This window comes from Bradyrhizobium sp. ISRA442, from assembly GCF_038085055.1.
GTDB lineage: Bacteria > Pseudomonadota > Alphaproteobacteria > Rhizobiales > Xanthobacteraceae > Bradyrhizobium.
Genome location: NZ_JALGCN010000017.1, coordinates 57,672 through 156,994 on the forward strand (window position 1 = coordinate 57,672; position 99,323 = coordinate 156,994).

Annotated in this window: 90 protein-coding genes, 1 tRNA gene and 5 pseudogenes (1 of these 96 only partly in view); 46 read left to right on the plus strand and 50 right to left on the minus strand. The window is 64.2% G+C overall.

Translation table 11 applies throughout. The features are described 5' to 3' along the window. The 3 genes from MTR72_RS28785 to fahA form a co-directional block, all read left to right on the plus strand. Positions 1–837 carry the 3' portion of an MBL fold metallo-hydrolase gene (locus tag MTR72_RS28785; protein ID WP_280967773.1) on the plus strand. Its footprint begins 120 nt before the window's first position, so only the last 837 of its 957 coding nucleotides appear in the window; the start codon falls outside the window, past its left edge; its stop codon occupies positions 835–837. Positions 838–839: 2 nt separating this feature from the next. Continuing rightward, on the plus strand, positions 840–2,186 hold the full coding sequence (gene hmgA, locus MTR72_RS28790; RefSeq protein ID WP_280967774.1) for a homogentisate 1,2-dioxygenase: 1,347 nt from the start codon (positions 840–842) through the stop codon (positions 2,184–2,186). A gap of 226 nt (positions 2,187–2,412) precedes the next feature. Continuing rightward, a complete protein-coding gene (fahA, locus tag MTR72_RS28795) occupies positions 2,413–3,687 on the plus strand; it encodes a fumarylacetoacetase (protein ID WP_280967775.1) in 1,275 nt (424 codons plus the stop codon). A gap of 122 nt (positions 3,688–3,809) precedes the next feature. Here the strand turns inward: fahA and MTR72_RS28800 are convergent, their stop codons facing one another. Together MTR72_RS28800 and MTR72_RS28805 are read right to left on the minus strand one after the other, a co-directional pair. Beyond that, positions 3,810–4,121, minus strand: coding sequence for a DUF1272 domain-containing protein (locus MTR72_RS28800; protein ID WP_280967776.1), 312 nt, complete (start codon positions 4,119–4,121; stop codon positions 3,810–3,812). Positions 4,122–4,195: 74 nt separating this feature from the next. Further along, positions 4,196–4,672: an Lrp/AsnC family transcriptional regulator gene (locus tag MTR72_RS28805; protein WP_280967777.1), complete on the minus strand. Its 477-nt coding sequence runs from the start codon at positions 4,670–4,672 to the stop codon at positions 4,196–4,198. Between the two features lie 122 nt (positions 4,673–4,794). Here MTR72_RS28805 and hppD point away from each other — a divergent pair, with 122 nt between their 5' ends. Continuing rightward, positions 4,795–5,913 (plus strand): 4-hydroxyphenylpyruvate dioxygenase, encoded by a 1,119-nt coding sequence (gene hppD, locus MTR72_RS28810; protein WP_280967778.1) that lies wholly within the window; start codon positions 4,795–4,797, stop codon positions 5,911–5,913. A 107-nt stretch (positions 5,914–6,020) separates the two neighbouring features. Here the strand turns inward: hppD and MTR72_RS28815 are convergent, their stop codons facing one another. The 4 genes from MTR72_RS28815 to MTR72_RS28830 form a co-directional block, all read right to left on the minus strand. Next, positions 6,021–7,133: a CaiB/BaiF CoA transferase family protein gene (locus MTR72_RS28815; RefSeq protein ID WP_280967779.1), complete on the minus strand. Its 1,113-nt coding sequence runs from the start codon at positions 7,131–7,133 to the stop codon at positions 6,021–6,023. 194 nt (positions 7,134–7,327) lie between these two features. Then, positions 7,328–8,128, minus strand: a complete 801-nt coding sequence (locus MTR72_RS28820) for an FAD binding domain-containing protein (RefSeq protein ID WP_280967780.1) — start codon at positions 8,126–8,128, stop codon at positions 7,328–7,330. Positions 8,129–8,142: 14 nt separating this feature from the next. Beyond that, positions 8,143–10,485, minus strand: a complete 2,343-nt coding sequence (locus MTR72_RS28825; protein ID WP_280967781.1) for a xanthine dehydrogenase family protein molybdopterin-binding subunit — start codon at positions 10,483–10,485, stop codon at positions 8,143–8,145. Between the two features lie 82 nt (positions 10,486–10,567). Continuing rightward, positions 10,568–11,053: a (2Fe-2S)-binding protein gene (locus MTR72_RS28830; RefSeq protein ID WP_280967782.1), complete on the minus strand. Its 486-nt coding sequence runs from the start codon at positions 11,051–11,053 to the stop codon at positions 10,568–10,570. 335 nt (positions 11,054–11,388) lie between these two features. On the opposite strand from MTR72_RS28830, the gene MTR72_RS28835 reads away from it, so the two are divergent. Then, positions 11,389–13,428, plus strand: a complete 2,040-nt coding sequence (locus MTR72_RS28835; RefSeq protein WP_280967783.1) for a methyl-accepting chemotaxis protein — start codon at positions 11,389–11,391, stop codon at positions 13,426–13,428. A 342-nt stretch (positions 13,429–13,770) separates the two neighbouring features. Continuing rightward, positions 13,771–15,804 carry a methyl-accepting chemotaxis protein gene (locus tag MTR72_RS28840; RefSeq protein WP_280967784.1) on the plus strand — a complete coding sequence of 678 codons (2,034 nt, stop codon included), beginning with the start codon at positions 13,771–13,773 and terminating at the stop codon, positions 15,802–15,804. A gap of 81 nt (positions 15,805–15,885) precedes the next feature. Here MTR72_RS28840 and MTR72_RS28845 read toward each other — a convergent pair whose 3' ends face one another. Then, entirely contained in the window at positions 15,886–16,278 is a 393-nt protein-coding gene (locus MTR72_RS28845) for a DUF3175 domain-containing protein (protein ID WP_280967785.1), read from the minus strand. A 182-nt stretch (positions 16,279–16,460) separates the two neighbouring features. On the opposite strand from MTR72_RS28845, the gene MTR72_RS28850 reads away from it, so the two are divergent. The 4 genes from MTR72_RS28850 to MTR72_RS28865 all read left to right on the plus strand — a co-directional run bounded on the left by MTR72_RS28850 (position 16,461) and on the right by MTR72_RS28865 (position 20,592). Next, positions 16,461–17,945 (plus strand): MFS transporter, encoded by a 1,485-nt coding sequence (locus MTR72_RS28850; protein ID WP_280967786.1) that lies wholly within the window; start codon positions 16,461–16,463, stop codon positions 17,943–17,945. 3 nt (positions 17,946–17,948) lie between these two features. After that, positions 17,949–18,776 carry a trehalose-phosphatase gene (gene otsB, locus MTR72_RS28855; protein WP_280967787.1) on the plus strand — a complete coding sequence of 276 codons (828 nt, stop codon included), beginning with the start codon at positions 17,949–17,951 and terminating at the stop codon, positions 18,774–18,776. A 176-nt stretch (positions 18,777–18,952) separates the two neighbouring features. Next, positions 18,953–19,111, plus strand: coding sequence for a hypothetical protein (locus MTR72_RS28860; protein WP_280967788.1), 159 nt, complete (start codon positions 18,953–18,955; stop codon positions 19,109–19,111). 17 nt (positions 19,112–19,128) lie between these two features. Continuing rightward, a complete protein-coding gene (locus MTR72_RS28865) occupies positions 19,129–20,592 on the plus strand; it encodes a trehalose-6-phosphate synthase (RefSeq protein ID WP_280967789.1) in 1,464 nt (487 codons plus the stop codon). 169 nt (positions 20,593–20,761) lie between these two features. Here the strand turns inward: MTR72_RS28865 and MTR72_RS28870 are convergent, their stop codons facing one another. Then, a complete protein-coding gene (locus tag MTR72_RS28870; protein ID WP_280967790.1) occupies positions 20,762–21,103 on the minus strand; it encodes a hypothetical protein in 342 nt (113 codons plus the stop codon). Positions 21,104–21,300: 197 nt separating this feature from the next. Here MTR72_RS28870 and MTR72_RS28875 point away from each other — a divergent pair. Further along, a tRNA-Ser gene (locus MTR72_RS28875) sits at positions 21,301–21,390 on the plus strand. A 162-nt stretch (positions 21,391–21,552) separates the two neighbouring features. Here the strand turns inward: MTR72_RS28875 and MTR72_RS28880 are convergent. Together MTR72_RS28880 and MTR72_RS40555 are read right to left on the minus strand one after the other, a co-directional pair. Further along, positions 21,553–22,329: a LysR family transcriptional regulator substrate-binding protein gene (locus tag MTR72_RS28880; protein WP_280967791.1), complete on the minus strand. Its 777-nt coding sequence runs from the start codon at positions 22,327–22,329 to the stop codon at positions 21,553–21,555. 39 nt (positions 22,330–22,368) lie between these two features. Continuing rightward, positions 22,369–22,542, minus strand: a pseudogene (locus MTR72_RS40555) (LysR family transcriptional regulator); the annotation flags it as partial. Between the two features lie 200 nt (positions 22,543–22,742). On the opposite strand from MTR72_RS40555, the gene MTR72_RS28885 reads away from it, so the two are divergent. From MTR72_RS28885 to MTR72_RS28900, 4 genes are read left to right on the plus strand one after another with little or no spacing between them, the layout of a single operon-like run. Then, the gene (locus MTR72_RS28885; protein WP_280967792.1) at positions 22,743–23,864 is read left to right on the plus strand and encodes an ABC transporter substrate-binding protein; all 1,122 of its coding nucleotides are present in this window, start codon (positions 22,743–22,745) and stop codon (positions 23,862–23,864) included. A 58-nt stretch (positions 23,865–23,922) separates the two neighbouring features. Next, the gene (locus MTR72_RS28890; RefSeq protein WP_280971171.1) at positions 23,923–24,897 is read left to right on the plus strand and encodes an ABC transporter permease; all 975 of its coding nucleotides are present in this window, start codon (positions 23,923–23,925) and stop codon (positions 24,895–24,897) included. 5 nt (positions 24,898–24,902) lie between these two features. Beyond that, complete coding sequence (locus MTR72_RS28895) at positions 24,903–25,703, plus strand: ABC transporter ATP-binding protein (protein ID WP_280967793.1); 801 nt, start codon at positions 24,903–24,905, stop codon at positions 25,701–25,703. Between the two features lie 19 nt (positions 25,704–25,722). Then, positions 25,723–26,535, plus strand: a complete 813-nt coding sequence (locus tag MTR72_RS28900) for a methyltransferase domain-containing protein (RefSeq protein WP_280967794.1) — start codon at positions 25,723–25,725, stop codon at positions 26,533–26,535. 287 nt (positions 26,536–26,822) lie between these two features. Here the strand turns inward: MTR72_RS28900 and MTR72_RS28905 are convergent, their stop codons facing one another. Genes MTR72_RS28905 through MTR72_RS28915 form a run of 3 tightly spaced genes read right to left on the minus strand, consistent with a single transcriptional unit; the run spans position 26,823 to position 28,504 of the window. Beyond that, on the minus strand, positions 26,823–27,014 hold the full coding sequence (locus MTR72_RS28905; RefSeq protein WP_280967795.1) for a hypothetical protein: 192 nt from the start codon (positions 27,012–27,014) through the stop codon (positions 26,823–26,825). A gap of 31 nt (positions 27,015–27,045) precedes the next feature. Beyond that, complete coding sequence (locus tag MTR72_RS28910; protein ID WP_280967796.1) at positions 27,046–27,897, minus strand: alpha/beta fold hydrolase; 852 nt, start codon at positions 27,895–27,897, stop codon at positions 27,046–27,048. A gap of 28 nt (positions 27,898–27,925) precedes the next feature. Next, entirely contained in the window at positions 27,926–28,504 is a 579-nt protein-coding gene (locus tag MTR72_RS28915; protein WP_280967797.1) for a TetR/AcrR family transcriptional regulator, read from the minus strand. A gap of 215 nt (positions 28,505–28,719) precedes the next feature. On the opposite strand from MTR72_RS28915, the pseudogene MTR72_RS28920 reads away from it, so the two are divergent. The 4 genes and pseudogenes from MTR72_RS28920 to MTR72_RS28935 all read left to right on the plus strand — a co-directional run bounded on the left by MTR72_RS28920 (position 28,720) and on the right by MTR72_RS28935 (position 33,586). Continuing rightward, a pseudogene (locus MTR72_RS28920) lies at positions 28,720–29,846 on the plus strand (efflux RND transporter periplasmic adaptor subunit). Continuing rightward, positions 29,846–32,955: pseudogene (locus MTR72_RS28925) on the plus strand (efflux RND transporter permease subunit). Before MTR72_RS28920 ends, MTR72_RS28925 begins: the two co-directional pseudogenes overlap by 1 nt. Before the next feature lie 15 nt (positions 32,956–32,970). Next, positions 32,971–33,102, plus strand: a pseudogene (locus MTR72_RS28930) (TetR family transcriptional regulator); the annotation flags it as partial. 301 nt (positions 33,103–33,403) lie between these two features. Further along, positions 33,404–33,586, plus strand: a complete 183-nt coding sequence (locus MTR72_RS28935; RefSeq protein ID WP_341511631.1) for a hypothetical protein — start codon at positions 33,404–33,406, stop codon at positions 33,584–33,586. A gap of 25 nt (positions 33,587–33,611) precedes the next feature. On the opposite strand, the gene MTR72_RS28940 is transcribed toward MTR72_RS28935, so the two are convergent. Next, on the minus strand, positions 33,612–35,387 hold the full coding sequence (locus tag MTR72_RS28940; RefSeq protein ID WP_280967799.1) for a caspase family protein: 1,776 nt from the start codon (positions 35,385–35,387) through the stop codon (positions 33,612–33,614). Between the two features lie 171 nt (positions 35,388–35,558). Between MTR72_RS28940 and MTR72_RS28945 the strand changes: the two genes are divergently transcribed. Beyond that, the gene (locus tag MTR72_RS28945; protein ID WP_280967800.1) at positions 35,559–36,374 is read left to right on the plus strand and encodes a methyltransferase family protein; all 816 of its coding nucleotides are present in this window, start codon (positions 35,559–35,561) and stop codon (positions 36,372–36,374) included. A 15-nt stretch (positions 36,375–36,389) separates the two neighbouring features. Here MTR72_RS28945 and MTR72_RS28950 read toward each other — a convergent pair whose 3' ends face one another. Further along, positions 36,390–37,343: a LysR family transcriptional regulator gene (locus tag MTR72_RS28950; protein WP_280967801.1), complete on the minus strand. Its 954-nt coding sequence runs from the start codon at positions 37,341–37,343 to the stop codon at positions 36,390–36,392. A gap of 99 nt (positions 37,344–37,442) precedes the next feature. Between MTR72_RS28950 and MTR72_RS28955 the strand changes: the two genes are divergently transcribed. Both MTR72_RS28955 and MTR72_RS28960 read left to right on the plus strand, forming a co-directional pair. Beyond that, positions 37,443–38,624: an MFS transporter gene (locus MTR72_RS28955; protein ID WP_280967802.1), complete on the plus strand. Its 1,182-nt coding sequence runs from the start codon at positions 37,443–37,445 to the stop codon at positions 38,622–38,624. Between the two features lie 133 nt (positions 38,625–38,757). Beyond that, complete coding sequence (locus tag MTR72_RS28960; RefSeq protein WP_280967803.1) at positions 38,758–40,323, plus strand: amidase family protein; 1,566 nt, start codon at positions 38,758–38,760, stop codon at positions 40,321–40,323. A 61-nt stretch (positions 40,324–40,384) separates the two neighbouring features. Here MTR72_RS28960 and MTR72_RS28965 read toward each other — a convergent pair whose 3' ends face one another. Further along, positions 40,385–40,633 (minus strand): hypothetical protein, encoded by a 249-nt coding sequence (locus MTR72_RS28965; RefSeq protein WP_280967804.1) that lies wholly within the window; start codon positions 40,631–40,633, stop codon positions 40,385–40,387. Positions 40,634–40,849: 216 nt separating this feature from the next. On the opposite strand from MTR72_RS28965, the gene MTR72_RS28970 reads away from it, so the two are divergent. Further along, complete coding sequence (locus MTR72_RS28970) at positions 40,850–41,722, plus strand: hypothetical protein (RefSeq protein ID WP_341511632.1); 873 nt, start codon at positions 40,850–40,852, stop codon at positions 41,720–41,722. Between the two features lie 69 nt (positions 41,723–41,791). On the opposite strand, the gene MTR72_RS28975 is transcribed toward MTR72_RS28970, so the two are convergent. The 3 genes from MTR72_RS28975 to MTR72_RS28985 form a co-directional block, all read right to left on the minus strand. Next, positions 41,792–42,352: a carboxymuconolactone decarboxylase family protein gene (locus MTR72_RS28975; RefSeq protein ID WP_280967805.1), complete on the minus strand. Its 561-nt coding sequence runs from the start codon at positions 42,350–42,352 to the stop codon at positions 41,792–41,794. Positions 42,353–42,462: 110 nt separating this feature from the next. Further along, positions 42,463–43,626, minus strand: coding sequence for a PLP-dependent cysteine synthase family protein (locus MTR72_RS28980; RefSeq protein WP_280971173.1), 1,164 nt, complete (start codon positions 43,624–43,626; stop codon positions 42,463–42,465). A 51-nt stretch (positions 43,627–43,677) separates the two neighbouring features. Next, a complete protein-coding gene (locus MTR72_RS28985) occupies positions 43,678–44,142 on the minus strand; it encodes an Lrp/AsnC family transcriptional regulator (RefSeq protein WP_280967806.1) in 465 nt (154 codons plus the stop codon). Between the two features lie 162 nt (positions 44,143–44,304). Between MTR72_RS28985 and MTR72_RS28990 the strand changes: the two genes are divergently transcribed. Then, positions 44,305–45,318, plus strand: a complete 1,014-nt coding sequence (locus MTR72_RS28990; protein WP_280967807.1) for a 1-aminocyclopropane-1-carboxylate deaminase — start codon at positions 44,305–44,307, stop codon at positions 45,316–45,318. 281 nt (positions 45,319–45,599) lie between these two features. On the opposite strand, the gene recQ is transcribed toward MTR72_RS28990, so the two are convergent. Both recQ and MTR72_RS29000 read right to left on the minus strand, forming a co-directional pair. Beyond that, the gene (gene recQ, locus MTR72_RS28995) at positions 45,600–47,465 is read right to left on the minus strand and encodes a DNA helicase RecQ (RefSeq protein ID WP_280967808.1); all 1,866 of its coding nucleotides are present in this window, start codon (positions 47,463–47,465) and stop codon (positions 45,600–45,602) included. A 164-nt stretch (positions 47,466–47,629) separates the two neighbouring features. Beyond that, on the minus strand, positions 47,630–48,004 hold the full coding sequence (locus MTR72_RS29000; RefSeq protein ID WP_280967809.1) for a nuclear transport factor 2 family protein: 375 nt from the start codon (positions 48,002–48,004) through the stop codon (positions 47,630–47,632). Positions 48,005–48,098: 94 nt separating this feature from the next. On the opposite strand from MTR72_RS29000, the gene MTR72_RS29005 reads away from it, so the two are divergent. Beyond that, on the plus strand, positions 48,099–48,527 hold the full coding sequence (locus MTR72_RS29005; RefSeq protein ID WP_280967810.1) for a GFA family protein: 429 nt from the start codon (positions 48,099–48,101) through the stop codon (positions 48,525–48,527). Positions 48,528–48,565: 38 nt separating this feature from the next. Here MTR72_RS29005 and MTR72_RS29010 read toward each other — a convergent pair whose 3' ends face one another. After that, entirely contained in the window at positions 48,566–49,252 is a 687-nt protein-coding gene (locus MTR72_RS29010) for a DUF1345 domain-containing protein (protein WP_341511627.1), read from the minus strand. A 125-nt stretch (positions 49,253–49,377) separates the two neighbouring features. Beyond that, entirely contained in the window at positions 49,378–50,301 is a 924-nt protein-coding gene (locus tag MTR72_RS29015; protein WP_280967812.1) for a polyprenyl synthetase family protein, read from the minus strand. Between the two features lie 161 nt (positions 50,302–50,462). Here MTR72_RS29015 and mtgA point away from each other — a divergent pair, with 161 nt between their 5' ends. The 3 genes from mtgA to MTR72_RS29030 all read left to right on the plus strand — a co-directional run bounded on the left by mtgA (position 50,463) and on the right by MTR72_RS29030 (position 52,274). Beyond that, complete coding sequence (gene mtgA / locus MTR72_RS29020) at positions 50,463–51,143, plus strand: monofunctional biosynthetic peptidoglycan transglycosylase (RefSeq protein ID WP_280967813.1); 681 nt, start codon at positions 50,463–50,465, stop codon at positions 51,141–51,143. A 164-nt stretch (positions 51,144–51,307) separates the two neighbouring features. Next, positions 51,308–51,490, plus strand: a complete 183-nt coding sequence (rpmF, locus tag MTR72_RS29025) for a 50S ribosomal protein L32 (RefSeq protein WP_024509484.1) — start codon at positions 51,308–51,310, stop codon at positions 51,488–51,490. A gap of 151 nt (positions 51,491–51,641) precedes the next feature. Continuing rightward, positions 51,642–52,274, plus strand: coding sequence for a hypothetical protein (locus tag MTR72_RS29030; protein ID WP_280967814.1), 633 nt, complete (start codon positions 51,642–51,644; stop codon positions 52,272–52,274). A gap of 7 nt (positions 52,275–52,281) precedes the next feature. On the opposite strand, the gene MTR72_RS29035 is transcribed toward MTR72_RS29030, so the two are convergent. After that, on the minus strand, positions 52,282–52,542 hold the full coding sequence (locus tag MTR72_RS29035; protein WP_280967815.1) for a hypothetical protein: 261 nt from the start codon (positions 52,540–52,542) through the stop codon (positions 52,282–52,284). Between the two features lie 222 nt (positions 52,543–52,764). On the opposite strand from MTR72_RS29035, the gene MTR72_RS29040 reads away from it, so the two are divergent. After that, positions 52,765–54,459, plus strand: a complete 1,695-nt coding sequence (locus tag MTR72_RS29040; protein ID WP_280967816.1) for a bifunctional diguanylate cyclase/phosphodiesterase — start codon at positions 52,765–52,767, stop codon at positions 54,457–54,459. A 42-nt stretch (positions 54,460–54,501) separates the two neighbouring features. On the opposite strand, the gene MTR72_RS29045 is transcribed toward MTR72_RS29040, so the two are convergent. From MTR72_RS29045 to MTR72_RS29060, 4 genes are all read right to left on the minus strand, one after another. Further along, a complete protein-coding gene (locus MTR72_RS29045) occupies positions 54,502–56,010 on the minus strand; it encodes a tripartite tricarboxylate transporter permease (RefSeq protein ID WP_280967817.1) in 1,509 nt (502 codons plus the stop codon). A gap of 4 nt (positions 56,011–56,014) precedes the next feature. Then, positions 56,015–56,500 carry a tripartite tricarboxylate transporter TctB family protein gene (locus MTR72_RS29050; protein WP_280967818.1) on the minus strand — a complete coding sequence of 162 codons (486 nt, stop codon included), beginning with the start codon at positions 56,498–56,500 and terminating at the stop codon, positions 56,015–56,017. 150 nt (positions 56,501–56,650) lie between these two features. Further along, a complete protein-coding gene (locus MTR72_RS29055; protein ID WP_280967819.1) occupies positions 56,651–57,628 on the minus strand; it encodes a tripartite tricarboxylate transporter substrate binding protein in 978 nt (325 codons plus the stop codon). 325 nt (positions 57,629–57,953) lie between these two features. Continuing rightward, positions 57,954–58,322 (minus strand): antibiotic biosynthesis monooxygenase family protein, encoded by a 369-nt coding sequence (locus tag MTR72_RS29060; protein WP_280967820.1) that lies wholly within the window; start codon positions 58,320–58,322, stop codon positions 57,954–57,956. A 97-nt stretch (positions 58,323–58,419) separates the two neighbouring features. On the opposite strand from MTR72_RS29060, the gene MTR72_RS29065 reads away from it, so the two are divergent. After that, a complete protein-coding gene (locus MTR72_RS29065) occupies positions 58,420–58,890 on the plus strand; it encodes a MarR family winged helix-turn-helix transcriptional regulator (protein ID WP_280967821.1) in 471 nt (156 codons plus the stop codon). Between the two features lie 126 nt (positions 58,891–59,016). Beyond that, complete coding sequence (locus MTR72_RS29070; RefSeq protein WP_280967822.1) at positions 59,017–59,316, plus strand: hypothetical protein; 300 nt, start codon at positions 59,017–59,019, stop codon at positions 59,314–59,316. 32 nt (positions 59,317–59,348) lie between these two features. On the opposite strand, the gene MTR72_RS29075 is transcribed toward MTR72_RS29070, so the two are convergent. Then, positions 59,349–62,216 (minus strand): PAS-domain containing protein, encoded by a 2,868-nt coding sequence (locus MTR72_RS29075; protein ID WP_341511628.1) that lies wholly within the window; start codon positions 62,214–62,216, stop codon positions 59,349–59,351. Positions 62,217–62,568: 352 nt separating this feature from the next. Next, positions 62,569–63,162, minus strand: coding sequence for a polyhydroxyalkanoate synthesis repressor PhaR (phaR, locus tag MTR72_RS29080; RefSeq protein WP_280967824.1), 594 nt, complete (start codon positions 63,160–63,162; stop codon positions 62,569–62,571). Between the two features lie 316 nt (positions 63,163–63,478). Between phaR and MTR72_RS29085 the strand changes: the two genes are divergently transcribed. The 3 genes from MTR72_RS29085 (at position 63,479) to yddG (ending at position 66,596) form a co-directional block, all read left to right on the plus strand. Beyond that, a complete protein-coding gene (locus tag MTR72_RS29085; RefSeq protein ID WP_280967825.1) occupies positions 63,479–64,657 on the plus strand; it encodes an acetyl-CoA C-acetyltransferase in 1,179 nt (392 codons plus the stop codon). Between the two features lie 257 nt (positions 64,658–64,914). Continuing rightward, positions 64,915–65,640, plus strand: a complete 726-nt coding sequence (phbB, locus tag MTR72_RS29090) for an acetoacetyl-CoA reductase (RefSeq protein WP_280967826.1) — start codon at positions 64,915–64,917, stop codon at positions 65,638–65,640. Between the two features lie 86 nt (positions 65,641–65,726). Further along, positions 65,727–66,596, plus strand: a complete 870-nt coding sequence (gene yddG, locus MTR72_RS29095) for an aromatic amino acid exporter YddG (protein WP_280967827.1) — start codon at positions 65,727–65,729, stop codon at positions 66,594–66,596. A gap of 62 nt (positions 66,597–66,658) precedes the next feature. Here yddG and MTR72_RS29100 read toward each other — a convergent pair whose 3' ends face one another. Together MTR72_RS29100 and gloB are read right to left on the minus strand one after the other, a co-directional pair. After that, on the minus strand, positions 66,659–67,081 hold the full coding sequence (locus MTR72_RS29100) for a cupin domain-containing protein (protein WP_280967828.1): 423 nt from the start codon (positions 67,079–67,081) through the stop codon (positions 66,659–66,661). A 9-nt stretch (positions 67,082–67,090) separates the two neighbouring features. After that, positions 67,091–67,858 (minus strand): hydroxyacylglutathione hydrolase, encoded by a 768-nt coding sequence (gene gloB, locus MTR72_RS29105; RefSeq protein ID WP_280967829.1) that lies wholly within the window; start codon positions 67,856–67,858, stop codon positions 67,091–67,093. Between the two features lie 108 nt (positions 67,859–67,966). Here gloB and MTR72_RS29110 point away from each other — a divergent pair, with 108 nt between their 5' ends. After that, on the plus strand, positions 67,967–68,713 hold the full coding sequence (locus MTR72_RS29110) for a methyltransferase domain-containing protein (protein ID WP_280967830.1): 747 nt from the start codon (positions 67,967–67,969) through the stop codon (positions 68,711–68,713). A gap of 132 nt (positions 68,714–68,845) precedes the next feature. On the opposite strand, the gene MTR72_RS29115 is transcribed toward MTR72_RS29110, so the two are convergent. Both MTR72_RS29115 and prmC read right to left on the minus strand, forming a co-directional pair. Further along, on the minus strand, positions 68,846–69,580 hold the full coding sequence (locus tag MTR72_RS29115; protein ID WP_280967831.1) for a DUF4167 domain-containing protein: 735 nt from the start codon (positions 69,578–69,580) through the stop codon (positions 68,846–68,848). A gap of 463 nt (positions 69,581–70,043) precedes the next feature. Further along, positions 70,044–70,952 carry a peptide chain release factor N(5)-glutamine methyltransferase gene (gene prmC, locus MTR72_RS29120; RefSeq protein ID WP_280971174.1) on the minus strand — a complete coding sequence of 303 codons (909 nt, stop codon included), beginning with the start codon at positions 70,950–70,952 and terminating at the stop codon, positions 70,044–70,046. A 77-nt stretch (positions 70,953–71,029) separates the two neighbouring features. Here prmC and MTR72_RS29125 point away from each other — a divergent pair. Further along, positions 71,030–71,125, plus strand: a pseudogene (locus MTR72_RS29125) (HIT family protein); the annotation flags it as partial. 70 nt (positions 71,126–71,195) lie between these two features. After that, complete coding sequence (locus MTR72_RS29130) at positions 71,196–71,666, plus strand: MarR family winged helix-turn-helix transcriptional regulator (RefSeq protein ID WP_280967832.1); 471 nt, start codon at positions 71,196–71,198, stop codon at positions 71,664–71,666. Positions 71,667–71,674: 8 nt separating this feature from the next. On the opposite strand, the gene prfA is transcribed toward MTR72_RS29130, so the two are convergent. The 3 genes from prfA to MTR72_RS29145 form a co-directional block, all read right to left on the minus strand. After that, a complete protein-coding gene (gene prfA, locus MTR72_RS29135; protein WP_280967833.1) occupies positions 71,675–72,760 on the minus strand; it encodes a peptide chain release factor 1 in 1,086 nt (361 codons plus the stop codon). A 57-nt stretch (positions 72,761–72,817) separates the two neighbouring features. After that, a complete protein-coding gene (gene ptsP, locus MTR72_RS29140) occupies positions 72,818–75,085 on the minus strand; it encodes a phosphoenolpyruvate--protein phosphotransferase (RefSeq protein ID WP_280967834.1) in 2,268 nt (755 codons plus the stop codon). Positions 75,086–75,353: 268 nt separating this feature from the next. Then, on the minus strand, positions 75,354–76,610 hold the full coding sequence (locus tag MTR72_RS29145; protein ID WP_280967835.1) for an aspartate kinase: 1,257 nt from the start codon (positions 76,608–76,610) through the stop codon (positions 75,354–75,356). Between the two features lie 146 nt (positions 76,611–76,756). Here MTR72_RS29145 and MTR72_RS29150 point away from each other — a divergent pair, with 146 nt between their 5' ends. The 3 genes from MTR72_RS29150 (at position 76,757) to MTR72_RS29160 (ending at position 79,212) form a co-directional block, all read left to right on the plus strand. Next, positions 76,757–77,224, plus strand: a complete 468-nt coding sequence (locus MTR72_RS29150) for a PH domain-containing protein (RefSeq protein WP_280967836.1) — start codon at positions 76,757–76,759, stop codon at positions 77,222–77,224. Between the two features lie 14 nt (positions 77,225–77,238). Beyond that, positions 77,239–78,012, plus strand: coding sequence for a bifunctional 2-polyprenyl-6-hydroxyphenol methylase/3-demethylubiquinol 3-O-methyltransferase UbiG (gene ubiG, locus MTR72_RS29155; protein WP_280967837.1), 774 nt, complete (start codon positions 77,239–77,241; stop codon positions 78,010–78,012). Between the two features lie 300 nt (positions 78,013–78,312). Further along, positions 78,313–79,212, plus strand: a complete 900-nt coding sequence (locus MTR72_RS29160; RefSeq protein WP_280967838.1) for an EamA family transporter — start codon at positions 78,313–78,315, stop codon at positions 79,210–79,212. 43 nt (positions 79,213–79,255) lie between these two features. Here MTR72_RS29160 and MTR72_RS29165 read toward each other — a convergent pair whose 3' ends face one another. Genes MTR72_RS29165 through MTR72_RS29180 form a run of 4 tightly spaced genes read right to left on the minus strand, consistent with a single transcriptional unit; the run spans position 79,256 to position 81,743 of the window. Continuing rightward, complete coding sequence (locus MTR72_RS29165; RefSeq protein WP_280967839.1) at positions 79,256–79,738, minus strand: DUF1178 family protein; 483 nt, start codon at positions 79,736–79,738, stop codon at positions 79,256–79,258. Then, on the minus strand, positions 79,735–80,625 hold the full coding sequence (locus MTR72_RS29170) for a carbon-nitrogen hydrolase family protein (RefSeq protein WP_280967840.1): 891 nt from the start codon (positions 80,623–80,625) through the stop codon (positions 79,735–79,737). Before MTR72_RS29170 ends, MTR72_RS29165 begins: the two co-directional genes overlap by 4 nt. Then, the gene (gene grxC, locus MTR72_RS29175) at positions 80,622–80,897 is read right to left on the minus strand and encodes a glutaredoxin 3 (RefSeq protein ID WP_280971175.1); all 276 of its coding nucleotides are present in this window, start codon (positions 80,895–80,897) and stop codon (positions 80,622–80,624) included. Before grxC ends, MTR72_RS29170 begins: the two co-directional genes overlap by 4 nt. A 36-nt stretch (positions 80,898–80,933) precedes the next feature. Next, positions 80,934–81,743 (minus strand): ComF family protein, encoded by an 810-nt coding sequence (locus MTR72_RS29180; RefSeq protein ID WP_341511629.1) that lies wholly within the window; start codon positions 81,741–81,743, stop codon positions 80,934–80,936. 65 nt (positions 81,744–81,808) lie between these two features. Between MTR72_RS29180 and MTR72_RS29185 the strand changes: the two genes are divergently transcribed. Next, positions 81,809–82,657 carry a methyltransferase domain-containing protein gene (locus tag MTR72_RS29185; RefSeq protein WP_280967842.1) on the plus strand — a complete coding sequence of 283 codons (849 nt, stop codon included), beginning with the start codon at positions 81,809–81,811 and terminating at the stop codon, positions 82,655–82,657. A gap of 133 nt (positions 82,658–82,790) precedes the next feature. On the opposite strand, the gene MTR72_RS29190 is transcribed toward MTR72_RS29185, so the two are convergent. The 3 genes from MTR72_RS29190 to MTR72_RS29200 all read right to left on the minus strand — a co-directional run bounded on the left by MTR72_RS29190 (position 82,791) and on the right by MTR72_RS29200 (position 85,497). After that, complete coding sequence (locus MTR72_RS29190; RefSeq protein WP_280967843.1) at positions 82,791–83,201, minus strand: (deoxy)nucleoside triphosphate pyrophosphohydrolase; 411 nt, start codon at positions 83,199–83,201, stop codon at positions 82,791–82,793. 10 nt (positions 83,202–83,211) lie between these two features. Next, positions 83,212–84,453 (minus strand): bifunctional glutamate N-acetyltransferase/amino-acid acetyltransferase ArgJ, encoded by a 1,242-nt coding sequence (gene argJ, locus MTR72_RS29195; protein WP_280967844.1) that lies wholly within the window; start codon positions 84,451–84,453, stop codon positions 83,212–83,214. Between the two features lie 102 nt (positions 84,454–84,555). Then, positions 84,556–85,497, minus strand: coding sequence for a peptidylprolyl isomerase (locus MTR72_RS29200; RefSeq protein ID WP_280967845.1), 942 nt, complete (start codon positions 85,495–85,497; stop codon positions 84,556–84,558). Positions 85,498–85,849: 352 nt separating this feature from the next. Here MTR72_RS29200 and secA point away from each other — a divergent pair, with 352 nt between their 5' ends. Further along, on the plus strand, positions 85,850–88,699 hold the full coding sequence (gene secA / locus MTR72_RS29205) for a preprotein translocase subunit SecA (RefSeq protein WP_280967846.1): 2,850 nt from the start codon (positions 85,850–85,852) through the stop codon (positions 88,697–88,699). A 945-nt stretch (positions 88,700–89,644) separates the two neighbouring features. Here secA and MTR72_RS29210 read toward each other — a convergent pair. The 5 genes from MTR72_RS29210 to MTR72_RS29230 form a co-directional block, all read right to left on the minus strand. Next, positions 89,645–90,493: a protein NO VEIN domain-containing protein gene (locus tag MTR72_RS29210; protein WP_280967847.1), complete on the minus strand. Its 849-nt coding sequence runs from the start codon at positions 90,491–90,493 to the stop codon at positions 89,645–89,647. A 104-nt stretch (positions 90,494–90,597) separates the two neighbouring features. Continuing rightward, entirely contained in the window at positions 90,598–92,163 is a 1,566-nt protein-coding gene (locus MTR72_RS29215) for a L,D-transpeptidase family protein (RefSeq protein ID WP_280967848.1), read from the minus strand. A gap of 392 nt (positions 92,164–92,555) precedes the next feature. Then, entirely contained in the window at positions 92,556–93,518 is a 963-nt protein-coding gene (locus tag MTR72_RS29220; protein WP_280967849.1) for an acetyl-CoA carboxylase carboxyltransferase subunit alpha, read from the minus strand. Positions 93,519–93,743: 225 nt separating this feature from the next. Further along, complete coding sequence (xerD, locus tag MTR72_RS29225) at positions 93,744–94,730, minus strand: site-specific tyrosine recombinase XerD (protein WP_280967850.1); 987 nt, start codon at positions 94,728–94,730, stop codon at positions 93,744–93,746. Between the two features lie 17 nt (positions 94,731–94,747). Then, positions 94,748–94,894 (minus strand): histidine kinase, encoded by a 147-nt coding sequence (locus tag MTR72_RS29230; protein ID WP_280967851.1) that lies wholly within the window; start codon positions 94,892–94,894, stop codon positions 94,748–94,750. Positions 94,895–95,041: 147 nt separating this feature from the next. Between MTR72_RS29230 and MTR72_RS29235 the strand changes: the two genes are divergently transcribed. The 3 genes from MTR72_RS29235 to MTR72_RS29245 are packed head-to-tail and all read left to right on the plus strand — an operon-like array spanning position 95,042 to position 98,142. After that, positions 95,042–95,659 (plus strand): shikimate kinase, encoded by a 618-nt coding sequence (locus MTR72_RS29235; protein ID WP_280967852.1) that lies wholly within the window; start codon positions 95,042–95,044, stop codon positions 95,657–95,659. Beyond that, positions 95,656–96,804, plus strand: a complete 1,149-nt coding sequence (gene aroB, locus MTR72_RS29240) for a 3-dehydroquinate synthase (protein WP_280967853.1) — start codon at positions 95,656–95,658, stop codon at positions 96,802–96,804. Before MTR72_RS29235 ends, aroB begins: the two co-directional genes overlap by 4 nt. A gap of 30 nt (positions 96,805–96,834) precedes the next feature. After that, a complete protein-coding gene (locus tag MTR72_RS29245; protein WP_280967854.1) occupies positions 96,835–98,142 on the plus strand; it encodes an HlyC/CorC family transporter in 1,308 nt (435 codons plus the stop codon). An 88-nt stretch (positions 98,143–98,230) separates the two neighbouring features. Here MTR72_RS29245 and MTR72_RS29250 read toward each other — a convergent pair whose 3' ends face one another. Then, entirely contained in the window at positions 98,231–98,500 is a 270-nt protein-coding gene (locus MTR72_RS29250) for a BolA family protein (protein WP_280971176.1), read from the minus strand. 159 nt (positions 98,501–98,659) lie between these two features. Here MTR72_RS29250 and MTR72_RS29255 point away from each other — a divergent pair, with 159 nt between their 5' ends. Next, positions 98,660–99,292 (plus strand): J domain-containing protein, encoded by a 633-nt coding sequence (locus MTR72_RS29255; protein ID WP_280967855.1) that lies wholly within the window; start codon positions 98,660–98,662, stop codon positions 99,290–99,292. Positions 99,293–99,323: the final 31 nt, after the last annotated feature.

A 99,323-nucleotide genomic window follows, 5' to 3' on the forward strand; every position in this document is an offset into this window, starting at 1 on the left:
GGCGACGACGGCTGCCTGGTGTTCGACGCGCAGGCGACGCCTGCGATGGCGAACAAGGTGATCGAGCGCGTCCGCGCCGTCACCGACAAGCCGATCAAGTATGTCGTGCTGTCGCACTATCACGCCGTGCGCGTGCTGGGCGCCTCTGCCTACAAGGCGCAAGGCATCGTCGCCTCGCAGGAGACCTATCGGCTGATCGAGGAGCGCGGCAAGCAGGATTGGGACTCCGAATACGGCCGCTTCCCGCGCCTGTTCCAGGACGCCGCGAGCATTCCCGGCCTGACCTGGCCGACGCTGACCTTCGAAGGCGAGATGTCGATTTATCTCGGCAAGCGCGAGGTGCGGCTGATGCAGCTCGGCGCGGGCCATACCTCGGGCGACATCGTCGCCTGGGTGCCGGATGCAGAAGTCATGTTCTCCGGCGATCTCATCGAATATCACTCGGCCTGCTATTGCGGCGATGCGCATTTGCGCGAATGGCCGCTGACGCTGAACGAAATCCGCAACTTCAATCCGAAGGCGATTGCGCCGGGCCGTGGCGATGCACTCAAGGGCACCACCACCGCGCGCGAGGCCATCGCGATGACGCGCGACTTCGTCTCGACGCTCTATGGCGCAGCCGAAATCTCCGTCGCCAAGGGCCGCACGCTGAAGGAGACGATGGCGGCGACCCGCGAGGTGATGGACCCGAAATTCTCGAGCTTTGCCATCTACGAGCACTGCCTGCCGTTCAACGTGTCGCGCGCCTTCGACGAGGCGTCGGGGATCGACGACCCCGTGATCTGGACCGACAAGCGCGACCAGGAGATGTGGGCCGCCCTGCAAGGAGGAGGATAGTCATGAACATCAACACCTCGCCGGATCAGATCGTTCGCAGCACGGGCCAGGTCACGCCGGGCTACATGTCCGGCTTCGGCAACAGCTTTGAGACCGAGGCGCTGCCAGGCGCGCTGCCGATGGGCCGCAACTCGCCGCAGCGTTGCGCCTACGGGCTCTATGCCGAGCAGCTTTCGGGCTCGCCGTTCACAGCGCCGCGCGGCACCAATGAGCGCTCCTGGCTCTATCGCATCCGTCCCTCGGTGAAGCATTCGGGCCGCTTCGAGAAGGTCGATGCCGGCCTGTGGCGCTCGGCGCCGTGCCATGAATACGATCTGCCGATCGCGCAGCTTCGCTGGGATCCGGCGCCGATCCCGAAGGAAGAGATCACCTTCCTTCAGGGCGTGCAGACCATGACGACGGCCGGCGACGTCAACACGCAAGGAGGCATGGCCGCGCACGTCTATCTCATCACCAAGTCGATGGTGGACCAGCACTTCTACAATGCCGATGGCGAGATGCTGTTCGTGCTACAGCAGGGCAATTTGCGCTTCGTCACCGAGTTCGGCCGCATCGACGCCGAGCCCGGCGAGATCGTGGTGATCCCGCGCGGCGTAAAATTCCGCGTGGAGATTTTGAATGGGCCGGCGCGCGGCTATCTCTGCGAAAACTATGGCGGCGCCTTCACGCTGCCGGAGCGCGGCCCGATCGGCGCCAATTGCCTTGCCAATGCGCGCGACTTCCTGACGCCGGTCGCAAGCTACGAGGACAAGGACACGCCGACCGAGCTCTTCGTGAAATGGGGCGGCTCGCTGTTCAAGACCACGCTGCCGCATTCGCCGATCGACGTCGTCGCCTGGCACGGCAATTACGCGCCGTACAAATACGATTTGCGCACCTTCTCGCCGGTCGGCGCGATCGCGTTCGATCATCCTGATCCGTCGATCTTCACGGTGCTGACCTCGCCGTCGGAGACGGCGGGCACTGCGAATATCGACTTCGTCATCTTCCCCGAGCGCTGGTTGGTCGCCGACAACACCTTCCGTCCGCCCTGGTACCACATGAACATCATGAGTGAGTTCATGGGCCTGATCTACGGCGTCTACGACGCCAAGCCGCAAGGTTTTGTCCCCGGCGGCATAAGCTTGCACAATTGCATGCTGCCGCACGGTCCCGATCGTGAGGCCTTCGACCACGCCAGCAACAGCGAATTGAAGCCGGTGAAGCTGACGGGCACCATGGCCTTCATGTTCGAGACCCGCTACCCGCAGCGCGTTACCGCGCACGCCGCGCAATCGTCGACGTTGCAGGACGATTACGCGGAGTGCTGGAAGGGACTTGAGAAGCGGTTCGATCCGAGCCGACGGTAGTGTTCCACCCTCTCCCCTTGTGGGAGAGGGTGGCTCGCCGCGTAGCGGCGAGACGGGTGAGGGGTCTGTCTCCGCGAGTGAACCTCTCTCATTCGGGCACGCGGATAGAGCCCCTCATCCGGCGCCGTAGCCGATGCAAAGCATCGGCGTTCTAAGGACGGCGGCCGAAGGCCGCCTACGCCACCTTCTCCCACAAGGGGAGAAGGAAGAAAGGACCAAGCCAAAAGTGACAACGCACCCCAACGATCCCAGCCTCCGCTCCTTCATCGACGTCGATCCCGCCTCCGACTTCCCGATCCAGAACCTGCCCTATGGCGTGTTCTCGACCGCGGCCTCTCCGTCGCCGCGCGTTGGTGTAGCGATCGGCAACTACGTGCTCGACCTCTGGGCGCTCGAGCAGGATTGCCGGCTCGATGTCGGCCCGCTCGGCGTGTTCTCCGCGCCCTCGCTCAATCCGTTCATGGCGCTCGGGCCAAAGGTCTGGGCCAAGACGCGGGCGCGGATCAGCGAGCTGCTGCGTCATGATCACCCCGAGCTGCGCGACAACGAGGACCTGCGCAAACAAGCGCTGGTGCCGATGCGCGATGTGCGGCTGCATTTGCCGTTCACCGTCTCCGGCTACACCGACTTCTATTCGTCGAAAGAGCACGCCACCAATGTCGGTGTGATGTTCCGCGGCAAGGACAACGCGCTGCAGCCGAACTGGCTCTACATGCCGATTGGCTACAACGGCCGCGCCTCCACCGTCGTGGTGTCCGGTACGCAAGTGAAGCGCCCGCGCGGGCAGTTGAAGCCGCCGACCGCCGAGGTGCCGAGCTTTGCGCCCTGCAAGCGGCTCGATTTCGAGCTGGAGATGGGCGTCGTGGTCGGCCAGCCCTCGCCGATCGGCGGCATGCTGACCGAGAGCCAGGCCGAGGAAATGATCTTCGGCTTCGTGCTGCTCAACGACTGGAGCGCGCGCGACATCCAGCACTGGGAATACGTGCCGCTCGGGCCGTTCCTGGCCAAGGCATTCGCGACCTCGATCAGCCCGTGGGTGGTGACGCGCGAGGCGCTGGAGCCATTCCGGCTCAACGGACCCGAGCAGAGCCCGGCGCCGCTGGATTATCTTAGGCAAGCTCGGCCGCAGAACTATGACCTCGAGCTCGACGTCTTCTTGCGCGCCGCCGGCGCGAACGCGCCCGCCAGCATCAGCCGCACCAATTTCAAATACATGTACTGGTCCTCGGTGCAGCAATTGATGCACCACGCCTCCAGCGGCTGCGCCATGAATGTCGGCGATCTCTTGGGGGCCGGCACGATCTCCGGTCCGGAGAAGAACCAGCGCGGCAGCCTTTTGGAGATTGGCTGGAACGGCACCGAACCGGTGGAATTGCCCGGCGGCGTCAAGCGCTCGTTCCTGGAAGACGGCGACAGCCTCGTCATGCGTGGCTGGTGCCAGGGTAACGGCTATCGCGTCGGGTTCGGCGAGGTCGAAGGGACGATCTTGCCGGCGGAGTGAGCTCAGTCGTTGCCACATCCTCCGTCATTGCGAGCGCAGCGAAGCAATCCAGAGTCTTTCCGCGGAGGGATTCTGGATTGCTTCGTCGCAAGAGCTCCTCGCAATGACGATATGGCGAAAGCCTACCGCTTCTCCGGCGGCACGTCGCGTATCCTGGCGCAGTGCGCCGCGACGTCATCCGGGCTGTACTTCAAATGCACCCGCTTGTCCGACGGCGCGTGCTTGGCCACGCACACGCCGGGCCGCCATTCCCGTGTCGGGCGGATCGGGCGCGGGGCAAAGCCGCCGCCGCAGTTCGGGCAGACATTGGACAGCTTTGTCTCGACGCAGTCCGCGCAGAACGTGCATTCATAGGAGCAGATCCGGGCGTCCGTCGCACTCGGCGGCAGGTCGCGGTCGCAATATTCGCAGTTCGGTCGAAGTTGCAGCGCCATCTCGTAACCTCGCTCTGAGGGGGCGCATCATTGCAGATCGCGGGCGCAGCGCGAATGTCGCATTTCCCTCGATTTCAGCCTGTGACCTGTTTCAGCGGCAGCCGCGTGCTCTCCTTGAGCCGGTCCAGGACGATGGAGGAGCGCACATGCGCCACGCTCTGGTGCGGCATCAGCACGTCGTTGACGAGATTGGAGAGTCCCTTGAGGTCGCGCAGCACCGCCTTGAGCACGTAGTCGGCGTCGCCGGTCAGCGAATAGGCCTCCTGGATCTCGTCGATGCGGCCAACGAGTGCGCGAAAGCGCTTGGAATTGTCGGGTGAGTGGGTGGCTAACGTCACCTGGATGAAGGCGATCACGCCGAAGCCGAGCGCCTCGCTGGAGAGGTCGGCGTGATAACCGGCGATCACCTTCTCCTCCTCCAGTCGCATCCGCCGCCGCGAGCATTGCGAGGCCGAAAGCCCCGCGAGCTCGGCGAGCTCCTGGTTGGTGAGACGGCCGTCATCCTGGAGCGCGCCCAGGATCCTGAGGTCGAATGCGTCAACAGAAATCATGCGATCTTTGCCAAATTCATGCACAAACCGTGCATGCTTTACCCAAATCCCATCCCGTTTGCACGCTCATTGTGTGCCAGATGAAGGATAGTTCTCGCCAGCAGCAATTTGGGAGAACCACCATGGGTCCGTTTCCGCACGATGCACCGCCGGCCACGATCAGCGCCGACAATCCGATGGGCACCGACGGGTTCGAGTTCGTCGAATATGCGCACCCCAATCCGCAAGAGCTGCACACCCTATTCAAGTTGATGGGCTTTGCCGTCGTCGCTCGTCACAAGGCCAAGAAGATCACGGTCTATCGTCAGGGCGACATCAACTATCTCGTCAACGAAGAGCCCGGCACCCACGGTTTCGACTTCGTCGCTGCGCACGGCCCCTGTGCACCGTCGATGGCGTTCCGCGTCGTCGATGCGCAAAAGGCCTATGACCGGGCGATTGCGCTCGGCGCGGAGCCGGCCGACGCCACGTCTGCGCAGAAGACGCTCGATGTGCCCGCGATCAAGGGGATCGGCGGCAGCCTGCTCTATTTCGTCGATTCCTATGGCGCCAAGGGCTCGGCCTATGATGCCGAGTTCGAATGGCTGGGCGCGCGCGATCCACGACCCCATGGTGCCGGTCTGTTCTATCTCGACCATCTCACCCATAACGTCCATCGCGGGCGCATGGACGTCTGGGCGGGCTTCTATGAAAAGCTCTTCAACTTCCGCCAGATCCGCTTCTTCGACATCGAGGGGCGCGCCTCCGGCCTGTTCTCGCGTGCGCTGACCAGCCCCGACGGCAAGATCCGGATTCCGATCAACGAGGACGCCGGCGATTCCGGACAGATCGAGGAATATCTGAAGACCTATCGCGGCGAGGGCATTCAGCACATTGCCTGCGGCTGCCGCGACATCCACGCCACCATCGAAGGCCTGCGCGAAGCCGGCCTGCCGTTCATGCCGTCGCCGCCCGACACCTATTTCGAGCGGATCGACAGCCGCCTGCCCAAGCACGGTGAGGACGTCGCACGGCTTAAGACCAACGGCATCCTGATCGACGGCGAGGGCGTGGTCGACGGCGGCCAGACCAAGGTGCTGCTGCAGATCTTCTCGGCCAACGCGATCGGCCCGATTTTCTTCGAATTCATCCAGCGCAAGGGCGATGATGGTTTTGGCGAGGGCAATTTCAAGGCCCTGTTCGAATCGATCGAGGAGGATCAGATACGGCGCGGGGTGTTGAAGGTGGACAACGCGGCGTAAGCTGCGCGCCTCGCACTTGGGCACACGGTTGGGTCAAAGCAGATGTCGTCCTGGCGAAAAGCCAGGACGACGTCGGAGGGTGAGGCGATAGCGGAGATCTACCGCCGCTAACGCCCCGTCTTCCACGCCTTCGTCACCGCACCGATCTCCGCGGCCTCGGGCTCGCGGATCGCGGACGGCGTGCGTGAGAAGCGCGGCGCGGGGGCGGGCTGTTTCACGCCGTGGCGCTCGACGAAGACGTTGCGCGCGACCATGTGCGGATGCTGGGTCGCTTCCGACATGGTCAGCACCGGCGCAAAGCAGATGTCGGTGCCTTCCATGATCTTGCACCAGTCCTCGCGCGTCTTGCTCTTGAAGACCGCCTTCAGCTTCTCCTTCAGCGCCGGCCACGCCTTGCGGTCCATCTGCGCGTCGAAATCGGCGTCGGTCAGGCCGGCATGCTGGCGCAAGAGCGCATAGAACTGCGGTTCGATCGAACCGATCGAGATGAAATGGCCGCAGGCGCATTCGTAGACGCCGTAGAAATGCGCGCCGCCGTCGAGGAAATTCTGGTTGCGGCCCTCGGCCCAGCGGCCCATCGCGGTCATGTCGAAGAAGAACGACATCAGCGACGCCCCGCCGTCGCACATCGCGGTATCGACCACCTGGCCCTTGCCGGACTTCTGCGCTTCCAGCAGCGCGGCGAGCACGCCGACGACGAGATAGAGCGCACCGCCGCCGAAATCGCCGACCAGGTTGAGCGGCGGCACCGGAGCCTCTTTGGTGCCGATCGCGGCGAGCGCGCCGGTGATCGAGATGTAGTTGATGTCATGACCGGCGGCGCAGGCAAGCGGGCCGTCCTGGCCCCACCCGGTCATGCGGCCGTAGACGAGCTTTGGATTGCGCGCGTGCACGATTTCGGGGCCGAGCCCGAGCCGCTCCATCACGCCGGGACGAAAGCCCTCGACCAGTGCGTCGGCGTTGGCGAGCAGATCGAGCACCTCTGCGATCGCCGCCTTGTCCTTGAGGTCGAGCTCGATCACCTTGCGGCCGCGGCCTGCCACCGACTTCATGCTCTTCTTCGCGCCGACACGGTCGACCGTGACGACGTCTGCACCCATGTCGGCCAGCATCATGCACGCGAACGGACCGGGGCCGATGCCGGCGAATTCGACGATGCGGAAGCCCGAAAGCGGGCCGGAGGCGCGGACGGAGGGAGCGGGAGCTGGTTTGTCGAGCACGTTCTTGTTTCCTCGGATCACAAGGGATGCGCGAGTTGCGGCAACCGCTTGAGACGTTCCTCTGTGGACGAGTTAATTGGCTGATTAACTTTTCCCGCCTTACACCGGACGAGGCAAGCGCTTTTCATGCATGGGCGCATAATAAAAGCGGCGCGCATTGCTGCACGCCGCGAAGGATTTGTGTTCAGTAGCTATCAGCCGGCAGCCGCCACCGCGCGCTGCGCCATCACCTTGATCAGGTTGGCGCGGTAATCCGACGAGCCGTGAATGTCAGAGAGCAGTCCGCTCGCCGAAATGCTGACGCTGTCGATCGCGGATGGCGACCAGTTCGCTTTCAGCGCGGCTTCGATGGCGGGAACCCGCATCACCCCGCTCTGCGAGGCACCGGTGGCAGCGACGCGGATCTCGCCCGATTTCGTTTGTACGACGAACACGGCGGTCAGCGCGAAGCGCGAGGCCGGATGCGGCATCTTGGCGTAGCCCGCCTTCTGCGGAACGGGGAACGACACGGCGGTGACGATCTCGCCGTCCTCGAGGGCGGTCGTGAACAGGCCCTTGAAGAAATCATCTGCCGCGATCGACCGCTTGTTGGTCTTGATCGTCGCGCCGAGCGCCAATGTCGCGGCCGGATAATCCGCGGCGGGATCGTTGTTGGCGAGCGAGCCGCCGATCGTGCCGCGATAGCGCACGGCGGGATCGCCGATCAGCGAGGCGAGATAGGCGAGCGCGGGGATCGCCTTCTTCGCGGCGTCGCTGGTCGCCACGTCATAGTGCGGCGTGGCCGCCTTGATGGTCAGCGTGTCGCCGGAAGCCTCGACGCCGATCAGCTCCTTGATCTTGCCAAGGTCGATCACATCGGAGGGCCCGGCGAGCCGCTGCTTCATCACCGGCAGCAGGGTCTGGCCGCCGGCGAGAAACTTCGAATCGCTGCCCTTGGCGAACAGGCTGGCCGCTTCGTCGACCGAGGAGGCGCGATGATAAGTGGTCTGGTACATCTTCGTTGCTCCTCTTAAGCCGCGTGGATCGTGCGCCACACCCGGTCAGGGGTTGCGGGCATTTCCAGATTGTTCTTGCCGATCGCATCCGTGATCGCGTTGATCACGGCCGCAGAGGCGCCGATCGCGCCGGCCTCACCGCAGCCCTTGATACCGAGCGGGTTGCCCGGGCAGAGCGTCGTGGTGTGGGAGAGCTTGAACGAGGGCAGGTCGTCGGCGCGCGGCATGGAGTAATCCATGAACGAGGCCGTCACCGGCTGGCCGCTGGCATCGTAGATCGCATGCTCGAGCAGCGCTTGCCCGATGCCTTGTGCGAGACCCCCATGGACCTGGCCTTCGACGATCATCGGGTTGATCAGCCGGCCGAAGTCGTCGGCCGCGACGAAGTTGACGAAGGAAGTCTTGCCGGTACCGGGATCGACTTCGAGCTCGCAGATATAGGCGCCGGCCGGGAAGGTGAAGTTGGTCGGGTCGTAGAAGGCGGTCTCCTTCAGGCCCGGCTCCATCCCGTCAGGCAGGTTGTGCGCGGTGTAGGCCGCGAGCGCGACCATCGGGAAGGCGATCGCCTTGTCGGTGCCGGTCACCTTGAACTCGCCGTTCTCGATGACGATGTCGGCTTCGGACGCTTCGAGCGCATGCGCGGCGATCTTCCTGGCCTTGGACTCGACCTTCTCCATCGCCTTCAGGATCGCGGTGAGACCGACGGCTGCGGAGCGCGAGCCGTAGGTGCCCATGCCGAACTGCACCTTGTCGGTGTCGCCATGGACGATCGAGACCTGGCTGATGGGAACGCCGAGGCGATCGGCGACGAGCTGGCAGAAAGTGGTCTCGTGGCCCTGGCCGTGGCTGTGCGAGCCGGTGAGGATCTCGATGGTGCCGACCGGATTGACACGCACCTCGGCCGATTCCCATAAGCCCACGCCGGCGCCCAGGCTGCCGACCGCCTTCGACGGCGCGATGCCGCAGGCCTCGATGTAGCAGGACACGCCGATGCCGCGCAGTTTGCCTTGCGCCTTCGCCTGCGCCTTGCGGGCCGGGAAGCCGGCGTAGTCGATCGCCTTCATCGCGGCGTCGAGCGAGGCGTTAAAGTCGCCGGTGTCATAGGCCATGATCACCGGCGTCTGGTGTGGGAATTGGGTGATGAAGTTCGTCCTGCGCAACGCGGCCGGATCGACGTTGAGCTGCCGCGCCGCCGTCTCCATCATCCGCTCGAGCAGATAGCTCGCCTCGGGCCGGCCCGCGCCGCGATAGGCGTCGACCGGCGTGGTGTTGGTGTAGACACCGATCACCTCGGCATGAATCGCCGGGATGTTGTACTGGCCCGACAACAACGTCGCATAGAGATAGGTCGGCACTGACGATGAGAACAGCGACATATAGGCGCCGAAATTGGCGTAGGTCTTCACCTTCAACCCGGTGATCTTGTTGTTGGCGTCGAACGCCATCTCGGCATGGGTGACATGGTCGCGGCCGTGCGCGTCGGTGAGGAAGGCCTCGGTGCGGTCGCCGGTCCATTTCACCGGACGGCCAACCTTCTTCGACGCCCACAGCGCCACCATTTCCTCCGGATAGATGAAGATCTTCGAGCCGAAGCCGCCGCCGACGTCGGGTGCGATCACGCGCAGCTTGTGCTCGGGGGCGATGTTGTAGAACGCCGACAGCACAAGGCGGGCGACGTGGGGATTCTGCGACGTCGTATAGAGCGTGAAATGCTCCTCTGCCGCATCATAATCGGCGATCGCCGCGCGCGGCTCCATCGCATTGGGCGCGAGGCGGTTGTTGGTGAGGTCGAGCTTCACCACATTGGCGGCCTTCGCGAAGGCGGTGTCCACCGCGCCCTCGTCGCCGAGCACCCAGTCATAGACCTGGTTGCCGGGGGCTTCGGGATGAAGCTGCGGCGCGCCGGCCTTGATCGCGGCGGTCACGTCGGCGACCGCCGGCAGCTCTTCATAGTCCACGACCACGGCCTCGGCGGCGTCGCGCGCGAGATTCTTGCTCTCGGCGATCACCACTGCCACGGCCTGACCGACGAAGCGCACCGTCTCCGGTGCCATCGCCGGCCATGCGCCCATCTTCATCGGGCTGCCATCCTTGGAGGTGATGGCCCAGCCGCAGATGAGGTTGCCGACCTTGTCGTCGACGATCTGCTTGCCGGTGAGCACTGCGACCACGCCCGGCATCTTCAGCGCGGCGGAGGAATCGATCCCCTTCACCTTGGCGTGCGCATGTGGGCTGCGGATGAAATGGGCAAAGGTCATGCCCGTCAGTTTGATGTCGTCGACGTACCGGCCCTTGCCGGTGATGAAACGCTTGTCTTCCTTGCGCACGACGCTTGCGCCGATGCCTTCAACACCCATGTCCTGTCCTCCCGACCGGAAATTGTTGTCCGCCCTTTTCATCGAAAGTGGCGGTGGTTTTTTCGTTTCGAGGCGGGCCGCCCTACTCGGCGGCCTGCGCAACCTTCATGCGGCCGGCCGCGTCCAGCACGGCTTTGACGATGTTGTGGTAGCCGGTGCAGCGGCAGATGTTGCCTTCAAGCTCGTGGCGGACGGTGGCTTCGTCGAGCTGGCCACCATAGCGCTGCACGATGTCGATTGCCGACATGATCATGCCCGGCGTGCAGTAGCCGCACTGCAGGCCGTGATTGTCGCGGAACGCGGCCTGCATCGGATGCAGCTCGTCGCCCTTGGCGATGCCCTCGATCGTGGTGACGTGGGCGCCGTCGGCTTGGCCCGCCAGCATGGTGCAGGATTTCACCGCCCGGCCGTCCACGTGCACGACGCAGGCACCGCACTGGCTGGTGTCGCAGCCGACATGGGTTCCGGTGAGATTGAGGTGATCGCGCAGGAGATGGACCAGCAGCGTGCGGTCCTCGACGTCGACAGCAACAGCCTTGCCGTTCACCGTCAGTTTGACTGTAGACACGTGAAGTCCTCCCGGAATGATTTTGATTGTTTCTAATTAGAGACAGCGACCCGGAACTTTGCAACTAGGATTTTGGTCGCCCGCGTCATGGAAAGGTCACCGATCAAGAAGACGGCGCAATGATTTGCGCTGCCCGTGCCGGCACTCCTAACGAGTGGGTCGGCGAGCTTGGGATGCCAGCGGTCACCGCATCCGTCGTCCGTTGGCCGACAAAGCCGAACGCCGCTCTAGTGTGCCAAATTTACCGCCCTTTATCGATTCTGCCCTAGTTTTACGCATCCGGTCAGGGGGCGGGGCGCCCCCGGATCGCGGCTGAATAGAAAATGGGGGTTGGAATGTCCGGGCGTATCGCGTCGCCGTCTAAGCGCACAATATTTCCGACCCTCAGGTTCCGCGCCAAAATCATCCTCGGCTTCGCCGCGGTACTGGTGATTTCCGCCGGCAGCATGGCCTTCTCTTATTTCGGCTTCGAGCGGGTGTCGTCCGGGGTCGGCTCCTACCGCACCAGCGTCACGGAGGCCGATCTCGCCCGCAATATCGATCGCGAGCTGCTCGCCTATCGTTCGGCGGTCCGCTATTTCGTCGTCACCGGCAAGGAAGACGACGCCAAGGCGGCGCTGGAGGCTGAAGCGAGCCTGAAGGGCGCCATCGACCGGGCGCTCAAGGGCGCCAAGAACGCGGCCCGGCAGGAGAGCCTCAACAAGCTCGCCAAGGAGTTCTCGAATTTCTCCGCAACTTTCGCCAAGGTCCTCCAGGCCAAGCGCGACAGCGCGCTCCTGGTGCAGAACCAGCTCACGCGCAACGCCAACCTCCTGAAGTACAAGCTCGACGACATCGGCAACAACGCCTCCGACGCCGAAGCGCAATCGATCGAGTTCGGGACCAAGCAGGTCAACGCCCAGTTCCAGACCGCCAGCGCGGCTGCGACCAACTTCGTGCTGACGTCCGACCAGGCGATCGCCACCAGCGCGCTGGCGCGGCTGAAATTCGTCGAGAATTCGCTGGGCGCGGTCTATTCCATGGACGACAAGATCGTCGCCGGCCTGAAGGACGCCAAGGCGTTGCTCGGCGCCTATCGCGAAGCGCTGGACAAGCTGATCGCGAACGCCAAGATGGTCGATGAGCTCGTCACCGAGATGAGCGGCTCCGCGGGTGCGATCCTGCAGGGCGCCACCGCCATGAAGGCGGACCTTGTCGCCGAGCAGCAGCGCCTGGATTCGGAGTCGGAAGCCACCATTGGGCAGACCGAGCATTTGATCCTGATGCTGGCCATTGGCGGCACCCTGCTCGGTGCGGTTCTCGCCTTCCTGCTCGGCACCGGCATTTCGCGTCCGATGATCGCGATGTGCAAGGCGATGCGGGAATTGGCGTCCGGCAATTTCGACGTCGTGCTGCCCGGCCTCGGCCGCAAGGACGAGATCGGCGAGATGGCCGGCGCGGTCGAGGAGTTCAAGATGCAGGCCGTGGCCAAGGCCGAGCGCGATGCCGCGGCCGGCGAAGCCCAGAACAGGGAGCAGGCGGCCGCCCGCCGGTCCGAGCTGATCCGCTTCGCCGATGATTTCGAGAGCGCAGTCGGCGCCATCGTCTCCAACGTCTCGGCCTCCGCCGTGCAGCTCGAATCGGCCGCCTCGACGCTGACCCGCACCGCCGAGACCACGCAGGCCTTGTCGAGCCAGGTCGCCGGTGTCTCCGAGCAGGCCTCGAGCAACATGCAGTCGGTCGCGACCGCGACCGAAGAGCTATCGGCCTCGGTCGAGGAGATCGGCCGCCAGGTCCGTGACTCCAGCCGCATCGCGGAAGCCGCGGTGGTGCAGGCCAAGGAGACCGACGGCCGCATCGGCAAGCTGTCGCATGCCGCACAGCAGATCGGCGAGGTGGTCAAGCTGATCACCGCAATCGCCGAGCAGACCAATCTTCTGGCGCTCAACGCCACCATCGAGGCGGCGCGCGCCGGCGAGGCCGGCCGCGGCTTTGCCGTGGTTGCGAGCGAAGTGAAGTCGCTGGCAAGCCAGACCGCGAAGGCCACCGACGAGATCTCCTCGCACATCGCAGGGATGCAGGGCGCGACCGCCGAATCGGTTGCCGCCATCAAGGAGATCGGCGCGACCATCGGCCAGATCTCGACGATCGCGACCTCCATCGCCAGCGCGGTGGAGCAGCAGGGCGCCGCGACGCAGGAGATTGCCCGCAGCGTCCAGAACGTGGCGCAAGGCACCCAGGCCGCCGCCACCGACATCGGCCAGGTCAACCGCGGCGCCGCCGAGACCGGCTCGGCTTCGGAAGAGGTGCTGAACTCGGCCAAGTCTCTCTCCACCGAGAGCACCCGCCTGCGCGCCGAGCTCGACCGCTTCATGGGGAATATCAGGGCGGCTTAGCGCTCGGACCGCGCGAAGTACTCCGCCATCGTCCTGGCGAAAGCCAGGACCGCCGCGCGAGCGCTTGCGCTCGTCGCGATTACCCCAGGAAGTAGTTGCGGCGCGAGCAGGTAACCCCGAGTCTTCGCCAAACTGCTCCCTATGGTTATGGGTCCTGGATCAGCGCTACGCTTGTCCAGGACGACTTGAGGATCCTGATCGGTCGCCGCGTCACCTAACCGCAAGTTGCGGTGCCGCAAATTTACCGCGGCTTATCCTTTGCTCCGTAACGTGCTGTCGAGTCGGCAAGCGGGCTGCTTGCCGGCTGCGCCTGGTTTTCCGCGAATGGAATGGGGTGGGGGAATGTCGGTCAAGTCAAAGTCGAGCACATCGAAGCTGCCAACGCTGCGCTTTCGCGCAAAGATCATCCTCGGGTTCGTGGCGGTGCTCGCCATCCTCGCCGTCAGCATGGCCTTCGCCTATTTCGGCTTCGAGCGGATCGCCGGCGCCGTGACCTCCTACCGTACCAGTGTATCGGAAGCCAACCTCGCACAGACCGTCGATCGCGAGCTGATCGCCTATCAGGGGCTGGCGCGGGCCTATACGCTGACCGGCGCAGCCGATGACGAGACCGCGGCAAAGGCGGCCGAAGACAATCTGAAGGCAGCGATCGCAAGGTCGATGGCGGCGACGACGACCGCCGCACGCCGCGAGCAGGTCGGCAAAGTCGAGGCCGAGTTCCAGCGCTTCACCAAGGTATTCGGCGAGATCATCACGCTGACGCGCGAGAACGGCAAGATCGCGGCGGATGAGCTCAACAGCGTCGGCAACAAGATCCGCTTCAAGTTCGACGATCTCGCCGATACCGCGGCGCTGGCGGGCCTGGGCTCGGTTCAGACCACGGCCAAGGACGTCACCTCGCAATATCTCGCCGTTTCCACCTCAGTCAGCGCCTTCGTCGCCAAGCCGGAGCCGAAGACGTCCGACGGCGTGACCGCGCGCATCAAGTTCCTGGAGACCCTGCTGGTCTCGATCTATGCCAACGATCAGAAGATCACCGACCGGGTCACCGAGATCGGCAACCTCCTGAAGCAATACCGCACCTCGTTCGCCAAGCTGTCGGAGAACGTGAAGGTCATCGTCAAGCTCAACGGCGAAATGACCAAGACCGCGGCATCCATCCTCAAGGCGTCGGGCGAATTGCGGGCGGACGTGACGGCGGACCAGCAGCGCATCGAAGCAAGCGCCAATGCGACCATCGGCGAGACCGAGCGGTTGATGTTGATGATGGCGCTGGGCGGATTGGCCATCGGCATCGTGCTGGCCTTGATGCTCGGCAACGGCATCTCGCGTCCGATGATCGCGATGTGCAAGGCGATGCGGGAATTGGCGTCCGGCAATTTCGACGTCGTGCTGCCGGGCCTCGGCCGCAAGGACGAGATCGGCGAGATGGCCGGCGCGGTCGAGGAGTTCAAGATGCAGGCCGTGGCCAAGGCCGAGCGCGATGCCGCGGCCGGCGAAGCCCAGAACAGGGAGCAGGCGGCCGCCCGCCGGTCCGAGCTGATCCGCTTCGCCGATGATTTCGAGAGCGCAGTCGGCGCCATCGTCTCCAACGTCTCGGCCTCCGCCGTGCAGCTCGAATCGGCCGCCTCGACGCTGACCCGCACCGCCGAGACCACGCAGGCCTTGTCGAGCCAGGTCGCCGGTGTCTCCGAGCAGGCCTCGAGCAACATGCAGTCGGTCGCGACCGCGACCGAAGAGCTATCGGCCTCGGTCGAGGAGATCGGCCGCCAGGTCCGCGACTCCAGCCGCATCGCGGAAGCCGCGGTGGTGCAGGCCAAGGAGACCGACGGCCGCATCGGCAAGCTGTCGCATGCCGCACAGCAGATCGGCGAGGTGGTCAAGCTGATCACCGCAATCGCCGAGCAGACCAATCTTCTGGCGCTCAACGCCACCATCGAGGCGGCGCGCGCCGGCGAGGCCGGCCGCGGCTTTGCCGTGGTTGCGAGCGAAGTGAAGTCGCTGGCAAGCCAGACCGCGAAGGCCACCGACGAGATCTCCTCGCACATCGCAGGGATGCAGGGCGCGACCGCCGAGTCGGTTGCCGCCATCAAGGAGATCGGCGCGACCATCGGTCAGATCTCGACGATCGCGACCTCCATCGCCAGCGCGGTGGAGCAGCAGGGCGCCGCGACGCAGGAGATTGCCCGCAGTGTCCAGAACGTGGCGCAAGGCACCCAGGCCGCCGCCACCGATATCGGCCAGGTCAACCGCGGCGCCGCCGAGACCGGCTCGGCTTCGGAGGAGGTGCTGAACTCGGCCAAGTCTCTCTCCACCGAGAGCACCCGCCTGCGCGCCGAACTCGACCGCTTCATGGGGAATATCCGGGCGGCGTAAGCGCTCGAACCGCGCCACTTGCTCCAATGTCGTGCCGGCCTGCGCCGGGACGACGGCGGAGTTAGATGCGCCGTCCGAGCCTCACTCCCTCCCGAACGCGCGCTTCAACTCCATCTTGGCGCGCTCCAGTCGCGTGCGCTGCGTCTTTGGCAGGGTCTTGCCGGCGCGGTTGATATAGAAGGTCAGCATCGACACCGCCGAGCGATAGGCGCCGGACTTGCGGCGCGAGCTGTGTTCGGCGGAACGCTTCAGTGACGCCGCGATCTTCTTCGGACTCGAGAGCTTGAACACGCCGCGCTTGAGATCGAGCGCGTCGCTTTCCTTCGTCACGCGCTGCGACCAGCGTTTTGGCGCGGCGCGCCTAGCCGTTTTGCGCGCGGTTGTGCCGCGCCTTGCGCTGCTCGTTTTCTTTCGGCGCACCGTCTTGCGCGCACCGCTTTTTCGCGAATGTGTCGTCTTTCTGACCTGAGCCATGCGTCAACTCCTTGCGGCTCCATCGGAAACGGACGGCCTTAGGCAGCGTTCCATGGGAACCTGCCCTTGCTGAAGACGTTGTCGCCGGTGGCAGGCGGAATGCCGCACCCCCATGATCGGACCGACCCCGTCCACAATCTCGTGCCGCGGGGCGGACCGCATCGGTCAGACGCAACAACACAATGGAATTGCAGCAGAGCCCAGCGCTGAATCTTGGTCCTGCGGCCTCGGTAGCAACCGCGTCCGATCGCATCGTCGAGACCAGCATACCTTCACGGCTCGACGCGCTGCCGTGGAGTGGTTTTCACACGCGCGTCGTGCTGGCGCTCGGCATCACCTGGATCCTCGACGGCCTCGAGGTGACGCTGGCAGGCGCGCTCTCCGGCGCGTTAAAGCAGAGCCCGACGCTGCTTTTCTCCAACCTCGATCTCGGCATCGCCAATTCCGCCTATCTCGCCGGCGCCGTTCTCGGCGCGCTCGGCTTCGGCTGGCTCACCGACCGCATCGGCCGCAAGAAACTGTTTTTCATCACGCTCGCGGTTTATCTCTCGGCAACCGCCGCAACCGCGGCCTCCTGGGACATCGCAAGCTACGCGCTGTTCCGCTTCCTCACCGGCGCCGGTATCGGTGGCGAATACACTGCGATCAACTCGACGATCCAGGAGCTGGTGCCGGCGCGCTATCGCGGCTGGACCGATCTCGTCATCAACGGCAGCTTCTGGATCGGCGCGGCGATGGGCGCGGTGGCGGCCATCGTGCTGCTCGATCCCGCTTTCATCGGTCCCGATCTCGGCTGGCGCTTCGCTTATCTGATCGGCGCGACCATCGGCCTTGTCGTGCTGTTGATGCGAATGTGGATCCCGGAGAGCCCGCGCTGGCTGATGATCCACGGCCGTCCCGACCAGGCCCATGCGATCGTCGACGAGATCGAAGGCTCGGTGGTCGGACATCGGCAGGATGACCGCGAAGATTTCGTCAAGGTTCGCCTGCGGATGCGCGACCACACGCCGATCGGTGAGGTCGTACACACGCTGTTTTCGGCGTATCGCCAGCGCGCGCTGGTCGGCCTCGTGCTGATGAGCGCGCAGGCCTTCTTCTACAACGCGATCTTCTTCACCTTCGCGCTGGTGTTGACCGACTTCTACGGCATCAGTGCCGATCATGTCGGCTGGTACATCCTGCCTTTCGCCGCGGGCAATTTCCTCGGCCCACTCCTACTTGGCCGCCTCTTCGATACGCTCGGCCGTCGCACCATGATCATGTTCACCTATGGCGTGTCCGGCCTGCTGCTCGCGCTGTCGGGTTATCTGTTCTCGATCGGCGCGCTCAGTGCGCAGGGCCAGACCATCGCCTGGATGGTGATCTTCTTCTTTGCCTCGCCGGCAGCGAGCGCGGCCTATCTCACCGTCAGCGAGACGTTTCCTCTCGAAGTCCGCGCGCTGGCGATTGCGGTGTTCTACGCGGTCGGCACCGGCATCGGCGGCGTGATCGGGCCGGCGCTGTTCGGCGCGTTGATCGACACCGGCTCGCGCACCAGCGTGTTCGCCGGCTATCTCTTGGGGGCGGTGCTGATGATCGCGGCCGCGATCGTGGCGTGGCGCTATGCCGTCTCCGCGGAGCGCAAATCGCTCGAACATATCGCGCGGCCGCTCGCCTTTATGGAGTAGACTATGAAATCAGACCTTGCGGAAATACCGTTGAGCGACGAACCAACCATACGCGATGACCGGGAAGTGCCGGAAACGGTGCCGGTGCCCCACGCGCTCGTGCCGCATCTCGGCGAGACCGCGATCCTGCTCGACATCGACGGCACGCTGCTCGACCTGATGCCGACGCCGCGCGAGGTCTGGGTACCGCCGGGCCTGTCCGATACGCTCAATCGCCTGGTGGAGCGCACGTCGGGCGCCTTGGCGCTGGTCAGCGGTCGCTCGCTCAACGACATCGACCTGATCTTCGCGCCCGATATCTATCGCGCTGTCGCCGGTCACGGCGCGGAAATGCGCCTGTCCGTGGACAGTGAAGCGGACGACGTGCACGCGCCGCCGCTGGACAAGGAATTGAAGCGCCGGCTGGCTGCGATCGCCAAGCTCAGCCCGGGCATTCTGCTCGAGGACAAGGGCTATTCGCTGGCACTGCACTACCGCCTCGCGCCGCATGCGGAGAAGGCGATCTATGAAGCGGTGTCGCTGATCCGCGCCGACCTGCCCAATGCGCCGATCGAGGTGCTGCCCGGCAAGTTCGTCTGCGAAATCAAGCATTCCGGCTTCACCAAGGCGAGCGGCGTGCGCGAGCTGATGAAGCACGAGCCTTTCAAGGGCCGCCGTCCGATCTTCATCGGGGACGACGTTACCGACGAAACCGTGTTCGCCATCATGCCCGACATGGACGGGCTCGCTTTCTCGGTGGGCCGCCGCGCCATCGGCGTGAGTGGTCACTTCGATGCACCGAGCGACGTGCGTGAGTTCCTCGCGCGTTTGCTCGATGATGCACGAGCCTGATCCGGCCCCGAAGCGCCGCGTCGCGGCGACAAACGCGGAACGCATTTGTGCGGAGATCGTGCTCAAACAACACCTGAGGCGACGTCGACGGTTCGTCGGGCGCTTTAGGTGAAAGCAAGGCAGCGCCACCGCAGAGCCACAATACCTCTCGCGGAGCGCTATGGCGCACGAAATTCATGCTGCGCAACACGACCGCAAAAACTGTCTTTGCAGGCAAATTTCCAGGTTCCGCCGGTAAAAACGGTTCCGTCGCCCGCGCCCGATTTTGGTTTCAATTCGTTGAAACGATGTTCCGGAACCATATTGATGAACATCAGTTAAACGAGGCGGAATGAACAGGAGGGGACGACCTGTGAATCTTGTCGTCGTTTCGAACCGCGTCGCGCGCGGCAAACCTAATGAACCCATGACGGGCGGTCTTGCGGCTGCCTTGCTTCCGGTGGTGGAGCATTCAGGCGCGATCTGGGTGGGTTCCTCGGGTCGCGTGCGCGACGGCCATCAGAAGGAACCGTTCGCCGAGATCGAGGCACTCGGCACGGGTGCCCTGGCGACGCTGGATCTGCCGGCGGCGCATTACGGCGGCTATTACGAAGGTTTCGCCAATTCGGCGCTGTGGCCGGCGCTGCACTCGCGCAGCGACCTGATCCGCGTCTCTCAAGGCGACTATCTCAGCTATCGCGAAGTCAACGCGTTCATGGCGCGCGCACTGCTGCGCTTCCGGAAAACGCGGACCGCGTTCTGGGTGCAGGACTATCATTTCCTCGCGCTCGGCGCGGAACTGCGCGAGCTCGGCGTCGACGATCCGATCGGCTTCTTCCTGCATACCCCGTGGCCGGTGGCCGCGGTAATGCAGGGCGTGCCGAATCATCGTGAGCTGATTACGGCAATGCTGGCCTATGATCTCCTCGGCTTCCAGACCGAGGTGGATCGCCAGAATTTCCTCGGCTATGTCGCCGGCGAGCTGGGCCTCACCGTCGAGGATGGAATCGCGCTCTCGCAGCATGGACGCACGCGCTGCGAGGTGTTCCCGATCGGCATCGATGCGGAGAAGTTCGCGCAGTATGCCGCAAAATCGGTCTCGCATCCTGACGTATCGCGATTGCGCCGCAGCCTCAACGGCGAGCGGCTCGCCATCGGCGTCGACCGGCTCGACTATTCCAAGGGCCTCGTCAACCGCATCAGCGCGTTTGACCGGCTCTGGAGCGAGCAGCCGCAACTCTTGCGCAGCATCTCGTTGCTGCAGATCGCCAATCCCTCGCGCGGCGGCATCGAAGCCTATGGCAATCTCCAGAACGAGGTCGCGCGCCTCGTCACCGACGTCAACGGCCGTCACGGCGAGGTCGACTGGACCCCGATCCGCTACTTGAACAAAGGCTTCAGTCAGGCCGTGCTCGCTGGCCTCTATCGCACCGCGCAGGTCGGTGTGGTGACACCGCTGCATGACGGCATGAACCTGGTTGCCAAGGAGTATGTTGCCGCCCAGAACCCGGCGGATCCCGGCGTGCTGGTGCTGTCGAAATTCGCCGGCGCCGCCAACGAGCTCGACACGGCGCTGCTGGTCAATCCGCATGACATCGACGGCATGGCGCGCGCGATCGCGATCGCGGCCGCGATGCCGCTCACCGAGCGCAAGATGCGCTGGGACGCGATGATGAAGAAGCTGCGCGGCCACACCATCCAGCAATGGTCCGCCGACTTCGTCGCCGAGCTCGAGAAGAGCCGCACCCAGAAAGCGGCCGTCGCGCCGCTCGCCGCCCAACCGCCGCAAGCGCTGCGCTGGCTGAAGTCGGCGATTTCGGGCGTGAGGTTGATCTAGCTCCCAGAACGGCGTGCTCTTACCCTCTCGTCTTGCGGGAGAGGGGGCCTCGCGAAGCGAGGCGGGTCTCCGGGCGTGAATCTCGCGCATCGCATGTGCTGAACTACCCCCTCATCCGATGCGCTGCGCGCGCCAACTTCTCCCACAAGGGAGAAGGGAAGAGAGTGTCTCAATAACAATACGACACGCCATCCAGGATTGCGCAGTTGTGCTTGTTCGGCGCGTTGGGATCGTCCAGCGGCACCGCGCCCTTGCCCTGGCCGACGAACACGCCGGGCCCGACATGCACTGAAGACTTGTTGCCGATGATGACGCTCTGATGCGGCGTCGAGCTCGAGCGCGTGCCGTCCGGCCAGATGATGGCATCGCCCGCAAGCACCCCGCGCCGGCCGTCGTCGCAGCTCACATCGACCCCCTGCCGTGTGCAGATCTGCGCCAGGGCAGGCGCGGCGAAGGTGACGGCAAAGGCTGAGAGCAGGCCCAGCGTGGCGATGGTTTTGCAGATGGTCATGGCGTCCCGAGGTGTGGTTGGCGGTCTGTCCGTGAATCGTCGTGCCAAACCCACCGCTGGTTCATGCGACGGACGACATAAAGTCGCCTCGCGGCGGCTGATATTCTTTTGAAATTACAATGGCTTACGGAAAATTCACCCGATTTTCCTGCAGTCCCTTGCAAAATCATCGCTGCCCCTTCAAGAGAGGGCGCTCCGGAGAGATGGCCGAGTGGCTTAAGGCGCACGCTTGGAAAGCGTGTGTGCGGGAAACCGTACCGTGGGTTCGAATCCCACTCTCTCCGCCAGCGCGTCATCGAATCCTCCGGCCGAATCGCTGGAGAATCATCATTGAGGTGTTTTCACACAGTCTGGACCCAAACGGGACATTGGAAGTGCCGGGGCTCCGCATTCTGGATGGGACAGAATCTTTGCCATCTCGACAGAAATGTTGCGCGGGATCGGCGCTCTCAGCGATTGGGGCGTATCCGGCCCTTTTCGTTGCCGTGAAAACTCCGAGAGACTAATTGCCTCCGCCCACCTGCCTCATTGGTCTTGGTAGGATGTGTGATTGGGAGGATTGTATGCATATAATCGGCCAGCGTTTCGCAAAAGGCGACGGCGTAAGAAGGAAGCCGGCGGCGCCTGTCCCATTGAATTGCAACTCTTTCTCGAATTGGCTTGCGGCCATGCGTTACGCGGACAATTCGCAAAGCGTATCGGTCCGTTCGCTGAAGGGAGGGGATAATCGCCACACCCTGCCCAACCTCCGCCATAGCGAGCAGCGTGTGCGGTGCACGACTCTCGAGCACAATATTGGGCTCGACGTCTGCGAGGCGGCACGCTGCGTCGAACAGCCTTCGGATGGAATAGCCGGGATCCAGTAGCAGCAACGGATAAGAGGCAAGGCGGGTGATGTCTATGAAACCTGCATGGCCTAGCTCTAGGGATGTCGCGCAAGCCGCCAAGGCCTCAGCTGGTGGCAGGACGCGGCTCTCGAAGCGGGGACCCCCTTGTTCAAGTCTGATGCCCACATGAACTTCCCCGCGTTCAAGCATCGCTGTCTGTTCAGCACCGAGTGCTTCAATCAGCTCTACATTTACGTTGGGAAAGCGCTCAGCGTATTGAGGAAGGAATCTCGCCAGCACACTCTCGATCGTGTGCGGTGGCGCGGCGATTTTCAGCACTCCCCTGTCTCCGCGCCGAAGGACCTCCGCGTGTTCGCGGATAGCTTCGAGATCGGTCATTACGCGGCGGCAATCCGCGAGAAGCTGCTTACCTTCTGCAGTTAATACGAGGCCCCGCCCGACACGGTCAAACAGCCTGAGCCCCAACTCCCGCTGAAGATCACCGATTTGTCGCGAAAGCGCGGGCTGTCCAATTCGCAGGCGCACTGCGGCTTTCGATACAGTGCCCAGTTCAGCGACTGCAACAAAGGTTGTTAGGCGCCTCAGATCCATGGTCCAAATTTATGCCTCGCCGGCATGGAATACGAGCACAATTATGCATTGGACGTGGATCCACTCTGGCGGCATGTTTGCCAACAAGCTTGGAATATCGCCTCCGGCATTTCCGGCGAGCGATGCGACCACGAAGATCCGAGCATAAAAGCGGGCTTCTGCTGCACGCCTCTATGAGCGCCTGAGTAGGGAGGATCAGCATGGAGAACAGTAAGAATAGCAGGAATTTCACCACCGAGGGGCGCAAGCCGATTCGACCCTATCTATCCCGTCGGACGGTCCTCGGTCTCGCCGGGGCATTCGGGGTCGCAACGCCGATCGCGATGGTCGGTGGGGCTCGTGCATTGACGGCAGTGAAGAGCGCATCTCTTCCTGATGAACTTCCTCTTTGCCGCACGGCTATGCCAGGGGAAAGGTTATCGGGACCGCAGCGAGCGCTCACACTTGCATGGAATGCGACGTCGATTTGCACGGCGGCGGCCCCTGTCGCAAAGGAACGGGGCATCTTCGCAAAACATAATCTCGACGTTGATTTCATCAATTTCGGTGGTTCGACCGAACAACTCCTCGAAGCGATCGCGACGGGCAAAGCGGATGCGGGCATTGGGATGGCTCTACGTTGGCTCAAGCCGCTAGAGCAGGGATTCGATGTTCGTATCACAGCCGGCGTGCACGGCGGCTGCATTCGGCTGCTCGGGTCCAAGGCTGCCAACATCACGAGCCTGGAATCGCTGCGCGGCAAGACTATTGCCATCAGTGACCAGGCAAGCCCGGCGAAGAACTTCTGCTCCATTGCGTTCGCCAAGATGGGGATTGATCCGGTCAGGGACGTCGACTGGCGCCAATATCCGGCCGATCTGCTTGCGCTTGCCGTTGAGAAGGGCGAGGCTCAGGCACTCACTGACAATGACCCGCGCACCTATCTTTGGCTCAAGGGTGGCAAGCTCAACGAGGTCATGACCAATCTCTCTGGGGAATTTGCCGATCGCATCTGCTGCGTGCTCGCTATCCGAGGAAGTCTGATCCGTAGCGAACCGGCCGCGGCAGGTGCATTGACACGATCAGTACTCGAGGCTGGCGACATGGTCGCTGACCGTCCCGCCGACGCCGCCGCGGCGTACTCGGCCTATGGGGGCAACGGCTCGCTGGACGATCTCGGCGCCATGCTCGCGAGCCACACTCATCACAATCATCCGATCGGGACGGAACTCAAGCGGCAGATCGTATTGTACGCGAGCGAGCTTAAAGAGGTGAACGTGTTCAAGCGAAGCATGGATCCGACGAAGTTCGCAGAACGGGTCTACGTCGACGTCCTAAGCTGAGCGGGCAACAGCCGTGGCGATCAATTCCACCATGGATCAAGTGAGCCGCCCCACAAGGATGGCTCTCGCCCAGCGCCAGAGTTCGATGCGGCGGGCATGGATCCTTGGAATGGCAGCGGCGGCATGGCTCGGAGTCGCCATGCTCACGGGCGTCTGGTCCGACCAGCCGGGAACGGATTGGAGTTACACGGGTGACCTTGCCGCTGCATTTGGTGCGCTCGGCGCTGTGCTCGCATTCGCCACCCTTGCCGGCCCTTGGCTTGGCTGCTTGCCGCGCATGCAGCGCCTCGCACCGTGGATGCTTGCTCTCGCACTGCTTCTCTGTGCTTGGGAGACGGTTACGGCGAAGCTTGGCCTCCTTCCGATGCCATTCTTCCCGCCACCTCAAGCTCTGTTGGAAGTCATAGTTGATGATCGCGTCCGCCTCGTCGAAGGTGTTCTCGCCTCGTTGCGCCTGTTGGCAGGGGGCTATTTTCTTGGCGCCGTGCTCGGTTTCGTCGTCGGCGTGGCCATTGGCTGGTCGAGCGCCGTCGGCTATTGGATCCACCCGGTCTTGCGGCTCGTCGGCCCGCTGCCTGCGACGGCCTGGCTACCGCTTGCGTTCTTTGTCTTCCCATCAAGCCACAGTGCGAGCACGTTTCTGATTGCGCTGGCGACTGGATTTCCGGTTACCGTCCTAACCTGGTCGGGGGTCGCAGGCGTGAGCAAGGCCCATTACGATACCGCACGCACGCTCGGCGCAAACCAAAGCTTCCTCATTCTCAAGGTGACCATTCCGGCGGCGATGCCACACGTATTCGTCGGCCTGTTCATGGGCCTCGGAAACTCATTCGCCGTCCTCGTTATTGCTGAGATGCTGGGCGTCAAGGCAGGTCTTGGTTGGTACCTTCAATGGGCGCAGGGGTGGGCTGCTTATGCCAACATGTACGCCGCACTGCTGATCATGGCGCTCATCTTCTCCAGCTTGATCACCCTGCTTTTCCGCCTGCGTGATCGGCTTCTGGCATGGCAGAAGGGGTTGGTGCGATGGTAGCCCACATGGCAGAGTCGGAACCTGCGCTTCAGGCCGGTATCCCATCGCAGCGGGGAGCCGCGCTCTCGATTCACGAGGTAAGCCATTGTTTCGAGTTGGAGGGACGTCCGCTGCCGGTACTCGAAAGTATCAGCTTGCGTCTCGAGCCTGGAGAGTTCGTCGCAATCCTGGGTCCGAGTGGCTGCGGCAAGTCGACTTTGTTGCGACTGGTTGCAGGGCTCGACTTCCCCACGATCGGCACACTATCCATGGACGGCCAGGCGATTGACGGGCCTGATGCATCCCGCATCATCGTTTTTCAGGACCCAACGCTCTATCCATGGCGCACAGTTTGGAGCAACGTTGCCCTTGGGCTGGAAGCGCGCGGGCTGCTTCGAAGCCATCGCGAACGCGTCGATGACGCGTTGCGACTGGTCGGCCTTGCTTGTTTTCCCACGGCTTATCCACGCCAGCTTTCCGGCGGAATGGCGCAGCGCGCGGCTCTGGCGCGGGCACTGGTCAACGACCCAAAGCTTCTCATTCTCGATGAGCCGCTGGGCCAACTCGATTCCTTGACGCGCATCACCATGCAGGAAGAGCTCGTGCGACTCTGGCAGCGGGCGGGCTTCACTGCGCTTCTGGTCACCCACGACGTGGAAGAGGCCATATTCCTTGCTACTCGGGTCATCGTGCTGAGTGACCGTCCCGCACGTATCAGGGCCGAAGTCGTGAATGCGCGGCCTTATCCGCGTCATCGCGGCGATCCGCATCTGGCAGAGCTTCGGCGTGAAATCATCGGCCATCTGGGGCTTGCCGAGACCTGGTGAGGGCTAAGGGAGCGTCGCTTTGACCGATCTACTCACGCGCATTGAAGATCAGCCGCCCGAGGTGCTGGATGTCATCGCCAGATCGATGAGCATCCGCGCAGCCGAGCCGGCCATGCAATCGATATGCGCACGCTATATGAGGGCAATCGGTGTCCCGGACGCCCACGTGCTCGAGGTCGGCTGCGGCAACGGTGCTGTCACGCAGCTCATCATGCAACACCTGCGCCCAACACGGCTCTTGGGTATCGATCCATCCTCGTTATTCATCAAGATGGCGAACGAAACATTCAACGGTGAGCCACGCGCGTCGTTCGAGCGCGGCGATGCCGCATCTACCGGGCAGCCGGACGCCAGTTTCGATATTGTCATTGCACATACCGTCTATTCCCATTTACTCGACCCCAAAGGTGCATTAGCCGAAGCCTGGCGGGTACTTAAGCCGGGTGGTCAGCTCGTTGTTTTTGACGGCGACTTCGCGACGCTTGGCGTCGCACTGTTCGATGGCGACCCGTTGCAATCGGCAGTGGCCGCGGTGCTGCGCAATATGGTACACGCACCTTACATTATGCGGCGGCTCCCTGTTCTCGCGGCCGCGGCGGGTTTCTGCGTGCAATCGCTGGATCCCCACGGTTACGTGCAGACGACGCACCCCGACTACCTGCTCACTTTGCTCTCGCGTGGAACCAGCGCGGCCGGCCGGGCTGGCGAGATTGGGCAAGCACTGGTGGATGGCTACGACCGGGAAGCGCAGCGGCGCGTTGCCACCGGCACCTTTTACGGATCCATGCTCTTCCTAAGCCTCACCGCGCGCAAGATTGACGATGCGCCATGACCGCTTGTGGCGGCACTTAGCCGACATCTCGAAGCCCCCGCCGTTGCGACGGCAATTGCCTTTCGCTAGTCGCTTGATGGCACTGTTGTCGACGACGGGCCATTTGGTAGGACAGGTTTTTGTCGAAGGCGAATCCCATTTTCCGGCGGTAGCTCAAACGGTGGGTTCGGGTCGAAGAAGGTCGAAAATACTTGATCTTTCAATGAGGATTGACTGACACTCTCTCCGCCAGGGGCGCGATTTCGTGCGTCAAACAACGGGAAATTGGTTTCTCTCGTCCTCGGCGTTCACGATTGCAATTGATGAACACGGTCATCCGGCCCAACCAGTGTTGCTCGGGACTGGATCTGAAGACCTTCAACTTCGCGCTCAAGCTTTGCGACACGATCTTCCAGCCTGAAATTGTAGTCGCCGCGCGGATCGTCCATGCTGAGGGCCTCGGCCCATTCATTCATGCTCTGCCAAAAGCGCTTGAACATCGTTGCGCACTCCTGCGTTTGATCATTGCGGTCATTCTGTCGTCAGTATCACGCGAGCCAGTTCCGACGGATTCTCGACGGCTGAAAAGTGACCGGTATTTTTCAGCGTCACGATTTGCGCGCCAGGGATCTGCGACCGTGTGCGTTCGCGCTCACTGGGCCGAGACCAATCGCTGTCGCCATAAATGAGCGTCACGGGGGCCGCGATCTGCCGATAGTAGTCGCGGGCTTTGCTCCAGGATCGCCAACCTGCCAGCACCTTGCGGGCGGCCCGCTTGTATCCCGAACGGTGGGCGACTTCGTCGAACTCGGCGAGCAGATCGGCCGGCAGTTTGCGGGGGTCGTGATATCCGCCGCCCATGATCTTGCCGAGGATGATCTTGTTTTCGAGCGACGCATTTACCGCGCCGAGAAGCGGGATCTGCAAACTTCCGATGATGAAATTCGCGAGCCAGTTGCCGCGCCTGATGCCGTCGCCGTAGCGGGTCTCGTAATCGTAGGGGTTGATCGCGTAGACCCGCTTCACCCGCTGCGGAAGCGATGCCGCCACCGTGAGCGCCAATGCGCCGCCGATCGACTCGCCGACAATTGTCACCGCCGAGAGATCCAGTTCCTCGATGAAGCGAATGACGGCCCGTCTGAAATAGGGTTCGTCGAAGCTCGCGCTCGGATCGATCGGTGAGTGTCCGTGGCCCGGCAGGTCAATGGCGTACACCGTGTGCGATCCGGCGAGGAGCGGCGCGAGACTGCGGAAATATTCGAGCTGCGTCCGGATGGTATGGATCAGCAGCAGCGGAGGCCCGCTGCCGATCTTTTGAAACCGGACACTCAGCGTGTCCGATATCTTGAGCAGATTTGGTTTGTCGCCAGTCACGCTGAGCATTCGATCTCTCCGTGCTTTGAGGGCGCTTTCAAGCGGGAGCGGCGTTGCGAACCTGTTCGGCCGCCGCATCCAGGATCGCCTGAGCCAGAGCGGGATCGTTGACGACGCGCGATAGCGTCACCGCGCCGACCATCGTCGAAAGAATGGCCATGGCCTTGCTGCTGGACGCCTCGCCGCCGGCGGGATCGAGGAAGCGGCCGAGCACGTCGAGATGCGCCTTGATTCCCCCCTCGAATGCCGCTTTCACATCCGGGCCCTGTCTCGCGGCATCCGCGCCGAGCGCCACGATCGGGCAGCCATCCATCTTTTCTTCGCGATGGTCGCCACTGAGGTAGAACCCGATCACCGCGCCAAGCGGATCATCAGGCTTCTGCTCGGCCGCGTCCGACCACCGGCGGGAAGCACTCTCCAAGGCACGCTTGGACGCCTCTACCGCCAAATCCTCTTTTGACTCGAACTGCTTGTAGAAGGCGCCCTGGGTTAGCCCGGCGCCCTCCATCAGATCCTTGAGGCCGATGCCATCAAAGCCGCGCTCCCTGAAGAGGCGACTTGCCACATTGATCACGGTTTGCCGGTTCTCCGCGGCTTGAATGCGACTCACGCGCATCGTGGACCTCCATTTTGGATTTCGGTCGAAATCTATATCTCAAATAGAGTGCGAACGCAATCTATCAAGCGGCGCAGGACTGAATCTGGCGCCCCTCGGCCAAAGGGCCGGCTTTATGGAGATCACATTCCCGTCAGCACTCCAATTTAGATTGTGATCGACCTCTAAATTAGCTATAGAGGTCGAACGAAATCTAAGTGGTCTGGGAGATGGCAATGAGAAAGAGCAGACTTTTGGTCGTGGCAGGCGTCCTGATCGCGGCGTCGGGAGCCGCTGTCTTCGCCACTCTTGCTATTCCCGCCCAAGAAGCTTCCGCCGCACGCGATCCGAGGCAGGAACCGCCGATGGTCAGCCTGGTGACGGCCGCGCGGGTGAGCGGATCCGAACGCGGTTTCACGGGCACCATAGGCGCGAGGGTGGAAAGCAACCTTGGCTTTCGCGTCGCCGGTAAGATCGTCGAACGACTTGTGAATGTCGGTGAGCAGGTCAAAGCCGGGCAGCCGCTGATGCGGATCGACGAAACCGATCTGCGTCTTGCGCTTACGGCGAAGCGCAACGCCGTCGCCGCAGCGCGCGCAACCGTCGTTCAGACGGATGCGGATGAGCGGCGATACGCCAACCTCGTCAATGATGGATGGACCTCCCGGCAGCGCTACGAGCAGGCGAAGGCCGCATCGGATACAGCCAAAGCGCAGCTCGCCGCCGCCGAAGCCGAAGCGGGGGTCGCCGAGAACCAGGCAACTTACTCCGTCCTGGTGGCGGATGCGGACGGCACCGTCATGCAAACGCTTGGCGAGCCCGGACAAGTCGTCTCCGCCGGCCAGATGGTCGTTCGGCTTGCGCAGTCCGGCCCTCGCGAAGCCGTGGTTGCGCTTCCCGAAACGATGCGACCGGCGATCGGCTCGCTCGCCGAGGCCAGCCTGTATGCGAGGCCAGCCTGTATGGAAGCGATGGACGCCGCTTTACGGCGCATCTTCGCCAGTTGTCGGATTCCGCCGATGCCCAGACCCGCACCTACGAGGCCCGCTATGTGCTCGACGGCGAGGCTGCCGCGGCACCGCTCGGCGCAACGGTCACGATTCGGCTTGCAAGCCAGGAGACGCAACCGGAAGTCCAGGTGCCGCTGGGAGCCGTGCTCGATGACGGCAGAAAGACCGGCGTTTGGGTTTTCGACAGCGCCACCTCGACCGTGCACTTCCGGCCGATCAAGCTGGTGCGCGTGACCAGCGAAACCGCCGTGATCTCCGGGCTGAGCTCGGGTGATTCCGTTGCTTCGCTCGGCGCTCATCTCCTGCAGGAAGGCGCACGCGTCAGGACCGCCTCTCAAGATAGGAGCAACTGATGAGCTTCAATCTTTCCGCGATCGCCGTTCGCGAACGGGCCGTCACGCTATTCTTCATCCTCCTGCTGGCGGCTGCAGGCGCCTACGCTTTCTTCATGCTCGGACGCGCCGAGGACCCCTCCTTCACCATCAAGACCCTGACGGTCACGACGGTATGGCCGGGCGCGACGGCGCGCGAGATGCAGGACCAGGTCGCCGAACCGTTGGAGAAGCGGCTTCAGGAACTGACCTGGTACGACCGGGTGGAGACGACCACACGGCCAGGCTATGCGTACATGACGGTTACGCTGAAGGACAGCACACCGCCATCGAGCGTGCAGGAGGAGTTCTACCAGGCCCGCAAGAAGCTCGGCGATGAAGCCCGCAAGTTGCCGTCCGGCGTGCTTGGACCCTTCGTCAACGACGAATATTCGGACGTGAGCTTCGCCCTTTACGCCCTCAAGGCGAAGGGCATGCCGTTGCGTGAGCTCGCCAGGAAGGCCGAGGTGATCCGCCAAGATCTCCTGCATGTGCCCGGCGTCAAGAAGATCAACATCCTCGGCGAACGTCCCGAGCAGATCTTCGTCGATTTTTCCTATACCAAACTGGCAACCCTCGGCGTATCGGCACAGGATATTATTGCCGCTTTGCAGCGGCAGAATACGGTCACACCCGCCGGTTCGATCGACACCAGGGGCCCGCAGGTCTTCATCCGGATCGACGGCGCTTATGACAGTGTCCAAACCATCGCTGACACGCCGATCGTTGCTGCCGGCCGGATGCTGAAGCTCTCCGACATCGCCGATGTCCGCGTGGTTACGAGGATCCTCCCACCTACCTCATCCGACACCAGGGTGAGCCCGCCATCCTGCTCGGGGTCGTTATGCAGGAGGGCTGGAATGGTCTCGCACTCGGCAAGGCGCTGGAAGAGAAGTCCGCAGCTATCGCACAGACGCTGCCACTCGGCATGACGCTCGACAAGGTGACCGATCAGGCCGTCAATATCACCTCGGCAGTTGACGAATTCATGCTGAAGTTTGCGATGGCGCTCGGCGTGGTGTTGCTGGTGAGCCTACTCAGCCTCGGCTGGCGCGTCGGTATCGTCGTGGCCGCAGCGGTTCCTCTGACGCTTGCCGTCGTGTTCCTGATCATGCTGGAAACCGGCCGGTTCTTCGACCGCATCACGCTCGGCGCCCTCATCCTGGCGCTTGGTCTTCTCGTCGATGACGCCATCATCGCCATCGAGGTGATGGTGGTGAAAATGGAAGAGGGCATGGACCGCATGCTGGCGGCGGCCTATGCGTGGAGCCACACTGCGGCGCCGATGCTGTCCGGAACACTCGTGACGATCGCCGGCTTCCTGCCGGTGGGGTTCGCGCGCTCGACGGCCGGCGAATACGCCGGCAACATCTTCTGGGTCGTAGGGTTCGCCCTCATCGTCTCCTGGATCGTCGCGGTGGTCTTCACGCCGTACCTCGGCGTCAGGATGCTGCCCGCGATCAAGGCAGTCCAAGGCGGTCACCACGCGATCTACGACACACCCAACTATCGGCGCTTGCGCGGGCTCATCACTTTCGCGGTGCGCCACAAGTTCGTGACCTGCGCCATCGTCGCCGTCGCTTTCGCGCTTTCCGGTGTCGGCATGGGTGCCGTCAAACAGCAGTTCTTCCCGACCTCCGATCGTCCCGAAGTGCTGGTCGAGGTTCGCCTGCCGGAAGGCACCAGCATTGAGACGACGACAGCCACAGTCGAGAAGCTCGAACGCTGGCTGCACGACCAGCCCGAGGCCAAGATCGTCACCAGCTATATCGGTCAGGGCGCTCCCCGTTTCTTCTTCGCGATGGCGCCGGAGCTGCCCGATCCGGCCTTCGCCAAGATCGTCGTGCTGACACCGGACGCGGAAGCGCGCGAGGCTTTGAAGCACCGGCTCCGACAGGCGGTGTCGGAGGGGCTTGCACCTGAGGCCAATGTGCGAGTTACTCAGCTTGTGTTCGGACCCTATACGCCGTTCCCGGTCGAGTTTCGGGTCATGGGGCCTGATCCCGCGCAATTGTACGCCATCTCTGAAAAAGCCCTCGACGTTATGCGTGGCGTGCACGATGTGCGCCAAGCGAATCGCGATTGGGGCAATCGTACGCCTGTGCTCCGCTTTATCCCGGATCAGGATCGACTGAACCTCATCGGCCTCTCGCCTGCGGAAATGAGCCAGCAGCTCCAGCTTCTCCTCACCGGCATCGCCGTCACGCAGGTCCGCGAGGACATCCGCAACGTTCCGATCATGATGCGCAGTGGAGGCGGCGAGCGGTTGGACCCGACGCGTCTGGCGGACTTCTCGCTCATCAGCCGGACCGGCCGACAGATTCCGCTCGACCAGATCGGCCATTCGGAAATCCGTCTGGAAGAGCCGATCCTGAAACGCCGCGATCGCACGCCGGTCATCACGATTCGCTCGGACATCAACGAGGCGACCCAGCCTCCAGAGGTCTCCAAGCAGATCAAGACGGCCCTCCAGCCGCTGATCGCATCTCTACCGGCGGGCTATCGCATCGAGATGGGTGGCTCGATCGAGGAGGCCACCAAGGCCAATGACGCCTTGGCGACTGTCTTTCCCGCGATGATCGCCGCCACCCTGATCGTCATCATGCTTCAGGTGCGATCCTTCTCGATGATGGCCCTCGTCGTGCTGACCGCACCGCTTGGTCTCGTCGGCGTCGTGCCGGTGCTGCTCGCCTTCAACCAGCCCTTCGGTTTCAACGCCATTCTGGGTCTGATCGGACTGGCCGGCATCCTGATGCGCAATACGCTGATCCTGACCGAACAGATCAAGGAAAACCTCGCTGCCGGACTTGACGACTATCACGCCGTGATCGAGGCCACGGTGCAACGCACGCGGCCCGTGATCCTGACCGCACTTGCCGCCGTGCTGGCCTTCATTCCCCTCACGCACTCCGTGTTCTGGGGATCGATGGCCTACACGCTGATTGGCGGCACGGCGGTCGGCACGGTGCTGATTCTGCTGTTCCTGCCTGCGCTCTATGCTGCGTGGTTCCGGATCAAGCCGACGGCAGATCAGGTCCACCAGAATTCGACAGAGCAACCGGAATTACGGCCAGCATTGGCTGCCGAGTAGAGCTCGCTGAATTCGATGAACCGTCCGGTCCGAACGGAAAAGGTTTCCGACGAGGCGCGCGCGAGAATCCTGGAAGCGGCGGAGGAACAGTTTCGCCGCGTCGGTCACCACAGAACTTCGGTGGCCGACATCGCCGCAGGACTCGGCATGAGCCCGGCGAATATCTATCGGTTCTTTCCCTCCAGGGATGCAATCAACGAGGCCATCTGCGGGCGTGTTGTGAACGAGGTTGCTGACATCGCGTATGCGATCGTACGCACGAACGCGCCGGCCAAGGCGAAACTCGACCAAGTCCTGACCGCTGTTCACCACCGCGCCAAGATGATGCTGGTCGAGGCAAGGCCCATGCACGAGTTGATCGTCGCCGCCACGCAGCAGAACTGGCCGATCATCAAGGCGCATAGCGAACGGATGGTGACGATCTTAGAGGCGATCTTTACGGGAGGGCATCGAAGCCGGCGAGTTCAAGGTCGAAGATGCCGCGGAAGCCGCGCGAGCGGTCAAGTGCGCGTTCATCCCGTTCTTCCATCCGATTCTGATCGAGTACTGCGTTCAACACGGCGAAGACAACGAAGCAGGCCTGCGCAGCCATATTCGCTTCATCCTCAGAGCTCTCGGCAAGTCAGGCTAAAGCATGTCCGAGGTCAACAAGATCCTCAGGGCAGGAAGAACGGCATGAATGGCATTCCGCCGCCCCCCTTGTTGTCCGCGCTGGCCTCGGCCTTGGGCTTTGCGGGTCTTGCCGGAGCCTCCTCCCTATCCCTACTCCTGCGCTCGAGCCTGGCAGATGGGGCCTGACGTGCCTTGCGCCTCTCGCATTCGTCGTTGTCATTGACGAAGTAGCCGGCGGCACACGTGATCTTGACGCAGCGATCGCCGTCACGTTTGAGGCCGGATCCGCAAATCAACGGACAAACTCGCGCGGCTTTGAGCTTGATCGCGTCAAGCGCATCGGCGCTCGCGGCCTTGGCATCGAACTTGGTGCCGGCGTTCTGGTTGAACAGCTCAAGCGAGCGCCGGGACGCAGCGTCCCATTCCCCGTTGGCCGATCCTGTGAAGCAGCCAACCCGGCGCAACTCGGTCTGTAGCGATTTTGCAAGCTCGGGCGGCGCCGCTGGCGGCGCGGGCGCTTGCGGACTGGGCAGCGCGGCCACCTTGGCATCCGCATTTGTGTTCGGCTCTCCCGGCCGGTTTGACGCGGAGGGAGCAACCGGTGCGGTGTTCTTTGCGACAGCGGCGGCAATCTCGGCCGCGACACGCCTCTGTTCGGCCTGAGCCGCCTGTTGTTGCGCGGCCTCCTTGGCTGCCTCGGCGGCGGCCCGAGCTTCCTGCGCTGCTTTCAGCTCCGAGGCCGCCTTGGCGAGCTGCGTCTGCTGAGCGCCCTGGTTGACGAGCCGTGCCTGCTCTTGCTCGGCCTGACGCGCTTTTTCGTCTGCCGCCGCACGCTTCTCCTCCGCGTCAATCTTGGCGAGCTGAAGCTTTGCCAGATTTGCGTAGTAGCTGTCCGGATACTGGGCGATGAAGAAGTTCAATGCATCCTTGTTGCCGACCTGCAGCGCAAGCTCGTAGTCGTGCCGCATTTCCGACCGCGGCGTCGCCGCTGAGGCGGCTTCCTTGGCAGTTTCCTTGGCAGCTTCCTTGGCTGGTTCCTTGGCCGGCACCAGCGGCACATCGTCACCGCCAAGCGTGCCGTAAACGTACGGCTCCTGCCGATTGCCGGTTGCTTTCATGACGTCGTCGCGGACGAAACCGAATACCCTGCGCAAATCCAGGCCGGGTGTTCCGATATATTTGACCAGTGCGGCAGCGTAGGGACTGTTCTTGCTGTTGCCGTCCGACGCCGTCGAGCCGGCCTTGGCGGCGAAGGCCACCAGCGTATTCGCTGTCGCCGGCTCAATGCGGGCGAGGCCCCGGCTGATTGCCCGTGAGCCAACCGTTCGCTTCATCTTCTCGGAGAAAGGATTGTTGCGGCAAGCGTCGAGGATCACAAGCCGCAATTGCCTTGCCGGTTCAACGGCCAGCAGGACCCGATCGAGCGAAAACGCCTCGTCGTAGACATCTGTATCGCGCTCTAGCGTGGCATCGATCGGGATCAGGTAGTTCGTGCCCTCGATCTCGATGCCATGACCCGCGTAATAGACGACGGCTACATCCGCGTCGCGCGCCTGGTCGGCAAAATCGCGCAGCGCACGTCGCATCTCGGCCGCCTGAATGTCCAGACGGGTTTGCACAACGTCAAAACCCGCGTTCTTCAGTGTCGCCTCGACAATGACGGCGTCGTTGATCGGGTTTGAAAGCGGCGCCGCGTTCTTATACGCGGAATTGCCTATGACGAGGGCGACACGATTTGCAGCCCATGCCGGCTGACAGAGCAGCAGCATGGCGAGGAAAAAGGAAATTCGGCGCAGTTTCACAAAGCCGTGTGCAGCCATGGCAGTGCTACTGTTGAAATAGTGCCTCTAAATATACGTGCCGCCACGACAGAAACGGTTCAATGACAGCTTGATGATCCGCAGGATCCGGGGGAAATGGAACCGGGTCGGCAGGATGCGTGACCCCCGGGGATGGCGGGCCGATTGACCTCCTCGGAGGCATGGCGTCTAGTGACACCGATTTTGAGCGGCGAGGTCAGTGCTGTGACTGACGTGAAGCTCGGCCAGGTGAACTCCGCAACAGCCGGGAATGGGATCGCCAGTTGCGGCGTCAATCCCTGGCTGGACTGGACCGCGAGAGCAGCAATATTCATCACCTACGGCGGGTCCGCGCTTCTCGGTGCCGCAGGCATTCCTCACCTGCTTCCGCTGGACAGCGTCGCCAAGCTGCTGATGGTCGCGGCCGGCATTGCAAACGTCCTTTTTCTCGGCCTGGTTACAGTGACGGCCATGATCCGGCTGGTCCCGATCATGAAGTCGAAGGGCATTGAGACGCGCATCTCAGCCTTGCTGGGTACTTTCCTGAGTATCGCGCTCGCTTTTCTTCCGAAGGCAGAGCTCGGCCCAATCTGGTCGATCCTGTCCACAGCGTTGATCATGGTGGCGACGTCGCTGTCTATTGTGGTGCTTCGCTGGTTGGGCAAGTCCTTCAGCATTCTGCCGGAGGCAAGGCGCCTGGTGACGGAGGGACCTTACCGAATCGTCAGGCATCCCCTCTACCTCTGTGAGCTAACTGCTCTGGCCGGCGTGACACTCCAAGTGCTTTCACCGCTTGCTGTGCTCATCGCCGTTGCTGTCGTGACGATTCAATGCCGGCGAATGATCAACGAAGAGCGGATTCTTCGGTTGGCTTTTCCTGAATATGACGCCTACGCCGCAAGGACGCCTTTTCTGATCCCGGTCAGATTGATCCCTACAGGGATTGAGCGATTGGCTCGTCAGGCCGGGCGGAAGCGGTTGACCAAGGCCGTCGATCCGCAAGCCTGACGCCGCGCTTCAGCCTCATCCAAGCAATTTCCACCGCCCGTCTCCCGCGCGCTTCAGTGTGGGATCATCCACGCGCACATGCTCGGCCAAAAAATCGATGAACGCGCGCACGCGCGCGGGCAGCGGCGCGGTATGGCCGACATAGACGGCGTGGATGTCTTCGCGGTCGCCGGGGTTGTAGTTCTGCAGCACCGGCACGAGCCGGCCGGCTTCGATGTCCGGGCCGATGTGGAACAGGGCGAGGCGGGCAAGGCCGACGCCGCCGAGCGTGAGGCGGCGGGCGGCTTCGCCGTCGCTGGCGCGCGCGGCCGGCGGCGGCACGGCTTCCTCGGTGCGGTCGCCGCGCTTGAACGGCCAGCCGCGGATCGAGCGCGGAAAGGTCCAGCCGATGCCGCGATGTTCGGCGAGATCCGCCGGTGTCTTCGGCGTGCCGAAGCGCGCGAGATAGTTCGGCGCGCCGACGACGACCATGCGGCTGGTGCCGAGCTTGCGCGCGACCAGGCGCGAGGCCCGTAACGGTCCGACGCGGATGGCGACGTCGGCGCGCTCCTGCATCAGATCGATCAGCGTGTCGGTCAGCACGAGGTCCAACGTGACGTCCGGATGCTGTTCGAGGAAGCGCGGGATCAGCGGCATCACATGCAGCATGCCGAACGGAATATTGCTGTTGACCGTGAGCCGGCCGCGCGGCGCCGCGCCCGAGGCTGCCTCGCGCTCGGCCTCCTCCATCTCGCCGAGGATGTTTACGGCGCGCTGATAGAAGGCCTGGCCTTCTTCCGTCAGCGTGAGCTTCCGCGTGGTGCGGTTGATCAGCCGCGTGCCGAGCCGCGCCTCCAGCCTTGAGATCAGCTTGCTGACGCCGGACGGCGTCAGGCGCAGTTTTCGCGCGGCCTGGGTGAATCCGCCCAAGTCGACGACGCGAACGAAAACCTCCATCTCGGCGGAGCGGTTGGTGTCGAAGCGGGCCATGTTGAATTCACGTCATAAATGATTGGATTGCGGACATCCTAATGTTTTTGCTGCGCTGCGGCTATCTGCGTGTGTCGTCCCTCTCATTGGAAGTCACGCATGCCTCCCGCCGTCCTCGCGCTCACCGCCGGTGCCTTCGGCATCGGCACCACCGAGTTCATCATCATGGGCCTGTTGCTCCAGGTCGCCGCCGACATGCACGTCTCCGTGCCGGTCGCGGGCTTGCTCATCTCCGGCTATGCGCTCGGCGTGTTCGTCGGCGCGCCGGTCCTGACGCTGGCAACGCGGCGGATGCCGCGGAAAACCGTGCTGCTGGCGCTGATGGCGATCTTCACGCTCGGCAATGCGGCCTGCGCGCTGGCGCCGAACTATGCGCTGCTGATGGCCGCGCGGGTGCTGACCTCGCTCGCCCACGGCACCTTTTTCGGCGTCGGCTCGGTGGTGGCAACCAGCCTCGTTGCCGAGGACAAGCGCGCCTCCGCGATATCAACCATGTTCATCGGCCTGACGGTCGCAACCCTGCTCGGCGTGCCCTTCGGCGCCTGGTTCGGCCTGATGCTCGGCTGGCGCGCGGCGTTCTGGGCGGTGACCGCGATCGGCGTGATCGCGTTTGCGGTGGTCGCCGCGCTCGTGCCGGGCCATGTCGGCAGCGGCGACAAGCCCATCTCGCTCGCAGAGGAAGTGGCGGTGCTCGGCCGGCCGCAGGTGCTGCTCGGCCTTGCCATGACCGTGTTCGGCTTCGCCGGCCTGTTCGTCGTCTTCACCTACATCCAGCCGATCCTGACGCGCTTCACCGGCTTTCCGGAAGCCGCCGTATCGCCGATCCTCCTGGTGTTCGGCGTCGGGCTTGCCATTGGCAATGTCGCGGGAGGCAGGCTCGCCGACCGTGGGCTGGCGCGTGCCCTGATCGGCACGCTCGCCGCGCTCGCGATCGTGCTCGTGGGTCTCGCTGCGGTGCTGTCGATCAAGAGTCTTGCGATCGTGTTGATCCTGCTGCTCGGCATCGCCGCCTTCGCAACCGTGGCTCCGCTGCAGCTTCGCGTTCTCGAAGCCGCGGGCCCGAGTGGCCGCACGCTCGCCTCGAGCCTCAACATCGCCGCGTTCAATCTCGGCAACGCGCTCGGCGCCTGGGCCGGCGGCGCCACCATCGATCGCGGGCTCGGTCTCTCCGCGCTGCCGATGGTGGCCGCGGCAATCACGGCAGTGGGCCTCCTGCTCGCGCTGTGGAGCCTTCGGCTCGACCGCGCGCCGGACGCGGTCGTGGCGTGCCCTGCCGAGTAGAGCGAGGGCGCACGACGATCCCAGACAATTCGGCGCATTGGCGGGCCCCCGCCAAAGCGCCATGCAGAAACGCACCTGTACACGCCCTATCGCCCTCCGTAACCTCCGCTGCGCAATTTCAGGAGAAAGCGACGTGGCGAAGAAGACGGCGACCAGGAAGAAAACGGCTTCGAGGAAATCGGCGGCGAAGACCTCGCGCAAGAAGGCGACTGTCGGCAAAGCGGCTCCTGCAAGGCCGGCCAAGAAAGCCGCACCACGCAAACCGGCCGCGCCGCCCCGCCCGAAGGGGCCGGTCTGGCAATGGTCGGCGGTCGACACTGCGGCCGCGATCCGCACTGGGGCAATCTCCGCGGTCGAGACGGTCGAAGCCCATCTCGAGCGGATGCACGCAGTCAATCCCAGGCTCAACGCGGTGGTCGTCGATCTCTCGGAAGAGGCGCTCGCGGCGGCGCATGCGGCCGACAAGCAACGCGCCAAGGGCGGCGAGCTCGGCCTCCTGCACGGTGTGCCGATCACCATCAAGGAGAATGTTGACTATGAAGGCCGACCCAATTTCAACGGCGTGCCGGCCAACAAGGACCTCATCGCGCCATCGGATTCGCCGGTCGTCCGCAATCTGAAGAAAGCCGGCGCGATCGTCATCGGGCTGACCAACACGCCGGAATTTTCCTTCCGCGGCTTCACCGACAGTCCCCTGCACGGGCTGACGCTGAACCCCTGGGATCCGAACATCACCTGCGGCGGCTCCTCGGGCGGGGCGGGTTCGGCGGTCGCCGCCGGCATCGGCACCATCGCGCACGGCAACGACATCGGCGGCTCGCTGCGCTGGCCGGCGCATTGCAACGGCATCGCCACCATCAAGCCGACGCAGGGGCGCATCCCGGCCTTCAACCAGAGCGCAACGGCCGAGCGACCGATGCTGGCGCATCTGATGTCGGCGCAGGGCCCGCTCGCCCGCCACGTCGCCGACGTTCGTCTGGCGCTCGAAGTGATGAGCCAGCGTGATCCGCGCGATCCCTGGTGGGTGCCGGCGCCGCTGGTCGGGCCGAAGCCGAAGGGGCCGGTCAAGGTTGCGCTCGCCAAGATCCCCGAAGACATGGACGTCGATCCGCAGGTCGCGGCGGCGCTGCGCCAGGCCGCCGATCATCTTGATCGCTCCGGCTATCGCGTCAGCGAGGTCGAGGTACCCGACATCAACGGCGTCTGGCAGACCTGGTGCGACATCATCACCAACGAGACGGTGGTGATGCAGGAGGCCGCGATGCTCAAGGTCACTTCGGAGGACTTCCACAAGGCATGGGGCGGCATGAAGACCGAGGCCAGCGTGCTCGACCTGCCGGCCTGGATGCGCGCCACCGCCGCGCGCAACGGCCATATCCGCGCCTGGCAACTATTCTTCGAGGACTATCCGGTGGTGCTGGCGCCGACCACGGTGAAGCCGACGCCGGGGCCGCGCGAGGATACGGTCAGCGCCGAGCGCGTACGCGAGATCTTCTGGGGCGAGATCCGCTTTATCTCCGCGATCAACGTGCTGGGTCTGCCCGGCGCCGTGGTGCCGGTGGCGTTGCATGACGGCAAGCCGATCGGCGTGCAGCTCATCGCCGGACGCTACCGTGAGGACCTCGCGCTCGATGCCGCCGCCGCGATCGAGAAGCGCGCCGGAGTCCTCACCCGTCGGCTCTGGGAACAGATGGCCTGAGCTGACACAGGGGCTTCGTGGGTCGCGCGAAGCCCCTCTTGTATCCTCGGACCAAAGAGCATCACACTCTTGCCTCGAGCACTGCTCTCGCCGCCGCAACATACTCCCGCCAATGCACGTCAGCGTAACGTTCGGCCTGTTGCAGGCAGGTGAGATCGGGCGCATGTGCCGCTGCGATCATCCGCGCAAAGCGCTCTTCGGCCACCGTCGCGCCGTCGTCGGCGACCGTCGATGCAAAGGCCGGTGCTGCGCGAGGTGCCACGGCGAGCCCGGCCATTCCGGCCAGCAAGATGCGGCGTGACGTCTTCATGGCTGTCGTCCTCCGTTGTCCGGCCTGCACTCGGGCGGGCGGATGTGTCGCTGCGAGCACGGCAGGGTAGCCGTGCACGTTCGTACAGTCCATCGGTTGCGGATGCCGCTTGACCATCGTGACGATCACGTTCCATCTAGCAGCGGTTCCGTCATCACAGCGCTTCCCGCGTCGGATTGTCACGTGTTCATCCGCAGTCAAACGTTCCGCCCGGCTTTGGGGGCTCCCGCGGCGGGGCTGCTCTGTCTAATGATGTCGGCCGGCGCCGCCTTTGCCGCCGACACCGAAGATGACGCCGCCACCGAGCCGGCCGTTCCTAACATTTATCTCGATCTGCGCACGACCTATGCGACGATCCCGGCGGGAGCGCTCGGGCTCGGCTTCGGCAACACGTCGCTGTCGGCGGCGCTCGAGGCGTTGGCGGCGCGCGGCCGCACTGCGCTGCCGAACGGCCTGCCGGCCGCGAAATCGATTGCCGTCGATCTGCCGCTGACCGTCGACGTCAGCGATAGCGTGTCGCTCTACGGCGGCGTGTCCGGCTCAACGATCGATTTCGGCGGCGGCTGGTCATCATTCGACGTCACGAGCTGGAACATCGGCATGTACGCCGAGCTCTATCAGCAGAACGGCGGGCAGATCCCGACGATCAAGCTGCAATCCACCCTGACGCAGTCGGTGCCGAACGAGCCGGGCATGACGACATCGTTCAATAACATCCTGGAACTCGACTACGCGCTGGATGAGGACGAGACGAGGGGCTGGCTTGCCGGCGTGCAATACACCTACATCGACATCGCCAGCCAGTTCGCCAGCATAAGGCCGTACACGATCCTTTATGCCGGCGGCTATTATCAATGGCCGAGCAACTGGAAGTTCACGGGACGCCTCGGCGTGCAGTCATTCGGTGGCGCGCGGCTTCTCAATCAGACGCTGGCGCAGTCCTTCACCCAACCGATCCTGCGGCTCGACCTCGACCGCATGGATGACAACGACAACCGCCTGTTCGGCATCACCGCGCAGATTGCGTGGCTGCCGAAGCCGTCTTACCAGGTGACGCTGCGCACGCCGCTCTATGCCGTGCGCAACTGACTGCAGGCATGGCGGCTGGCTGCCTCCCGCGCCTGCAAACAAGGCAGCGGAGTGATCGCGCGAGCAGTTCTACTCCGGTACCGGGACGTCGAACGTGTTCAGCGTCACAGAGACCATGCAGTAGATGCCGACGAGATAGGACAGTTCGGCCGCGCCGTGCTCGCCGAACTCCTTCACCGCCGCGCGCCAGGTTAATTCCGGCAGCACGCCGCCGCTCACCAGCGCGGAGGCCATGTCGTAGGCGACCGCCTCCTGCTTGGTGAGGTCAACCGGCCGCTGCCCGGCGACGATGGTGCCCAGCTTCTCATCGGAGAGGCCGCGCTGCTCGGCAACAAGCACATGGGCATAAAGCTCGTAGCCGGAGCGGAAATGCGAACCGGTAACGAGGATCGCGACCTCGCGCACCGGAGCCGGCAACAGCGGGTTCGCCGCGACCGCCTTGACCAGCTCCCACACCGGCTTGCCGAAACGCGGCTCACGGATCCAGGGATTCCAGGGCCCGAGCAGCGCGCCATCCTCGCGCATGTTCACAAAGCCCTTGAAGTGGTCCTTGATGCCCGCTCGCATGTCGTCATAGAGCGGCTTCTGTTCGCTACTCAGCTCTTTCGGATCGAGAATGGGCAGGCGCACGGCGGGATCTCCTCGTTGAGAAGGAGCGAGGCTCGCCCGCGGGCGCGGTGAAGGCAAGTGAAGTTGCCGTGACATCGAGCTCCGGAGCGGTGACCGTCCGAGGGCGTCGGCTATGATGCCTCGGGGCTTCGTGCGCTCTGCGGATTGGCGACGTCATCGACGGCGAGCGTCAGCGGATCGCCTGTTGCCAGGAACGACGACAAGGCGGCCTCAACGGGCGCGGGGTCGAGACCGCGCGCGTTCAACCAGGCGGGTTCGTAATAGGTCTGGCGATAACGTTCGCCGGAATCGCAGATCAGCGTCACCAGCGATCCCGTCACATTCGTCTTTCGCATCTCCGATGCGAGCCGGCACAGCGCCAGGAAATTGGTGCCTGTGGATCCGCCGACAGCCCGCCGCAGCCGCCGCGACAGCACGTTCATCGCCGCGATCGTCGCCGCATCCGGGATCTTCATCATGCGGTCGACCACGCCCGGGACGAACGACGGCTCGCAACGCGGGCGGCCAACGCCTTCAATCAGGGAGGGGCGCTCGCAAACTTGCGTGCGGTCCTGCGTGCGGAAGCAATCGAAGAAGGCGGAATGCTCGACGTCGACGACGCAGAGCCGCGTCGGATACTGGCGATAGCGTAAGTATCGCCCAATCGTCGCGGAGGTGCCGCCGGTGCCCGCGCCCATCACGATCCAGTCCGGAATCGGTCGCGGCTCGCCCTTCAATTGCGTGAAAATGGATTCGGCGATGTTGTTGTTGCCGCGCCAATCGGTGGCGCGCTCGGCAAACGTGAACTGGTCCATGTAGTGGCCGTTCAGGCGCGCGGCGAGCGCGGCGGCTTCCGCATAGAGCGTGCGGCCATCATCGATCAGATGGCAGTTGCCGCCATAGTGCTCGATTGCGGCGATCTTCTCCGCCGAGGTCGTGCGCGGCATCACGGCGTAGAAGGGCACGCCGATCATCTGCGCGAAATAGGCCTCCGACACCGCGGTCGATCCCGATGAGGCTTCGATGACCGGCGTGCCCTCGCGGATATGCCCGTTGCACAGTGCATAGAGAAACAGCGAGCGGGCCAGACGATGCTTCAGGCTGCCGGTCGGGTGCGTGGATTCGTCCTTCAGATAGATGTCTATCCCGGCGAGCGCCGGCACGATCAGCCGGATCAGATGGGTGTCGGCGGTGCGGCACTGGTCCGCCTCGATCGCGGCAACCGCCTCATCCACCCAGCCTCGACGGTAGGCCGGTGCGATCGGATTTTGCTGGCGGAAGGGGAGTGGTTGCATCGGCATTGGCAGAATCTGTCATGATGCCTATCGCGCATCAATAGCTTCCGCTCAAAACTCCAGCGGCGCGTTGTCGACCACCTCCTTCATCACGAAGAAGGTGCGGGTCTGGCGGACGCCTGGCAGTGCGATGAGCTGCTCGCCGTGGATGCGGTTGAAATCCTCCATGTCGCCGACACGGATCTTAAGGAAGTAATCGAAATCGCCGGCGACGAGGTGACAGTCGAGCACGAATTTCAGCTTGGCGATCGCCTGCTCGAACGTCGCAAAACTCTCCGGCGTCGAGCGGTCGAGCACGACGCCGACCATGACCAGCGTGCCCTTGGCGACCTTCTTCGGCGCGACCATGGCGCGGACGGCGGCAATAAAACCGTCCTCGAACAGGCGCTGGGTGCGGCGGTGACAGGTCGCCGGGCTGATCGCGACAGTTTCGGCCAGCTCCGCGTTGCTCAGCCGGCCGTTATTCTGCAGCAATCGCAATATCTTGAGATCGATACGGTCGAGTCGGGCAGGCATGGAAGAAGCTTTCGTAAAATATCATTCTGACGAAAGAAATTAGAAGACTTGCCCACCAAGGCGCAAGGATTGCGTCAATCCTGCCTTGCTTTTGAGAGCACATTTGCGGGGCCAGATGCTAGTCGCTGCGGCCAGCTCAACGCCAATCGGGATGACTTTACGATGCTGGAAAAATTCGCGCGCTATCCGCTGACCTTCGGCCCGACACCCATAGAGAAGCTGGAGCGCTTGTCCAAGCATCTCGGCGGTCAGGTCGAGATCTATGCCAAGCGCGAGGACTGCAATTCCGGTCTTGCCTATGGCGGCAACAAGCTGCGCAAGCTCGAATACATCATCCCCGATGCGATCGCCTCCAACGCCGACACGCTGGTGTCGATCGGCGGCGTGCAGTCCAACCACACCCGCATGGTGGCCGCCGTGGCGGCCAAGGTCGGCATGAAGTGCCGCCTCGTGCAGGAAGCCTGGGTGCCGCACGAGGACGCGGTCTATGATCGCGTCGGCAACATCATGCTTTCGCGCATCATGGGCGCCGACGTGCGCCTGGTCGATGACGGCTTCGACATCGGCATCCGCAAGAGCTGGGAGCAGGCGATCGAGGAGGTGAAGGCGGCCGGCGGCAAGCCCTACGCGATTCCTGCCGGCGCCTCCGTGCACAAGTTCGGCGGGCTCGGCTATGTCGGCTTCGCCGAGGAGGTGCGCAAGCAGGAGCAGGAGCTCGGCTTCAAGTTCGACTACATCATCGTCTGCACCGTCACCGGCTCGACCCATGCCGGCATGCTGGTGGGCTTCGCCGCCGATGGTCGCGCGCGAAAAGTCATCGGCATCGATGCCTCCTTCACGCCGGCACAAACCAAGGCGCAGGTGCTCTCGATCGCGCAGAACACGGCGAAGCTCGTCGAGCTCGGCAAGGACCTCGTCGCGGATGACGTCGTGCTGATCGAGGATTACGCCTATCCCGCCTATGGCGTGCCGTCGGAGGAGACCAAGGAGGCGATCCGCCTCACCGCGCGGCTCGAAGGCATGATCACCGATCCCGTCTACGAGGGCAAATCGATGCAGGGCCTGATCGATCTTGCGAAGAAGGGCTATTTCGAGAAGGGCGCAAAGATACTCTATGCGCACCTCGGCGGCGCCCCCGCGCTCAACGGCTACGCTTATGCGTTCCGGAACGGGTGAGGCTTGGGTGATGCGGGTGCGACTGGCGCCGCGTCACCCTGTCGTCCCGGCCTAGTGCGCAACTGCGCACGGGGGCCGGGACCCATAACCCCAGGGAGTAGTTTGGCGAAGAACGTCGTCGCGCGTGCCCTAAGATAGATCACGCGGTATGGATCCCGGATCTGCGCTCCGCTACGGGGACAGCGCTACGCGCTGTCCGACGTGTGTGGAGGGAGTAGGGCGCGCCAACTACGGTCCGCGCCGCCGTCTATCGCGTGGGATTGGCGGGCTGCGCCGCTGCCCTACCGAGTCCTGACCAGCCGCAGCAGCTCCTCCCCGTAGTGCTCGAGCTTCTTGTCGCCGATGCCAGGGACGTTGCGCAATTCGTCGAGCGTGGTCGGCCAGGCCCGCACGATGCCGTCGATGGTGGCATCGTGCAGCACCACATAGGCGGGCACGCCGCGCTCGCGCGCGACGTCCGAGCGCCAGGCGCGCAAGCGTGCGCGCAATTCGGGATCGACATCGCCCTGGGGTGCGTTTGCCGCAGGGGCGAGATCGCCGCGGCGGGATTTGGCGCGGCTGGCGCGGACGCGAGTGCCGGGCGCCTCCTCGCGCAGCCACACCTCGGCCTCGCCGCGCAGGACGCTGCGTGAGGAGTCCGTCAGCTTCAGCGCGCCAAAAGCCTCGCTGTCGCTCTGCAAATGCCCCATCGCCACCAGTTGCCGCAGCACGGTGCGCCACTGCTTCTCGTTGAGCTCGCGCCCGACGCCGAACACCGAGAGCTTGTCGTGGCCGAACTGATTCACCTTCTCGGTCAGCCGTCCCACCAGCACGTCGATCAGATGCATCGCGCCGAAACGCTGGCCGGTGCGGTAGACGCAGGACAGCAGTTTTTGCGCCAGCACCTTGCCGTCGCGCATTTTCGGTGGTGTCAGGCAGTTGTCGCAATTGCCGCAGCTCTCGGTCATCACGACCTCGCCGAAATAGGCGAGCAGCCGCCGGCGCCGGCAATGCGGCGTTTCGGCAAGGCCAACCAACGCGTCAAGCTTGCCGATCGAGACCCGCTTGAAATCGTCGGACGCGCCTGATTCGTCGATCATGCGGCGCTGCTGCACGATGTCCGAGAGGCCATAGGCCATCCAAGCGGCGGACGGCTTGCCGTCGCGGCCGGCGCGCCCGGTCTCCTGGTAATAGGCCTCGATGCTCTTGGGCAGATCGAGATGGGCGACGAAGCGCACATCGGGCTTGTCGATGCCCATGCCGAAGGCGATGGTTGCGACGATCACGATGCCGTCCTCGTTGAGGAAGCGGTCCTGGTTGCGCGAGCGCACGCTGCTGTCGAGACCGGCGTGGTAGGGCAGCGCCGGAATGCCGGCGTCTTCCAGCGCCGCGGCAACCTCCTCGACCCGATTGCGGGACAGGCAATAGACCACGCCGGCATCGCCCATATGGCGCTCGCGAATGAACTCCTTGAGCTGCGACACCGAATTGCGCTTGTCGACGATCTCGTAGCGGATGTTCGGCCGGTCGAAGCTGGAGACGAATTGCGGGCTGCCCACAAGCTGGAGCCGCTCGACGATCTCCTTGCGCGTCAACTCGTCCGCGGTCGCGGTCAGCGCGATGCGCGGCACGTCGGGAAAGCGCACAGCGATGACAGAGAGGGCGACATATTCGGGCCGGAAGTCATGCCCCCATTGCGAGACGCAATGCGCTTCGTCGATCGCAAACAGCGCCACCTTCGCTTGCGCCAGCAGCGACAGGCAGCGCGGCGTGACGAGGCGTTCCGGCGCGACATAGAGCAGGTCGAGATCGCCCGCGATCAGGCGGCGCTCGACTTCGGACGCCTCCTGCGGCGTCAGCGACGAGTTCAGCGCGGCGGCGTTGACGCCCGCTTCGATCAGGCCCGCGACCTGGTCGCGCATCAGTGCGATCAAAGGCGACACCACGATGCCGCAGCCTTCGCGCAGCAGCGAGGGGAGCTGATAGCACAGCGACTTGCCGCCGCCGGTCGGCATCAGGACCAGGCAATTGCCGCCATCGGTGACATGCCGGATGATCTCGCCCTGTGCGCCGCGGAAGCCGGGCAGGCCGAACACCGAATGCAGCACCGACAGTGCATCGCGGCCGTCGCCGGATGCGGGCAATGGGGCGATGGAGGGCGCGGACATTGGCGAGCAGGAGCAGGGTGGTGACGATTCCGTCTCCGCCAGTGGCATGGCCGCGCTGTCGTGACAAGGTTTTTGAGGCGGCCGCGACAGCTCTTTGCTTGCGGCGTGGACGGAGCGTTCCGAGTCCCGTCCGCAAAGTGCGGTCGGGCCCAGCCGTTCCCTCGTCAGTCCTTCAGGTCATACCGGTAGGATTTCGATACGATCTGCCAGCCGTCGCTGAGTTTCATTGCGACCAGATAGTCGGTGAAATAGCGCGGCGGCAACTGGCACCTGACCTTGATGAAGGCGGTCTTGTCATCCGAACGATCGATGGTGACGATGAAATCCTCGCGCGGCTTGCCTTCGGCCTTGGCGGAAGCCCGCTTGCGCACGCGGTCGAGCCAGTCCGGCACGGTGAGCACCTGAAGCTCGCCCTTCTCGACCCAGCGCAGGTCGGCGGAGGGATGGAAGATGGCGCCGAGCTTCTCGGCATCGCCTTCGTAAAGCCCGTCAAAATAGGTCTGCACGACGGCCTCGACACTCGCACGGTTCTGGCTCATGGCTCATCCTCCCGAATGTTTGCTCCGCGAGAATTTAGTCACGCCCGCCGAATTGCGCTATGGGTGTTATCGCCGCTTGCGCGAGAGCATTGTCATGACCGGATCAGAAAAGTCGAACGCCTCCATCCTTGCCGGCGAATGCTTCTGCCGCGCAGTCCGCTTTGAGGTGGCGGACGAATTCTCCTACGCGCTGAACTGCCACTGTTCGAACTGCCGCCGCACCACCGGCTCAGCCTTCAAGCCGTTCGCCGGGATCGAGCAGGCCAAGCTCCGTATCGTCGCGGGCGCGGACCAGCGCCTCATCTTCGGGGACGAGACCACCCATGATGCGCACTGCGCCCGCTGCTGCTCGCTGCTTTATTCCCGGGTTCGCGAAGGAAAATGGGTCCATGTCGCCCTGGGAACCCTGGTCGACGCTCCCTCGATCCGGCCGAGCGCCCATATTTTCGTCGGCTCCAAGGCGCCCTGGTACGAGATCACGGACAATCTGCCGCAATATCGCGGGCACATCGCGGATGGCTGAGGCGAGGCCACAGTTCACGTCGCGCCTGAGGAAACAGCCTACGTCGCGATCGCGCTCGCTGCGATGTTGACCGTCAGCGCCAGCAGCGCCGTGTTGTAGATGAAGGAGACGATGCCGTGCGCGGTGGCGGTGCGGCGGATGGTCTTGTCGGTGATGCCGACGTCGGAGACCTGCGCGGTCATGCCGATCACGAAGGAGAAATAGACGAAGTCCCAATAGTCGGCGTGATCTTCCCTCTCGCCGCTCGGGAATTGCAGGCCGCCCGGCGGGTGACGGTAGTAATCATGAGCGTAATGCAGCGCGAAGGTCGTGTGCACGGCGGCCCAGCTCAGCGCGATGGTGGTGATTGCGATGGTCAGCTCCGACACGCCACGATGCGGCGTGCCGAGCTCGGAGACGATCGCGGCGATGCTTGCAAACGCGCCGATCGCCGTCACCAGCAGGATCACGAAACGGCCGTCGTCCTGCATCGCGGCGGCCCGGCGGATGTGCTGGTGGTCGTTGTTCAGCATCATGCCGTAGACCAGCACGAGATAGGCCGCGATCAGCGCGTCCCAGCCGAGCAATAGCCGCGTCACCAGCCGCAGCGAGCCCGGCAACAGCAGGGCGACGATGATGCCGACGCCAAGCGCGATAAAAGTCCGCGGCCGTGCATAAAGCAGTTGCATCGGCCGCGACATCTGGCGGAAGCGGACGAGGACGGGATCTTCCTTGTCAGTGGCCATGACGGCTACGGCCTTTTCGGTAGACTCTCGTTGTCGCCGCAGCGGCGGACTACCCGACATTCAAGCTGTGCTTGAATGTCGACCTCTCCCCGCAAGCGGGGCGAAGTAAAGATCGTTCCTCTCGGTCAGTTCTTCCGCTCGGCGACGAAGTGCGCAGCGGCGCGGAGCACGTCGGCGCGGTCGCCGAAGATCGAGACGGCGGTGTCGGCCCGCGCGAGCAGATCGCGCACGCGCTGCTTGGCGCCTTCGATGCCGAGCTGAGTGACGAAGGTGGTCTTGCCGAGCGCTGCGTCCTGGCCCGAAGGCTTGCCGAGCGCCGCCGCATCGCCCTCGACGTCGAGCAGGTCGTCGGCGATCTGGAAGGCTTCACCGAGTGCATGGCCGTAATCATCGAGCGCCTGGTATTCCTTCTCCGACGCCTGGCCCAGGATCGCGCCGGCGATGCAGCCGTAGCGGAGGAGAGCGCCGGTCTTCATCTGCTGCAGACGCGCGACATCGACCGGCTCGCGGTCGCCGAACCGGCCTTCGCCGGCGAGATCGAGCATCTGGCCGCCGACCATGCCGCCGATGCCGGCGCAGCGCGCCAGCGCACGCGTCAGCAGCAGCCGCACTGTGGCGTCGCGATGGACCTCGTCGCGGGTGATGATGTCGAAGGCGAGCGTCAACAGGCCGTCGCCGGCGAGGATCGCGGTGGCATCGTCGGTCTTCTTGTGCAGGGTGGGCCGGCCGCGGCGCAGATCCGAATTGTCCATCGCCGGCAGATCGTCATGGATCAGCGAATAGCAGTGGATGCATTCCAGCGCGGCGCCGGCGAGCAGGGCGGCCTCGCGCGGCACGCCGAACACCGCGGCGCTCTCGACCACCAGGAACGGCCGCAGGCGCTTGCCGCCGTTGAGGCTCGAATAGCGCATTGCGTCCATCAGCCGCTTGGGCCGGGCAATTTCATCAGGCAGGATGTCGTCCGACAGCAGGCGCCCGAGCAGGGCCTCGGTGTCATCAGCGGTCTTGTCCAGACGTTTGGCGAAATCGGACGGGGACGTGCCGGTCATCAAGAAGGGCTCCAGAACTAAAAATCGGCGGGACAATCCTTTATGCGCTCGCCTCAGTCAATCGTTTGGAAGGCCTTAAAAGTGCTGGAAAAGGCCAGAATTATCACAGGCTTAATGGCCGAGCCCGTGGCCGCGTTTGATTTTGCGCCGGAAAGGTTGCTTTGCGCGTTCTCAAGACCCTGATCGTGGTGCTTGCGATCGCGCTGCTCGCGCCCTACGCAGTTGCGCCGTTCTACCGCGCCGGCCATCCCGTTTCGACGCTGATGGCCTGGCGGTCCCTGCGCGGCGCACCGATGCACCGGGAATGGATAGATCTTTCGGCGATGTCGCCTTACCTGCCGCGATCGGTGGTGGCGGCCGAGGACGCCCACTTCTGCAGGCACCGCGGCATCGACTGGGGCGCGCTGCGCGAGGCAATTGATGACGCGCAGGAGGACGGTACGCCGTTCCGGGGCGCCTCCACCATCACCCAGCAGGTGGCCAAGAACCTGTTCCTCTGGCAGGGGCGGGATTTCGTGCGCAAGGCGCTGGAGTTTCCGCTCGCGCTGTGGATCGACTTCGTCCTGCCCAAGTCGCGGATCCTGGAAATCTACCTCAACATCGCCGAGTTCGGCCCGCGGGGCCAGTTTGGGGTCGAGGCGGGCAGCGCCTATGCCTTCGGCAAATCGGCCGCGAACCTGTCTTCTCGGGAGGCGGCCCTACTGGCCTCGATTCTGCCGAATCCGGTCAAACGCAGTGCCAAAAGCCCCGGTCCGGGCATGCGGCGGCTGGCCGCAATCTATATGGCGCGGGGGCAGGCGAGCTCGCTTGCAACCTGCTGGCGGGAAAATCGCGGATTTTGAGCTCTTTTCGGGCATATTTTCCGGTCCAAAACCCTAGCTTTGCCGCCAGCCTTCCTCTATAAGCGCGGCCTTGATCGGCATTCAGCTCGCCTCGTATTGCGGGTGCTGAGCCGTCCCCTCGCGGACGATGCCCGGAAAACACCAATCCCTAGAGGATATTGATAATGGCCGTTCCGAGAAGAAAAACCTCGCCGTCGCGCCGTGGCATGCGCCGCTCGGCGGATGCTCTCAAGAAGCCGACCTATGTCGAGGACAAGGATTCCGGCGAGCTCCGCCGCCCGCACCATCTCGACCTCAAGACCGGCATGTACAAGGGCCGCCAGGTCTTGAAGAAGAAAGAGTCCTAAAGGCTGGCGTTTTCGGTTGGGCGCGGCGACGTGGCCCCTGATTTCGGCCTATCCAAGAGCTATGATGCATTAGGTGGTGACGGCGGCGGAGCAAATGCTTCGCCGCCGCATTGTCCTGTCCGGACGTCTTGATCGAGAAGGCATTTTGCCGATGGTCGGTTTCCCGCTGCTTCTGATTCCGCTCGCGGTCTACAACATCATCGCCTTCCTGATGCCGACCGTGTCGTTCACGGACGTGTTGTTCAAGGTGCCGATGGTGACGGGCGAGGCCTGGCCGGTCACGCTCGCCGACCTCCTGCTCGCCCTCGGCGTGGTGCTGTTGCTGCTCGAGGTGGTCAAGGGGGCGCGGCCGGGGGCCAAGTTCCTGATGGATCACCTGCTGTCGCTGATCGTGTTCGGCGCGGCTGCGGCCGAATTCGTGATGTGGCCGAAATTCGGCAACTCCACCTATTTCCTCCTGGTGCTGCTCGCGATGGCCGATTTTCTCGGCGGCATCGCCCAGCGCACGCGCCGCCGCATCACCTATGTTCCTGCCGAGGCCGTGACGACGCCGCGCAAGGCCAAGCGCCAGGCCGAGCCGCCGGCGTCGGCGGACGAGATCTTCCAGCCGAAGCACGAGCCGGCGCCTGCGCCGGTGCCGCCCGCGCCTTCGGCGCAATCGGTCGCCGAGTCCGTGCTGAAGGATCATCCCGCACCGAAGCCTGCCACGCAGTCGCCGGAAATCCCCTCGCCGGATTTACAGCCGGGCAACGGCACGCCGCCTTCCGACACGCCGCCGCGCTGATTTTCCCTCAAGCCACCTGCCGCGTGCGGGCGCCGACGCTGGGCAATGGGCACTTGCTGCCATAGGCCGTCCGCGCATCCTCGGGCGAGGCGCGGCGCAGCCGGCTGGTCTGGGGCAGGTGCTCGGCATTGGCGATGAGCTGGGTGACGAAGCTCGAATCCGGCCGCGGCAGCGGCACCTTGCGTGCCCACTGCAATGTCTGTGTCAACGGCACCAGGGCCGTGCCTGTGCCGCCTTCTGCCTCATCCGATCGATCAGTACTCAACATCGCAAATCACCGTTGATCTGGCGGAACTGTCGCGTTTCGGGACGCTGACGCCGCTGCGTGTCATGTACTCGCAAGGCCTATGCCGGCCGGACCGGTTTGGTTCCGACCCCGCCTTCGAACGTGGTTTCCAAATTGTTTATGAACTTTGCCTAGGGTCGAGAGCGAATCTGGCTCTATCCTGTGCCGGCTCAGGACTCCCCGCTGTCCCGAAACGAGGCGAATTTGACCCCTGCATTGCCGCAAGCCTCCGCAATCCTGGCCGGCCTCGGCCAGGCCGTGTTCGTCTGGGACCTCGCCAGCGATGCCATTGTCTGGAGTGAGCATGTCGATGCGGTCTTTCCCGGCATCCCCACTGAGCGGCTTGCCATCGGCGCCGAATTCGCCAAGCTGATCGAGCCCGCGCAATCGCTGCGCGCCGCTGCGCTGGCCCAGACTTCGGCCGTGCATGGTGCCGACGGCACGCCCTACCGCGTCGAATACGGCGTGCGCATGAGCGCCTCCGATCCCGTGGTCTGGATCGAGGAGACCGGTCGCTGGTTCGCCGGCCCCGACGGTCGCCCGGTGCGGGCTCAGGGCATCGTTTGCATCAACAATGAGCGCCACGCCCGCGACGAGGAACTGGCGAGGCTGGCCCGTCTCGATCCGCTGACCGGCGAGCTCAACCGTACCCATCTGATCGCGGCCCTGGCCGAGGCGATCGAGGAGGCGACCCGTTTCCGCTCGACCTCGGCCTTCATGCTGCTCGGCATCGATCATCTCGCCCGCGTCAATGACGCCTTCGGCTTCGACGTTGCCGATGCCGTGATCCTCGACGTCGCCAAGCGCATCCGCGCGCGCCTGCGCGGCGGCGACGTGCTCGGCCGCTTCTCCGGCAACAAGTTCGGCCTGATCCTGAAGAACTGCACCATCGACGACATGAACGTCGCCGCCGAGCGCTTTCTCGCCGGGATCCGCGACGAGGTTGTGCCGACAAGGTCCGGGCCGGTCTCCGTCACCGCCTCGATCGGCGCCGTCAGCGTGCCGCGCTATGCCCGCAGCACCGATGAGGCAATCAACCGCGCCCATGAAACGCTAGACGCCGCCAAGCGCCGCCGCGCCGGCTCCTTCGCTGCGTGGCGTCCGAACGCCGAGCGCGACGCACAGCGCCGCGTCAATATCCGCGTCACCGACGAGATCGTGACTGCGTTGAACGAACGCCGCATCCTGCTCGCCTACGAGCCGGTGGTGGCCGCAGGCACGCGCGAGGACGCATTCCACGAATGCCTGGTGCGGATGGACCAGGGCGACGGCCAGGTGCTGCTCGCGCCCGACATCGTGCCGGTGGCCGAACGGCTCGGCCTCATTCGCCTGGTCGATCACCGCGTCCTCGAGCTCGTGGTCGCCGAGCTCGCCGCTTCGCCCGATGTCCGGCTCAGCCTCAACATTTCGCCGGACACCACCATGGATCCGGACTGGTGGGCGGGAATCGAGTCGCTGATGCATGCCCATCCCGGCGTTGCCGAGCGGCTGATCGTCGAGATCACCGAGACGGTGGCCATCCAGGACATCGACGACGTCCGCGCCTTCGTCGGGCGCCTGAAGCATTTCGGCAGCCGCATCGCGATCGACGATTTCGGCGCCGGCTACACCTCGTTCCGCAATTTGCGCAAGCTCGGCGTCGACATGGTCAAGATCGACGGCGCCTTCGTGCAGAACATCACCCATTCCGCCGACGACCGCGCCTTCGTGCAGACCCTGATCGACCTCGCCCGCCGCCTCGACATCAAGACGGTCGCCGAATGGGTGCAGGACGAGGAGGCAGCAAGCATGCTGCGTGACTGGGGCTGCGACTACATCCAGGGCCGCCTGATCGGGCTGGCGTCAGCCGAGCGACCATGGGGCGCTCCGCCGAACAATGCAGTACCTGCGGCGGGGTAGGGATCGTGGGGGTGGGTTACCTGACCCACCCTCCAAATCTCCTCACGCCCCTTCGTCCAATGCCACCAGCTCGCGCTTCTTGCGCAGCGACGGCAGCAGCGGCGCGATCAGCAGCACCAGCGCGAGCGCAAGGCACGCTGCCGAGATCGGCCGCTGCACGAAGGTCCAGAGATCGCCCTGCGAGAGGATCAGCGACTTGCGCAAGTTGTTCTCCATCATCGGTCCCAGCACGAAGGCCAGCACCAGCGGCGCCGGCTCGAAGCCGAGCTTGCGCATGAAGTAGCCGATGGCGCCGAAGGCAATCATCACATAGACGTCGAACACGTTGTTGCTGGAGCAGTAGACGCCGAGGATCGTGAACAGGATGATCAGCGGGAACAGGATGTTGTAGGGCAGCTTCAGAAGCTGTACCCACATGCCGATCATCGGCAGGTTGAGCACCAGCAGCATCAGATTGCCGATATACATGCTGGCAACGATGCCCCAGAACAGACCTGGGTTTTGCGTGATGAGCAGTGGTCCCGGCTGCAGGCCGTGAATGACGAACGCCCCGAGCAGCAGCGCCATCACCACGTTCGGCGGGATGCCCAACGTCATCAGCGGAATGAACGCCCCGCCCGCGGCCGCATTGTTGGCGGACTCCGGACCTGCGACGCCCTCGATCGCGCCATGGCCAAAGCGCTCCGGCGATTTCGACAGCCGCTTCTCCAGTGCATAGGACGCAAACGACGCCACTACTGCGCCGCCGCCCGGCAAAATGCCGAGCAGGAAGCCAAGGAGCGTGCCGCGCGCGACGGGGCCGGCGCTGGCCTGCCAGTCGGCCCTGTCAGGCAAAAGCTGAGTGATCTTCGTGTTGATGATGTCGCGCTTGATGGCCTGCTCGGTGTTGAGCAGCACCTCGGCGACGCCGAACAGGCCCATCACGACGGGCACGAGACCGATGCCGTCGATTAGTTCCATGCGGCCGAAGGTGAGGCGCGGCTGCGCCGTGATACTGTCGAGCCCGATCAGCCCGAGCACGACGCCGATGCAAGCCATCAACAGCGCCTTCGGCATCGAGCCTTGCGTCAGGAAGGTGAGCACGACGAGGCCGAGAACCATCAGGCTGAAATACTCGGCGGGCCCGAATGCGATCGCGATGCTGGCGAGCTTTGGCGCCACGAGCATCAGGGCGACGAGCGCAAATGTGCCGGCGATGAAGGAGCCGAAGGCGGAGATGCCCAGCGCAGGGCCCGCGCGCCCCTGCTTCGCCATCTGGTGGCCGTCGATGCAGGTCACGACGGAAGCCGCTTCGCCGGGGATGTTGACCAGGATCGAGGTCGTCGAGCCGCCATACATCGAGCCGTAGTAGATGCCGGCCATCATGATGATGCCGGACTCCGGCGTGCCTGATAGCGTCACCGGCAACAGCAGCGACATCGCCGAGATCGGCCCGATGCCGGGCAATACGCCGACCAGCGTGCCGATGAAGACGCCGATGAAGCAGTAGAGAAGGTTGATTCCCGTCAGCGCGACGCCGAATCCGTGCGCGACATTGGCGAGCGTATCCATGCGGTCAACCGATCCCGAGCAAGCCCGAGGGCAGTTGGATCAACAGCAGGCGCTTGAGCACCCACCACATGCCGACCGGAACCAGCACGGCGATCGGAACTGCCAGCGTCCAGCGCACGGGATCGATCACGCGCAAGAGCAGCAGCATCAGCGGGATCGACGACAGCAGGAAACCGAGCGGCTCCAGTGCGAAGGAGAACGCGGCGAGGCAGGCGATCAGCAGAAGCGGCTTGGTCCAGCGCACATTCTCCCAGCGGGAGGCCAGCGTCGGCCCGCCCTCGGTGACCGCCGAGACGATGATCGCGCCTGCGAACACGCACATCAGAATCCCCGTATAGAACAGCACGTAGCCGGAGCCTGGATCGTTGATGGTGCCGAGCTTGAGCTTCAAACCCGACCAGATCACGAAGCCTCCGAGCGCGAACCCGATCAGCCCGCCCCAGAGTTCGGAATTGCTGAGACGGAGTTTGACGTTGGTGTCATTATTCATGCGCAGCGCTTTCGGATCGCCTTCGTTCTGAGGTGGCGGAGCGCAGCGCAGCCCTCGAAGGGGCGGCGGTACCCCGATCCATCCTTCGAGGCGAGCCGCAAGTGCGGCTCGCGCCTCAGGATGACGCCTTCACTTGCAGTCGCCACGGTCTTACTTCCTCGCAAGCCCGAGCGTGTCGATGACCTTGCGCTCGGACTCCGTGACCTCGACGACGAACTTCTTGTAGTCCTCAGTGTTCTTGTAGTTCGGCACCATGTCGTACTTGGCGAGGGTCGCCACCACTGCCGGGTCCTCTACCGCTTTCTTAAAGGCGTCGTGCAGCTTGGCGACGATTTTCGGGTCCATGCCCTTGGGCCCGGCGATGCCAAACGGGGAATCGTAGACCATGGGATAGCCGAGCTCCTTCAGGGTCGGCACGTCGGGATAGTTCGGCGAGCGCGAACCGGTCCATACCATCAACAGCCGGAGCTTGCCGGCGTCGACCAGCGGTCGCCATCCCGTGGAATCGGCCTGCAGCATGGTGTGCTGGCCGAGCACCGCGGCGTTGGTCTCCGCGCCGCCTTTGAAGGGGACCTGTGTGAGCTTGATTCCGGACATTGCGGCGATCTGCTCCATGCCGATATGCAGCGAGGTGCCGGTGCCCGGTGTCGCGTAGGTCACCTTGCCCGGATTGGCCTTGGCGAACTCCACCACGTCCTTCCAGCTCTTGAACTGCGAGTCCGTACTGGTGGTGACGCCGAAGGTGTAGCCGGTGAGATGAACGATGTAGCTAAAATCCTTCGCCGGATCCCATGACACTTCCTGCATCAGGGGTAGGCGGAAGACGGTGATCGGAATCTGGGAGATGGTGTAGCCGTCCGGCTTCGCGGCCGCTGCCATGGTCGCTGGTCCGACCGTCCCGCCGCCACCGGCCTTGTTGTCGATCACGATCGGCTGTCCCAATACTTTCGAGGCGCTGTCGGCGATCGCGCGCATCGAGATATCGGTCGATCCGCCGGCCGGCCATGGCACAATCAGCGTGATCGGTTTGCTGGGATAGTCCTGTGCACCGGCTGTGGTCGCGAGCAACGCGCCCATGACAGCATGTATGGCGGCAAATGCGATCGTCTTCAGCCCGTATCGCGACATCGAAACTCCTCCCTCGCAGCGGCCTCATTCGGACCGCCGTTTCTCGTTCTTGTGACGCGATTGTCCCTGAAATCACGAGAGAAGAAAAGCGCATTGCTCGGCGCGCGCGTGCGGTTGAGGTGGCAATCCCGCCAGAAATGCCGCGTGCGACAATTGGTCGTTCGGACGCGTGCCGAGACACGGAATTTGGCATGGGGCGCGATCGGCAGACGACGCGTTTACGCGCCTGCGAGGCAGGCAGACTTCAGGAGCGCCACCCCACGCCTGCTTTCCTCCGGGGCGCGCGAACCGCTTACGCGGCGCGCCGAACTGAATTCGTTCGTGACTACGCCACGCAGATGTTCGGCACCGCGACCTTCTGAAACAGATGCGGGCTCGCGACGGCGGATGCGGGGTAGACCGAAATCTTCGCGCGGAATTCCGGATGGGTGAAGGCCGCGCGGAAATGCGCGTTGGATTCCCAGACCGCGTAGTTGAGATAGGTCGGATTGTCGCCGACGGCGCGGTGAAGCTGGGTCGAGATGAAGCCCGGTTGCTGCTTCATGAAGGCGGCATCGTCCTGCCAGCTCTTCAGGAAGCTTTGTTCGTCGGCCGCATCGAGCGTGAACAGGTTGACCAGCACCACGGGGCCGGCGTCGAGTGCGAGCTGGCGGTCGATCGGGAAGGCCGGGTCGAGCGGGCGCATCTGGGGCATGACATTACTCCGTTTAATTTGGTATCATCATGTCATTTCGACAATGTGTGACATAGGTATTTGACATGATGATGTCAATACGGAAATATCGTAACAAATGAGCAAGACCAAGCGGACCCCGGCGGGCGAAGCCCTGACCGGCTTCATCCTCGACCTGTTCCGGGCCAACGGCCTGCTTCTGACCGCCGGCGACCGGCTGGTGGCTGGGCTCGGTCTCACCAGCGCGCGCTGGCAGATTCTGGGGGCAATCGTCGATGCCGAGCGGCCCGAGCCGGTCGCCTGGCTGGCGCGCAATCTCGGCGCCAACCGCCAGAACGTGCAGCGCATCGTCAACGATCTCGAGCGTGACGGTCTCGTCGCGTTCGAGACCAATCCGCATCACCGCCGGGCGCAGCTCGTGGTCCTCACCGACAAGGGCAGGCAGGTCTTCGATGCCGCCAGCCGCTTGCAGGTCCCGTGGGTCAACGGGCTGGCGAACGGATTGTCGGTCAGGGATATCGAAATGGCCCATCGCGTCGTGACCGCACTGCGAGCCGGTCTGAAAGACGCCGGTGAAGCGAACGAATGAGCGAGTGAGGCACCAGGGACACGAGGCGTACATCGTACGAGCCCATTTCGGACTCAAATCCGCCGCCGACTCAATCGAATGTATCAAAATGCGGTTGGGGGCGTGTCCTGAGTTGGGGAATTTGCCATGAGTGATGAAGATTTGCTCCGTCATGACAGACAGAAGCCTATTTCCTCTGCCGAAGACATCGTGCCTGATGAGTCTTTCGAACTCCTGTCAAGGCAGCTTTGCGAAGGCGCTAGCTTTTCGGACGATGAATCCCCGTCGAACGACGTTTTCTTGCTTCTTGAGGAGAATGCGCGGCTTCGTGCGCTTGCCATCAGTCTTTCCGGCCTGGTCGGAGACCTCTCCGAGCGGGAGTGGAGCAATGCGCTCGCATCGGCAGATCGTGCCACGCTCAATCGCCTGAGGTCGTCTCGGGCGTGACGATAGAAAGAGCGGCGAGGTGAAGCGGGGCGTCACGCCACGCGGCGGATCGTGCTCAGCCTCTCGATCACGCCGCGGACCTCCATGGCGGAACACGGCTTGCCGAAGTAATAGCCCTGCACCGCGGTGCAGCCGCATTCACGTACGAAGTCGAGCTGCTCGACCGTCTCGACGCCTTCCGCCGTGGTCTCGACGCCGAGCACGGCCCCTAAGCTGGCGATGGTGCGCACGATCGCGACGCTCTCCGGGCTTTCGCCGAGCGTGCCGACGAAGGAGCGGTCGATCTTGATGCGATCGAACGGAAACTTGCGCAGGTAACTCAGCGATGAGTAGCCGACGCCGAAATCGTCGAGGCTGACGCGCACTCCGAGCGTGCGGAGCTGGTGCAGGATCTTGATCGTCGCCTCGCTGTCGTCGAGCAGCGCCGTCTCGGTGACTTCGAGCTCGAGCCGCTGCGGCGGCAGTCCGGCCTCCGCGAGCGCGTTCGTGACCATCGCCACCAGCCCGCGCGAGCGGAATTGCACCGGCGAGAGGTTGACTGCGACGGTGACGTCCGGCCAGGACGCGGCAGTGGCGCAGGCCGTGCGCAGCGCCCATTCACCGATCGGGACGATCAGGCCATTGTCTTCCGCGATGGGAATGAACTCGGCCGGCGAGACCAGGCCGCGCGTCGGATGATTCCAGCGTAAGAGCGCCTCGAAGCCGGTGAGCTCGGACGTGTCGAGACGAACTTGCGGCTGGAACACCAGATGGAACTGGCGTTCCTCCAGCGCGCCACGTAAGTCGTGCTCCAGCAGGTGCCGGCTGCGCGCCTCCTCCTCCATCTCGGGTTCGAAGAGCTGATAGGCGCCGCGTCCCCTCGCCTTGGCCTGGTACAGCGCGAGGTCGGCGCATTTCATCAGCTCGTCCGCGTCGAGCCCGTGGTCGGGTGCGATCGCGATGCCGATCGACACGCCGATGTGGATCGACTGGCTGTCCAGCGGGGGCGGAGAGCCGATGATCTCGACCAGGCGACGCGCAAGCTGCTCGGCGGCTTGCGGCTGGGGTGCGCGTTGCAGCACCGCGAACTCGTCGCCGCCGAGGCGCGCGACCGTGTCGTGCTCGCCGACATTCTCCTTCAGCCGCGCTGCCACCCAGCGCAAGAGCCGGTCGCCGGCGGCGTGCCCGAGCCGGTCGTTGACCGTCTTGAAGTTGTCGAGGTCGAAGCACAGTACGGCCATGGCGCCGCCGGCGACCGCGACCTGGTTCAGTCCCTCGCTCATCTTCTCGCGGAACAGCGTTCGGTTAGGCAGGTCGGTGAGCGAATCGTGCCGCGCCATGTGCGCGACGCGGGCCTGCGCCTTGTGGCGCTCGGTGACGTCCTCATAGGTGACGACCCAGCCGCCGTGCGCCATGCGCTTGTGATTGAGCTTGATGATGCGGCCGTCGCTTAGGTGGCGGTGCAGCGTGTGCTCGCCCTCGCGCAGCCGCTCGACGTAATCGGCATAGAGCTGCACGCCCGTGGTGTTCGGATGGTTGCCGAGCGAGCAGCTATGCTCCATGATCTCGCGCATCGAGACGCCGGGCTTCACGATGTCGGGCGACAGGCTGTACATCTCGATGTAGCGGCGGTTGCAGACGATGACGCGCAGGCTCGCGTCGAGCATGCACAGGCCCTGGCTCATGTTGTTCAGCGCCGCGTCGAACCGGCGATACTGTTCGCTCAGCTCCTCCACCGCGCGCTCGCGCTCGGTGATGTCCTCGTAGGTGGCGACGAATCCGCCCTCGGGCAGCGCGCAATAGCGCACCGAGATGACGGTGTTGTTCGACATGCGTCGGCGCATTGGCGCGGAGTCGCCGCTCGCGATCCGAACGCGAGCGGCCTCGAGGACCTGCTGCGGGCTGTATTCGGAGGAGAACGCGCCGTTCGCGATCGATCGCTCGATTAGTTCGGCGAGATGTGTGCCGGGCTTGGTCTCCTCCGGCGACAGCATGTAGATCTTCCGGTAGGTGGTGTTGCAGACGCGCAGGCGCATGTCGCTGTCATAGAAGGCGAGCCCGTGCGCCATGTTCTCCAGCGCCGCATCGAGGATCAAATTCTGCTGTCGCAGTGCTTCCTCATACCGCAGCCGCTCGGTGACGTCCTCATGCACCGTCACCCAGCCGCCGTCGGGCAGGAAGCGGGACACCGCCTGCACCATGCGTCCGTCATAGCGCATCACGAGCAGCGATTTTGCGTTCCTGCTGCGGATGTCGTCAAGCCGAGCGTCGTGGAAGTCGTTTGCGGACATGTCCGGCAGATTGCCGCGCGAGATCCAGTGTTCGATCACCGTGCCGTGCGCGACGCCCGGCTTCACGACGTCGGCGTCGAGGTTGTAGAGGCGAAGGAATCGCTCGTTGCAGACGACGACGCGGCTGTCGGCATCGTACATGATGAGGCCGTGCGACATGTTGGCGAGCGCATGCTGGCTGCGCTCGGTCTGAATTTGCAGTTCCGCCTCGAGCCTCGCGTGTCGGGTGACATCGTCGCAGATCGTCATCCAGCCGCCGCCGGGAAGTGGCTTCAGATCGAGCGCCATGACGAGGCCGCCGGCAAGCCGCTGCTCGACGCGGAACGGCTTACCGGCCGCGATCTGCGCGATGCGCGAGGCGTACAGCGTATCGAGCTCGCCCTCCGGAAAATTGCCGCGCGTCGCGCTGTGCGCGAGCACCTCGCGGTAGCTCGTCCCTTGCCGGACGACGTCCGGCGACAGGTCGAACAGTTCGCGATAGCGGCAGTTGAGCAGCACGATCCGGTTGTCGGCATCGTAGACGCAGACGCCTTGCTCCATGCGGTCGAGGGCAAGCTGGCTCAGTGCGAGCAGCGCCTCTGCGCCCTGCGCGCGGCGGACACCGAGCTCGTTGTTGCGGGTCGACGTCATGGGATCGGCGGCTTCTCGGCGGGCAATGCACTTAACGCGACGTAACTGGCACGCCAGGGTAGCGAACACCCGGGAAAATTCCCTTAAGCGCAGTAGTTTACGGAGGGTGACTGGGGACGCTGAGAATTGGCGGCCGCAGCCATTGGGCGCGCGAATGCGAAGCCGTACCTGCAATGCCACGCGCACCAGTCCATCACAGTCACCCTGAGGTATGAGCCTCGCGGCGCAAGATGAGGGGATGGAGGCACAACGTCCCCCAGCGTCGTGCTGGCTTTCGCCAGGACGACATTGTGGTGCTGTCGGGCTAGAGTACGGGGTCCATGCCCGTGGGCCGCAAAGATGAGGGAAAGACCTACTCGTCCTTCTTCGACATCCGCTCGAGGCGTTCCTGCATTTCCTTCATCTGCTGGCGCAGGTCGTCGATGTTGTTGTCCTTCGGCGGCTCGGCGTTCGCATCGGGCTCCGGCTCCGGATTTGCCGCAGGGCGCGCCGACGGTGCGAACGGCTTGAACATCGAAAAGGTCTGCTGAAACAGCTCCATGTTGCGGCGAACCTGTTCTTCCAACGGAGCAAAGGGAGTGCCGGAGAGCGTGTTGGCGAGTTGCTTGCGGAACTTCTCCTGCTCCTGGGTCAGCGTCGCGATCGACTGCTCGAGATATTTCGGCACCACCATCTGCATGCTGTCGCCATAAAAACGGATGAGCTGGCGCAGGAAGGTAGTCGGCAGCAGGTTCTGGCCGGCCTTGTTCTCCTGCTCGAAGATGATCTGGGCGAGCACGGAGCGGGTGATGTCGTCGCCGGTCTTGGCGTCATAGACCAGGAAATCCTCGCCATCCTTCACCATCGCGGCGAGATCTTCCAGCGTCACATAGGTACTCGTTCCGGTGTTATAGAGCCGGCGGTTCGCGTATTTCTTGATGGTGGTGGGTTGGTCTGATTTCGCCATGGGCTCTCACTTGCAAACGCTGAGAACGGGAACCCGACGGGCTATGCCGCAGGGCGGGAAGAGTACGCAACGCAACAAAATAAGCATTTTCAAAGGGCTCACGCTACCGTTTTGTGCGCCACGGTTAATTGCGAAGCAAAAAGCTGCTTGCGAAATCGCCAAGAACGCTGTTTTGAGTGCGCTGCAGTATGAATCTGCTTCCGGTCCGATTGACATGCCGCAACGACGTTAACAGGATGCCGATTGAGACTGGCGAGCCTTTTCCTATCGCCCGCCTGCCCCCATTTCAAAGAACCTCAAGCCCCAGGAGATGCCCATGTCAGACGATGTTGTCATCGTCAGCGCCGCCCGCACCCCGGTCGGAAGCTTCAACGGAGCGTTCGCGACCCTTCCCGCCCACGATCTCGGCGCCATCGCCATCAAGGCCGCGCTGGAGCGCGGCGGCATCGAGCCCGGCCGCGTCTCCGAAGTCATCATGGGTCAGATCCTGACCGCCGCTCAGGGCCAGAACCCGGCCCGCCAGGCAGCGATCTCCGCCGGCATTCCGGTGGAGAGCCCGGCCTGGGGCGTCAACCAGCTTTGCGGCTCGGGCCTGCGCTCGGTCGCGCTCGGTTACCAGGCGCTCGTCAACGGCGACTCCGAAGTCGTGGTCGCCGGCGGCCAGGAATCCATGAGCATGGCCCCGCACGCCCAGTACCTGCGCGGCGGCGTCAAGATGGGTGCGGTCGAATTCGTCGACACCATGATCAAGGACGGCCTGTGGGATGCGTTCAACGGCTACCACATGGGCAATACCGCAGAGAATGTCGCGCGCCAGTGGCAGATCACCCGCGCCCAGCAGGACGAGTTCGCGGTCGCCTCGCAGCAGAAGGCCGAGGCCGCACAGAAGGCCGGCAAGTTCAACGACGAGATCGTCCCCGTCACCATCAAGACCCGCAAGGGCGACGTCGTCGTCAGCGCCGACGAATATCCGCGTCACGGCGCGACGCTCGACGCGATGGCAAAGCTCAAGCCGGCCTTCGAGAAGGACGGCACGGTCACCGCGGGCTCGGCCTCCGGCATCAATGACGGCGCCGCCGCGGTGGTGCTGATGACGGCGAAGCAGGCTGCCAAGGAAGGCAAGAAGCCGCTCGCGCGCATCGTGTCCTGGGCGCAGGCCGGCGTCGATCCGAAGATCATGGGCTCGGGCCCGATCCCGGCCTCGCGCGCCGCGCTGAAGAAGGCCGGCTGGAGCGTCGGCGACCTCGACCTGATCGAGGCCAACGAGGCCTTCGCGGCGCAGGCCTGCGCCGTCAACAAGGATCTCGGCTGGGATACCTCCAAGGTCAACGTCAACGGCGGCGCGATTGCGATCGGCCATCCGATCGGCGCCTCCGGCGCGCGCGTGCTGGTGACGCTGTTGCACGAGATGCAGAAGCGCGATTCGAAGAAGGGTCTTGCGACGCTCTGCATCGGCGGTGGCATGGGCATCGCGATGTGCCTCGCGCGCGACTAACGAGGACCTTACGCGTAACTGACGCGCGTGCGCTGCAAACGTAGGCGCGTGCGTTGCACGCGACTAAAAAGGCGGCGGTTGCAAACCAAATATTCTTCGCAACGACGCGCGCCTCGATTAAAGACAAACGCCCGGCTCGACGCCGGGCGTTTTGTTCTTGATGTCCGTCAAACCTACCGCATAATCCGCAGTTAAAAACGATCACTCAGAAGCGTCCAAGAAGACATCCGAGACAAGTCCAAGGGAAGGAAATCGACATGGCACGTGTTGCACTGGTGACGGGCGGAACGCGCGGTATCGGAGCGGCGATCAGCAAGGCCCTTAAAGCGGCCGGCTACAACGTCGCGGCGAGCTATGCCGGTAATGATGCGGCCGCCGAGAAGTTCAAGGCCGAGACCGGTATCTCCGTCTACAAATGGGATGTCGCGTCGTTCGACGCGTGCGCGGCGGGCGTCAAGCAGGTCGAAGCCGATCTCGGTCCCGTCGACGTGCTCGTCAACAATGCCGGTATCACCCGCGACACAGCCTTCCACAAGATGACGCTCGAGCAGTGGAACGCCGTGATTAATACCAATCTTGGTTCGCTGTTCAACATGACGCGCCAGGTCATCGAAGGCATGCGTGCCCGCAAGTTCGGCCGCATCATCTCGATCTCGTCGATCAACGGTCAGAAGGGGCAGTTCGGCCAGGTCAACTATTCCGCGGCCAAGGCCGGCGACATCGGCTTCACCAAGGCGCTGGCGCTGGAGAATGCCAAGGGCGGCATCACCGTCAACGTCATCGCGCCGGGCTACATCAACACCGAGATGGTGCAGGCCGTGCCGAAGGACGTGCTGGAGAAGAACGTCATCCCGCAGATCCCTGTCAACCGCCTCGGCGAGCCCGAGGAGATCGCGCGCGCCGTGGTGTTCCTCGCCGCCGAAGAGGCCGGCTTCATCACCGGCTCGACGCTGACAATCAACGGCGGCCAGTATCACGCCTGATATAGCGCTGGGCGCAACAAGAGGGTAATGAAGGCGCCGTGCCCGGCCTCGTGCCGGGCATCCGCGTCCTCAGAGCCCTTTGATCGATGACATCCCGTACCGCTACGCTGATAGGATTGACCGCGATCCTGATGTGGTCGCTGCTGGCGGTGATGACGGTTGCGACCGGGACGATGCCGGCGTTCCAGCTCGCGGCGATGACCTTTGCGATCGGTGGTCTCGTCGGTCTGCTCACCTGGATCGGACGCAGCGACGCGGCGCTGAGCCTGCGCCAGCCGCCGGCCGTGTGGGTGGTCGGCATCGGCGGGTTGTTCGGCTATCACGCGCTTTATTTTCTCGCGCTCCGCTTCGCGCCGCCGGCCGAAGCCGGCCTGCTCAACTATCTCTGGCCGCTGCTGATCGTGCTGTTTTCGTCCTTCCTGCCGGGCGAACGTCTTGCCGTGCATCATGTCATTGGCGCGGTGCTCGGCCTCGTCGGCACCGTGCTGCTGTTCGCCGGCAACACGAGCGGTTTCGCGCAGGGCCAGTTGCCTGGGCTGATCGCGGCCTTCATCGCGGCCTTCGTCTGGGCGAGCTATTCAGTGATGTCGCGCCGGTTGAAGGCGGTGCCGACCGATGCTGTGGCCGGCTTCTGTCTCGCCACTGCGGCGCTCGCTGCGCTGATGCACCTTGCGCTCGAGGCCACGGTCTGGCCGGAGACGATGCTGCAATGGCTCTCCGTCTTCGCGCTCGGCGTCGGCCCGGTGGGCGCGGCGTTCTATGCCTGGGACATCGGCATGAAGCGCGGCGACATTCGCGTGCTGGGGGCCGCCTCCTACGCGACGCCGCTCTTGTCGACCGGCTTCCTCATTGCCGCCGGCTTTGCTAAGGCCAGCGCGAACATCGCCGTTGCCGCGATCCTGATCGCCGGCGGCGGCCTGATTGCGGCGAAGGACATGGTGTTGCGGAAGCGGTGAATGTCATTCCGGGCCGCGCCTTGCGCGGTCCCGTCGCATCGCCCCGGAATGACAATTTAGGGCTACGGCTCCCAGCCCGCTGGCGCGAGCTCGAACTTGGCGAACTCGAATGCCGGGGCGACGGTGCAGCCGACCAAGGTCCATTCGCCGGTGGTCTCCGCCATCTGCCAGGCCTGCGCCGGCACGATCGCCTGCGGCCGCTCGCCGCCGACCAGGTCGGTGCCGAGCCGCACGTCGTGCCGGGTGCAGCCTTCATGCGCGATACGCAGCATCAGCGGACTGCCGGCATAATAGTGCCAGATCTCGACGGCATCGATACGATGCCAGTGCGAGCGCTCGCCGCGCGCGAGCAGGAAATAGATCGAGGTCGAACGCGACCGCCCGTTGGCATCCGTGCCCTGATCGCGGAACGTCTCGCGATAGTGCCCACCTTCGGGATGAGGTCTGAGCTCAAGGCGCGCGATGATCTCGGCTGCGGTCGGCATCGATCCCCGTCAGGACTTGTTCTTGCGCTCGCGCAATTCGCCGAACACCGCGGCGGCATCCGCGCCCTTCATGTGTAGCTTGGCTGCGACCGACGGTTCATCAGCCCGCAGGAACACGTTTGCTCGCTTCTCATCACCAAGCAGTGAGGGAATCGTGGGCTTGTTCTCGGCGCGGAGCTTTGCAACCTCGGCCGCGCGCGCCTGGAGCGCCGGATTGTCGGGCTCGATGGTGAGGGCGAACTTGACGTTGGAGGCGGTGTATTCGTGGCCGCAATAGAGCTTGAAGTCGTCGGGCAGGGCGCGCAGCTTGAGCAGCGAATCCCACATCATCGGATAAGTGCCTTCGAACACGCGGCCGCAGCCGATCGAGAACAGCGTGTCGGCGGCGAACACCGTCTTCTCCGTATCGAACACGTAGGAGATATGGTCGAGCGTGTGGCCGGGCGTCTCCAGCACGCGCGCCAGCAAGTTGCCGATCTTGACGATGTCGGCATTGACGACGCGCAGGTCGACATCGGCGATTGCCGTCGTCTTGTCGTGCGGCGCGACGACGCGGCAGTTGTATTTCTGCTTGAGTTCGGCGACCCCGCCGACATGATCGCCATGGTGATGGGTGATCAGGATGTCGGTGAGTTGCCAGCCCTCGCGCTCCAGCGCCTTCAGGATGGGACCGGCCTCCGGCGCGTCGATCGACGCCGTCGCCTTGGTTTCCACATCGTGGATCAGATAGCCGAAATTGTCGTTTAAACAGCCAAAAGTACGAATCTCGGCGGCCATGACATCTCCATCGCGCTCAGCCCCGCCTGACAGATATGGCGTTAACGTTGCGCAGGCAATGCAATATTCGGCGCGCTCAGGTTGCCGCCCACGTGTTACATTGCCGTCATGAGCATCGACGTCGTTGATCTGCGCGAGTTCTACTCCCGCCGCCTCGGGATCGTGGCGCGGCAATTGATCAATCGCGGCATCAAGGAGCGCTGGCCCAATACCGAGGGGCAGCGGGTGCTCGGCATCGGCTACCCGACGCCTTATCTCGGATTGTTCCGTGAGGATGCGGAGCGTTGCATCGCCTTCATGCCGGCGGCCCAGGGCGTGCTGAAATGGCCCACCGGGCGGCCGGCGCTGGCCTCGCTGGTCGACGAATTCTCGCTGCCGTTGCCGGACGCCGCGGTCGACCGCATCCTCCTCGTCCATGCGCTGGAGATGTCGGACGACCCGGCCGCGCTGCTCCGCGAGGTGTGGCGGGTGCTGTCGCCGTCCGGCCGCGTGATTGCGGTCATCCCGAACCGGCGTGGGGTGTGGACCCGCACCGACAACACGCCGTTCGGCCACGGCCGGCCCTATTCGCGTTCGCAGATCACCGACCTGTTACGCCAGACCTGGTTCACGCCGACCGCCTGGGGCGAGGCGTTGTTCATGCCGCCCTATGCCGGCGGGTGGGTGCTGAAATCGGCGCATATGTGGGAGCGCGTCGGTGCGGCGCTGTCGCTGCCCTTTGCCGGCGTCCACATCGTCGAAGCTACCAAGCAGGTCTATCGCGCGATCCCTGCGAAGCGCGAGCGGGCGCGGCTGATTCCCGCCCTGACGAAGCCAGTGCTGGTGCCGTCCTCGACGACGGCGACGCGCAGCTAAAAGTCTCCCTGCGCGAGAGGCGATCGGCGCCGCGGTTCGCACCGATTCAGGCAAACTGATCGTGCTTCAAAAACACGATGTCCCGGCGAGGCCGGGACATCGTCGTTCGATTCATCCGAGGGAGATTGCCGCTTACTCGCCGGGGGCGAGATCGTCGCTCGATCCGGCCGGAGCAGTCTCGCGCTCGCGCTCCGGGCGCGGGCCATGCGGCCGGCGGCGCCGGCGCGGATAGCGCTCGCCGCCACCCTCGAAGCCGCTGCCCTGGCCGCCGTTCACCTGCGGCTGTGCGCCGGTGATGAAGGACGGCAGCCGGTCGACGCTGCCGGCATCCGATATCACCGGCTGCGGCTGGTTCTGCGGTTGCGGCTGCTGATATTGCGGCTGCGGACGATGCTCGCGTTCGCGGTGCTCGCGCGGCTGCTGCTGGTCGCGCTGATAGGGTTGCTGGTTGTCGCGCTGGCCGTCGCGGTCACGCTGCTGATAGGGCTGCTGCTGCGGCTGCGGAACGAAGCCCGGCTCCTGGCCGAAATTCGAGAAACTCTCGCCGTCGTCCTCGCTGTCCTCGCTGACGATCCCCTCGCCGCGCGGCTGCTGCTGGTTCTGGCGGAACTGCTCCTGGGCCGCCGCGATCATCCGGAAATAGTGCTCGGCGTGCTGGTAGTAATTCTCGGCCGCGACGGGGTCGCCGGAGGAACGCGCATCGCGCGCGAGTTGAAGGTATTTTTCGGCGATATGCGAAGCCGTGCCGCGGATCTTGATGTCGGGTCCGTTGGATTCGTAGACCCGGGTCATCGGGTTCTGGCCGCGCCGGTTATTGTTATTGTTATTGCGGTTGCGCATCCGCTGCTTGTTCTGACCGTTTCTCATGTCCTGCCTTTAATTCCAGCCCTAAAAGTTACACGCATTTACTGACTGCTGAGAGCGACCTAACGGCAACGGCTCACATTTCTCGTGCGCACCGCGCGCAAGAGCGGCCTAAGCCCTGCCAATGTTCGTCGACCGTCGCGCTCAACAAAGACGCGTTCCCCACCGCCAGCATCCATCGCCAGCGAACCCACTCATTTCGCCTGCCGAAACAAGCCCAGCTTTCTTGCGTAAATCTTCAAGCGCAATATCAGGCTTTCGTTCACGTTGCGGTCGGAAAGCTGCGCAGCTCCACGGGCCATCGCGCTTAACAGGACCTGCGGCTTGGAACCGTTAATCAGTAAAGCTCTCGCCCTGAGAGCCCGGCTTTCGCCCGTAAGTCTACGGGGCCGGTACCGATGTGTTGAACGGAACGTAGTCGTTCCCACGGGATATTCCAAGAGGTTTTTACAGTCCAATCGGGCTTTTATGGGGTCATTTTTCGGGCCGAAACCGCCCTTGGAACACCCGCCAGATCGGCCCTTGCTGGCCTGTCCATCGATAACGCGGCTGCTGCCATCAAGGTTTCAATGCCCTGAGCCTGACCCTGTCCCGCCTCGACGATCAGTGCCCCGCCGGGCGCGAGACGTTCCGCCGCTTGCGGGATCAAGGCGCGATAGGCGTCGAAGCCGTCATGGCCGCCGTCGAGCGCAAGGTGCGGGTCGTGGTCGCGGACCTCCGCGCTCAAATTCGCGATGTCCGCCGAAGCAATGTAGGGCGGGTTCGACACGATCAGGTCGAACGGACCCGAAAGGGCCGCCGCATAGTAGCACGCGACGAATCCGGTGCGGTCGGAAAGCCCGAGAGCCGCCGCATTCTCGCGCGCCGTGCCGAGCGCCGTCAGGCTGACATCGGTGCCGACGCCGAAGGCTTCGGGAATCTCGTGCAGCAATGAGAGCAGGATGGCGCCTGACCCGACGCCAATATCGGCGATCCGCGGGCGTCGTCCCGATGCCGGGAGCTCGCGAAAAATCTCCAGCGCCAGCTCGACGACGGTCTCTGTGTCCGGCCGCGGCACCAGCGTCGCCTCGGACAATCGAAACGGCAGGCCCCAGAATTCCCGCGTGCCGAGAATGCGTGCGACAGGCTCATGTGCGAGCCGGCGCTGCGCATATTGCTCGAGCCGTACGGCTTCCTCGGGCGTGAGCTGTCGCGCTGCCTGCGAGATCATGCCGGTCAGATCGAGGTTCAGTGCGGCGCCCACGAGCAGGCGCGCGTCGAGGCCTGCGTTCTCGATGCCGGCCGACTGCAGCCGTGCCGCCAGGATCCGCCGCGCGTTCTCGATACTGCTGCCGAATTCGGAATCTGTCGCCAATGAAGCTATCCTGCCTGGCATCGTGGATAGATCGGCGGCTGCGCTTGCGTCAACGGACATGATCGCGTTTGATCGCGCCGGCGGCGACGGCAAGACCCATGACGGCATATGACGCTCAGAATGTCTTCGCGAAAATCCTCCGCGGCGAGTTTCCCGGCTTCGAGGTCTTCTGGGACGAGCGCACCTTCGCCTTCCCTGCTGACGAATGAAGCAGCCGCCGAAAGGGACGTCGTCGCGTCGCGCGAGTTGAGGCAGAAGGCAGGGATGGCTCAATCGAAGCGGAAGAAGGAACGCCCGGTGTCTGTGTGGCCCTCAAAGGGCGGCGCGATGCGGGAGTCCGACTATGCGGCGCTTGCGCAGTTTCGCTACCAGCTCCGAACCTTCCTGGCATTCAGTGAAGCCGCGGCCAAGCGCGCCGGCCTGACACCGCAGCAGCACCAGGCGCTGTTGGCGATCAAGGGATTTGCTGGCCACGAGGCCGCAAGCGTCGGCGACCTCGCGCGCTTCCTCCTGATCCGGCACCACACGGCCGTGGAGCTGATGGATCGCATGACCAAGTTGAAGCTGATCGTACGGGAGGCCGATCCGCAGGATGCAAGGCGCGTGCTGGTCAAGCTGACGGCCAGGGGCGAGCAGAAGCTGCGCTCGCTCTCGCGGATTCATCTGGACGAGCTGCGTGCCGCAACGCCAGCCTTGAGCAGGATCCTGCGATCGTTCCGGGCCAAAGCGCGCTGAAGCCGGGCTCAGGCCGCGGCACCTTGCGCTGCGAGCTGGGCGGCCTGGTGCTCGGTGGTCAGTGCATCGATCAACTCGCCGAGCGCCTCGCCCGCGATCACCTGCGGTAGCTTGTAGAGCGTCAGGTTGATGCGGTGGTCGGTGACGCGTCCTTGCGGGAAATTATAGGTGCGGATGCGCTCACTGCGGTCACCGGAGCCGACCTTCTCCTTGCGGTCGGCCGAGCGCGCGGCCTCGAGCCGCTGGCGCTCGGCATCGTAGATGCGCGAGCGCAGGATGTTCATCGCAGAGGCGCGGTTCTTGTGCTGCGAGCGGCTGTCCTGCATCATCACCACGATCCCGGTCGGGATGTGGGTGATGCGGATCGCCGATTCGGTCTTGTTGACGTGCTGCCCGCCCGCGCCTTGCGCGCGCATGGTCTCGATCCGCAGGTCATCGTTCTTGATGTCGACGTCGACGTCCTCGACCTCCGGCAGCACCGCGACGGTGGCGGCGGAAGTGTGGATGCGCCCCTGCGTCTCGGTGTCGGGCACGCGCTGCACCCGATGCACGCCGGATTCGAATTTCAGCTTCGAGAACGCGCCGCGGCCCTGCACCTCGGCGATGATTTCCTTGTAGCCGCCGACGGTGCCTTCGCTGGCCGAGATCACCTCGACCTTCCAGCCCTGCAAACTGGCAAAGCGTTCGTACATCCGGAACAGGTCGCCGGCGAACAGCGAAGCCTCGTCGCCGCCGGTGCCGGCGCGAATTTCCAGCACCACGTTGCGATCATCCATGGCGTCCTTGGGCAGCAGCGCGACACGGATTTCTTGGACGAGCTCCTCGATTCTGCGATTGAGCTCGTCGCGCTCGGCTTCCGCCATGCCGCGCATCTCGGCGTCGGTTGCGGGATCGGCGATCAGCGCCTCGGTGTCGGCGAGCTCTTTCACGGCAGAACGATAGGCCTTCACCGCCTCGATCAGCGGGCTGATCTCGGCGAGCTCGCGCGTGATTTGCACATAGCGCTCGGAAGCGAGTTGGCCGAGCGATTCGGCTTCGAGCGAGGCGTGGTGCGCGAGCAGGACGTCCAGTTTGGCTTCGGGGAGTAACGACATCGGTTCAGTCTCAAAGAGCGGACGGAGGGCAAGGCGGAAGCGAAGCGAACCGGCCCGCTACAACGCCAGCCCCTCGGCTTCGGCGAACTCCGTCAGCTTCTGCCGGATCGAGACGCTGCCCGTAGGCGCGTCCAGCAAGGGGCCGAGCATCGCCTCGGCCTTCTTCGCATCGAGATCGATGATCATCGCCTTGACCGGACCGAGCGCCGTGGCCGAGAGCGACAGCGAGCGATAGCCCATCGCGATCAGTGCCAGAGCACCGATCGGCTTGGAGGCCATCTCGCCGCAGAGCGAGAGCGATTTCTGCGCCGCGTTCGACTTGCGCGCGATCTCGCGCAGCACGCGCAGGATCGGCGCCGACATGGTGTCGAAGCGTTCCGAGACCTTGGCGTTGCCGCGGTCGACCGCGAACAGGAACTGGAACAGGTCGTTGGAGCCGACCGAGATGAAGTCGACCTTCTTCAGGAGCTCGTCGAGCTGATAGAGCAGCGCCGGCACCTCGACCATGGTGCCGATGTCGATACGCTCCGGCAGCGTGTGGCCGTGCTGGCGCAAGTAAGTCAGCTCGCGCTCGACTAGTGCCTTGGCGGCGTCGAATTCGGCGACCTCGGAGATCATTGGGAACATGATCCGCAGCGCGCGGCCGCCGCCGGCGCGCAAGAGCGCGCGGATCTGGCCGCGCAGCAGCCCGGGGCGGTCCAGCCCGAGCCGGATCGCACGCCAGCCCAGCGCGGGATTTTCCTCGATCACGGTCTCCATATAGGGCAGCGCCTTGTCGCCGCCGATATCCAGCGTGCGGAAGGTGACGGGCTTGCTGCCTGCGGCATCGAGCACGGCGCGGTACAGCGCGAGCTGGTCGCTGGTGCGCGGCAGGCTCTGCCCCACCATGAATTGCAGCTCGGTGCGGAACAGTCCGATGCCGCCGCTGCCGGTGTCGTCGATATGGGGCAGGTCGATGGCGAGACCCGCATTGATCAACAGCTCGACCTTCTGGCCGTCCTTGGTCACGCAGGGCCTGTCGCGCAGCGCCAGATACTGCGCCTGCCGGCGGGCGCGGAAGCGCACGCGCTCAGCATAGGCGGCCTCGATCTCCTGCGAGGGGCGCACATAGATCGAGCCGGAGGTGCCGTCGACGATGATGGCGTCGCCGGGATCGGCGATGCCGGGCGCGTTCGGCACTTCACCGACTGCGGGAATGCCGAGCGCGCGCGCCACGATCGAGACGTGGGAATTGGCGGTGCCTTCCTCCAGCACGATGCCGCGCAAGCGCTTGCGGTCGTAGTCGAGCAGCGCCGCCGGGCCCATCGCGCGCGCGATGACGATGGCATTGTCGGGCAAGTGCTCGCGCGAGGGCGCGTGGTCCTGGCCGACGAGCTGCCGCATCAGGCGATAGCCGAGATCCTCCAGATCGTGCAGGCGGTCGCGCAAATAGGGATCGGTCGAGCGCAGCATGCGCGCGCGGGTGTCGGACTGCACGCGCTCGACCGCAGCCTCGGCGGTGAGACCCGTGGCGACCGCTTCGTGCAGCTTGTGCGACCAACCCTGGTCGTTGGCGAACATGCGGTAGGCTTCGAGCACGTCGCGGTGCTCGCCGCCGTCGGCGACGTCGCCGCGCTCCAGCATGCGATCGAGGTCGGAGCGCAGCTTGGCGAGCGCGCTGTCGAGCCGCTTGATCTCCTTCGGCAGATCCTCGGCGATGTAGTCCTTGATGACGACACGCGGCTCGTGCAGCACGACATGACCGAGCGCGATGCCGTCCGACAGGATGGCGCCGACCTTCTGGGTGGAATGGCGCGCCGCCGGCTCGAGGCCGGGCTGGGCCAGTGCGGACAGCTCGCCGGAGGCGATCAGCTCCGCCAGCACCATGGCGGTGGTCTGGAGTGCCTCCAGCTCCTCCTCGACATAGTTGCGCTTGGCGCGGTTCTGCACCACCAGCACGCCGAGCGTGTTGCCGGCGCGCAGGATCGGCACGCCGAGGAAGGAGTGATAGATTTCTTCGCCGGTCTCGGGGCGGAACGAGAAGGCGGGGTGGCTCTGCGCATCGCTCAGGTTGAGCGGCGTCGCTTCGCTGGCGACGAGGCCGACCAGGCCCTCATGGGCGCTCAGCACGGTGTGGTGCACCGCCTCGCGGTTGAGACCTTCGGTGGCGTAGAGCTCGAGCGTGTTGTCGATGCGCAGCACATAGACCGAGCACACCTCGGCCACCATGTTGGCGGCGATCAGCACCACGATCTTGTCCAGCCGCTCTTGGGCCGAGACCTGCTCCGCCATGGTTTCGCGGAGCCGTCTCAATAAGACGCGGGGACCTCCCGATGCGCTCCGCATGTGCCGTCAATCTCCTTCATCTACCAGGGCCCGGAGGCCCCTGGCGGCTCGCCCGAAAAATCCAGAAAAACAACAAACTTGCTCATCCGGTGCCGGCCCCAGCGTCGCTTGAGCCGAATCGGCACCGCCTCAACTGGGGCACAGTTTGTGGCAGCCCACCCTGTTCGCCGTATAGCGAATTGGGGCTTGTTTTGCCAAGCAAAACGCCTGCCAAACGCGAAGGTGTGTACACCTTCGCGTTTGCTGCGACCGCTAAGAGAAAATTCGTCTAGGCCTGATCGAGGCCGTAGAGCGTGTGCAGGGTGCGCACCGCGAGCTCGGTATAGGCGGCGTCGATCAAAACCGAGAATTTGATCTCGGAGGTTGTGATGGCGCGGATGTTGATATTCCGCCCGGCGAGGGCCGAGAACGCCTGAGCGGCGACGCCGGCATGGCTGCGCATGCCGCTGCCGATCACCGATATCTTGGCGACGTCGGTAGCGCTGTCGAGCCGGGCGTAGCCGATCTTGTCCTTGGCCGCGGTGATCGTGTCCTTGGCGCGGGCATAGTCGGCCGCCGGCACCGTGAAGGTGAGATCGGTGGTCTTGCCGTCTTCGGAGACGTTCTGCACGATCATGTCGACGTTGATGTTGGCATCCGCCAGCGGGCCGAAGATCGAAGCGGCCACGCCGGGCTTGTCCTCGATCTGGCGCACCGAGATCTGGGCCTCGTCCTTGGAAAAGGCGATGCCGGTGACGACGTGGCTTTCCATGATCTCCTCCTCGCTGCAGATCAGCGTGCCGGGCGGCTGGTTGGCATGCGGGTCGATATCCTCGGGCTTGTCGAAGCTCGAGCGGACGAAGATCGGCATGTTTTGGACCATGCCGAGTTCCACCGAACGAACCTGGAGCACCTTGGCGCCCTGAGAAGCCAGTTCCAGCATGTCTTCGAATGCGATCTTGTCGAGCGGGCGCGCCTTCGGCACGATCCGCGGGTCGGTGGTGTAGACGCCGTCGACATCCGTGTAGATGTCGCAGCGGTCCGCCTTGATGGCGGCGGCGATCGCGACCGCCGAGGTGTCCGAGCCGCCGCGGCCGAGCGTGGTGATGCGGCCCGTGTCGGGGTTGATGCCCTGGAAACCGGCGATGACCGCGACTTCCTTCCGCTCCTTGAAGCGGGTGATGATCTCGCCGCCGTCGATGCCCTCGATCCGGGCCGACGCATGGGCGTCGCTGGTCTTGATCGGGATCTGCCAGCCCTGCCAGGAGCGGGCCTGGATGCCCATGCCCTGGAGCACGATGGCCAGCAGGCCCGAGGTGACCTGCTCGCCCGAGGCGACCACGGCGTCGTATTCGCGCGCATCGTGTAGAGGCGAGGCCTCGGTGCACCAGGCCACGAGCTCGTTGGTTTTGCCGGACATCGCGGAGACGACCACGGCCACCTCGTGGCCGGCGTCGACCTCACGCTTCACGTGGCGTGCGACGTTGCGGATACGTTCGATGTTGGCGACGGACGTGCCGCCGAATTTCATCACGAGGCGGCTCATGACGACGCGTGCATTCCCTCATAAGGATAAGTATGGTGACCCGCGCGAGACGATGCCGCGGACACCCGACGCGCGTATACAGAGGGGCGGGGCCGGGGGCAAGCGGGTTCCTGCGGGGGCGGCGGGGGTATGGGTTAACCGAGATCATGGCGCGGTACATCGACGAGATCCTGCAGCCCGGCGAGAAGGTGCTGTATTCGACCAATGCGCACTGGATCTTCTACTTTCCGGCCATCGTGGCCTGGATCGTCGCTTTGGCCTTGTTCGTGTTGTCCCGGCAGACCGTTGTCGAGGGCCTCGTGCTGCTGTGTCTCGTCGCCGCCGCCCTTGTGGCGCTGGCCGCCTTGTACTGGACGGTGAAAGGCTGGTTCCATCGCTTCACGACCGAGACCGACGTGACTAATTTGCGGGTCGTGCACAAGACCGGGTTCATCAAGCGCCGCACCTTCGAGATGGCATTGGACAAGGTCGAGAGCGTCGACGTCAACCAGTCTATTCTTGGACGTATTCTCAACTATGGCGACGTGACGATTCGCGGCGTCGGCGAGGGGATCGAGACGATCAAGACGGTCGACTCACCGCTCGCCTTTCGTAGTTCGATCACCACGCGGTAGGACCGCGCGTATTCATGAGCATGCAGCAAAATCCTTCCGCAACCGCATCTGGCCAGCCAGGCTCGACCGTCGACGCCGCAGAGATCGCGAAATTCTCGAAACTCTCGGCGGAGTGGTGGGACCCCAAGGGCAAGATGGCGCCGCTGCACCGGATCAATCCGCTGCGGCTCGGCTACATTCGTGACGCCGCCTGCCGCAAGTTCGAGCGCAACGTGCGCAGCCTCAACTGCCTCGCGGGCCTGCGCCTGCTCGACATCGGCTGCGGCGCCGGCCTGCTCTGCGAGCCCTTGTCACGGCTCGGCGCGCAGGTCATCGGCATCGACCCTTCGTCAAGCAACATCGCAGCCGCAAGGCTGCATGCCAACAAGGGGCATCTTGCCATCGACTATCGCTGCACCACGGTCGAGGAGATCGACCCGCGCGAGCGCTTCGACATCGTGCTGGCGATGGAGGTGGTCGAGCATGTCACCGACGTCGGCATGTTCCTCAATCGCTGCGCCGCGATGCTGAAGCCGAACGGACTGATGGTGGTTTCGACGTTGAACCGCAACTGGAAGAGTTTCGCGCTCGCCATCGTCGGCGCCGAATACGTCCTGCGCTGGCTGCCGCGCGGCACCCATGAGTGGAACAAGTTCGTCACCCCCGACGAGCTCGCAAAACACCTGCTCGACAACCGCCTCGTCATCACCGAGCAGACCGGCGTCGTCTACAGCCCGTTCGCCGATAAATGGACCCTCTCCTCCGACATGGACGTGAATTACATGGTGGTGGCGGAAGGGATGGTGTGATCGCTCTCCCTATCCCCTGAGCTGCCTGCAAGATGCCCACTGCAGCAACAACAAAAGCTGTCGTGCTGGCGAAAGCCAGAACCCATTACCCCAGGGAGAGGCTGTGGCGCGAGACCGGTAACCACGAGTCTTCGCCAAACGACCCCCTCGGGTAATGGGTCCTGGATCTGGCGCTTCGCTTGTCCAGGACGACACCGAGTTTGTGGCAGGAGCATCGCTCCTATGACGTGACCCCAATTGACCTCCTGAGTCGGTCTCGGCAGTTTGGGCTACGATTATTGCTTTCCCAGCCATTCCCCCATGTTCACCGTCACCAGCCTCTGGATTCCCTTCACCATCATTGCCGCGCTCGGGCAGGTTGCGCGCAATGCGATGCAGCGATCGCTCACGAAGCCGCTGGGCACCTGGGGCGCGACCAATATCCGCTTCCTGTTCGGCTTCCCGTTCTCAGTGCTGTTCTTGGGCCTGGTGCTGATCGCCTCCGGCGATCATCTCAGCATGCCGCCTGCCGTGTTCTGGCCGTGGCTGCTGCTCGGCGCGCTCAGCCAGATCGTCGCCACCGGGCTGATGCTGCTCGCCATGAACGACCGCTCTTTCGTGGTGACGACGGCTTACCTGAAGACCGAGGCGATCCAGACAGCGATCTTCGGCTTCATTTTCCTCGGCGATCACCTGACCTGGCTGAAGGTGCTTGCGATCGTGATCGCGACCGTCGGCGTCGTCATCACCGCCCTCAGGCCGGACGGCGGGAAGAGCTTTGCCGAGTTGAGGCCGACCATCACCGGCCTCGTCGCGGCCGCGGCGTTCGCCTTGTCCGCGGTCGGCTTCCGCGGTGCCATCATCACGGTGCCGAACGTGTCCTTCGTGACGGCCTCGTCATTCACGCTGGTGCTCGGCTTGTTCGTGCAGACGCTGGTGCTGACCATCTACCTGCTCTGGCGCGCGCCGAAGGTACTGCAGGCGATCCTCGGCCTGTGGAAGCCGTCGCTGCTCGCGGGCTTCATGGGCGCCTTCGCCTCGCAGTTCTGGTTCTTGTCCTTCGCGCTGACAGCCGCGGCCAATGTTCGCACGCTGGCGCTGATCGAGGTGCTGTTCGCGCAAGGCGTGGCGTATTACTCGTTCAATCAGCCGATCGCGCCGCGAGAGATTTTCGGGATCGTCCTGATCGTGATTGGTGTGGCGCTGCTGGTGGGTGTGTAAGTCTCTCAGCCGCCGTCATGCCCCATGACGAGAAGCGTGACCGTCAGTTCCGATCTTCCGGCAGCGTCGGCAGCGGCGAGACCTCGATGCCTTCGTCGATCAGCGACTTGGCCTCCTCGGGCGAAGCCTCGCCGTAGATCGGACGGTGCTCCTTGTCGCCATAGTGCATCGCGCGGGCTTCGTTGGCGAAGCGTTCGCCGACATTGTCGGCGTTCTTCACGATGTGATCGCGCAATTCCTTCAGCTTGGCGCGCAGCTCGCGCTCCTGCGCCATCATCAGCGAGGTCGGACCGGATTGCGCAGCCTCAGGCGTCGTCGTGCTGGCGGGCTCTGGCGGCGGCGTGGCGGGTCCACGGCCCTTCTTGCCGACGATGCGCGGCGCCATGATCGCCTTGTCGACCTTGGCTGAGCCGCAGATCGGGCAGGTCACGAGCTTGCGCCTGACCTGAGATTCATAGGCGGACGAGCTCTGGAACCAGCTTTCGAAGTCGTGGTGCTGGTTGCAGCGGAGCGCGTAGCGGATCATGCCGATCCCCGCACGAGGTGCAGATGGTCCGGTCCCGCCTTGGCATCGGCGACGCCGAAGCGGCGGCCGTGCTGGAGGGAGGGGATCGCCCTGCGTGCCGTCTCGACCTTGGCCGGATCGATCTTCGCCATGATGATGCCGGGCTCGACGTCACCCTCGGCGATAATCTCGCCCCAGGGGTCGATGATCAGCGAGTGGCCATAGGTCTCGCGTTTGTTCTCGTGCAGGCCGGCTTGCGCGGCGGCGAAGATGAAGCAGCCGGTCTCGATCGCGCGCGAGCGCAGCAGCACGTGCCAATGCGCCTCCCCGGTCTTGCGGGTGAAGGCGGACGGCACGGTGATGAACGACGCGCCGGCTTCCGCGAGCGCGCGATAGAGCGCCGGAAAGCGCACGTCGTAGCAGATCGTCAGCCCGACGCGACCCCAGGGCAGATCCGAGATCACCGCCGTCTCGCCCGGCTGATAGTTGGCCGATTCGCGATAGCTCTCGCCGTCGGGCAGCTCGATATCGAACATATGGATCTTGTCGTAGCTCGCGAGCACGTTGCCTTCGGGCCCGATCAGGAACGAGCGGTTCACTGCCTTCTCCGGTGAGAAGCGCAGCGTCAGCGAGCCGACATGCAGATGGATCCTCAGCTCTGCCGCGAGCGCCTGATAGGCCTTCAGCGAAATGTCGTCCTCTTCGCTCTGCAGGTGCTCGAACAGCGCCTTGCGGTTAAGCTGCATCATGTTGCTGACTTCGGGCGTCTGCACGTAATTCGCGCCGGCTGCCGCTGCCTGCCGGATCAGCTTGCTCGCCTGTTCGAGGCTCGGCTCAGGCAGAAGGCCGGTGCGCATCTGCACCATGGCGGCGGTGAAGCTGCGATCTTGAGCTTGATTCTGGCTCATGAAACCGTCCTGACGCTCTCGAGCATGGCGTCGAGCCTGCCTGCGCGGTCCAGCGCATAGAGTTCGTCGCAGCCGCCGACATGGGTCTTTCCGATCCAGATCTGCGGGAACGTCGCACCAGCACCCGCGCGGTCATACATCTCCTGGCGCCACGACGAATTCTTGGCGATATCGAATTCGATGAAGATCGCCTTCTTGCGGGTCAGCAGCGACTTGGCTGCGGAACAATAGCCGCAGCCCGGCCTCGTATAGATCTCGACAGCAGCAGTCATGTCGTCTGGCGCTCTCATGTCATGAATTTCATTGAATTATATGGGACGCGGCCCACTCTCGACAACCCGGGCGAAGACCAGCAGATCTACCTGGGCGGCTTTGGCGCGGAGCAGGGCGCGCGCGCAGGCATCGGCGGTCGCACCTGAGGTCAGAACATCGTCGACCAGGACGATGCGGCGGCCCTGGATCTCGGCCTGGAGGTCGGCAGATACCTGGAATGCGCCCTGCACATTGGTGGCGCGCTGGGCCCGCGACAGGCCGATCTGTTGCTCGGTCGCGCGCACCCGACGCAGCACGTCGCCCCTGACCTTCACGCCGCTCTGCCGCGCGATGATGCGCGCGAGCGCCCCGGACTGGTTGTAGCGGCGGCGCCAGGCTCGTTGCCAATGCAGAGGAACGGGCACGAGCATATCGGCGCCGGCGAGGAGCTCGCCGCCTGCGCGCGCCATCCAGCGGCCCATCGCGGGCGCGAGATCGGTGCGGTCCTGATATTTCAGTGCGTGCACCAGCGTGCGTGCGACGTCGTCATAGCGCACGGCCGCCCGCGCCCGCTGGTAGGCCGGTGGGCTCGCGATCGCCTCCATCGACAGCATGTCGGGGCCGGGATCGTAGACGAAGGGAATGCCGAGACGTGGACAGTAGGGCCGTTCAATGAACGACAGCCGCGACCAGCAGGCCGCGCACACGCCCTCACCATCGACCGGCTCGCGGCAGGACACGCACAGGGTCGGCAGCGCGATGTCGAGCGCAAGCCGTGCCGCGCGCGACAATGCGTGGCGGCCGGCCATCCACGCGGCCCGCAGAGGCGCGGAGATGGAACGGGAGGGGGCGCTTTCGGCTTCCATAGGCGCAAGGCTAGCTCCGCACGCACCGGATTGCCAGAACGACAGGGATCGGCGTAACCAGCGACATGGCTCAAAACCCGCAAAATCCACCCGCCTTGTTCGATCGCGCTTTGCTCCACGCGAGGCAACAGCGCGCGCGGGCGCAAGGGCCGGTCAGCTTCCTGCTCGACCGGGTGGATGAGGACATGTCCGACCGGCTGGCCGCGGTGATGCGCGAATTTCGCGCGGCGGCCGACCTCTGGACGCCCGGCGATGGTCTGATGGCCCTGCGTCCGCGGCTGCCTTCCATCGAGCGGATCGCACTCGATGCGACAGGCGCAGAGAAGCTGCCCTTCGCGCCCGAAAGTCTCGATCTCGTCGTCTCTGCGCTGGCGCTGCAATTCGTCAACGACCTTCCCGGCGTGCTTGCGCAGATCCGGCGTGCGCTGAAGCCGGACGGCTTGCTGCTGGCGGCGATGGTCGGCGGCGACAGTCTGACCGAGCTGCGCCAGGCCTTTGCCGCGGCGGAAGCCGAATGCGAGGGCGGCGTGTCGCCGCGCGTGGCGCCGTTCGCTGACTTACGCGACATCGGCGCGCTGCTGCAGCGGGCGGGCTTTGCGCTGCCGGTCACCGATGTCGATCGCGTCGTGGTGCGCTACGCCAACGCGTTCGCCTTGATGCAGGATCTGAGGCGCATGGGCGCGACCAACGTGCTGGTCGAACGGCGGCGCAAGCCGGCGCGACGCGCGACGCTGCTGCGTATGGCCGAGATCTACGCCGAGCGCTTCGCCGATGCGGACGGCCGTATCCGCGCGACGTTCGACATCATCTGGCTCTCCGGCTGGGCGCCGCACGCGAGCCAGCAGCAGCCGCTGAAGCCCGGCTCGGCGAAGACGAGCCTGGCGGAGGCGGTGAAGAAGGCAGGGAAGACTTGACCCTCATGGTGAGGAGGCGCGTGAGCGCCGTCTCGAACCATGCAGGCCCCACTCTCGCCGTGCGGCCATCCTTCGAGACGACCGCGGAGTCTGTCATCGGGCCGCGCGAGGCGCGGACCCGTTAGCGGTCTCCTCACATCAGCAAATCGATCAAATGCGGGATCAGCGGAATATCCGCCGGCGGCATCGGGTAGTCGCGCAGCTTGTTGGCGCGGACCCAGGCGAGGTTCTGGCCTTCGCGCGCCGTTACGAGACCGTCCCAGCGCCGGCAGATGTAGAGCGGCATCAGGAGGTGGAAGGTCTCGTAGGCGTAGCTCGCAAACGTCAGCGGCGCCAGGCACGGCTCGGCGACGGTGATGCCGAGCTCCTCGTGCAATTCGCGGATCAGGCTCTGCTCCGGCCGCTCGTCGGGCTCGAGCTTGCCGCCGGGGAATTCCCAGAGGCCGGCGAGCGCCTTGCCCTCGGGGCGCTGCGCGATCAGGACGCGCTTGTCGGCGTCTACAAGCGCGCAGGCCACCACCAGTGTCAGTTTGAGATCGGCCATGGGAGAAGACTCAGGACCGGTAATCCCCGTTGATCGCGACATACTCCTTGGTGAGGTCGCAGGTCATGACGCGGTCGCGGCCCTTGCCGAGGCCGAGCGAGACCTTGATCGCGATCTCCGGGGCCTTCATCGCCTCCGACACCTGCGCCTCGTCGTAATCGGGATCGCGCGCGCCGCTCTTGGCGACGCGGATGCCATTGAAGGAGATCGACAGCTTGTCGCGGTCGGCGGGCTCGCCGGCCTTGCCAACCGCCATCACCACGCGGCCCCAATTGGCGTCCTCGCCGGCGATCGCGGTCTTGACCAGCGGCGAGTTGGCGATCGACATTGCGATCTTGCGTGCGGAAGCCTTGGTCTTGGCGCCGTCCACCGTAATCTCGACCAGCTTGCGCGCGCCCTCGCCGTCGCGGGCGACCTGCTCGGCGAGATTGGCGAGCACGCCATGAAACGCCTTGATGAAGGCCTTTAGCCGTGGATCGCTGGCGCGGCTGATCTTCGGCGCGCCGTGCGCCGCCGCGGCACCCGTGGCGAACGCCAGCAGCGTGTCCGAGGTCGAGGTGTCGCCGTCGATCGTCACCGCATTAAAAGTGTCCTCGACGCCGCTCTTGAGCAGCGCCTGCAGCGCGGCCGGCGCGATCGGCGCGTCTGTGAAGACAAAGGACAGCATGGTCGCCATGTCAGGGGCGATCATGCCGGCGCCCTTGGCCATGCCGTTGATGGTGACCTTGGCCTTGCCGAGCTTCACGGTCGCGGTCGCGACCTTCGGGAAGGTGTCGGTGGTCATGATCGCCTTGGCCGCGCCCAGCCAGTCGGAGGGCTCGGCGGCCTCAGCGAGGCGTGCCAGCACCCCGTCGAACTTGGTCGCGTCGAGCGGCTCGCCGATCACCCCGGTCGAGGCCAGGAAAATCTCGCTCTCGCTGCAGCCGACCGCCTTGGCCGCGATCTTGGCCGTGAGCGCGGTGGACGCGCGGCCGGTCTTGCCGGTGAAAGCATTGGCATTGCCGGAATTGACCACCAGCGCGCGCGCCTTGCCGCCCTTGAGCTTGGCGCGGCACCATTCCACCGGTGCGGATGGGCATTTCGATTTGGTGAAGACGCCGGCGACCGCGGTGCCCTTGTCCATCACCGCGAGCAGCACGTCGGTGCGGTTCTTGTAGCGGATGCCGGCCTCGGCCGTCGCAAGACGGATGCCTGCGATCACGGGCATGTCGGGAACGTGCTTTGGGGCGAGCGGGGAGACGGAGGAGGACATCGCGGGGGCGCCTTGGTGGGTCTGGATAAGCAGATGCCCGGCACGAGGCCGGGCATCACGATGCTTAGATACTATCGGCGTCAGCGAAGTGACAGCGATTTCTCACTTCTTCGCCGGCGGCGCCATCTTGCTGTCGGAGGACTTGGCCGCGTCAGCCGGCTTGGCGTCCGACTTGGACGCGTCCGCAGCCGGCTGGTCCAGCCGCTCGACCTTGGCTTCGGCGCGGAGCTTGGCGACATAGTCGGCCTGGGCCTTGCGGGTGACGTAGTTCTCGATCTGGGGCTTGACCTGGTCGAAGTCCGGCGCCTTGCGATTGCGCTTCTCCTCGACCTTGATGACGTGCCAGCCGAACTGCGACTTCACTGGGTCGGAGATCTTGCCCGGCTCGAGCGCGAAGGCGACCGCCGAGAATTCCGGCACCATCTGCTCCTTGGTGAAGAAGCCGAGGTCGCCGCCGTCGGCGGAGCCCGGATCCTTGGACTTCTTCTTGGCGAGCTCGGCGAAATCGGCGCCCTTGTCGAGCTCGGCCTTCACCGCCTTGGCTTCGTCCTCGGTCTCGACCAGGATGTGGCGCGCGCGCACCTCCTGCTCGCCGGTGATCTGCTTGGAGGCCTCCTCATAGACCTTCTTCATGGCGTCGGGGGTGGTCGCGGCCTTGCCCTCGCCGGCGAGCAGGCTGTCCATCAGGAGGCGGTTGCGGGCGAACGCCAGGCGCTTCTTGAACTCATCGCTGTCGCCGATCTTCTTGTCCTCGGCGGCCTTGGCGACGATCTTCATGTCGATCAGGAAGGCGAGCACGTTCTCGTCCTTGGTCGCCGGGTCCATCTGGGCGAGGCTCGGCCCGAGTTCCTCCTCGGCCATGGCGACGTCGCTCTTCTTGATTTCAACGCCATTGACCTTCGCCAGTACCGGATCGTCGGCGGCCCGGAGCGGGCCCGCGAACGCCAGGGTCAACGCCAAGCACGCTACCAAGCCGAAGCAGCCGGCCAGGGCGGAGGCATGGCGGAAACGCTGGCCGGTGGTTACCGGGAACGAAGTGGTCATGGAAAATCCTTATGTTGAAGCAGGGGGCTGCTCGAGCGGGGCGGACACTCGCCCAATCAAGGGGGCTTGGCAACGCGAAAAGTCTGTCAAAATGATGAATTAGCTGAAAGCCGCCCGCCGTTGACAAGGCTCCGACCGGGCCATATCTCTGGCCGGTCGCGTCCATGGCGATGGCGTTTATTTTGCTGCGTTTTTGGCCGTTGAACCCAGACTTGCTCAATTCCCACCCATATGGCGGATGACCCCCGCAGGCCGGGCACTGGCTCCACGAGGCGTCACGGTGAGTTGATAGGCAATTGGGTGACAACCTCTTGGCTGCAACGCGGTTGAATCGCGAACACAGGAATTAGGCATGATCGGCGCGCTCGCCCGCAAGTTTTTCGGCTCCGCCAACGACCGGCGGGTGAAGGGATACCAATCCCGCGTCAACGCCATCAACGCGCTGGAACCTGAAGTCTCCAAACTCTCCGACGAGGCCCTGAAGGCGCGCACCGCCGAATTCAAGCAGCAGCTCGCCGACGGCAAGACGCTCGACGACATCCTGGTGCCGGCCTTCGCCACTGTGCGCGAGGCCGCCAAGCGCACGCTCGGCCAGCGCCATTTCGACGTCCAGCTCATCGGCGGCATGGTGCTGCACGAGGGCGACATCGCCGAGATGAAGACCGGTGAAGGCAAGACGCTGGTGGCAACGCTTGCGGTCTACCTCAACGCGCTCGCCGGCAAGGGCGTCCACGTCGTCACCGTCAACGACTACCTCGCCCGCCGCGACTCCGGCTGGATGGGCCAGATCTACTCTTTCCTCGGCCTCACCACCGGCGTGATCGTCCATGGTCTCGACGATGCCGAGCGCAAGGCGGCGTATGCCTGCGACATCACCTACGGCACCAACAACGAATACGGTTTCGACTATCTGCGCGACAACATGAAGTACCGGCTCGAGGACATGGTCCAGCGGCCGCACTTCTTCGCCATCGTCGACGAGGTCGACTCCATCCTGATCGACGAGGCGCGCACGCCGCTGATCATCTCCGGACCGCTCGACGACCGCTCGGACTTCTACAACACCATCGACACCTTCATGCCGCAGCTTACGAAGGTGACCGACTTCGAGGTCGACGAGAAGCAGCGCACGGTGACGCTGACCGAAGGCGGCATGGAGAAGCTGGAGACGATGCTGCGCGACGCCGGCCAGCTCAAGGGCGAATCGCTCTACGACGTCGAGAACGTCTCCGTCGTGCACCACGTCAACCAGGCGCTGCGCGCGCACTCGCTGTTCACCCGCGACAAGGACTACATCGTCCGCGACGGCGAGGTCGTGATCATCGACGAGTTCACCGGGCGCATGATGCCGGGCCGCCGCTATTCGGAAGGCCTGCACCAGGCGCTGGAGGCCAAGGAGCACGTCGCGGTTCAGCCCGAGAACCAGACGCTGGCCTCGATCACCTTCCAGAACTACTTCCGCATGTACGAGAAGCTGGCGGGCATGACCGGCACGGCGGCGACCGAAGCCGACGAATTGTTCGACATCTACAAGCTCGAGGTCGTGGAGATCCCGACCAACCTGCCGGTGGCGCGCCTCGACGAGGACGACGAGGTCTACCGCACCCAGAAGGAAAAATACGGCGCCATCCTCGCCGAGATCGAGCGGGCGAACGCGCGGCTGCAGCCGGTGCTGGTCGGCACGGCCTCGATCGAGAAGTCGGAAGTGCTCGCCGAATTCCTCAAAGCGAACGGCTACAAGCAGATCGATTTCGGCAAGGAGCATGCGCTCGACAAGCTCTATGCCGCGGCGCGCTCCGGCAAGCCGGCCAAGCTGTTCGCGGTGCTGAATGCGCGCTTCCACGAGCAGGAAGCCTACATCGTCGCGGAAGCCGGCGTGCCCGGCGCGATCACGATCGCGACCAACATGGCCGGCCGCGGTACCGACATCAAGCTCGGCGGTTCGCTCGAGATGCGCGTCCAGCAGGAGACCGCCGGAATTACGGACGAGGCCGAGAAGGCCAAAAAGATCGAGCAGATCAAGGCCGACATCGAGCACTTCCGCGAGATCGTGCTGAAGGCCGAAGAGACAGTCGAGATCGAGCCGGCGAAGGGCGCCAAGCCCGCCAAGACCGTGAACAAGCCGGGCGGCCTCTACATCATCGGCTCCGAGCGCCATGAATCCCGCCGCATCGACAACCAGCTCCGCGGCCGTTCCGGCCGCCAGGGCGACCCCGGCCGCTCGAAATTCTTCCTGTCGCTGGAAGACGATTTGATGCGCATCTTCGGCTCGGATCGCCTCGACAGCATGCTGCAGCGTCTCGGCCTCAAGGAAGGCGAGGCCATCATCCATCCCTGGATCAACAAGGCGCTGGAAAAGGCGCAGCAGAAGGTCGAGGCGCGCAACTTCGACATCCGCAAGAACCTCCTCAAGTTCGACAATGTCCAGAACGACCAGCGCAAGGTGATTTTCGATCAGCGCGTCGAGCTGATGAAGGACGAGAGCGTCGCCGAGACCGTCGCCGACATGCGCCACGCTTTCATCGAGGACCTCGTAACGAAACACGTGCCCGAGCATGCCTATGCCGAGCAGTGGGACGTCGCGGGCCTCAAGGAGGAGCTGAAGCGCGTGCTCGATCTCGATCTGCCGGTCGACGACTGGGCCAAGGAAGAGGGCATCGCCGACGAGGAGCTGCTCACCCGCATCGAAGACCGCGCCGACGAGCACATGGCGGCCAAGGTCGCGCAGTGGGGTCCCGACGTGATGCGTTACGTCGAGAAGACCATTCTCTTGCAGACGCTCGACCATCTCTGGCGCGAGCATCTGATCATGCTCGATCATCTGCGCCAGGTCATCGGCCTGCGCGGTTACGGCCAGCGCGATCCGCTGCAGGAGTACAAGACCGAGGCCTTCAACCTCTTCCAGGAGATGAGCGCCCACCTGCGCGAGGCCGTCACCGCGCAGCTCATGCGGGTCGAGATCATCCCGCCGGAGCAGGAAGCCCCCATCCTGCCCGCGATGGAAGCGCACAAGCTCAATCCCGACACCGGCGAAGACGAAATGGCCTTCGCCAACGTCACCCTGGCCCCGCAAGCAAACACCGTCTCCGCCGCCCAGCGCGACCCGAAGAACCCGGCATCCTGGGGCAAGATCGGCCGCAACGAGGACTGCCCGTGCGGCAGCGGCAAGAAGTACAAGCATTGCCACGGGCGGTATGCCTGACGTTCTTCGCCTCTCCCCGCCTGCGGGGAGAGGCCGGGATGCGCGCTGAAAGCGCGGATTCCGGGTGAGGGGGACTCTCCACGAATCCAATTCTCGCCGTCTCGGCGAAGGCGGCCTCGATCTCCGCTCCGCTCCCTCCCCCCTTGCGGGGGAGGGCCGGGGAGGGGGTGCCACACGGCACACTCTCTCAATTGAGCATGTCCCGCGCGCACGATCTGCTCGACTACGGGATGGACCTTTTCCTGGGCCACCCCCTCCCTAGCCCTCCCCCGCAAGGGGGGAGGGAACGCAGCATGCGTGAGGCGATACATCGCATCTCACTCCCACCTTCATCTTCCAGACATCACATCGCGATCCCGCGGCGCGTTCGCGCCCGAGCTTTGCATCACTCTCTCGCCCCTCAAACGGAAGGGCGCAGGGAAGACCGGGCACCGACTGGCACCCATGGGCCCCTGTGCAAATGCTTGGGATAGACGCTCACAGGGGAAGCACAGGTACAGCCGAAATGCCCGGCCTTCCCTGCGCAGTGGTTGGAACGGCTTATGTCGCGCTCTCCCCGGGGAGCGATGCACTATTGCCCCCCGTCGCCTCGCAGATTGCTGATGCGCGCACCCGGTCGGGCCGCAACATCACCGCAAGACTTGACGCACAGGCTCCGGGCGCCAGGACCACGCGATTTTGCCGTACGCGAGCAGCGCCTGTCGTAGCGCGCCGGCCAATCGCTCACGGGGATTGACCCGCCCTGCAATCACCGAACCGCCAACGCCGCCCGCGTCCACCGCAACCCACCCCACGAACCGTGACGATCGCGACCCGCCCCTTCCGGAGGGATGAGATGCCGTGGAGGATGCAGGTGTTTCGGGGTTCGGGTAAAGAGAATTATCTTTATCCGAAGGGATTGATTTTGGAGGAGGCGGGTGTTTTGCCCGACGGGTCAGGCAAGTACTACCTCGGCTCGGCGGTGTACGTCGTCGGCGTCATGAGAAGCTTGTCTTCAAGCGGCGGAGCTATTTCGAACATCTGCGCGCTGTTGCGGAAATGAAAGACCCGCCGGATCCGGTACACGTCGCTTCGTTCTGCAGCAACGTCGGCCTCTCGCCTGGTGAGCCAAAACGCTGTCCGTTCGTGCCCGCACGTCGTCTTGATCTCCAGTAGCCGCTCTTGGCCATTAGGCTCGAAGGATCGCACGTCGTAGCCATATCCGTCGCCGTCTAGGTCCGAGACCCATCGAACGTCGGCGGCAAGGTCGTCACGCCCAGCTCGCCGCAGGCGATCGCGTTCGAACTCCACGACGAATTTCTCGCCGGCCCTCCCCAACTCACGATTTCTGGCGTCTCGCTCAGCCGGATCGAACTTGCCGACCAAGCGGCGAATGGCTGGCGTCAGCATCTTATCCAGATCGGCGAAAGATGGCGGAGGAACGAAGATGGCTTCGTCATTGAGCTCCATCGGTTGAGTATCTGTGCTCGTGGGGTAGAGAAAGCCCGGCTCTCGCCCGACGTTGCGCTCAACTGCCGCCACCAAGGCGTCTTGATAGTGCGCCAAGGGCTTGTAGCCCTTGATCCATTGTGTCCCGAGCATATCCAGAACGGCGGAGATGTTCTGCAGCTTGCGCTCGATTGATCCTTCAGACCGGCGGACGGTCTTCATGAGCTGTCGCCGGTTCTCCGCCTTGCTGTAGCGGATGCCGGCTCTTTCTGAGGCCAACATCCCGAAATAGCTGTCGACAACAGCAGAGATCTCGCTCTCCGTCCAAGGTGTCCCAGCAATCGCTTCGGCGTGCTCACGGTCCAAGTCTCAACCTCTCAGACTCGGAGCGTATCGGGGGTTAAGCTGAGCGCAATGCAGGCGGATGCAGAGATGCCCCATTCCACACATGGGCCATTTGTATCGCCCGCCTACTTCACTGCCCCAAACCGGCTGTCGAACGAGTTCGACGACACCACCGGCGCGGCGCCGGCCATCTGCGCGTCCTTGCTGCCGGCATCAGCCGCAGCAGCCGACACCGATGGCTTGAGCGCGGGACGCGTCGCAGCAACCTTCGTCTCTGCCGGCTTCGCCGGCTCGGCGGGTTTTGCAGTTGCGGTCGCCTTGTCCTTGGACGCGTCGTGGTGGCCCGGCACGAATCGCGTTACTGCGGCCTTCAGTCTGGAGGTTGCCGTGGTAGGCGTTGTGGACGTGGTGGCCGGAGGGACAGACGCGGTGGCTTGCGGCGGCGATGTGGTGGCCGTCGTGTCGGCGGTGCCCATGCCCATCTTGCGGGCGAGGCCGGAGAAGAAGCCGCCGCTAGAGGATTTCTCAGCGGGCGCGGTTGAGGCCGGCGCGGCTGCGGCGACGCGGGTATTGGTGGCGGGCGCGGCGACTGCGACGACGGGCTCCTGGCTCGGCGAGGCGGCGACCGGCTCGAGGTTCGGCTTCGGCGGATTGACGGTGCCGGGGATCGTGCCCGGTGCTTTCGCCATCGCCAGCATCCGCAGGGTCGAGCCTTCGGCGCCCTCCGACAGGCCGGTCGAGCCTTCCGGAATCTTGGCGGCAAAGATCTTGTTCATGCCGCCGTCGATGCCGGTGTTCATGCGCGCAACCGGCGTGCCCTTGGCGACGAGCTTGTTGTACTCGGCCTGGTCGCGCTCTTCCTTTTGGCGCACGGCACTGGCGATGTCCTCGGGGATCACATAGGCCGGGCATTTGGCCGAGGCGTCGAACACCGGATCGCGCTTGGCGTCCGCTGGCCTCGCGGCATCGAAGACGTACTTCTTCTCGCAGAAATCGACCTTCGGCTCCTGCCGCGTCACCTCGAAATGATCATAGCCTTCCTTGATCATCTTCCAGAAGGCCATGTTCGGATTGTTGCGGTGCCGGGCCATGTTCACCGGCGTCATCTTGAACGGATAGGCCTGGAGCTGGAACGCCTTCTGGCCGCCGAAGAAGGATTCGCGCCCGAGCGAATAGATCTCCGCGATCTGCTCGTCGGTCATCGCGTAGCAGCCGCGCGAAGAACAGTCGCCGTGCACCATGAGCTGCGAGCCGGTGCGCCCCAATGCCTTGTCGAACGCGTTCGGATAGCCGGTGTTGAAGGAGAGGTAATAGGCCGACTGCGGATTCATCTGGCTGGGGTTGATCGAATAAAACCCTTCCGGCGCCTGGCGGTCGCCCTCGCGGACCTTCGGACCGAGATCACCCGACCAGCGGCAGATCGGATAGGTCTTGAGCAGCGCGAACTGGCCACTTCGGGTCTGCTTCCAGACCTCGAGCTCGGCCTCCTGCTTGAACAGGCGGATCAGGATCGGCGATTGCAGATCCATGTCCTTCTCGGCCATGGCGGCGACGAGCTTCGGCGGCACCGGCTGGTTGGCCTTGGCGTTGGTCGCGAGCGAGACCTGATCGGTATCGCAGCCGGCCAGCAACACGCTGGCCGAGAGCGCAACCGACGCCAAGAGCGCGCGAGCAAGCGAGCTAGAAATCAAGACGGACCCCACACCGTGCCGGGCAAGGAGCGCAAACCCCGTTTCTTTGGAGCATGGCCTGACCGGACGTCCGGACCCGTTTTTGGCGGGCTTTTCTTCAGACCACGCTCCAGCGCTTATGCCCTGAAGCCATTGATTAAAATTCTAACCTCCGGAACCAAGGGTCGCAACCCGAGCGGGGATCACGAGCCCGTTGGCCGATAGGCATGGTCAACAGAGACTAAACTTGGACGCCAGTTGGGCCTTCCGGCCAAAACACCACTGAGATCGCCGATTTGGGCAAAAAAAGGGTTAATGCGGGGTTACCGGGGGCCTGCTTCACCTCTCCCTACGGGAGGGGTGACCCTGGGGCTGCACCTCAATATCCCATCGCGGTCTAAAAGGGGCCCGAATCAGCCCAGCTTCCGGCCAATATCGAGGAATTTCTGCCGGCGCTGCCTGCGGATCGCGTCGGCGTCGAAGTTGCGCAGCTCGTCAAAGGCCTTGGCGATGGCCTCGCCGGTGGTGGCGATCATGGCGGCGGGGTCGCGGTGGGCGCCGCCGACCGGCTCTTTCAGGATGGCGTCGATCACGCCGAAGCGGAGCATGTCCTGGGCGGTGATCTTCATGTTGTTGGCGGCCTCCTGCGCCTTGGTGCCGTCGCGCCAGAGGATGGAGGAGGCGGCCTCGGGCGAGATCACGCTGTAGATCGCGTGCTCCATCATCAACACCTTGTTGGCGGTGGTGATGGCGATCGCGCCGCCCGACATGCCCTCGCCGGTGATGATCGCGACGTTCGGCACGCCCAGCGACAGGCACGCATCGGTCGAGCGCGCGATCGCCTCGGCTTGTCCGCGTTCCTCCGCGCCGATGCCAGGATAGGCGCCGGCAGAATCGGCGAGCGACAGCACGGGCAGTCCGAACCGCTCGGCCATCTCCATCAGTCGCACGCATTTGCGGTAGCCCTCGGGGCGCGCCATGCCGAAATTGTGCTTGATGCGGCTCTCGGTGGAATCGCCCTTCTCCTGGCCCATCACGCAGATCGGCTCGCCGCGGAAGCGGCCGAAGCCTGCGACCAGCGCCTCGTCCTCGCCGAACTTGCGGTCGCCCGCAAGCGGGGTGAACTCGGAGATCAGGCCCTTGATGAAATCGGAGAAGTGCGGCCGCTGCGGATGGCGCGCGACCAGCGTCTTCTGCCATGGCGTCAGGTTCACATAGAGGTCGGCCAGCGCCTGCGCCGCCTTGTCCTCGATCCGTCCGATCTCCTCGGCGATGTCGGTGCCGGAGGCCGCAAGCGCGCGCAATTCGTCGACCTTGGAGTCGAGCTCGGCGACGGGCTTTTCGAAGTCGAGGTAGCTGCGCATCTGGTCTTGCATCAACTCAATATAAGGAGGACGGGGCGGAGCGGCGAAGCGGATTTCAGATCGCGGAAAGAAGTGTAGTTTCTTCAATGAGTTGGCTTGTGCGCTCTGAACGCCCGCCAAATCACGCGTGAGGCCACGGCTCTTTCTGCGGAGATGTGGCCGAAGTCAAGGCGGTTTCATCGTCCTCTCCGATGGAGCTCTCGTGTCCCGGACGCGCTACGTTCGGGGCACGGGACCCTACTTCTCCGCCAGCGGGTGCAGGTCGCGCACCAGGCTCTTCAGGCGCTCCTCGACCACATGGGTGTAGATCTGGGTGGTGGAGATGTCGGTGTGGCCGAGCAGGGTCTGCACGATGCGCAGGTCCGCGCCGTTATGCAGGAGGTGGCTGGCGAAGGCGTGGCGCAACACGTGCGGGGAGACGAGGCGGGCCTGCAGGCCGGAGGCGACCGCAAGCTCCTTCAGGTCGCGGGCAAAATGCTGCCGCGTCAGATGCCCGCTCTCGCCGAAGGAGGGGAACAGCCATTTCGAGGCGGCGAGGCTGTTCTTCTTCTCGCCCTTGGCGGCCTCGGTGGCGGCGAGATAGTCGGCCATCGCCTGGCGCGAGGCGTCGTTGAGCGGCACCAGCCGTTCCTTGTTGCCCTTGCCGCGCACCACGATCATGCGGGCATCGCGCTTGGCCGCCGAGCGCGGCAGCGCCACCAGTTCGGAGACGCGCAAGCCGGTGGCGTAGAGCACCTCGAGCAGGCAATAGAGCCTCAAAGAGCGCAGCCGCTGTGACGCCGACGCATCCGCCGCCTCGCTCATTTCCTTGGCGCGGGAGAGCATGCGGTCGACATCCGCTATCGACAGCACCTTCGGCAGGCCGCGGCCGCGTTTCGGCCCGGACAGGATCGCCGCGGGATCATCGGTTCGGATGCGTTCGTTCAGCAGGAAGCGATAGAGATGCCGCATCGCCGACAGCCGCCGCGCGACGCTGGAGGATTTGAAGCCGCGGCCGTCGAGATCGGCGAGATAGTCGCGCAGGACTTGCGTCTCGGCATCGGTGAAGCTGTGGCCGACGCGGGCCAGAAACTCCGAGAAATCGGTGAGGTCGCGGCGGTAGGCATCGAGCGTATTGGCGCCGGCGCCCTGTTCCGCCGCGAGCATGTCGAGGAACAGGCCGATGAGCCTGGCATCGGAGGGCTTGTTGGTCGAAGGCTTGTCGGTAGAAGGCTTGGCGCGCATGCCCGCAAGCCTAGCTGCTATTTCTTGAGAAATTTGTCAGGCGGGATCGTCACCGTCATTTCCCGCGGCTTGGGCGTGACGAAGTTCGCCAGCGCGAAGATCACGCCATAGAGGATGCCGGCGATCACGGCGACGACCGTCAGGAACCGGAACAGGCTGGGCATCGAGCGAGGTCTCGCGGCGTGGCAAATTAACCAATGAAATCATCCAACATGTTCGCCGTTTCATAGCAAGAGTCCTCTGGCGAGGGCCGCTTGGGGGGTAGTATAGGTGGCCGGATGTCGCATCAGGCGGCAGATTGAGCGAGGGACATGTCCGACGCCGCGTTGCCAGCACTGGGTTCGCCTGAGGCCGAGATTCTGTCGGCGCTGGGAACACGCTCGCTCGTGCTGGTCGGCATGATGGGGGTCGGCAAATCCACCATCGGCCGGCGCCTGGCGGCGCGGCTCAAGCTGCCCTTCATCGACGCCGACACGGAGATCGAGGCAGCGGCCGGCATGACCATACCGGAGATTTTCGAGCGCCATGGCGAGCCGCATTTCCGCGACGGCGAGGCGCGTGTGATCGCGCGGCTGCTCGACGGCGGCCCCCTGGTACTGGCCACCGGCGGCGGCGCCTTCATGCGCGAGGAGACGCGCACCCGCATCGCCGCCAAGGCGGTCTCGATCTGGCTCAAGGCGGACCATGACGTCATCATGCGCCGCGTGCGCCGCCGTGCCGACCGTCCGCTGCTGCAGACCGCCGACCCCGAGGGAACCGTCACCCGCCTGCTCACCGAGCGCGAGCCGGTCTACCGCAACGCCGATATCACCATCGCCTCGCGCGACGTGCCGCACGACAAGATCGTCGAGGAGTGCATCGAGACGCTGCGCGCCCATCTCGGCGGGCGGGCCCAGTTACCCCCTGATGTCGCGAGTGCCGCACGATGACCGCGCCGCTGAAACAGTCTGATCCCGTGTTCGTCGACGTCGCGCTCGGCGATCGCGCCTATGACATCGTCATCGGCCGTGACGTGCTTGCCTCGCTCGGCCCGCGGGTCGCGGCCTTGCGCCCCGGCGTGCGCACCGCTGTTGTGACCGATCGCATGGTCGCGAAATACTGGTTAGAGCCCACTGAGGCGTCGCTGGCCGCGGCCGGCATTCCGACATCGCGCATCGTTGTCGAGGAAGGCGAGATTTCCAAAACCTACGCCGGGCTCGAAAGGGTCAGCGAAGCGCTGATCGCGGCAAGAATCGAGCGCAACGATCTCGTCATCGCGCTCGGCGGCGGCGTGGTCGGCGATCTCGCCGGCTTTGCGGCCGCGATCCTGCGTCGCGGCGTCGATTTCGTGCAGGTGCCGACCTCGCTGCTCGCGCAGGTCGATTCCTCCGTCGGCGGCAAGACCGGCATCAACTCGCCGCAGGGCAAGAATCTGCTCGGCGCCTTCCACCAGCCGGTCCTGGTCATCGCCGACACCGCTGTGCTCGACACGCTGTCGCCGCGGCAGTTCCGCGCCGGCTATGCCGAGGTCGCCAAATACGGCGTGCTCGGCGATGAAGCCTTCTTCACCTGGCTGGAGAAGAACCACGCGGACATCTTCAAGGGCGGTTCGGCGCGCGAGCATGCGATCGCGACCTCCTGCCGCGCCAAGGCCGGCGTCGTGTCGCGCGACGAGCGCGAGACCGGAGAGCGCGCGCTGCTCAATCTCGGCCACACCTTTGGTCACGCGCTGGAAGCCGCGACCGGCTTTTCCGATCGTCTGTTCCACGGCGAGGGCGTTTCGATCGGCATGGTGCTGGCGGCGCAGTTCTCGGCGAGGCTCGGCATGATCGGCGAAGCGGATGCGGCACGCGTCGAGCGTCACCTGTCCGAAGCAGGCCTGCCGACGCGGCTGCAGGACATCGCGGGCTTTTCGCAGGAAGGGCTTGCCGATGCCGACGCGCTGATGGCGCTGATGGCGCAGGACAAGAAGGTCAAGCGCGGCAGGCTCACCTTCATCCTGCTGGAGGCGGTCGGACGCGCTGTCATCGCCAAGGATGTCGAGCCGGCGCTGGTGCACGATTTCCTCAAAGAGAAGCTCGCGCACAAGGCCTAAGGGCACGGCTGAACGGCTGTCGAGGAGTGCATGGACTGGCTCGGACTCTCCATCGTCGTCTTCTGCCTCCTGATCTCGGCGTTCTTCGCCGCGAGCGAGACCGCGCTGACCGGCGCCTCGCGCGCCAGCATGCTGCGGCTGACCAAACAGGGCAATCACGACGCCGTAATCGTCTCAAAGCTGATCGAGAACCGTGAGCGGCTGATCGGCGCGCTCCTGCTCGGCAACAACATTGCCAATATCGGCGCCTCCGCGATCGCGACCGGCATCTTCACCACCTGGTTCGGCGAGGTCGGCGTGCTCTACGCGACTGGCGTGATGACGGCGCTGGTCGTCGTCTTCGCCGAGGTGCTGCCCAAGACCATCGCCATCAACGCGCCGGACCGGCTTGCGCTGGCGGTGGCGCGGCCGATGCGGCTCACCGTGTTCATTCTGGGGCCGGTGCTCTCGGTGGTCGAGACCCTGGTGCGGATCTTGATGCGGCTGTTCGGCGTCACCATCGGCGAGCATCAGGCGATCCTGTCGCCGACCGAGCGCCTGCGCGGCGCGGTCGACCTCCTGCACCATGAGGGCAAGTTCGAGAAGCACGACCGCGACATGCTCGGCGGCCTCTTGGACCTGCGCGAGCTCCAGGTCTCCGACGTCATGATCCATCGCACCGAGATGATGATGATCAACGCCGACCTGCCGGCGGAGGAGCTGGTGCGGGAGGTTCTGGCGACCGAATACACCCGCATCCCGCTCTGGCGCGACAAGCCGGAGAACATCATCGGCGTGCTCCACGCCAAGGATCTTTTGCGCGCGATAAGGGCATCGGACGGCGACACCTCGCGCATCGATGTTTCCACCATCGCGCTGCCGCCCTGGTTCGTGCCGGAGATGCGCCCGGTCTCCGAGCAGCTCAAGGCCTTCCGCCGCCGCAAGACCCATTTCGCGCTCGTCGTCGACGAGTACGGCGAAGTCGAGGGCCTGGTGACGCTGGAAGACATTTTGGAGGAGATCGTCGGCGACATCTCCGACGAGCATGACGTCGTGGTGGCCGGCGTGCGCGCGCAGCCGGACGGCTCTGTCGTGGTCGACGGCTCGGTGCCGATTCGCGATCTCAACCGCGCGATGGACTGGCACCTGCCCGACGAGGAGGCGACGACGGTGGCCGGCCTCGTCATTCACGAGGCGCGCTCGATCCCCGACCGCGGCCAGAGCTTTACCTTCCACGGCTTCCGTTTCCGCGTGCTCCGCCGCGAGCGCAACCGCATCACCGCGCTCCGTATTTCCCCGGTGCCGCGCGAGGCTGAGATCGAGGAGGCCAAGCCGAGGCGGGCAGGGACGTCGTTCTGACGCTTGTAGGTGTCATGCCCCGCCGGAGCCTGTCATCGGGCTCGCCGAAGGCGAGACCCGGTGGCGGGGCATGACAGTGGAGTTGAATTTAACCTTCGCCGGGCGCCTGCGCGTGGATCGCCAATGCATGCACGCCGCCGGAAAGTTCCGCGGCCAGAGCTGTATTAATCATGCGATGGCGCTCGACCCGGCTCTTCCCTTTGAAGGCATCAGACACGATATAAACACGAAAGTGCGTTTCGCCGCTCGGTCGATGGCCGGCGTGGCCCTCATGCAAATGTGACTCGTCGAGGACTTGCAGGCTTTCCGGCGTGAAAGCTTCCTGCAACTTGTTGCTGATAGTGTCTTTGATAGCCATGTGAGCCATTAAGGTGCGCAATCGCACGTCGTCAATGCCCATAGGCTGCTCCTGGCGGCCGTTCTTGAAAACGCCGAAGCGACGCTTTCGGCTATGGGTTTTGTCCTAATTGCAATGTCAAGACTTGAAGGTTTTTGCATTGCGTAGTCAAAGTCAGCCATGCCGATCGATTCATCCAAATTCTTTGACTCCATTCGCGTCAAGCCGCGAGGCAAGCAGGAAGCGAAGCCGCGCGAGACCGTCGTCAATTGCGAGTGGACTGGCTGCCAGAACAAGGGCACGCACCGCGCGCCCAAGGGCCGCGAGAATTCGCGCGAGTACTGGCACTTCTGTCTCGACCACGTGCGCGAGTACAACCAATCCTACAATTTCTTCTCCGGCATGAATGCCGACGCGGTCGCGCGCTACCAGAAGGATGCGCTGACCGGCCACCGCCCGACCTGGAAGATGGGTGCCAATGGCGGCGTCAAAAAGGGGACGGAAGCCGAGATCGACGGCGCCTTCGATCCGTTCAGCATGTTCGCGGAGATCAACGGCCGCGCCAACTGGCGGCGTGGGCCGGAGGCCCAGCCCAAGGCCGAGACGCGCAAGGTGATGAATGCCGAGCGCAAGGCGCTCCAGGTGATGGGCCTCGGCCCCGACGCCACGCTCGCCGACGTCAAGACCAAGTACAAGGCACTGGTGAAGCAGCACCACCCAGACGCCAATGGCGGCGACCGCTCGACCGAAGACCGCCTGATCGAGATCATCAAGGCGTATAATTATCTAAAGACGGTGGTGAAGGAGGCGTAGGCCCCGGCTGCAGGCCACGCGCTCGCTGCAT

Excerpts from the sequence above, each read along its gene's own strand:
- hppD (WP_280967778.1), top strand. The coding sequence starts at position 4,795 with ATGGGTCCGTTTCCGCACGATGCACCGCCGGCCACGATCAGCGCCGAC.
- MTR72_RS28940 (WP_280967799.1), bottom strand. The coding sequence starts at position 35,387 with ATGGCTGCACACGGCTTTGTGAAACTGCGCCGAATTTCCTTTTTCCTC.
- MTR72_RS29100 (WP_280967828.1), bottom strand. The coding sequence starts at position 67,081 with ATGCCGACCGCAGCCGAGATCATCGCGCGCCTTGAGCTCAGACCTCAT.
- prfA (WP_280967833.1), bottom strand. The coding sequence starts at position 72,760 with ATGTCGTTACTCCCCGAAGCCAAACTGGACGTCCTGCTCGCGCACCAC.
- MTR72_RS29085 (WP_280967825.1), top strand. The coding sequence starts at position 63,479 with ATGTCAGACGATGTTGTCATCGTCAGCGCCGCCCGCACCCCGGTCGGA.
- rpmF (WP_024509484.1), top strand. The coding sequence starts at position 51,308 with ATGGCCGTTCCGAGAAGAAAAACCTCGCCGTCGCGCCGTGGCATGCGC.
- MTR72_RS29150 (WP_280967836.1), top strand. The coding sequence starts at position 76,757 with ATGGCGCGGTACATCGACGAGATCCTGCAGCCCGGCGAGAAGGTGCTG.
- MTR72_RS29050 (WP_280967818.1), bottom strand. The coding sequence starts at position 56,500 with ATGAATAATGACACCAACGTCAAACTCCGTCTCAGCAATTCCGAACTC.
- MTR72_RS28890 (WP_280971171.1), top strand. The coding sequence starts at position 23,923 with ATGGCTCTCGCCCAGCGCCAGAGTTCGATGCGGCGGGCATGGATCCTT.
- xerD (WP_280967850.1), bottom strand. The coding sequence starts at position 94,730 with ATGCGCGCCAAGCCTTCTACCGACAAGCCTTCGACCAACAAGCCCTCC.
- MTR72_RS28965 (WP_280967804.1), bottom strand. The coding sequence starts at position 40,633 with ATGAAGACGTCACGCCGCATCTTGCTGGCCGGAATGGCCGGGCTCGCC.
- argJ (WP_280967844.1), bottom strand. The coding sequence starts at position 84,453 with ATGTCCTCCTCCGTCTCCCCGCTCGCCCCAAAGCACGTTCCCGACATG.
- secA (WP_280967846.1), top strand. The coding sequence starts at position 85,850 with ATGATCGGCGCGCTCGCCCGCAAGTTTTTCGGCTCCGCCAACGACCGG.
- yddG (WP_280967827.1), top strand. The coding sequence starts at position 65,727 with ATGACATCCCGTACCGCTACGCTGATAGGATTGACCGCGATCCTGATG.
- MTR72_RS29190 (WP_280967843.1), bottom strand. The coding sequence starts at position 83,201 with ATGGCCGATCTCAAACTGACACTGGTGGTGGCCTGCGCGCTTGTAGAC.
- MTR72_RS28910 (WP_280967796.1), bottom strand. The coding sequence starts at position 27,897 with ATGCTCAGCGTGACTGGCGACAAACCAAATCTGCTCAAGATATCGGAC.
- MTR72_RS29110 (WP_280967830.1), top strand. The coding sequence starts at position 67,967 with ATGAGCATCGACGTCGTTGATCTGCGCGAGTTCTACTCCCGCCGCCTC.
- MTR72_RS28825 (WP_280967781.1), bottom strand. The coding sequence starts at position 10,485 with ATGGGTGTTGAAGGCATCGGCGCAAGCGTCGTGCGCAAGGAAGACAAG.
- MTR72_RS28990 (WP_280967807.1), top strand. The coding sequence starts at position 44,305 with ATGCTGGAAAAATTCGCGCGCTATCCGCTGACCTTCGGCCCGACACCC.
- MTR72_RS29130 (WP_280967832.1), top strand. The coding sequence starts at position 71,196 with ATGGCTCAATCGAAGCGGAAGAAGGAACGCCCGGTGTCTGTGTGGCCC.
- MTR72_RS29015 (WP_280967812.1), bottom strand. The coding sequence starts at position 50,301 with ATGACCGGCACGTCCCCGTCCGATTTCGCCAAACGTCTGGACAAGACC.
- ptsP (WP_280967834.1), bottom strand. The coding sequence starts at position 75,085 with ATGCGGAGCGCATCGGGAGGTCCCCGCGTCTTATTGAGACGGCTCCGC.
- prmC (WP_280971174.1), bottom strand. The coding sequence starts at position 70,952 with ATGCCAGGCAGGATAGCTTCATTGGCGACAGATTCCGAATTCGGCAGC.
- MTR72_RS28950 (WP_280967801.1), bottom strand. The coding sequence starts at position 37,343 with ATGGCCCGCTTCGACACCAACCGCTCCGCCGAGATGGAGGTTTTCGTT.
- MTR72_RS28805 (WP_280967777.1), bottom strand. The coding sequence starts at position 4,672 with ATGATTTCTGTTGACGCATTCGACCTCAGGATCCTGGGCGCGCTCCAG.
- MTR72_RS29045 (WP_280967817.1), bottom strand. The coding sequence starts at position 56,010 with ATGGATACGCTCGCCAATGTCGCGCACGGATTCGGCGTCGCGCTGACG.
- MTR72_RS28895 (WP_280967793.1), top strand. The coding sequence starts at position 24,903 with ATGGCAGAGTCGGAACCTGCGCTTCAGGCCGGTATCCCATCGCAGCGG.
- ubiG (WP_280967837.1), top strand. The coding sequence starts at position 77,239 with ATGAGCATGCAGCAAAATCCTTCCGCAACCGCATCTGGCCAGCCAGGC.
- phaR (WP_280967824.1), bottom strand. The coding sequence starts at position 63,162 with ATGGCGAAATCAGACCAACCCACCACCATCAAGAAATACGCGAACCGC.
- grxC (WP_280971175.1), bottom strand. The coding sequence starts at position 80,897 with ATGACTGCTGCTGTCGAGATCTATACGAGGCCGGGCTGCGGCTATTGT.
- MTR72_RS29200 (WP_280967845.1), bottom strand. The coding sequence starts at position 85,497 with ATGACCACTTCGTTCCCGGTAACCACCGGCCAGCGTTTCCGCCATGCC.
- MTR72_RS29145 (WP_280967835.1), bottom strand. The coding sequence starts at position 76,610 with ATGAGCCGCCTCGTGATGAAATTCGGCGGCACGTCCGTCGCCAACATC.
- MTR72_RS28840 (WP_280967784.1), top strand. The coding sequence starts at position 13,771 with ATGTCGGTCAAGTCAAAGTCGAGCACATCGAAGCTGCCAACGCTGCGC.
- MTR72_RS28820 (WP_280967780.1), bottom strand. The coding sequence starts at position 8,128 with ATGTACCAGACCACTTATCATCGCGCCTCCTCGGTCGACGAAGCGGCC.
- otsB (WP_280967787.1), top strand. The coding sequence starts at position 17,949 with ATGAAATCAGACCTTGCGGAAATACCGTTGAGCGACGAACCAACCATA.
- MTR72_RS29165 (WP_280967839.1), bottom strand. The coding sequence starts at position 79,738 with ATGATCCGCTACGCGCTCCGCTGCAACCAGCACCACGACTTCGAAAGC.
- MTR72_RS29065 (WP_280967821.1), top strand. The coding sequence starts at position 58,420 with ATGAGCAAGACCAAGCGGACCCCGGCGGGCGAAGCCCTGACCGGCTTC.
- MTR72_RS29230 (WP_280967851.1), bottom strand. The coding sequence starts at position 94,894 with ATGCCCAGCCTGTTCCGGTTCCTGACGGTCGTCGCCGTGATCGCCGGC.
- MTR72_RS29035 (WP_280967815.1), bottom strand. The coding sequence starts at position 52,542 with ATGTTGAGTACTGATCGATCGGATGAGGCAGAAGGCGGCACAGGCACG.
- MTR72_RS28850 (WP_280967786.1), top strand. The coding sequence starts at position 16,461 with ATGGAATTGCAGCAGAGCCCAGCGCTGAATCTTGGTCCTGCGGCCTCG.
- MTR72_RS29185 (WP_280967842.1), top strand. The coding sequence starts at position 81,809 with ATGGCTCAAAACCCGCAAAATCCACCCGCCTTGTTCGATCGCGCTTTG.
- hmgA (WP_280967774.1), top strand. The coding sequence starts at position 840 with ATGAACATCAACACCTCGCCGGATCAGATCGTTCGCAGCACGGGCCAG.
- MTR72_RS28905 (WP_280967795.1), bottom strand. The coding sequence starts at position 27,014 with ATGTTCAAGCGCTTTTGGCAGAGCATGAATGAATGGGCCGAGGCCCTC.
- MTR72_RS28915 (WP_280967797.1), bottom strand. The coding sequence starts at position 28,504 with ATGCGCGTGAGTCGCATTCAAGCCGCGGAGAACCGGCAAACCGTGATC.
- MTR72_RS29070 (WP_280967822.1), top strand. The coding sequence starts at position 59,017 with ATGAGTGATGAAGATTTGCTCCGTCATGACAGACAGAAGCCTATTTCC.
- recQ (WP_280967808.1), bottom strand. The coding sequence starts at position 47,465 with ATGTCCGCGCCCTCCATCGCCCCATTGCCCGCATCCGGCGACGGCCGC.
- MTR72_RS28980 (WP_280971173.1), bottom strand. The coding sequence starts at position 43,626 with ATGCAACCACTCCCCTTCCGCCAGCAAAATCCGATCGCACCGGCCTAC.
- gloB (WP_280967829.1), bottom strand. The coding sequence starts at position 67,858 with ATGGCCGCCGAGATTCGTACTTTTGGCTGTTTAAACGACAATTTCGGC.
- aroB (WP_280967853.1), top strand. The coding sequence starts at position 95,656 with ATGACCGCGCCGCTGAAACAGTCTGATCCCGTGTTCGTCGACGTCGCG.
- MTR72_RS29235 (WP_280967852.1), top strand. The coding sequence starts at position 95,042 with ATGTCCGACGCCGCGTTGCCAGCACTGGGTTCGCCTGAGGCCGAGATT.
- MTR72_RS29010 (WP_341511627.1), bottom strand. The coding sequence starts at position 49,252 with ATGGCCACTGACAAGGAAGATCCCGTCCTCGTCCGCTTCCGCCAGATG.
- MTR72_RS28985 (WP_280967806.1), bottom strand. The coding sequence starts at position 44,142 with ATGCCTGCCCGACTCGACCGTATCGATCTCAAGATATTGCGATTGCTG.
- phbB (WP_280967826.1), top strand. The coding sequence starts at position 64,915 with ATGGCACGTGTTGCACTGGTGACGGGCGGAACGCGCGGTATCGGAGCG.
- MTR72_RS28870 (WP_280967790.1), bottom strand. The coding sequence starts at position 21,103 with ATGACCATCTGCAAAACCATCGCCACGCTGGGCCTGCTCTCAGCCTTT.
- MTR72_RS29170 (WP_280967840.1), bottom strand. The coding sequence starts at position 80,625 with ATGAGCCAGAATCAAGCTCAAGATCGCAGCTTCACCGCCGCCATGGTG.
- MTR72_RS28835 (WP_280967783.1), top strand. The coding sequence starts at position 11,389 with ATGTCCGGGCGTATCGCGTCGCCGTCTAAGCGCACAATATTTCCGACC.
- MTR72_RS29220 (WP_280967849.1), bottom strand. The coding sequence starts at position 93,518 with ATGCAAGACCAGATGCGCAGCTACCTCGACTTCGAAAAGCCCGTCGCC.
- MTR72_RS29180 (WP_341511629.1), bottom strand. The coding sequence starts at position 81,743 with ATGGAAGCCGAAAGCGCCCCCTCCCGTTCCATCTCCGCGCCTCTGCGG.
- MTR72_RS29005 (WP_280967810.1), top strand. The coding sequence starts at position 48,099 with ATGACCGGATCAGAAAAGTCGAACGCCTCCATCCTTGCCGGCGAATGC.
- MTR72_RS28800 (WP_280967776.1), bottom strand. The coding sequence starts at position 4,121 with ATGGCGCTGCAACTTCGACCGAACTGCGAATATTGCGACCGCGACCTG.
- MTR72_RS28860 (WP_280967788.1), top strand. The coding sequence starts at position 18,953 with ATGCTGCGCAACACGACCGCAAAAACTGTCTTTGCAGGCAAATTTCCA.
- MTR72_RS28845 (WP_280967785.1), bottom strand. The coding sequence starts at position 16,278 with ATGGCTCAGGTCAGAAAGACGACACATTCGCGAAAAAGCGGTGCGCGC.
- MTR72_RS29160 (WP_280967838.1), top strand. The coding sequence starts at position 78,313 with ATGTTCACCGTCACCAGCCTCTGGATTCCCTTCACCATCATTGCCGCG.
- MTR72_RS29245 (WP_280967854.1), top strand. The coding sequence starts at position 96,835 with ATGGACTGGCTCGGACTCTCCATCGTCGTCTTCTGCCTCCTGATCTCG.
- MTR72_RS29030 (WP_280967814.1), top strand. The coding sequence starts at position 51,642 with ATGGTCGGTTTCCCGCTGCTTCTGATTCCGCTCGCGGTCTACAACATC.
- MTR72_RS28880 (WP_280967791.1), bottom strand. The coding sequence starts at position 22,329 with ATGACCGATCTCGAAGCTATCCGCGAACACGCGGAGGTCCTTCGGCGC.
- MTR72_RS29075 (WP_341511628.1), bottom strand. The coding sequence starts at position 62,216 with ATGACGTCGACCCGCAACAACGAGCTCGGTGTCCGCCGCGCGCAGGGC.
- MTR72_RS29000 (WP_280967809.1), bottom strand. The coding sequence starts at position 48,004 with ATGAGCCAGAACCGTGCGAGTGTCGAGGCCGTCGTGCAGACCTATTTT.
- MTR72_RS28885 (WP_280967792.1), top strand. The coding sequence starts at position 22,743 with ATGGAGAACAGTAAGAATAGCAGGAATTTCACCACCGAGGGGCGCAAG.
- MTR72_RS29255 (WP_280967855.1), top strand. The coding sequence starts at position 98,660 with ATGCCGATCGATTCATCCAAATTCTTTGACTCCATTCGCGTCAAGCCG.
- MTR72_RS28955 (WP_280967802.1), top strand. The coding sequence starts at position 37,443 with ATGCCTCCCGCCGTCCTCGCGCTCACCGCCGGTGCCTTCGGCATCGGC.
- MTR72_RS29250 (WP_280971176.1), bottom strand. The coding sequence starts at position 98,500 with ATGGCTATCAAAGACACTATCAGCAACAAGTTGCAGGAAGCTTTCACG.
- MTR72_RS29115 (WP_280967831.1), bottom strand. The coding sequence starts at position 69,580 with ATGAGAAACGGTCAGAACAAGCAGCGGATGCGCAACCGCAATAACAAT.
- MTR72_RS29055 (WP_280967819.1), bottom strand. The coding sequence starts at position 57,628 with ATGTCGCGATACGGGCTGAAGACGATCGCATTTGCCGCCATACATGCT.
- MTR72_RS29060 (WP_280967820.1), bottom strand. The coding sequence starts at position 58,322 with ATGCCCCAGATGCGCCCGCTCGACCCGGCCTTCCCGATCGACCGCCAG.